Origin of the sequence: Rhodoplanes azumiensis, assembly GCF_042682915.1 — a bacterium.
GTDB classification, from domain to species: domain Bacteria; phylum Pseudomonadota; class Alphaproteobacteria; order Rhizobiales; family Xanthobacteraceae; genus Rhodoplanes; species Rhodoplanes azumiensis.
Window position 1 is genome coordinate 1 of sequence record NZ_JBHUIW010000018.1, and the last position, 111824, is coordinate 111824.

General features: G+C 70.2%; 101 protein-coding genes, 1 tRNA gene, 1 pseudogene and 1 CRISPR repeat array (1 of these 104 running past the window's edge). Of the genes and pseudogenes, 54 read left to right on the forward strand and 49 right to left on the reverse strand.

Annotation, left to right across the window (positions count from 1 at the left end):
• The first annotated feature begins 90 nt into the window (after positions 1-90).
• Positions 91-1752: direct repeats of the CRISPR family, unit length 36 nt; unit sequence GCTTCAATGAGGCCGCGGCTGTTTGGCCGCGGAAGT.
• Between the two features lie 226 nt (positions 1753-1978).
• The 11 genes and pseudogenes from cas2 to ACFSOX_RS15285 form a co-directional block, all read right to left on the reverse strand.
• Positions 1979-2272: a CRISPR-associated endonuclease Cas2 gene (cas2, locus tag ACFSOX_RS15235; RefSeq protein ID WP_378478669.1), complete on the reverse strand. Its 294-nt coding sequence runs from the start codon at positions 2270-2272 to the stop codon at positions 1979-1981.
• Positions 2273-2403: 131 nt separating this feature from the next.
• A complete protein-coding gene (gene cas4g/cas1g / locus ACFSOX_RS15240) occupies positions 2404-4107 on the reverse strand; it encodes a CRISPR-associated endonuclease Cas4g/Cas1g (RefSeq protein ID WP_378478670.1) in 1704 nt (567 codons plus the stop codon).
• Positions 4108-4574: 467 nt separating this feature from the next.
• A pseudogene (locus tag ACFSOX_RS15245) lies at positions 4575-4888 on the reverse strand (KUP/HAK/KT family potassium transporter); the annotation flags it as partial.
• A gap of 16 nt (positions 4889-4904) precedes the next feature.
• Positions 4905-5588, reverse strand: a complete 684-nt coding sequence (locus ACFSOX_RS15250) for a response regulator transcription factor (RefSeq protein ID WP_378478671.1) — start codon at positions 5586-5588, stop codon at positions 4905-4907.
• The gene (locus ACFSOX_RS15255; protein WP_378478672.1) at positions 5585-8308 is read right to left on the reverse strand and encodes a DUF4118 domain-containing protein; all 2724 of its coding nucleotides are present in this window, start codon (positions 8306-8308) and stop codon (positions 5585-5587) included. The genes ACFSOX_RS15250 and ACFSOX_RS15255 overlap by 4 nt, the downstream gene beginning before the upstream one ends.
• A 30-nt stretch (positions 8309-8338) precedes the next feature.
• Positions 8339-8950 (reverse strand): K(+)-transporting ATPase subunit C, encoded by a 612-nt coding sequence (locus ACFSOX_RS15260; RefSeq protein WP_378478673.1) that lies wholly within the window; start codon positions 8948-8950, stop codon positions 8339-8341.
• Positions 8951-8961: 11 nt separating this feature from the next.
• The gene (gene kdpB / locus ACFSOX_RS15265; RefSeq protein WP_378478674.1) at positions 8962-11079 is read right to left on the reverse strand and encodes a potassium-transporting ATPase subunit KdpB; all 2118 of its coding nucleotides are present in this window, start codon (positions 11077-11079) and stop codon (positions 8962-8964) included.
• A gap of 23 nt (positions 11080-11102) precedes the next feature.
• A complete protein-coding gene (gene kdpA / locus ACFSOX_RS15270) occupies positions 11103-12806 on the reverse strand; it encodes a potassium-transporting ATPase subunit KdpA (RefSeq protein ID WP_378478675.1) in 1704 nt (567 codons plus the stop codon).
• Between the two features lie 10 nt (positions 12807-12816).
• Positions 12817-12906, reverse strand: coding sequence for a K(+)-transporting ATPase subunit F (locus ACFSOX_RS15275; RefSeq protein ID WP_378478676.1), 90 nt, complete (start codon positions 12904-12906; stop codon positions 12817-12819).
• An 11-nt stretch (positions 12907-12917) separates the two neighbouring features.
• On the reverse strand, positions 12918-13040 hold the full coding sequence (locus ACFSOX_RS15280) for a hypothetical protein (protein ID WP_378478677.1): 123 nt from the start codon (positions 13038-13040) through the stop codon (positions 12918-12920).
• 626 nt (positions 13041-13666) lie between these two features.
• A complete protein-coding gene (locus ACFSOX_RS15285; protein ID WP_378478678.1) occupies positions 13667-14680 on the reverse strand; it encodes a LysR family transcriptional regulator in 1014 nt (337 codons plus the stop codon).
• A gap of 286 nt (positions 14681-14966) precedes the next feature.
• On the opposite strand from ACFSOX_RS15285, the gene ACFSOX_RS15290 reads away from it, so the two are divergent.
• Together ACFSOX_RS15290 and ACFSOX_RS15295 are read left to right on the forward strand one after the other, a co-directional pair.
• Complete coding sequence (locus tag ACFSOX_RS15290) at positions 14967-15995, forward strand: Bug family tripartite tricarboxylate transporter substrate binding protein (RefSeq protein ID WP_378478679.1); 1029 nt, start codon at positions 14967-14969, stop codon at positions 15993-15995.
• Between the two features lie 83 nt (positions 15996-16078).
• Positions 16079-17101: an amidohydrolase family protein gene (locus ACFSOX_RS15295; RefSeq protein ID WP_378478680.1), complete on the forward strand. Its 1023-nt coding sequence runs from the start codon at positions 16079-16081 to the stop codon at positions 17099-17101.
• 41 nt (positions 17102-17142) lie between these two features.
• On the opposite strand, the gene ACFSOX_RS15300 is transcribed toward ACFSOX_RS15295, so the two are convergent.
• Entirely contained in the window at positions 17143-18309 is a 1167-nt protein-coding gene (locus ACFSOX_RS15300) for a glycoside hydrolase 5 family protein (RefSeq protein ID WP_378478681.1), read from the reverse strand.
• 170 nt (positions 18310-18479) lie between these two features.
• Here ACFSOX_RS15300 and ACFSOX_RS15305 point away from each other — a divergent pair, with 170 nt between their 5' ends.
• The 3 genes from ACFSOX_RS15305 to ACFSOX_RS15315 all read left to right on the forward strand — a co-directional run bounded on the left by ACFSOX_RS15305 (position 18480) and on the right by ACFSOX_RS15315 (position 21851).
• Positions 18480-19607 carry an acyltransferase family protein gene (locus ACFSOX_RS15305; protein WP_378478682.1) on the forward strand — a complete coding sequence of 376 codons (1128 nt, stop codon included), beginning with the start codon at positions 18480-18482 and terminating at the stop codon, positions 19605-19607.
• A 129-nt stretch (positions 19608-19736) separates the two neighbouring features.
• Positions 19737-20807 carry a hypothetical protein gene (locus tag ACFSOX_RS15310; RefSeq protein ID WP_378478683.1) on the forward strand — a complete coding sequence of 357 codons (1071 nt, stop codon included), beginning with the start codon at positions 19737-19739 and terminating at the stop codon, positions 20805-20807.
• 72 nt (positions 20808-20879) lie between these two features.
• On the forward strand, positions 20880-21851 hold the full coding sequence (locus ACFSOX_RS15315; protein WP_378478684.1) for an amidohydrolase family protein: 972 nt from the start codon (positions 20880-20882) through the stop codon (positions 21849-21851).
• A 55-nt stretch (positions 21852-21906) separates the two neighbouring features.
• Here ACFSOX_RS15315 and ACFSOX_RS15320 read toward each other — a convergent pair whose 3' ends face one another.
• Both ACFSOX_RS15320 and ACFSOX_RS15325 read right to left on the reverse strand, forming a co-directional pair.
• Entirely contained in the window at positions 21907-22047 is a 141-nt protein-coding gene (locus tag ACFSOX_RS15320) for a hypothetical protein (RefSeq protein WP_378478685.1), read from the reverse strand.
• 234 nt (positions 22048-22281) lie between these two features.
• Positions 22282-23229, reverse strand: a complete 948-nt coding sequence (locus tag ACFSOX_RS15325) for a hypothetical protein (protein ID WP_378478686.1) — start codon at positions 23227-23229, stop codon at positions 22282-22284.
• 288 nt (positions 23230-23517) lie between these two features.
• On the opposite strand from ACFSOX_RS15325, the gene ACFSOX_RS15330 reads away from it, so the two are divergent.
• Positions 23518-23593 (forward strand) — tRNA-Ile (locus ACFSOX_RS15330).
• A 63-nt stretch (positions 23594-23656) separates the two neighbouring features.
• Here ACFSOX_RS15330 and ACFSOX_RS15335 read toward each other — a convergent pair.
• Entirely contained in the window at positions 23657-24565 is a 909-nt protein-coding gene (locus ACFSOX_RS15335) for a LysR family transcriptional regulator (protein WP_378478687.1), read from the reverse strand.
• 126 nt (positions 24566-24691) lie between these two features.
• Here ACFSOX_RS15335 and ACFSOX_RS15340 point away from each other — a divergent pair, with 126 nt between their 5' ends.
• The gene (locus ACFSOX_RS15340; RefSeq protein ID WP_378478688.1) at positions 24692-25855 is read left to right on the forward strand and encodes a mandelate racemase/muconate lactonizing enzyme family protein; all 1164 of its coding nucleotides are present in this window, start codon (positions 24692-24694) and stop codon (positions 25853-25855) included.
• Positions 25856-26172: 317 nt separating this feature from the next.
• On the opposite strand, the gene acnB is transcribed toward ACFSOX_RS15340, so the two are convergent.
• The 4 genes from acnB to ACFSOX_RS15360 all read right to left on the reverse strand — a co-directional run bounded on the left by acnB (position 26173) and on the right by ACFSOX_RS15360 (position 32543).
• A complete protein-coding gene (gene acnB, locus ACFSOX_RS15345; RefSeq protein ID WP_378478689.1) occupies positions 26173-28737 on the reverse strand; it encodes a bifunctional aconitate hydratase 2/2-methylisocitrate dehydratase in 2565 nt (854 codons plus the stop codon).
• Positions 28738-28887: 150 nt separating this feature from the next.
• A complete protein-coding gene (locus ACFSOX_RS15350) occupies positions 28888-29793 on the reverse strand; it encodes a formate/nitrite transporter family protein (protein ID WP_378478690.1) in 906 nt (301 codons plus the stop codon).
• A 610-nt stretch (positions 29794-30403) separates the two neighbouring features.
• The gene (locus ACFSOX_RS15355; RefSeq protein ID WP_378478691.1) at positions 30404-31330 is read right to left on the reverse strand and encodes an alpha/beta hydrolase family protein; all 927 of its coding nucleotides are present in this window, start codon (positions 31328-31330) and stop codon (positions 30404-30406) included.
• 25 nt (positions 31331-31355) lie between these two features.
• Positions 31356-32543, reverse strand: coding sequence for a pyridoxal phosphate-dependent aminotransferase (locus ACFSOX_RS15360; protein ID WP_378478692.1), 1188 nt, complete (start codon positions 32541-32543; stop codon positions 31356-31358).
• A 214-nt stretch (positions 32544-32757) separates the two neighbouring features.
• On the opposite strand from ACFSOX_RS15360, the gene ACFSOX_RS15365 reads away from it, so the two are divergent.
• The gene (locus ACFSOX_RS15365; protein ID WP_378478693.1) at positions 32758-34185 is read left to right on the forward strand and encodes a M48 family metalloprotease; all 1428 of its coding nucleotides are present in this window, start codon (positions 32758-32760) and stop codon (positions 34183-34185) included.
• 20 nt (positions 34186-34205) lie between these two features.
• Positions 34206-34985 carry a DsbA family protein gene (locus ACFSOX_RS15370; protein ID WP_378478694.1) on the forward strand — a complete coding sequence of 260 codons (780 nt, stop codon included), beginning with the start codon at positions 34206-34208 and terminating at the stop codon, positions 34983-34985.
• A gap of 148 nt (positions 34986-35133) precedes the next feature.
• Here the strand turns inward: ACFSOX_RS15370 and ACFSOX_RS15375 are convergent, their stop codons facing one another.
• A complete protein-coding gene (locus tag ACFSOX_RS15375) occupies positions 35134-36453 on the reverse strand; it encodes a UDP-glucose dehydrogenase family protein (protein WP_378478695.1) in 1320 nt (439 codons plus the stop codon).
• Between the two features lie 256 nt (positions 36454-36709).
• On the opposite strand from ACFSOX_RS15375, the gene ACFSOX_RS15380 reads away from it, so the two are divergent.
• From ACFSOX_RS15380 to ACFSOX_RS15440, 13 genes are all read left to right on the forward strand, one after another.
• Positions 36710-37756 carry a GGDEF domain-containing protein gene (locus tag ACFSOX_RS15380; RefSeq protein WP_378478696.1) on the forward strand — a complete coding sequence of 349 codons (1047 nt, stop codon included), beginning with the start codon at positions 36710-36712 and terminating at the stop codon, positions 37754-37756.
• Between the two features lie 149 nt (positions 37757-37905).
• Positions 37906-39303, forward strand: coding sequence for a DUF3300 domain-containing protein (locus ACFSOX_RS15385; protein WP_378478697.1), 1398 nt, complete (start codon positions 37906-37908; stop codon positions 39301-39303).
• Entirely contained in the window at positions 39300-40382 is a 1083-nt protein-coding gene (locus ACFSOX_RS15390; protein WP_378478698.1) for a DUF2950 domain-containing protein, read from the forward strand. The genes ACFSOX_RS15385 and ACFSOX_RS15390 overlap by 4 nt, the downstream gene beginning before the upstream one ends.
• A 374-nt stretch (positions 40383-40756) precedes the next feature.
• Entirely contained in the window at positions 40757-41923 is a 1167-nt protein-coding gene (locus ACFSOX_RS15395) for a glycosyltransferase (RefSeq protein ID WP_378478699.1), read from the forward strand.
• 5 nt (positions 41924-41928) lie between these two features.
• Positions 41929-44118, forward strand: coding sequence for a GumC family protein (locus ACFSOX_RS15400; protein ID WP_378478700.1), 2190 nt, complete (start codon positions 41929-41931; stop codon positions 44116-44118).
• Positions 44118-45281 (forward strand): glycosyltransferase family 4 protein, encoded by a 1164-nt coding sequence (locus ACFSOX_RS15405; RefSeq protein ID WP_378478701.1) that lies wholly within the window; start codon positions 44118-44120, stop codon positions 45279-45281. Before ACFSOX_RS15400 ends, ACFSOX_RS15405 begins: the two co-directional genes overlap by 1 nt.
• Positions 45278-46837 (forward strand): lipid II flippase MurJ, encoded by a 1560-nt coding sequence (locus ACFSOX_RS15410; RefSeq protein ID WP_378478702.1) that lies wholly within the window; start codon positions 45278-45280, stop codon positions 46835-46837. Before ACFSOX_RS15405 ends, ACFSOX_RS15410 begins: the two co-directional genes overlap by 4 nt.
• Positions 46837-47859 carry a polysaccharide deacetylase family protein gene (locus ACFSOX_RS15415; RefSeq protein WP_378478703.1) on the forward strand — a complete coding sequence of 341 codons (1023 nt, stop codon included), beginning with the start codon at positions 46837-46839 and terminating at the stop codon, positions 47857-47859. The genes ACFSOX_RS15410 and ACFSOX_RS15415 overlap by 1 nt, the downstream gene beginning before the upstream one ends.
• A complete protein-coding gene (locus tag ACFSOX_RS15420; RefSeq protein WP_378478704.1) occupies positions 47852-49087 on the forward strand; it encodes a glycosyltransferase in 1236 nt (411 codons plus the stop codon). Before ACFSOX_RS15415 ends, ACFSOX_RS15420 begins: the two co-directional genes overlap by 8 nt.
• 163 nt (positions 49088-49250) lie before the next feature.
• Entirely contained in the window at positions 49251-50402 is a 1152-nt protein-coding gene (locus tag ACFSOX_RS15425) for a glycosyltransferase family 4 protein (RefSeq protein ID WP_378478705.1), read from the forward strand.
• Positions 50399-50815, forward strand: a complete 417-nt coding sequence (locus ACFSOX_RS15430; RefSeq protein ID WP_378478706.1) for a VanZ family protein — start codon at positions 50399-50401, stop codon at positions 50813-50815. Before ACFSOX_RS15425 ends, ACFSOX_RS15430 begins: the two co-directional genes overlap by 4 nt.
• On the forward strand, positions 50812-51255 hold the full coding sequence (locus tag ACFSOX_RS15435; protein WP_378478707.1) for a DUF1810 domain-containing protein: 444 nt from the start codon (positions 50812-50814) through the stop codon (positions 51253-51255). The genes ACFSOX_RS15430 and ACFSOX_RS15435 overlap by 4 nt, the downstream gene beginning before the upstream one ends.
• Positions 51252-51785: a CBS domain-containing protein gene (locus ACFSOX_RS15440; protein WP_378478708.1), complete on the forward strand. Its 534-nt coding sequence runs from the start codon at positions 51252-51254 to the stop codon at positions 51783-51785. The genes ACFSOX_RS15435 and ACFSOX_RS15440 overlap by 4 nt, the downstream gene beginning before the upstream one ends.
• A gap of 49 nt (positions 51786-51834) precedes the next feature.
• On the opposite strand, the gene ACFSOX_RS15445 is transcribed toward ACFSOX_RS15440, so the two are convergent.
• The 3 genes from ACFSOX_RS15445 to ACFSOX_RS15455 all read right to left on the reverse strand — a co-directional run bounded on the left by ACFSOX_RS15445 (position 51835) and on the right by ACFSOX_RS15455 (position 54388).
• Positions 51835-52758 carry a hypothetical protein gene (locus ACFSOX_RS15445; protein ID WP_378478709.1) on the reverse strand — a complete coding sequence of 308 codons (924 nt, stop codon included), beginning with the start codon at positions 52756-52758 and terminating at the stop codon, positions 51835-51837.
• A 1-nt stretch (position 52759) separates the two neighbouring features.
• A complete protein-coding gene (locus ACFSOX_RS15450) occupies positions 52760-53848 on the reverse strand; it encodes a glycosyltransferase (protein ID WP_378478710.1) in 1089 nt (362 codons plus the stop codon).
• Positions 53849-54022: 174 nt separating this feature from the next.
• Positions 54023-54388, reverse strand: coding sequence for a hypothetical protein (locus tag ACFSOX_RS15455; RefSeq protein ID WP_378478711.1), 366 nt, complete (start codon positions 54386-54388; stop codon positions 54023-54025).
• Positions 54389-54710: 322 nt separating this feature from the next.
• Between ACFSOX_RS15455 and ACFSOX_RS15460 the strand changes: the two genes are divergently transcribed.
• The gene (locus ACFSOX_RS15460) at positions 54711-55316 is read left to right on the forward strand and encodes a carboxymuconolactone decarboxylase family protein (RefSeq protein WP_378478712.1); all 606 of its coding nucleotides are present in this window, start codon (positions 54711-54713) and stop codon (positions 55314-55316) included.
• Here the strand turns inward: ACFSOX_RS15460 and ACFSOX_RS15465 are convergent, their stop codons facing one another.
• Positions 55317-56186: an EAL domain-containing protein gene (locus ACFSOX_RS15465; RefSeq protein ID WP_378478713.1), complete on the reverse strand. Its 870-nt coding sequence runs from the start codon at positions 56184-56186 to the stop codon at positions 55317-55319.
• A gap of 586 nt (positions 56187-56772) precedes the next feature.
• On the opposite strand from ACFSOX_RS15465, the gene ACFSOX_RS15470 reads away from it, so the two are divergent.
• The 8 genes from ACFSOX_RS15470 to ACFSOX_RS15505 all read left to right on the forward strand — a co-directional run bounded on the left by ACFSOX_RS15470 (position 56773) and on the right by ACFSOX_RS15505 (position 63871).
• Positions 56773-57270 carry a hypothetical protein gene (locus tag ACFSOX_RS15470; protein WP_378478714.1) on the forward strand — a complete coding sequence of 166 codons (498 nt, stop codon included), beginning with the start codon at positions 56773-56775 and terminating at the stop codon, positions 57268-57270.
• Between the two features lie 234 nt (positions 57271-57504).
• Entirely contained in the window at positions 57505-57786 is a 282-nt protein-coding gene (locus ACFSOX_RS15475; protein WP_111357950.1) for an acyl carrier protein, read from the forward strand.
• A gap of 9 nt (positions 57787-57795) precedes the next feature.
• The gene (locus ACFSOX_RS15480) at positions 57796-58269 is read left to right on the forward strand and encodes a 3-hydroxyacyl-ACP dehydratase FabZ family protein (RefSeq protein WP_378478715.1); all 474 of its coding nucleotides are present in this window, start codon (positions 57796-57798) and stop codon (positions 58267-58269) included.
• Positions 58262-59452, forward strand: a complete 1191-nt coding sequence (locus ACFSOX_RS15485; protein ID WP_378478716.1) for a beta-ketoacyl-ACP synthase — start codon at positions 58262-58264, stop codon at positions 59450-59452. The genes ACFSOX_RS15480 and ACFSOX_RS15485 overlap by 8 nt, the downstream gene beginning before the upstream one ends.
• Positions 59453-59667: 215 nt before the next feature.
• On the forward strand, positions 59668-60945 hold the full coding sequence (locus tag ACFSOX_RS15490) for a beta-ketoacyl-ACP synthase (RefSeq protein ID WP_378478717.1): 1278 nt from the start codon (positions 59668-59670) through the stop codon (positions 60943-60945).
• 151 nt (positions 60946-61096) lie between these two features.
• Positions 61097-61858, forward strand: coding sequence for an SDR family oxidoreductase (locus tag ACFSOX_RS15495; RefSeq protein WP_378478718.1), 762 nt, complete (start codon positions 61097-61099; stop codon positions 61856-61858).
• 46 nt (positions 61859-61904) lie between these two features.
• On the forward strand, positions 61905-62927 hold the full coding sequence (locus tag ACFSOX_RS15500; RefSeq protein ID WP_378478719.1) for a zinc-binding dehydrogenase: 1023 nt from the start codon (positions 61905-61907) through the stop codon (positions 62925-62927).
• A gap of 5 nt (positions 62928-62932) precedes the next feature.
• Positions 62933-63871, forward strand: coding sequence for a lipid A biosynthesis lauroyl acyltransferase (locus ACFSOX_RS15505; RefSeq protein WP_378478720.1), 939 nt, complete (start codon positions 62933-62935; stop codon positions 63869-63871).
• Positions 63872-64140: 269 nt separating this feature from the next.
• Here the strand turns inward: ACFSOX_RS15505 and ACFSOX_RS15510 are convergent, their stop codons facing one another.
• The 6 genes from ACFSOX_RS15510 to ACFSOX_RS15535 form a co-directional block, all read right to left on the reverse strand.
• Positions 64141-65262, reverse strand: a complete 1122-nt coding sequence (locus ACFSOX_RS15510) for a polyamine ABC transporter substrate-binding protein (protein WP_378478721.1) — start codon at positions 65260-65262, stop codon at positions 64141-64143.
• 36 nt (positions 65263-65298) lie between these two features.
• Positions 65299-65583: a DUF3551 domain-containing protein gene (locus ACFSOX_RS15515; RefSeq protein ID WP_378478722.1), complete on the reverse strand. Its 285-nt coding sequence runs from the start codon at positions 65581-65583 to the stop codon at positions 65299-65301.
• 116 nt (positions 65584-65699) lie between these two features.
• Complete coding sequence (locus ACFSOX_RS15520) at positions 65700-66035, reverse strand: rhodanese-like domain-containing protein (RefSeq protein ID WP_378478723.1); 336 nt, start codon at positions 66033-66035, stop codon at positions 65700-65702.
• Between the two features lie 176 nt (positions 66036-66211).
• On the reverse strand, positions 66212-68131 hold the full coding sequence (locus ACFSOX_RS15525) for a potassium transporter Kup (protein WP_378478724.1): 1920 nt from the start codon (positions 68129-68131) through the stop codon (positions 66212-66214).
• A 244-nt stretch (positions 68132-68375) separates the two neighbouring features.
• A complete protein-coding gene (locus ACFSOX_RS15530) occupies positions 68376-69203 on the reverse strand; it encodes a flagellar motor protein MotB (protein ID WP_378478725.1) in 828 nt (275 codons plus the stop codon).
• A 34-nt stretch (positions 69204-69237) separates the two neighbouring features.
• Positions 69238-70011 carry a motility protein A gene (locus ACFSOX_RS15535; protein ID WP_378478726.1) on the reverse strand — a complete coding sequence of 258 codons (774 nt, stop codon included), beginning with the start codon at positions 70009-70011 and terminating at the stop codon, positions 69238-69240.
• A 218-nt stretch (positions 70012-70229) separates the two neighbouring features.
• Between ACFSOX_RS15535 and ACFSOX_RS15540 the strand changes: the two genes are divergently transcribed.
• Positions 70230-70874, forward strand: a complete 645-nt coding sequence (locus ACFSOX_RS15540; RefSeq protein ID WP_378478727.1) for a glutathione S-transferase family protein — start codon at positions 70230-70232, stop codon at positions 70872-70874.
• A 53-nt stretch (positions 70875-70927) separates the two neighbouring features.
• Here ACFSOX_RS15540 and purQ read toward each other — a convergent pair whose 3' ends face one another.
• The 3 genes from purQ to purC all read right to left on the reverse strand — a co-directional run bounded on the left by purQ (position 70928) and on the right by purC (position 73002).
• Positions 70928-71623 carry a phosphoribosylformylglycinamidine synthase subunit PurQ gene (gene purQ, locus ACFSOX_RS15545; RefSeq protein ID WP_378478728.1) on the reverse strand — a complete coding sequence of 232 codons (696 nt, stop codon included), beginning with the start codon at positions 71621-71623 and terminating at the stop codon, positions 70928-70930.
• 32 nt (positions 71624-71655) lie between these two features.
• Complete coding sequence (purS, locus tag ACFSOX_RS15550; RefSeq protein ID WP_111358205.1) at positions 71656-71898, reverse strand: phosphoribosylformylglycinamidine synthase subunit PurS; 243 nt, start codon at positions 71896-71898, stop codon at positions 71656-71658.
• 336 nt (positions 71899-72234) lie between these two features.
• Entirely contained in the window at positions 72235-73002 is a 768-nt protein-coding gene (purC, locus tag ACFSOX_RS15555; protein WP_201160186.1) for a phosphoribosylaminoimidazolesuccinocarboxamide synthase, read from the reverse strand.
• Positions 73003-73421: 419 nt separating this feature from the next.
• On the opposite strand from purC, the gene ACFSOX_RS15560 reads away from it, so the two are divergent.
• Positions 73422-73742: a DUF1476 domain-containing protein gene (locus ACFSOX_RS15560; RefSeq protein ID WP_378478729.1), complete on the forward strand. Its 321-nt coding sequence runs from the start codon at positions 73422-73424 to the stop codon at positions 73740-73742.
• Between the two features lie 150 nt (positions 73743-73892).
• On the opposite strand, the gene ACFSOX_RS15565 is transcribed toward ACFSOX_RS15560, so the two are convergent.
• Entirely contained in the window at positions 73893-74453 is a 561-nt protein-coding gene (locus ACFSOX_RS15565) for a cytochrome b (protein ID WP_378478730.1), read from the reverse strand.
• Positions 74454-74610: 157 nt separating this feature from the next.
• Entirely contained in the window at positions 74611-75807 is a 1197-nt protein-coding gene (locus ACFSOX_RS15570) for a TrmJ/YjtD family RNA methyltransferase (RefSeq protein ID WP_378478731.1), read from the reverse strand.
• A gap of 145 nt (positions 75808-75952) precedes the next feature.
• On the opposite strand from ACFSOX_RS15570, the gene ACFSOX_RS15575 reads away from it, so the two are divergent.
• Positions 75953-76231: a hypothetical protein gene (locus ACFSOX_RS15575; protein ID WP_378478732.1), complete on the forward strand. Its 279-nt coding sequence runs from the start codon at positions 75953-75955 to the stop codon at positions 76229-76231.
• 36 nt (positions 76232-76267) lie between these two features.
• Here the strand turns inward: ACFSOX_RS15575 and ACFSOX_RS15580 are convergent, their stop codons facing one another.
• Entirely contained in the window at positions 76268-76585 is a 318-nt protein-coding gene (locus ACFSOX_RS15580) for a YkgJ family cysteine cluster protein (protein ID WP_378478733.1), read from the reverse strand.
• Positions 76586-76722: 137 nt separating this feature from the next.
• On the reverse strand, positions 76723-76932 hold the full coding sequence (locus tag ACFSOX_RS15585; protein ID WP_111357518.1) for a cold-shock protein: 210 nt from the start codon (positions 76930-76932) through the stop codon (positions 76723-76725).
• A 633-nt stretch (positions 76933-77565) separates the two neighbouring features.
• On the opposite strand from ACFSOX_RS15585, the gene ACFSOX_RS15590 reads away from it, so the two are divergent.
• Positions 77566-79788, forward strand: a complete 2223-nt coding sequence (locus ACFSOX_RS15590; RefSeq protein ID WP_378478734.1) for an NADP-dependent isocitrate dehydrogenase — start codon at positions 77566-77568, stop codon at positions 79786-79788.
• Positions 79789-80024: 236 nt separating this feature from the next.
• Positions 80025-80960: a DUF6159 family protein gene (locus ACFSOX_RS15595; protein WP_378478735.1), complete on the forward strand. Its 936-nt coding sequence runs from the start codon at positions 80025-80027 to the stop codon at positions 80958-80960.
• A 28-nt stretch (positions 80961-80988) separates the two neighbouring features.
• Here ACFSOX_RS15595 and ACFSOX_RS15600 read toward each other — a convergent pair whose 3' ends face one another.
• The 6 genes from ACFSOX_RS15600 to ACFSOX_RS15625 form a co-directional block, all read right to left on the reverse strand.
• Positions 80989-82230: a cyclic nucleotide-gated ion channel gene (locus ACFSOX_RS15600; RefSeq protein ID WP_378478736.1), complete on the reverse strand. Its 1242-nt coding sequence runs from the start codon at positions 82228-82230 to the stop codon at positions 80989-80991.
• 103 nt (positions 82231-82333) lie between these two features.
• A complete protein-coding gene (gene alaS / locus ACFSOX_RS15605; protein ID WP_378478737.1) occupies positions 82334-84991 on the reverse strand; it encodes an alanine--tRNA ligase in 2658 nt (885 codons plus the stop codon).
• Positions 84992-85137: 146 nt separating this feature from the next.
• Positions 85138-87252, reverse strand: coding sequence for a hypothetical protein (locus tag ACFSOX_RS15610; RefSeq protein ID WP_378478738.1), 2115 nt, complete (start codon positions 87250-87252; stop codon positions 85138-85140).
• A 138-nt stretch (positions 87253-87390) separates the two neighbouring features.
• A complete protein-coding gene (locus ACFSOX_RS15615; RefSeq protein WP_378478739.1) occupies positions 87391-89421 on the reverse strand; it encodes a hypothetical protein in 2031 nt (676 codons plus the stop codon).
• 669 nt (positions 89422-90090) lie between these two features.
• Complete coding sequence (gene recA / locus ACFSOX_RS15620; RefSeq protein WP_378478740.1) at positions 90091-91173, reverse strand: recombinase RecA; 1083 nt, start codon at positions 91171-91173, stop codon at positions 90091-90093.
• Positions 91174-91564: 391 nt separating this feature from the next.
• Positions 91565-92095 carry a helix-turn-helix domain-containing protein gene (locus tag ACFSOX_RS15625; RefSeq protein ID WP_378478741.1) on the reverse strand — a complete coding sequence of 177 codons (531 nt, stop codon included), beginning with the start codon at positions 92093-92095 and terminating at the stop codon, positions 91565-91567.
• Positions 92096-92372: 277 nt separating this feature from the next.
• Between ACFSOX_RS15625 and ACFSOX_RS15630 the strand changes: the two genes are divergently transcribed.
• Genes ACFSOX_RS15630 through ACFSOX_RS15655 form a run of 6 tightly spaced genes read left to right on the forward strand, consistent with a single transcriptional unit; the run spans position 92373 to position 96666 of the window.
• Complete coding sequence (locus ACFSOX_RS15630; protein WP_378478742.1) at positions 92373-94391, forward strand: helix-turn-helix domain-containing protein; 2019 nt, start codon at positions 92373-92375, stop codon at positions 94389-94391.
• A complete protein-coding gene (locus tag ACFSOX_RS15635) occupies positions 94388-95125 on the forward strand; it encodes an AAA family ATPase (protein ID WP_378478743.1) in 738 nt (245 codons plus the stop codon). Before ACFSOX_RS15630 ends, ACFSOX_RS15635 begins: the two co-directional genes overlap by 4 nt.
• A 59-nt stretch (positions 95126-95184) precedes the next feature.
• Positions 95185-95520, forward strand: coding sequence for a hypothetical protein (locus ACFSOX_RS15640; RefSeq protein WP_378478744.1), 336 nt, complete (start codon positions 95185-95187; stop codon positions 95518-95520).
• Entirely contained in the window at positions 95517-95942 is a 426-nt protein-coding gene (locus tag ACFSOX_RS15645) for a hypothetical protein (RefSeq protein ID WP_378478745.1), read from the forward strand. Before ACFSOX_RS15640 ends, ACFSOX_RS15645 begins: the two co-directional genes overlap by 4 nt.
• A 2-nt stretch (positions 95943-95944) precedes the next feature.
• Complete coding sequence (locus ACFSOX_RS15650; RefSeq protein WP_378478746.1) at positions 95945-96241, forward strand: hypothetical protein; 297 nt, start codon at positions 95945-95947, stop codon at positions 96239-96241.
• A complete protein-coding gene (locus ACFSOX_RS15655) occupies positions 96241-96666 on the forward strand; it encodes a regulatory protein GemA (protein ID WP_378478782.1) in 426 nt (141 codons plus the stop codon). Before ACFSOX_RS15650 ends, ACFSOX_RS15655 begins: the two co-directional genes overlap by 1 nt.
• Positions 96667-96902: 236 nt before the next feature.
• Here ACFSOX_RS15655 and ACFSOX_RS15660 read toward each other — a convergent pair whose 3' ends face one another.
• Positions 96903-97181, reverse strand: coding sequence for a hypothetical protein (locus ACFSOX_RS15660; RefSeq protein ID WP_378478747.1), 279 nt, complete (start codon positions 97179-97181; stop codon positions 96903-96905).
• Between the two features lie 200 nt (positions 97182-97381).
• On the opposite strand from ACFSOX_RS15660, the gene ACFSOX_RS15665 reads away from it, so the two are divergent.
• The 6 genes from ACFSOX_RS15665 to ACFSOX_RS15690 all read left to right on the forward strand — a co-directional run bounded on the left by ACFSOX_RS15665 (position 97382) and on the right by ACFSOX_RS15690 (position 102676).
• The gene (locus tag ACFSOX_RS15665; protein WP_378478748.1) at positions 97382-98347 is read left to right on the forward strand and encodes a capsid protein; all 966 of its coding nucleotides are present in this window, start codon (positions 97382-97384) and stop codon (positions 98345-98347) included.
• 8 nt (positions 98348-98355) lie between these two features.
• Positions 98356-98757 (forward strand): hypothetical protein, encoded by a 402-nt coding sequence (locus ACFSOX_RS15670; protein WP_378478749.1) that lies wholly within the window; start codon positions 98356-98358, stop codon positions 98755-98757.
• Positions 98754-99362, forward strand: coding sequence for a phage protease (locus ACFSOX_RS15675; protein WP_378478750.1), 609 nt, complete (start codon positions 98754-98756; stop codon positions 99360-99362). The genes ACFSOX_RS15670 and ACFSOX_RS15675 overlap by 4 nt, the downstream gene beginning before the upstream one ends.
• 206 nt (positions 99363-99568) lie before the next feature.
• Positions 99569-101452, forward strand: coding sequence for a phage tail tape measure protein (locus ACFSOX_RS15680; protein ID WP_378478751.1), 1884 nt, complete (start codon positions 99569-99571; stop codon positions 101450-101452).
• Between the two features lie 18 nt (positions 101453-101470).
• Positions 101471-101878, forward strand: a complete 408-nt coding sequence (locus tag ACFSOX_RS15685) for a hypothetical protein (protein WP_378478752.1) — start codon at positions 101471-101473, stop codon at positions 101876-101878.
• A gap of 258 nt (positions 101879-102136) precedes the next feature.
• Entirely contained in the window at positions 102137-102676 is a 540-nt protein-coding gene (locus ACFSOX_RS15690; protein ID WP_378478753.1) for a hypothetical protein, read from the forward strand.
• 61 nt (positions 102677-102737) lie between these two features.
• On the opposite strand, the gene ACFSOX_RS15695 is transcribed toward ACFSOX_RS15690, so the two are convergent.
• Positions 102738-103190, reverse strand: coding sequence for a hypothetical protein (locus ACFSOX_RS15695; RefSeq protein ID WP_378478754.1), 453 nt, complete (start codon positions 103188-103190; stop codon positions 102738-102740).
• 474 nt (positions 103191-103664) lie between these two features.
• Here ACFSOX_RS15695 and ACFSOX_RS15700 point away from each other — a divergent pair, with 474 nt between their 5' ends.
• The 4 genes from ACFSOX_RS15700 (at position 103665) to ACFSOX_RS15715 (ending at position 106137) form a co-directional block, all read left to right on the forward strand.
• Complete coding sequence (locus ACFSOX_RS15700; RefSeq protein WP_378478755.1) at positions 103665-103946, forward strand: BufA1 family periplasmic bufferin-type metallophore; 282 nt, start codon at positions 103665-103667, stop codon at positions 103944-103946.
• 81 nt (positions 103947-104027) lie between these two features.
• Complete coding sequence (gene bufB, locus ACFSOX_RS15705) at positions 104028-104891, forward strand: MNIO family bufferin maturase (RefSeq protein WP_378478756.1); 864 nt, start codon at positions 104028-104030, stop codon at positions 104889-104891.
• Positions 104888-105655 (forward strand): HvfC/BufC N-terminal domain-containing protein, encoded by a 768-nt coding sequence (locus ACFSOX_RS15710; RefSeq protein WP_378478757.1) that lies wholly within the window; start codon positions 104888-104890, stop codon positions 105653-105655. Before bufB ends, ACFSOX_RS15710 begins: the two co-directional genes overlap by 4 nt.
• A complete protein-coding gene (locus tag ACFSOX_RS15715; RefSeq protein ID WP_378478758.1) occupies positions 105652-106137 on the forward strand; it encodes a DoxX family protein in 486 nt (161 codons plus the stop codon). Before ACFSOX_RS15710 ends, ACFSOX_RS15715 begins: the two co-directional genes overlap by 4 nt.
• A 99-nt stretch (positions 106138-106236) precedes the next feature.
• Here the strand turns inward: ACFSOX_RS15715 and ACFSOX_RS15720 are convergent, their stop codons facing one another.
• Entirely contained in the window at positions 106237-107226 is a 990-nt protein-coding gene (locus tag ACFSOX_RS15720) for a Bug family tripartite tricarboxylate transporter substrate binding protein (RefSeq protein WP_378478759.1), read from the reverse strand.
• Positions 107227-107516: 290 nt separating this feature from the next.
• Between ACFSOX_RS15720 and ACFSOX_RS15725 the strand changes: the two genes are divergently transcribed.
• Positions 107517-108539, forward strand: coding sequence for a DUF3616 domain-containing protein (locus ACFSOX_RS15725; protein ID WP_378478760.1), 1023 nt, complete (start codon positions 107517-107519; stop codon positions 108537-108539).
• A gap of 166 nt (positions 108540-108705) precedes the next feature.
• On the opposite strand, the gene ACFSOX_RS15730 is transcribed toward ACFSOX_RS15725, so the two are convergent.
• From ACFSOX_RS15730 to ACFSOX_RS15740, 3 genes are read right to left on the reverse strand one after another with little or no spacing between them, the layout of a single operon-like run.
• Complete coding sequence (locus ACFSOX_RS15730; RefSeq protein WP_378478761.1) at positions 108706-108996, reverse strand: helix-turn-helix domain-containing protein; 291 nt, start codon at positions 108994-108996, stop codon at positions 108706-108708.
• Positions 108993-109349, reverse strand: coding sequence for a type II toxin-antitoxin system RelE/ParE family toxin (locus ACFSOX_RS15735; protein ID WP_378478762.1), 357 nt, complete (start codon positions 109347-109349; stop codon positions 108993-108995). The genes ACFSOX_RS15730 and ACFSOX_RS15735 overlap by 4 nt, the downstream gene beginning before the upstream one ends.
• Before the next feature lie 52 nt (positions 109350-109401).
• Complete coding sequence (locus tag ACFSOX_RS15740) at positions 109402-111051, reverse strand: fumarate hydratase (protein ID WP_378478763.1); 1650 nt, start codon at positions 111049-111051, stop codon at positions 109402-109404.
• Between the two features lie 252 nt (positions 111052-111303).
• On the opposite strand from ACFSOX_RS15740, the gene ACFSOX_RS15745 reads away from it, so the two are divergent.
• Positions 111304-111824, forward strand: the 5' portion of a protein-coding gene (locus ACFSOX_RS15745; RefSeq protein WP_378478764.1) for a hypothetical protein. Its footprint extends 199 nt past the window's final position; only the first 521 of its 720 coding nucleotides appear in the window; its start codon is at positions 111304-111306; the stop codon falls past the right edge of the window.

Sequence of the window (111824 nt, forward strand, 5' to 3'; positions counted from 1 at the left end):
GCTCACCCGCCCAGGGAATCCCCCGGCGATTCAGCCACACCGAAAACCGCTCTAGCTCGCGTCCGTCCTGATCTTCCGGATTCCGACGTTGCTTCAATGAGGCCGCGGCTGTTTGGCCGCGGAAGTCCACGGCAACTGCTTCGGCGTACCGGACTATTCGCGTAAGCTTCAATGAGGCCGCGGCTGTTTGGCCGCGGAAGTGCCGCTGCTCTGCATGGCGACGAACTCGGGCTCGGATCGGCTTCAATGAGGCCGCGGCTGTTTGGCCGCGGAAGTCTATCCACTCCCTGACTCTCATGAATATGAGATTATTATGCTTCAATGAGGCCGCGGCTGTTTGGCCGCGGAAGTGCCAAGTCCCTCGCGGCCGGCGAGACCGCCGCCGAGCGCTTCAATGAGGCCGCGGCTGTTTGGCCGCGGAAGTCTCCTCGCCGTCCACCCCGCGACGCGGCTGATCGTCTACGCTTCAATGAGGCCGCGGCTGTTTGGCCGCGGAAGTCGGAGCAGTTCGAACCGCGCGTGATGGCGCTGCTCGACGCTTCAATGAGGCCGCGGCTGTTTGGCCGCGGAAGTCCCGATCGTGAGAGCGTGCGCCGCGCGGGCGGCGGTGCTTCAATGAGGCCGCGGCTGTTTGGCCGCGGAAGTCGTTCACGCTCCCCAGGATCGTGATCAGGCGCTCGGTGGTGCTTCAATGAGGCCGCGGCTGTTTGGCCGCGGAAGTCGATCGGATTGGAAACGGGAGCTGAAGAACTCGAACGCTTCAATGAGGCCGCGGCTGTTTGGCCGCGGAAGTTCGACGATCTCGACCGCTATGCCTTCACGCTCGTCGGGCTTCAATGAGGCCGCGGCTGTTTGGCCGCGGAAGTCCTGCATCGACGACTGGGGTCCGCTGCTGCTGATCGAGCTTCAATGAGGCCGCGGCTGTTTGGCCGCGGAAGTGCCCTAGTTGCCTCAGCATGGGGGAACAAGAACAGTGGCGCTTCAATGAGGCCGCGGCTGTTTGGCCGCGGAAGTCTAGAATGAAAGAAAAGTCAATGGAAATTCTTGGTGGCTTCAATGAGGCCGCGGCTGTTTGGCCGCGGAAGTCAGGATGGGTGCCAAGGGCGTCGGCACACGCTTCTAGGCTTCAATGAGGCCGCGGCTGTTTGGCCGCGGAAGTCCCGGGTGACGCGGTCGTGCTCACGCCGCACGTTGCAGCTTCAATGAGGCCGCGGCTGTTTGGCCGCGGAAGTCCTCGCGGAGCGCGCGCACGACCGGCCAGCCGCACTCGCTTCAATGAGGCCGCGGCTGTTTGGCCGCGGAAGTCGCTATGGCCCGGACGCGGTGGTCGGCGTCGCCTACTTGCTTCAATGAGGCCGCGGCTGTTTGGCCGCGGAAGTCGAGAGACGCCGTGAACAAGAAGTCCCCGAACCCCATCGAGCTTCAATGAGGCCGCGGCTGTTTGGCCGCGGAAGTGTCTCGCTCGTGTAGACGTGCGGGTCGTCCTCGCCCTTGCTTCAATGAGGCCGCGGCTGTTTGGCCGCGGAAGTGTTCGATGCTGGCGCTGCGCCACGACCTGATTTTGCAGAGCTTCAATGAGGCCGCGGCTGTTTGGCCGCGGAAGTCGCGGCCTCGACACGCTGGTTCAGCAGGGCCGCAACCTGCTTCAATGAGGCCGCGGCTGTTTGGCCGCGGAAGTCGTTCGTGCTTTCCGCGATCATCACCATCGGTCGTCTCGCTTCAATGAGGCCGCGGCTGTTTGGCCGCGGAAGTCGGCCGGCTCGCAAGCCGCCGGGGCGGCTGGCGATTTCGAGCGGATCGCGAGCGCTCCGAAAAAAAGCCGCCCGGCGGCGGGCCGGAGGCTTCGATCCACGCTTCACGATGTCAAACAACCCTCGCTGGCGCAAGCGGATTTCGGCCTGCGAGCGCTCCCGGGGGGTTCGGCACCACCGCAGCGCTCGCGCGGCAGCGGCGGCTCCTCCCGCGACGCCGGCGAAAACTATATCACCACGGCGGACCGCTGCACCGGCCGGAAGCTTTTCCCCAGGCTTTCCACCCGCGGGTCGATCTTGTCGGCGGGGCCGAGATCGAGGATCAGCACATGGTCGTGGTCGGCGCGGATGACCTCCTCCAGCCGACGCGCCAGCTCGGCGCGGCGACGCGCCGTCAACCGGCACTGGAAGACCGAGAGCTGCAGCCACCGGCCGTAGCCGTTCATCAGCTTGAACACCCGGCGCCAGCGCTTCTCGTCGGCGATGTCGTAGGTGACGACGTAGAGCCGCTCGTCGATCACGATCCCCTCCTCGCGGGTGCGTGCCGGTTCGCCGCCGCCCCGGTCGCGTCGCGCGGTCCCCCTCCCCGCCCCTCCCCCGCACGCGGGGGAGGGAGACGAGCCGAACGCGCCCTCCGTCCCCGGACCAGCCGTCACCGCACCAGATAGTGCGGATAGTCGTCGATCTCGCCGGCGAGATGGCGGGCGAGCAGACGTGCCTGCACCTCGAGCAACCGGCGCATCGCGACCCGGTAGCCGAACACCGGATGCGTCACCTCCTGGTCGAGGCGGCGCTCGTAGGCGGCGATGAAGGCGCGCTTGGCCGCCGGCTTCAGGGTCACGGCCGGACCGGCGGCGGTGAAGCCGTCGGGCTTCACCTCGCCGTTGTTGATCACCTGGATGACGGTCGAGTCGGCGAGGATCGGCCGGAACGGCTCCATCATGTCGAGGGCGAGCGCGGCGCGGCCGAAGCGCGGCTTGTGATAGAAGCCGAGATAGGGATCGAAGCCGACACCCGACAGCACCGTGTGCCAGGTGCGGGTGAGCAGCGCGTAGCCGAAGGACAGCATCGCGTTGACCGGATCGGCCGGCGGACGCCGCGTGCGCTTCTCGAACGCGAACTGAGGAAATTTTTGCGCGGCGTCGCCGAGCATGGTGTCGAAGAGGCGAAAGTAGCGCGCCGCCGCCTCGCCTTCGAGGCCCAACAGCTCCGCCTCGGTCGGCGCGTGCAGGGCGCGGTCGGCGAGCCGCGCCATCGCCTCGAGCGCGCCGTCGCGCGCCGCCTCGTCGCCGGCCTTGAAGTTGCGGCGCAGGAACACGCGGGCGTTCCTGATCTTGGCGGCGACGAGCGTGCGCGCGAAGCCGAGCGCGCGACGCTCGTCGAAGGCGGCGCGATACTGGGCGATGCGGATATTGACGTTGCGGTGGCCGGTCGAGACCGTGTGGCCGAGCACCCAGCCGCCCGCCGACGCCCAGGTGACCGGGATTTCCTCGCGCAGCAGCGCCGTGACGGTCGGTCCCGTCACCGAGACGGGGCCGTGCAGCACCAGCTCGGAGACCTCGCCGATCGGCACCTCGGTCTTCACGTCGTCGGTCTCGATCACCAGCGTCTCGCCGGATTTGCGCACGCGCGCGCCCGGCTCCTGCACGTAGAGCGGCAGCGCCGCGTCGGCGGACGGGTTGAGCGGGCGCGGCGCCAGGCCCTTGCGGAAGAACGACACCTCGTCGGGCAGGCAGATGCCGGCGAGCGAGCACTTGGTGCATTTCGGGTTGTCGAGCAGCGGCGGCGGAAGCTTGCCGGCCGCGGCGGCGAGGCGGAGCTGGGAGATCGCCGTGCGGGTCTCGGCTCTCAGCTCGGCGTCGAGACCGATGCGCACGCGCTCGCGCGAGCCGGCGTACCAGATCGCGCCTTCGGTCACGCGATAGCCGGCGTCCTCCAGGATCAGCGCCTGGGCGCAGACCTGCACGCGCTCCGGCGCGTAGGCGCCTTCGGCGACATGCGGTCGTTTGCCCTTCTTGGTGTCGATCGGCGTGACGACGCCGTCCTCGCCCTCCACCAGATCCATCTTGGCGATGATGCCGAGCGTTTCGGACGCGAGCGTCACCGCGCGAACGGTGAAATCGGGCTTGTCGTCGACCGCCTCGGCGGCCGGCAACCTGCCGCCGCCGGCATCGACCCGCACATGGGCGCGCCGCCCCTCCTCGGTGTCACCGGAGTCGGCCCATTCCCCGTCCACCCACTCGAGGAACGCAAGGCGCGGGCAAAAAACCCACTCGTTGACCATCCGCACCGGTACCAGCGGCGTCTCGGCCGTCGCCGGCGGCGCCGGCAGGTCGAAGGAGAGCTGGATGGACATGATGCATCCCCTGGGTTGCGCCAACATCTCGATCGTCACTTAGACGAGAGGCATCGAGGCTGTCCAGAGAGCGATCGTCTCGCGACCTTGCGGATCCGGCGACCGCGATCGAGCACCACATGGAGAACCGGGGCCGGCGCCGCGTGATCTCGTCCCGTTCAACGGCGGCCGCAACCGCGTCTACGCGGTACTGTCACGCAAGCGCCCGTTGACGCTCGCCATGGTTCGCCGCCGGCATGAAGGCCTCGGCATTCCAGCCGAACCGCCGATCGAGGGGGGTGGGAAGGCGGGGTGAGACGGGGAGCCGAGGCCCCCGCTCTCCGAACGGCGCCTCGCAGGCGGAAGGCGTGCTCGGTTCACCGAGACGGTGTCGGCCATCGGCGTCGGGAGCCGGCGCCGCCTGACGACCCCACGCCCGAGTTCGGACGGCACGGTCGAACTCTGGAATTCGACTGTCGCCACGACAGGACGAAGAACGACGTCGACCTGATGTCGAACTGCCAGCCCGGCTTCCGGGCGATGGCCGGCACGCGCGGAAACGTTGGGCGATTCCATGGAACCGAACTGCAAGATCACCCGAGAGCCCGTGTTCCCCGGACGCTCGATGACGACGCGCTCGTCCAGCAGGACGCGCGGGGTCCGCGCCGCCGACACCCGTAAGATCACGTCGTTCTCGTGAAGCACCTTGCAGTGCTTCGGGCCGTGAAGCAGCGCCGGGGAAGCACTGGTGGGGTCCGAGGGCGGGAACACGGCGGTCACGGGGCACGCGATGCGGTGGCCTCCCAGCCGCCCCCGTGTCAGGGGCCGCGCAGCCGATAGCCGATGCCGGTCTCGGTCAGGATGTGACGAGGCTGCTCGGGATCGGCCTCGATCTTCTGTCGAAGCTGGCGCACGTACACGCGCAGGTATTGAGCGTCGGTGTGCTCGTCCCACAGCTCGCCGAGCAGATACTTGTGGGTCAGCACCTTGCCGGCATGGAGCACGAGGAGGCGCAGGAGATCGTACTCCTTGGGCGACAGCTTCACGTCGCGCTCTCCGACACGCACGATGCGGCGGACGAGATCGACGCTGAGATCCCCTGCCCGGAACACCGGCCGCTCGCCTTGCACCTGCAACTGATGACGCATCGCGGCCCGCATGCGCGCCAGCAACTCTTCCATGCCGAACGGCTTCGTCACGTAATCGTCCGCCCCGAGGTCGAGCGCCTCCACCTTGCCGGCCTCGTCGTCGCGGCTCGACAGGATGACGATCGGGATGCGCTCGTTGCGTCCCCGAATCGCGCGGAGAAGCTCGAGGCCGGTGATGTCGGGCAGACCCAGATCGAGAAGAACCAGGTCGGGATTCTCGGCGAGCATCGTCAACGCCGTCTTTCCGTTCGGCGCTTCGAGAACGTCGTAGCCCTGCGTCCCCAACCCCATTCGCAAGAGCTTGCGGATCGGCGGCTCGTCGTCGATCACCAGCACCTTGATGCCGGCGCTCATGCGGCGGACTCCAACGTCCTGGCGCCGATCCGGACCGGCAGCGTGATCGTCAGCACGGCGCCGGGCCGATCGATGCGGTTGGCCGCCGTGAGCGTCCCGTGCATGGCCTCGACGAAGCCTCGGGCGATCGCCAATCCGAGGCCGGTGCCGGCGCGCACATGGTCCCCCTTGTTGACACGGAAGAACTTGTCGAAGACGCGCTCGAGGTCGGGTTCGGGAATGCCGGGCCCTTCGTCCATCAGTCGGACGAGGACGGTCCGGTCCACCCGGCCGGCTTCGATGCGGATGCGGGATCCCTCGGCCGTGTACTTCGCAGCGTTGTCGAGCAGGTTGAACAGCGCCTGCTCGAGCAGCACCGGGTCGACGTCGAGCATCGGCAAGTCGGACTGGAGGTCCACTTCGACCGAATGGCGTGCCAAGATCTTTCCCGCGCGGCGGAGCACGCTTCCGACGATGTCGGCGAGGTCGTGGGGAGCGCTGTTCGGCACGATCGCACCGGATTCGAGCTTCGTCATGTCGAGCAGGTTGGCGATGAAGCGATTGAGCCGCTCGGACTCGTCGACGATGGTGGCCAGCAGCTCGGTCTTCTGGCCCTCGCTCAACGAGCCGCCCAGCTCCCGCAGCGCGCCGGCCGCGCCCAGCACCGCGGCGAGCGGCGTCTTGAGATCGTGCGAGATCGAGGTGAGCAGCGCCTGGCGGAGACGGTCCGCCTCGATGGTGCGCTTGGCGTTGTCCATCGCCTCGACGAGATTCACCCGCTCGATCGCGAGCGCGCCCTGGTCGATCAGGGCGTCGAGCAGGCGCCGCTCGTCGGGGGTGAGCAGGGGCCCGGTTCGGTCGCTGTCGATGCCGATCACGCCGACGATCCCGCGGCCGGTCCTCATCGGCAGGAACAGGCGGGTGGCCCCCGGAAGCGTTTCGGAGCTGCGCCCCGCCGGACGGTTGCTCTCCCACGCCCATTTGGCGGCGGCGAGATCCTTGTCGCCGAGCGTATCCTCGGGAGGATAGCCGGCCTTGACCGCGATCGTGGAGCCTTCCGGCAGAAGTACCACCACGCGCACCCGGAGCATCAGCGCGACCTGGTAGACGGTCGCCCACAGCACGTCGTCCAGGGTGCCGACCCCGGCGAGCTTGCGGCTGAAGCTGTAGAGCTGCTCGGTGTCGCGGGCGCGGTCCATCGCGGCGACCGCCTGGCTCCGGACACGTCCGGCGACATGCGATACGAGGATCGCCAGCACGGTGAAGAACAGGAAAGCCGCGACGTTGGTCGGGTCGGCGATGGTGAAGGTGTGGAGGGGCGGGAGGAAGAAGAAGTTGTAGCAGAGCGAGGCCGCCATGCTGGCGATCAGCGACGGAATCAAGCCGCGCGCGACCGCGACACCGACGACGGCCGTCAGAAAGACGAGGTCGATGGTCTCGACCCCGACCCACGGGCGAATCAGGATCCCGGCACCGAGCGCCACGGCGACCGCGGCGAGGGCCGACGCATAGCCCATCCAGTCGCGCCCCGCCCGTCGCCGGCTCGTCTTCACCGTCTTCTGCGGGATCGGATCGCCGGCGATGTCGTCGCCCGCGATGACGTGCACGCTGATGTTGCCCGCACGGCGAACGAGGTCGTGGACCACCGAGCCGTACACGATCTCGTGCCATCGCGTCCGCGACGACTTTCCGACCACGATCTGGGTGACGTTGTTGGCGTGCGCCCAGGACACGATGTCGTCGGCGATTCGCTTGTCGCTGCGCGGGATCGTCGCCGTCTCGCCGTCGAGCGTCTGCGCGAGGCGCAGCGTGTCGGCGATGCGATCACGCTGCACGTCGTCGAGCCGATGGCTCCGATGGCTTTCGATGTGGAGCGCGGTGAACGGGCCACGCAGCCGATCCGCGAGCCGCTTGCCGTAACGCACAAGACCGGCCGACCGCGGATCCTCCGAGATACAGACCAGAACGCGCTCGCCGGCCGGCCACGGCCCCGGAATGGCGCGCGCTTTCATCTGGCTGAGCAGTTGCTCGTCGACCCGCTCGGCGGTGCGGCGCAGCGCGAGCTCGCGCAGCGCGGTCAGGTTCGCCGGCGAGAAGAAATGCTCCAACGCACGCTCGGCCTGCTTGGGGACGTAGACCTTGCCTTCCTTGAGACGCTGGATCAGGTCGTCCGGCGTGAGGTCGATCAGCTCGATCGCGTCGGCCCGGTCGAACACCGAGTCGGGGATCGTCTCGCGCACCCGCACGCCGGTGATCTGGGCGACGACGTCGTTCAGGCTCTCCACATGCTGCACGTTGACGGTCGTGAAGACGTCGATGCCGGCGTCCAGCAGTTCCGCGACGTCGAGGTGACGCTTCGGGTGCCGGCTTCCCGGCGCGTTGGTGTGGGCCAGCTCGTCGACGAGCACGAGCCGCGGCCGGCGCGACAGGATGGCGTCGAGGTCCATCTCGTCGAGAGTCTGGCCTCGGTACTCCATCCGCTTGCGCGGGATCACCTCGAGGCCGTCGAGCAGCGCCTGCGTCTCGACGCGGCCGTGGGTCTCGACCACTCCGACGACGACGTCGATGCCTTGGCGCAGCTTCGCGCGGGCACTCTGCAGCATCTCGTAGGTCTTGCCGACCCCCGGGGCCGCGCCGACGAAAATCTTCAGCCGGCCGACGCCCGCCTCTTCGCGGCGGGCCGCGTCGAGCAGGGCGTCGGGCGAAGGTCGCTGGGTCGGGTCGCGCCGGTTGTCCGCCATGGCCGGATCATATCACCTCGGTCGGCCGGGTCACCGGCGGTCGTGTGCGAGCTGCTCCAGCGCCAGGTTCAGGGCGAGAACGTTCACCCGCGGCTCGCCCACGATCCCCAGGAATCGGTCCTCGACATGGGATCTGACCAGGTCTCTGACGCGCGCCTCCGCCAGGTCGCGGGCCTTGGCGACCCGAGGCACCTGGAACTCCGCCGCCGCCTGCGAGATGTGCGGATCGAGACCACTCCCCGAGGCGGTGACGAGGTCGACCGGCACGGGGGAGCCCGGGTTCTCCTTGCGGAGCGCCTCGACGTCGCCCCGGACGCGCTCGGCCAGCGCCTTGCTGGTCGGGCCGAGATTCGAGCCCATCGAGTTCGCGGCATTGTAGGGCGCGGCCACGCTCTTCGCGGGATCGGCGGGGTCGGGCCCGGTGGTGGCCGACGGGCGGCCGTGAAAGAACCGATCCTCGGTGAAGTTTTGACCGATCAGGATCGATCCGACCACCTTGCCGTCCCGCTCGATCAGGCTGCCCTGCGCCTGATCCGGAAAGACCAGGCCGGCCACGCCGGTCATGGCGAGCGGATAGGCGAGGCCGGTGATCGCGGTGAGCAGGACGGTCAGCACGATCGCGGGGCGTAGTTCACGGAGCATGTCTTGTTTCCTCAGAAGAGATGGAGCGCAGTGACGACGAGGTCGATCGCCTTGATGCCGATGAACGGCACGACGATGCCTCCGCCCCCGTAGATCAGCAGGTTTCGGCGCAACAGCGGGCCGGCGCCGATCGCCCGGTAGCGCACGCCCTTCAGGGCGAGCGGAATCAGCGCCACGATGATCAGCGCGTTGAAGATGATCGCCGACAGGATCGCGCTCTGCGGGCTCGCGAGCCCCATGATGTTGAGCGCTCCGAGCTCCGGATGGACGCCGAGGAAGATCGCCGGGATGATCGCGAAGTACTTCGCGACGTCGTTGGCGATCGAGAAGGTTGTCAACGCCCCGCGGGTCATCAGCAGCTGCTTGCCGATCTCGACGATCTCGATCAGCTTGGTCGGGTTGGAGTCGAGGTCGACCATGTTGCCGGCCTCGCGCGCCGCCTGGGTGCCGGTGTTCATGGCGACACCGACATCGGCCTGGGCGAGCGCCGGGGCGTCGTTCGTCCCGTCGCCGCACATCGCGACGAGCTTGCCCTTGGCCTGCTCCTCGCGGATCAGCCGCAGCTTGTCCTCGGGCGTCGCCTGCGCGAGGAAATCGTCGACCCCGGCCTCGGCCGCGATCGCGGCTGCCGTCATCGGGTTGTCGCCCGTGATCATCACGGTGCGGATGCCCATCCGGCGCAGCTCGGCGAAGCGCTCGCGGATGCCGCCCTTGACGACGTCCTTGAGCTGGATGACTCCGAGCAGCCGGCCGTCCTTGGCGACCGCCAACGGGGTGCCGCCCGCCCTGGCGACCTCGTCGGCGATCGCCTTGACCTCGCGGACGGCGTCCGGGCTCACCCCGAGACGGAGCGCACGAGCGGCGCCGCCCTGGACGGCCGCCGCCGGCGGAGCACTGAGAAACGCCAGGACCGCGTCGACCGCCCCTTTGCGGACCCAGGACGCGCCGACCTCCATGCCGCTCATCCGGCTGTGCGCCGTGAACGGAATCGACCGCCCCTGCAGCTCGGCGAGATCGCGGCCGCGAATCCCGTGCTTCTCCTTGGCGAGCACCACGATCGAGCGCCCCTCCGGCGTCTCGTCGGCCAGGGAGGCGAGCTGGGCGGCATCGGCCAGCTCCGCCTCGGTGACGCCCGATATCGGCCGGAAGGCGGTCGCCTGGCGATTGCCCAACGTGACGGTGCCGGTCTTGTCCAGCAACAACGTGTCGACGTCGCCCGCCGCCTCGACCGCATGCCCGGACATCGCGAGCACGTTGAAGCGCACCAACCGATCCATGCCGGCGATGCCGATCGCCGACAGAAGCGCCCCGATGGTGGTCGGGATCAGGGTGACGAACAGCGCCACCAGCACGACGACGGACACGGCGCCACCGGCGTAAGCGACGAAGCTCGGGATCGTCGCGACCGCGAACACGAAGATGATCGTCATCCCGGCGAGCAGAATGTTGAGGGCGATCTCGTTCGGTGTCTTCCGGCGCGCCGCCCCCTCGATCAGTGCGATCATGCGATCGAGGAAGGACGAGCCCTTGGCCGCGGTGATGCGCACGACGATGCGGTCGGAGATCACGGTCGTGCCGCCGGTCACGGCCGAGCGGTCGCCGCCGGACTCGCGGATCACCGGCGCCGATTCGCCCGTGATCGCCGCCTCGTTGACCGAGGCCATTCCCTCGATCACCTCGCCGTCGCCGGGGATCACGTCGCCGGCCTCGACAAGCACGAGGTCGCCGGGGACGAGATCGTCGGCCCAGGCGATCTCGTAGAGCTCGCGGTTGTCCGGCAAGAGGAGCTTCTTGGCCTTGGTCTGGGTGCGGGTCTCGCGCAGCGCGTCGGCCTGCGCCTTGCCGCGCCCCTCGGCGACCGCCTCGGCGAAGTTCGCGAACAGGAGCGTGAACCAGAGCCAGGCCACGATCTGCGCCGTGAAGGCGATGTGCTCGCCGCCGGTCGCGACGTCGCGGGCGAGCAGCACCGTGGTCAGCAACGCCACCACCTCGACCACGAACATCACCGGATTGGTGATCATCTTCCGCGGGTCGAGCTTCTCGAAGGACGCCGCCACCGCGGCCGCGATGATCCCGGGGTCGAGGAGGGTCGACGGACGGACCCGCTTGTTGACGATGAAGGTCGGCATGTCGAAGCTCCGGAGGTCAGATCTCAGAACAGGGCATCGGTGCGCATCGCGAGATGCTCGGCGACCGGTCCGAGCGCGAGCGCCGGGAAGAACGTGAGCCCACCGATGATCACGATCACCCCGACCAGAAGGCCGACGAACAGGCCACCGTTGGTCGGGAACGTGCCGGAAGACGCCGGCACCACCTTCTTCGCGGCGAGCGAGCCGGCGATCGCCATCGCGGGCACGATGACGAAGAATCGGCCGACGAGCATCGCGACGCCGCCGGTCAGGTTGTAGAACGGCGTGTTCCCGGTGAGCCCGCCGAAGGCCGACCCGTTGTTGGCCGCTTGCGACGAATAGGCGTACAGCACCTCGGAGAAGCCGTGCGGGCCGGCGTTCCCCATCGACGCGACGGCGGGCGGGAACACGACGGCGACCGCGGTCCAGCCGAGCATCATCAGCGGCAGGCACAGGATCGCCAGCATGGCGAGCTTGACCTCGCGGGCCTCGATCTTCTTGCCGACATACTCCGGCGTGCGCCCGACCATCAGGCCGGCGACGAACACCGTGATCACGACGAAGATCAGCATGCCGTACAGGCCCGCGCCGACGCCACCGACGATGATCTCCCCGAGCTGCATGTTGATCAGCGGGATCATGCCGCCGAGCGCCGTGAACGAGTCGTGCATCGCGTTCACGGCACCGCAGGACGCCGCCGTGGTGATCACCGCGAACAGCGCGGAGAGCGCGATGCCGAACCGCACCTCCTTGCCTTCCATGTTGCCGCCGGCGAGCGCGAGATCGTTCAGCGTCGCGGTGCCGGCCGCCTCGGCCCAGTACGTCACGGCGACGCCGACGACGAACAGGACGCCCATGGCGGCCAGGATCGCCCATCCCTGACGCTGGTCGCCCACCATGCGGCCGAACACGTTGGTGAGCGCCGCGCCGAGCGCGAAGATCGCGACCATCTGGACGAGGTTCGACAGCGCGGTCGGATTCTCGAACGGGTGCGCCGCGTTGGCGCCGAAGAATCCGCCGCCGTTGGTGCCGAGCATCTTGATGGCGACCTGCGAGGCGACCGGACCGACCGCGATGGTCTGCTTTGCGCCCTCCAGCGTGGTCGCCTCGACATACGGACCGAGCGTCTGCGGAATGCCCTGCCACACGAGGAAGAGCGCGACGACGATCGATATCGGCAGCAGGACGTGGAGCGTGCAGCGGACGAGATCGACCCAGAAGTTGCCGACCGTCGTCGCCGAGCCGCGGGCGAAGCCACGAATCAGGGCGAATGCGATGGCGATGCCGGTCGCGGCGGACACGAAGTTGTGCACCGTCAGACCGGCCATCTGAGCGAGGTACGACAGCGTGCTCTCGCCGCCGTAGTTCTGCCAGTTGGTGTTGGTGAGAAAGCTGACGGCGGTGTTGAAGGACAGTTCCGGCGGCACCGCCGCCATGCCCTGCGGGTCGAGCGGCAGCAGCCCCTGCAGGCGCAGCAGCGCGTAGAGCGTCGCGAATCCGGCGACGTGGAACAGCAGCATCGCGATCGTGTAGGTCAGCCAATGCTGCTCGCGCGTCTCGTCGACGCCGGACACGCGATAGAGCGCGATCTCGATCGGCCGCAGCACCGGCGACAGCGGCGTCCACTCGCCCGTCAGCACGCGGGTCATGTACCAGCCGAGCGGTTTTGTCAGCGCGACGACGATCGCGCAGAAGATCGCGATCTGCAGCCATCCGATCAGGGTCATGGCGAGCCCCTCAGAACCGCTCCGGCTTCAGCAACGCGAAGCCGAGATAGAAGAGGAGACCGGCGGTCACGGCGGCGCCGAGCCAGTAATCGAGGATCATGGGCTGTCCTTTCACAGTCGCTCGCAGGCGTAGGCGTAGCCAATCGTCAGGCCGAGCAGGCCGAGGCCGATCGCGAGCACGACGATGTCCATCATGGATGTTGCTCCTGCGGCACGGCGGACGTCGTCCTGCATCCGCACCTCGTTTCGCCGCGACCGCGCGGATCCTTGCGTCGAGACCCGCGTCGCCGGCGCACTTCAGATGGCATGCCGCACCGTATGAATTCGAGAGGGGTCGGCGAGCCGCCATATAGGAATTCCATAAGGATCCGGCCGCCTGTCGGGACGCCGGGGAAAGCCGCGATCCTGCGCCACGCCGTCCCTTGCGCGAGGTCGCGTCCGCCGACGGCTTCTTCGCTGGCGAGGGCGGCGTGCCGGACTTGTCGGGCGTCTTCGGCGGCAGCCCGAACTTCGCCTCGAGCTTCGCCCCGAGCTTCTCCACCTGCGCCGTCGGCATCTCCGCCGGCCGGGCCGGAACCGGCGGGATCAACGCGTCCTGGTCGAGCGACTCGAAAGCCTCGCGAGTCATCTCGTCCTCGAACAGGATCCGTAGGTCCAGTCAAAGACCGTCTCCGGACGCGCCTGCGGCGATACCCCGAGCAATTGCCTCGGATATCCGAAGACCGTCGGTGAGACCGGGGCGCGGCCGACGACGCGGCTTCGCCGTGGACCGTCATATCCGCGGTGAGGCAACCGGCCGACATTCTCGCCTGATCACGACGCTGCCGTGGCGCTCGCGGACTCGCCCGGGCGCCCGCGTATCACCCGATCTCGGCCGTCGCCTTCGCCGGCGCCACCGACCGACGACCGTCCGTTCGGTCCAGCGCCGCCGGCACGACCGAATCGCCAAGGCCTGCCTCGTCGCAATTCTCCGCCTCCTTGCGAAGGCACGCCTCGACCACGGCGACGAAGCGCGCCGCCACCGGCGACGGATGCGGCGAACGCACGGCGAGCATCAGCCGGCTCGCGGCGTCGGCCGCGGCGATCGGCCGGGCGACGACGCCGGCCATGCCGACCCCGGCATAGCACTGCGGCAGCAGCGACACGCCGAGCCCGGCCGCCACCAGGCCGAGCACCGTGGTGAGCTCCCGGCTCTCCTGAACGACACGCGGCAAGAAGCCCGCGGCCGCGCACAACCGCACGGTCTGCTCGTGCACGCCGCAGCCGAGAGGCCGCGACACCATGACGAAGTCCTCGGCCCGCAGGTCCGCCATCACGATCGGTCCCGTCTCGCCGGCGAGCCGATGCGCCTCCGGCAGGAACACGGCCAAGCGGTCGCGCCAGACCTCGTGCAGCGTGACGCCCGGGCGCGGCTGCGCCCCGTTCGCCGGGCGCAGGATGCCGGCGTCGAGACGGTCGTCGACGAGCGCGTCGAGCTGATCGCGGGTCGACATGTGGAGCAGCTCCACCTCGACGCGCGGATGGGCGGCCCGGAACGAACGCATGATCCGGGCGAAGACGCGCGACAGCGGCACCGAGCTGGTGAAGCCGAGCCGCAGCACGCCGGCCTTGCCCTCGGCCGACTGGCGCACCAGCGCGGCCGCCTCGTCCATCTGGCGCACCGCGCGGCGGGCGCTGGCGAGAAACAGCCGGCCCGCCTCGGTCAGCTCCACCCGGCGGCGGGTGCGCACCAGCAGGGCGGCGCCGAGCTCCTCTTCCAGCGCCTTGATCTGCATGCTGAGCGGCGGCTGGCTGACATTGAGCTGGCGGGCCGCCCGGCTGAAGCTGAGCGCCTCGGCGACGGCGATGAAGTAACGCATCTGCCGGTCGTTCATGGTCGCTCCTTGTCGGCGGCACCCGTGGCGGGTGCGTCCCGGGTGATATCGGTTCCGAATAACCGGAAGGCCGAGAACATATTGGACCGTATCAGTAGGCCTCCGATACGCTGCCGGCAACACGGGTGACCCAGGCCCCTCCGGCACGGCCCGGAGGGCTCGGGCGGCCGTGCGACGGCGCCGCGCGGTCTTCGACCGCCCCTCCCGGCCGGCGACGTCCCCCGGCGCATCCCCCCCTCCCACCGTCGGCTCGTGCCGACCGCCGCCCCTCGCAGGAGAACCCGCCATGTCGGTCCTCTTCCGGCTTTCGCGTCCGGCGCCGCGCGCCGGCCTCGCCCGCGCCCTGCTCGTCGCCGCGGCCGCCCTGCTTTCGCCTCTGGTCTCGTCGGCGCTCGTCGCGCCCGCCATCGCCCAGGCCGACCCGGCCGCCGGCTGGCCGGCCCGCAACGTCCGGGTGTTGGTGCCGTTCGCGGCCGGTGGCCCGGCCGACCTCGTCGCGCGCGAGATCGCGCAGCGGCTCGGCGACGATCTCGGCCACCCCTTCGTCATCGAGAACCAGGGCGGCGCCGGCGGCAAGCTCGCGGTCATCAACGTCGCCCGCGCCGAGCCGGACGGCTACACGCTCCTGTTCCCGGCCTCCGGCAACGTGGTGAGTCACCCGCTCGCCGAGCGCGACATGAGCACGGTCGAGCAGCTGGTGCCGATCGGCCTCGTCTCCAACAGCGCGCATGTGCTGGTGATCAACCCGGCCCTGCCGATCCGCACCATGGCGGACCTCGTCGCCTATGCGAAGGCGAACCCCGGCACGCTGCATTTCGGCTCGGCCGGCACCGGCGCGGTCGCCCATCTCGGCATGGAGATGCTGAAGCTGACGGCCGGCATCGACATCGTGCACGTGCCCTATCGCGGCACCTCGCAGGCCGTCATCGACGTGATGTCGGGCCAGATCCAGGCGACCTTCTCGTCGATGCCCTCGCTCAAGGGAATGATCGACCAGGGCACCCTGCGGGCGCTCGGCATGACGGCGAAGAGCCGCGCCGAGTCCGGCCTGCCGCTGATCTCCGACACGGTGCCGGAGTTCGGCTACACGACCTGGTACGGCCTGTTCGCCCCCAAAGGCACGCCGCCCGGCATCGTCGCGAAGATCAGCGCGTCGCTCAAGAAGGCGGTCGCCGACAAGGCCCTGCAGGAGAAGCTCGCCGTGCAGGGCATGGACCTCGACTGGAGCACGCCGGCCGAGCTCGAGGCGCTGATGAAGAAGGACATCGCGAAGTGGTCGAAGGTCATCGAGGCGGCGAACGTCCGCCTGAAGTGATCACGACTACGACCGACGGCGGCGCCCATTCCGGCGCGGTCCGTCGATCGCCGGAGCCCGATACGACCGCACGCGAGACCGACATGATCATCGACTGCCACGGCCACTACACGACGGCGCCGGCGGCCCACGAGGCCTGGCGGGCCGCTCAGCTCGCCGCCGCCGCGGCCGGGCACGCCGCCCCGCCCTACCCGAAGATCACGGACGACGAGCTCCGCGCGAGCCTCGCGGCCGGCCAACTCGCCCTCCAGAAGCAGCGCGGCATCGACCTCACGCTGTTCTCGCCCAAGGCCTCCGCGATGGGGCATCATCTCGGCGACCGCGCGACCAGCGCCGTGTGGACGCGCCACTGCAACGACCTGATCCACCGGGTGTGCGGGCTGTTCCCGCGGAACTTCGTCGGCGTCGCGCAGCTCCCGCAGGCCGTGGACGCGGCACCGGCCGACTGCATCCCCGAGCTCGAGCGGTGCGTGACGGAACTCGGCTTCGTCGGCTGCAATCTCAATCCCGACCCGTCCGGCGGACACTGGCGCGGACTGCCGATCACCGACCGCTCCTGGTATCCGCTGTTCGAGGCCATGGTGGCGCTCGACGTGCCGGCCATGATCCATGTCAGCGGCGCGTGCAACTGCAACGTCCACACCACCGGCTCGCACTACATCAACGGCGACACCACGGTGTTCATGCAGCTGGTCGAAGGAAATTTGTTCGCCGACTTTCCGACGCTGAAGCTGATCATTCCGCACGGCGGCGGCGCCGCGCCGTATCACTGGGGCCGCTACCGCGGGCTCGCCCAGCAGCTCGGCCGGCCGACGCTCGACCGGCATCTGTTGAACAACCTGTTCTTCGACACCTGCGTCTATCACCAGCCCGGCATCGACCTGCTGACGGAGGTGATCCCGGCCGACAATATCCTGTTCGCCACCGAGATGCTCGGCGCCGTGAAGGGCTTCGACCCGCAGACCGGTTTCAACTTCGACGACACCGGCCGTTACGTCACGGCGGCGCCGGGGCTCGACGACACCGCGCGACGGAAGATTTTCGAGACCAACGCGCTGAAGGTCTATGGCCGGCTCGGAGCACAGATCGAACGGCAGGCGACCTGAACCCGCCCCCCCCCCCCGCAAGTCTTTCGGGACCGTGGATGTCACCGCGGCGCCTGGCGGAACGCCTCCCAGGCCGGCTTGCGGGAGCCGTCGGCGCGCAGAATGCCGAAGAAGTTCTCCTGCGTCGACGGGTCGGTGCCGGCGTCCTTGTAAGCGTAGACGATCAGCGGCCCGAGCCACGCCGCGCGCTGCTGCAGCCGAAACCCGTCGGTGATGATGGCGGCCTGCCGGGCCTCGTCGACGGCGCCGGGGCCGCCCGCCGTCGGGGCGCCGAACTCGGTCATCCAGATCGCCTTCGCGCCGTCGCCGTTCTTCACCATGATGGCGCGCAGATCGTCCATGGCGGTCCACCAGAACGCGCTGCCGTCGGTCGCCGAGGGCAGCGCCGGCGACACGTAAGGGTGATGGCCGACATGGTCGAAGAAGCCGCGCCCGCCGGCCCGGTAGACGCCGTCGAGAAAGGTCTGCGGCCGCATGTCGAGCCCTTCGTCGGCGGCCGGGGCGAGCCCGGCCGTGATCACGGTGGCGCCCGGATCGGCCCGCTTGATCTCCGGATAGGCGGCTTTCAGGAGGCCGACATAGCGGGCCGGATCGGCGCCGGAGCGCCAGAACACCGAACCGAGATTGGGCTCGTTCCAGATCTCCCAGTCGTGCACGCCGAAATGCTTGTAGCGCTGCGCCAGATAGCCGGCGAACCGGCCGTAGTCGGCGGGATCGACGGGCGGATGCAGCTTGGTGCCGGCGCCGCCGTTCGCCCATTCGGGCGAGTAGTCGATGATGCCGAGAAGGCGCAGCCCGTGCGCCTGCACGGCGCGTGCGACGCGATCGTGCGCCTCGACATTGTAGAGGTCGCGGCGCGGCTGGATGTGGGACCAGTCGAAATCGATCCGCACGAAGGTCACGCCGAGGCGCACCATGTCGTCGAGCGTGGCGTTCAGCGCGTCGTCGCTCAGGCCGAACAGGTCGGCGGCGACCCCCTTGCGGCCGCCGGCCGGCCCCGTCGCCTCCGCCCCCGATCCGGCGGCCCCCTGCCCCGACTTGCCCGGCTCCGCCGTGCCCTGCCCGGTCGTGGCGGTTCCGTGCCCCTGCATGCCGGCCGCCGTGGTGGCACCGGGGAGCGGCGGATCGGACGCACCCGACGTGAGCCAGCCGAGGCCGGCGACCAGCAGCATGGTGAGGACGAAGGCCGACGGTCGGCTGCGCGTCACGGAGCCCTCGTTGCGATGTCGTGCGCCGCCCCGCGGCGCGCCCTGCCCGGACGGCGCCCGCGCGCGCCGAGGATACCGAGCGGACCGAACCGGTCAACCGAACGGCAAGCGCGCCGCCGCCGGTGCGGCGGCCGGATTTACCGTGATACCATGTTCGACTGGTGGTCGCGGTGTCCCTTGCTATCGTCGGCGGCATGCAGCGCAGCGGGCGCGGTGCCGGGATCGCGGCGCCCGTGTCCGGCTGTCGCCACGACGAGGCTCACGACTTGAACCCGACCGCGACCGGCCCCCGATCGTTCGAACTCGACGCCGTCAAGGGCCTGGCGATCGTGCTGGTCGTGTTCGGGCATTGCCTGCGCGGCCTGATGGCGGCCGGGATCGTGACCGAGACCTCGTGGCTGCACGGGCTCGATCACGTGATCTACACGTTCCACATGCCGGTGTTCTTCCTCGCCGCCGGCCTGTTCTTCCGCGCCCCGCCGCACCGGCTCGACCCCGGCTTCTGGCGCAAGAAGGCGACCACCATCGTGTATCCTTATTTTCTGTGGTCGATCCTGCAGGGCGTGGTGCTGATCCTGCTCAGCAACACCGGCGCCTTGAACAACCGGTGGGGCCCGGCGGATCTCCTGAGCATTCTCTGGATCCCGATCTCGCCGTTCTGGTTCCTCTACGCGCTGTTCGTCGGCACCATCCTGGCCGTCGCGGCGGGCGACACCGACCGGCGGCTCGTGCTGGCCCTCGCGCTGCCCGCCTTCGTGACGTCGGCCCTGTGGGCGCCGCAGCTCGTCGCCGACATTTTCTACGGCTTCTTCTGGTTCCTGATCGGCATGATGGCGGCCGAGCGTCGCTGGCTGGCGCGCATTCCCCGCTCGCTCGCAGCCGCCGCGCTCCTGTGGGCCGGCCTCGTCGCCGTCGCGCTGGCGAGCCGCGCCCTGCACGTGCCGGACCGGCTGGCCCTTCCCGCCGCGGTGCTCGGCATCGCCGCCACCGTGAGCCTGTGCGGCGCGCTCGGCCGCCACGCCGTCGCGGCGGTGCCGTTCCGCGCCCTGGTCGTGGCCGGACAGTACTCGATGAGCGTGTTCGTGATGCACATCCTGGTGATGGGCTTCACCCGTGTCGTCCTGCTGCGCGTCCTGCACATCGGCGACGTCGCCGTGCTGCTCGGCATCCTGACGCTGGTCTCGGTCGTCGTGCCGATCCTGGTGCAGATCGTCGCCGTCCGGCTCGGCATCGAGGCGTGGCTCGGCCTGCCGTTCTCGGCCCGCCCCCTGCGTCGCGCGACGCCGGCGCTCGCCTGAGCGGACGCGGGCCGCGCCGCGTCGCCGCGCGTGCTTGCGGGGCGGTGCGGCTCCATGCACTATCTCCCCCTCCGACTGTCCCGGCCTCGACGCCGGACTTCATAAAAATCGACCCTGGGAGAGAAACGCATGTCACGCCGACTTCCGGCCTGCGCGCGCGGCGCGGGCCTTGCGCTCGCGCTCGCGACCACCGCTGCCCTCGCCATCGTTCCGGCCGGCGCGCAATCGCCGGCGCCACCCGCTGCGCCTGCGCCGACCGCCGCTGCACCGACCGCCGGTGCACCGGCCGGCACCCGACCGGGCGCGCTGCCCGGCGGCCGCATGGTGACGCAGGGCCAGGCCAAGGTGACGACCGAGAACCTCTACAAGTGCCCCGTGACGGTCTCCAACCATCGCGTCAGCGCGATCGGCACCATCACGGCGACCGACGGCACCGTGATCACGATGCCGGCGCCCGTGCAGTACGGCAAAGGGCCGATCGCCGCCGACCTCTACAACGAGTGCAACCAGGTCACGCCGGCCAAGAGCGCCGATGTCGACGCCTCCAAGGTGCCGGTGGTCGAGATCGATCCCGACGGCGAGGTGATCACGGGCTACATCGTCGCCGACAACTATTTCGAGCTCTACGTGAACGGGAAGCTGGTCGGGCTCGACCATACGCCCTACACGCCGTTCAACTCGGCGATCGTGAAATTCAAGGCGAAGAAACCCTACACGATGGCGTTCCTTCTGGTCGACTGGGACGAGCAGCTCGGCATCGGCATGGAACTGTTCCAGGGCAATCCGCGCCATCCCGGCGACGGCGGCCTGATCGCCCGCTTCTCCGACGGCACCGTGACCGACTCGAGCTGGAAGGCGCAGACCTTCTACATCGCGCCGCTCAACACGCCCGACGAGGTGGTCGAGATCGGCAACGTGCACGACACCACCAAGCTCGGCCGCGTCCACCCGGTCGCCAAGAAGCCGCCCTGCGCCGACGCCTGCTATGCCGTGCATTACAAGATCCCGGACGGCTGGCAGGGCACGAGCTTCGACGACGCCAAGTGGCCGCGCGCCTACGAGTACACCGACACGGACATCGGCGTGACGGCGCTGCCGGCCTACACGCGCTATCCCGAGCTGTTCGACGGCGCGCGCTGGATCTGGTCGTCGAACCTGGTGTTCGACAACGTGGTGATCGCCCGCAAGACGGTGCGCTGACCACATCTCCGCGCGCCGCGGGACGGCTTCTCCGGCGCGCGGAGGCCCGACGTGGATCAGGAAGGACACCGCATGCCGACGACGCCCGCCCCTCTCCCCCGCGTGATCGCCATCGAGGAGCACTACTGGGACGCCGAGATGGCGGCGCTGTTCGGCGGGGCCGAGGCGGCACGCCCGGGGCCGCTCGCCGACGCCCTCTACGATCTCGGCGAGGCCCGGATCGCCGCCATGGACGCCGCCGGCATCGACGTGCAGGTGCTCTCGCACGGCGCGCCGTCGGCCCAGAGGCTCGACGGTGTCCAGGCGGTGGCGCTCACCCGCCGGGTCAACGATCGCCTCGCCGCCGCGGTCGCGGCGCATCCGACCCGCTTCGCCGGCTTCGCGGCGCTGCCGACCACCGATCCGGCCGCCGCGGCCGACGAGCTCGCCCGCTGCGTCGAAACGCTCGGCTTCAAGGGCGCGATGCTGCACGGCATGGCGCACGGGCTGTTTCTCGACGACGCGCGCTTCCGGCCCATCTACGCCCGCGCCGAAAAGCTCGGCGTGCCGATCTACCTTCATCCGTCGCTGCCGCATCCGGCCGTCACGGCCGCCTATTACGACGACTACGCGGCCGACTTCCCGACCGTCGTGCGCCCCGCCTGGGGTTTCACCGTGGAGACCGCGACGACGGCGCTGCGGCTGATCCTCTCGGGCGTGTTCGACGATCATCCGGACCTGCAGATCGTGCTCGGCCATCTCGGCGAGACGCTGCCGTTCCTGCTGTGGCGCATCGAGAGCACCCTGGCGCGGCCGGGCCAGAAGCGCGTCGCCTTCCGCGAGATTCTGACGCGGAATTTTTCGGTGACGACCAGCGGCTTCTTCTCGACGCCGGCCTTGATGTGCTGCGTGATGGAGCTCGGCATCGACCGGATCCTGTTCGCGGTCGACTGGCCGTTCGCCGACAACGCCACCGCCGTCGACTGGATGGCCGGCGTGCCGCTCGCCGCGGCCGACCGGCGCAGGATCCTCGCCGGCAACGCCGAGCGGCTGTTGAGGATATGAGGCGCCACGGCCTCGGCCGTTGTCCGACCGCGAGCCGGTCAGACCGACGGCCGAGTCACCAGGCGCCGACCCACTGGCCGACGTCGTAGATCGCGGCCGCCGTCACGCAGGCGGCGAGGCCGCCCCAGACCAGCGACAGCGCGATGGTCCGGTTGGCGCGGATCAGGGTGTCCTTCTCGACCATGTGATGGGCCATGGGAGGCCTCCGCGGGTCGGTGGCAACGAATGCGAGAAAACGAAAACGAGACGACGAGAGCCGACACGATTCGAGCGGGCGACGATCGTCAACGTAAACCGTCGATGAATGTTCCGATGACCGAACCGGGTACCGCACGGTCGAAGCGCTCGCAATCCGCAGTTGCACGAGGGTCGTGGGTCGGACCGCGCCGCGCCGGGGCGCGGCTCCACCGAACTCCCAAAATACGAGAATTCAGCGCCTCGTGATGCCGGGCGCCGGCGTCGCCGTGGTGCCGAACGGCCCATAGGTCGGGAAGATCAGATCCTGGGTCGCGCCCGGCGTCGCGGTGACGGCCGGCGCGGGCGCCGTGCGGTAGACGACGCGCGGTTTCGGCTTCTTGCGCGGCGCCGGCTTCGCGGCCCGTTTCGCCGTGACGGCCGGCTTGGCGACAGGCTTGGCGACCGGCTTGGCGACCGGCTTGGCGACCTGGGCAGCCGGCGCGACAGGCGCGACCGCGGGCGTCAGCGCCGCCACGGCCGCGGCGCCCGGCGCCGCGGTGTCGTCCGCGGTGTCCGGCACCGGCACCGGCAGCGGCAACGCGACGACGGGCGGCGGGGTGGCGGGCCCCGCCGCGAAACCGAGCGCCACCGGCTCCGCCGCGGCCGCCGGCTCGGGCGGTGCCGGAGCGGGCGCTCCCGGACCGAGCCGCTGGACGGTGTCGTCGGCCGCCGGATCGACCGCGGCCACGGGATCGACCGTGCCGCCCGGATCGCGCGGCGCCGGCTCGGGGGTCTCCGGAACGACCGCCCGGATCAGGTCACCGAGGGGATCGGCCGAGCGGGGCACGGAGACGGGCCGGCCACGCTCGTCGGCGGCGACCAGCGGCAGCGACGGCGCGGCGGGCGTCTCGCCGGCGGCGCCGCTCGTCGCCGCAGCCGCAGCCGCGGTCGCGCCGACCTGGCCGTCGTCGTCGGCGGCGTCGACGTCGGACGCCGGCGGCGGGTTGGCGGCGAGCCGCAGCCGGTGCTGCGTCGCATCGTGCGGGATCGCCGACAGCTGAAGCAGCGAGCGGCTGACGGTCGGCACCTCGCCGATGCGCGTCACCGCCTCCGGATAGGCGACGAGGCCGCGCGCCGCGACCATCAGCACGACGATCACGACCGCGGTCGCGGCCAGCATCAGTCGAAACGTCGGAAGCATGACGACCCCGCCCACCGCCGTCCTGGCGCACCATCTCCGCCCGTCTCGGTCGCGGATCGATTCGCCGAAGGCTAGCAGAGTCGGATTCCGCCGTGAATCGTCTCCGGCGTGATCGGGGGCGGGAAACGGCGCCGCGCCGACTCGATTTTGTGCAGCCGACGCCAGCCGACGCGACCGACCGTCTACCGGCGCGCCACAGCGGTGGCGCGCCACCACGGCGGGCGTTGTTCTCGCGTCCCCTCGCTGCTACGGTCCGCCGCCCTTCGGCTGCGCCGGACCGCCGGCCCCGGGCCCGTAGCTCAACGGTCAGAGCCGGCGGCTCATAACCGCTTGGTTGCAGGTTCGAGTCCTGCCGGGCCCACCAACCGACCGAGTCGATTCCGAATTCTGTTCGGACAGTACCGTGCATCGACGGCGGGGCCGCCACTCATGCCGCGGTCAGCCCGGACCACAGCGCATCGGCCGCGCTGTTCCGACAGGTCGGCGCCCGGAACAGACGGATCTCGATCGGAATGTCGAACGGCTCCGCCCCGGCGCGGACGAGGCGTCCCTGCGCGATGTCGTCGGCGGCGAGCGTCCGCGGCAGCCAGGCGACGCCATGGCCCTCGCGCGCCATCGTCAGCAGCGTGGCGGCGAGATGGGACGTGAAGCCGGTCTCGAGCTGCGCCGCCGCCTCCCGCGTCGCCGGATGGCCCGAGACGATGCGGCCGAGGCCGGACGCCCGGCTGTAGGCGAGCAGCCGGGCGCGCCGCGCCGGGGGACCGGACACACCGGGGAGCGGCCAGGCCGGCCGACCATCCGACCCCGGCGCGCAGAGCGGCACCAGCACGTCGTCGCCGACCCGGATGCTCTCGAAGCGGTCCGGCGCGAAGCGGCCCGGCGCCTCGGGACGACAATGGCAGAGCAGGAAATGCACCTCGCCGGCGAGCATCATCTGCTCGCACGCCGCCATGCTGTCCGACAGGAGATTGAGCGTCCCCATCGCTTCGAACTCGACATGCCGCCTGATCCAAGCCGGGAAGAACGTGAACGACAGGGCATGGGTCGCCGCGATCGACACGGTCGCCAGCTCGCGCGCACCGAGGTTCCGGGCGTCGCGCCGCGCCGTGTCGAGATCGCGGAGCAAACTCTCGATCCGCGGCGCCAGCAGGCGCCCCGCCGCGGTGAGCGTCACGCCGCCGGTCTCGCGCGCGAACAGCGGAGTGCCGACCCAGTCCTCGCAGGCGCGAATCCGTCGACTGAAGGCGGGCTGCGAGACGTGCCGGGCCTCGGCGGCGCGCGAGAAGCTGCGATGCTCCGCCAGCGCCACAACGTCTTTCAGCCAGTCGAGATCCATGATGCCGCTCGCGCATGGGGCGATCCGATCTTGGCATTGGCCAGGAACGGCGATCAAGCCTACGCGTCGTTCGAGGCCAGGGGGCTGCGATCACCCCGCCCCCATCGTGCAGCAAGGAGAGGCGGCATGCGCATCATCGACGTCCGCGAGGTCACCAAGCCGATCGCCTCGCCCATCCGCAACGCCTATATCGACTTCTCCAAGATGACGACGAGCCTCGTCGCGGTGGTGACGGACGTCGTGCGCGACGGCCGCCGGGTGGTCGGCTACGGCTTCAACTCGAATGGCCGCTACGGCCAGGGCGGGCTGATCCGCGAACGTTTTCGCGACCGGCTGCTGGGCGCCGATCCGAACAGCGTCGTCAACGAGGCCGGCGACAATCTCGACCCGCACAAGCTGTGGGCCGCCATGATGACCAACGAAAAGCCGGGCGGTCACGGCGAGCGGTCGGTCGCGGTCGGGACGCTCGACATGGCGATCTGGGACGCGACCGCCAAGATCGCCGGCAAGCCGCTGTTCCGCATGCTCGCCGAGCAGAAGGGCCGCGTCGCCGATCCGCGCGTCTTCGTCTACGCGGCCGGCGGCTACTATTATCCCGGCAAGGACCACGCGGCGCTGCGGGCCGAGATGCGCAGCTATCTCGACCGCGGCTACACGGTCGTGAAGATGAAGATCGGCGGCGCGCCGATCGGCGAGGACCAGGCCCGTATCGAGGCGGTACTGGCCGAGATCGGCCGCGACGCGAAGCTCGCCGTCGACGCCAACGGTCGTTTCGACCTGGAGACCGGCATCGCCTACGCCAAGATGCTGCGGCAATATCCGCTGTTCTGGTACGAGGAGATCGGCGATCCGCTCGACTACGCCCTGCAGGCGGCGCTCTCGGAGTTCTATCCGGGCCCGATGGCGACCGGCGAGAACCTGTTCTCCCATCAGGACGCCCGCAATCTGCTGCGCTACGGCGGCATGCGGCCGGACCGCGACTGGCTGCAGTTCGACTGCGCCCTCTCCTACGGGCTGGTCGAGTATCTGCGCACGCTCGACGTGCTGCATCAGTTCGGCTGGTCGCCGTCGCGCTGCATCCCGCACGGCGGGCACCAGATGTCGCTCGCCATCGCGGCCGGGCTCGGACTCGGCGGCAACGAGAGCTATCCGGATCTGTTCCAGCCCTATGGCGGCTTCCCGGACGGCGTGAAGGTCGAAAACGGCCACATCGTCATGCCGGAGCTGCCCGGCATCGGGTTCGAAGGCAAGTCGGATCTGATCAGGGAGATGCGGGCGCTGGCCGAGTAAGCGTCCCCGCCCTCGTTTCACCTCTCCCCGGCGGGGAGAGGTCGGGGTTCGCGCCGCAGGCGTGAACCCCGGGTGAGGGGGTGCCGACCTCTCGATGAAAACAATCCGCTTCGCCCCCCTCACCCCGGCCCTCTCCCCGCCGGGGAGAGGGAGCCGCGCCGTGCTCGCCGCGGCGTCAGAGGATGCTCGCACCACCGTCCCTATGCGGCCGACCCATGCGTCGTGACATCTGCGCCCGAGCTGATCCAGCAGCCCCAGTATAGAACCGGCGGCACTCCGCCCGCCGACGCGCGGGCGGGGCGCCAGACGATGTTCGATCAGGCCGCGAAGCCCGGGATCTGATCGAAGTTCATGTAACGGTAGATGTCGGCCGCCTTGTCCGTCACGGCGCGCGTCCCCTGCAGGTACTCGTCCATGGTGGGGATGCGACCGAGCCGAGCGCACACCGCCGCGAGCTCCGCCGAGGCGAGATAGACGCGGGTGTCGAGGCCGAGCCGGTTCGGGAAGTTGCGGGTCGAGGTCGACACCGCGGTCGAACCTTTGCGGATCTGCGCCTGGTTGCCCATGCACAGCGAGCAGCCGGGCATCTCCATGCGGGCACCGGCCTTGCCGAGCGGGGCGTAGAAACCCTCCTCGGTGAGAATCTGCGCGTCCATGCGGGTCGGCGGCGCCACCCACAGCCGGGTCGGCAGGTCGGTCTCGCCGGCGAGCACGTGAGCCGCGGCCCGGAAGTGGCCGATGTTCGTCATGCACGAGCCGATGAACACCTCGTCGATCTTGTCGCCCGCGACCGCCGACAGCGGCTTCACGTCGTCCGGATCGTTCGGGCAGGCGAGCAGCGGCTCGGTGATGGTGGCGAGATCGATCTCGATCACGGCGGCGTAGTCGGCCTCCGCATCGGGCTCGATCAGCGTCGGGGCGGCGAGCCACGCGTTCATCGCGTCACGCCGGCGCTCGAGCGTGGTCCGGTCGCCGTAGCCGTCGGCGATCATCCGGCCGATCAGCGCCACGTTGGAGCGCAGATACTCGATCACCGGGGCGGTGCCGAGCCGCACCGTGCAGGCCGCCGCCGACCGCTCGGCCGAGGCGTCGGAGAGCTCGAACGCCTGCTCGACCTTGAGATCGGGAAGGCCCTCGATCTCGAGGATGCGGCCGTTGAAGACGTTCTTCTTGCCCTTTTTCTCGACCGTCAGCAGGCCCTGCTGGATGGCGACATAGGGGATCGCGTTCACGAGGTCACGCAGCGTGATGCCGGGCTGCATCTCGCCCTTGAAGCGCACCAGCACCGACTCCGGCATGTCGAGCGGCATCACGCCGGTCGCCGCCGCGAAGGCGACGAGGCCCGAGCCGGCCGGGAACGAGATGCCGATCGGGAAGCGCGTGTGGCTGTCGCCGCCGGTGCCGACCGTGTCGGGCAGCGTCAGGCGGTTGAGCCAGGAGTGGATCACGCCGTCGCCGGGCTTGAGCGCGACGCCGCCGCGGCTGGCGAAGAAGCCCGGCAGCTCGCGATGCGTGCGCACGTCGACCGGCTTCGGATACGGTGCCGTGTGGCAGAACGACTGCATCACGAGATCGGCCGAGAAGCCGAGGCAGGCGAGATCCTTCAGCTCGTCGCGGGTCATCGGGCCGGTGGTGTCCTGCGAGCCGACCGTGGTGATCTTCGGCTCGCAATAGCTGCCCGGGCGCACGCCCTGCCCGTCCGGCAGGCCGCAGGCGCGGCCGACGATCTTCTGGGCGAGCGAGAAGCCCTTGGCCTCGCCGGCCGGCGTCGCCGTCCGGCGGAACGACGTCGAGGGCGGCAGGCCGAGCTTGGCCCGCGCCTTGGCGGTCAGGGCGCGGCCGATGATCAGCGGGATGCGGCCGCCGGCCCGCACCTCGTCGAAGATCACGTCGGACTTCACCGTGAAGGTCGCGATCACGTCGCCGTTCTTCAGCGCCTTGCCCTCGTAGGGGCGCAGCTCGATCACGTCGCCCATCTCCATCTTGGAGACGTCGAGCTCGATCGGCAGCGCGCCGGCATCCTCCATCGTGTTGAAGAAGATCGGCGCGATCTTGCCGCCGAGGCAGACGCCGCCGAAGCGCTTGTTGGGGACGTAGGGGATGTCGCGACCCGTGAACCACAGCACCGAGTTGGTGGCCGACTTGCGCGACGAGCCGGTGCCGACGACGTCGCCCACATAGGCGACCGGTCGGCCGCCGGCGACCAGGGCGCCGAGCTGCTTGGTCGGGCCGCGCACGCCCGGCTCGTCCGGCACGATGCCGGGCCGCGGGTTCTTCAGCATCGCGAGCGCATGGAGCGGGATGTCGGGGCGCGTCGTGGCGTCGGGCGCCGGCGACAGGTCGTCCGTGTTGGTTTCGCCCGTCACCTTGAACACGACGATCTCGAGCGAGGCCGGCACCTCGGGCCGCGACGTGAACCACTCCGCCTCGGCCCACGAGGCGAGCACCGCCTTCGCGTTGGCGTCGCCGCGCTCGGCCAGCGCCGCGACCGCGTCGAAGGCGTCGAACACCTGCAATGTGTGCTTCAGCGCCTCGGCGGCGGCGGCGCCGACCTCCGGGTCGGACAGCAGCGACACCAGCGGCGCGACGTTGAAGCCGCCCAGCATGGTGCCGAGCAGCTCGGTCGCCCGCAGCCGCGAGATCAGCGCCGACTTTTCCTCGCCCTTCGCGATCCGGGCCAGGAACGCCGCCTTCACCTTGGCGGCGTCGTCGACGCCGGCCGGCACGCGATGCGTGAGCAGCTCGAGCAGGAACCCCGCCTCGCCGGCCGGCGGATCGCGCAGCAGCGCGATCAGCGCCTCCGTCTGCTCGGCCGACAACGGCAGCGGCGGAATCCCGAGGCGATCACGTTCGGCGGCATGTTCACGGTAGGCGCGCAGCATGGCTTCTGTGTTCCCTGGCAGTTGCATCGCTTCGTTCGAGGGCCGATCACGTCGACGACGAAGTCGCCGCGATATCGGACCATCCCGACCGACTTGTCGAGGATCTCGATCGTCCCGGGCGCACCGAGCTCAGGCGCAGCGCGCGCCGGCTCAGCGCGCGCCGGCGCGCCGGCCGCCCGGCGCGGCGTCGGACCGCGCCGGCGGCGCCGGCAGCGGCGTGATTCCGCCGAGGCCCTTGCGGTAGATGGCCCAGTAGACGAACCCGACGAAGCCGGCGCCGCCGACGATGTTGCCCAGCGTCGCCGCGACGATGTTGTGCAGGATGCCGGGCAGCGTGATCAGCGAGGCGTCGACGCCGTCCGGAACGTGGCCCGTCATGCTGATCACCCAGGCGAGCGGCAGGAAGTACATGTTGGCGATGCAGTGCTCGAAGCCGGCGGCGACGAAGCAGGCGACCGGCAGCACCATGCCGGCCATCTTGTCGGCCACCGAGCGGCCCGCATAGGCGAGCCACACGCCGAGGCAGACCAGCACGTTGCACAGGATGCCCTTGAAGAAGATCGTCGTCATGTCGGGCTGGATCTTGCCCGCCGCGAGCTTGACGGCGGCGGTCGCGATGGCGCCGTCGTTCATGTCGGGGTGATGCGCCATGACGACCAGGACGACGAGGCCGAGGGCGCCGACGAGATTGCCGAACCAGACGATCGCCCAGTTCCTGATCACCTCCGTGGTGCGGATCTGGCCGTTCCACCAGGCCATCACGATCAGGCAGTTGCCGGTGAACAGCTCGGCCCCGCCGATCATCACCAGCGCCAGGCCGAGCGAGAACACGAGGCCGCCGAGCAGGCGCTGGAGCGCGAAGCCGAGCGTCGGGTCGGCGAGCACGATGGTGAAGAACAGGCCGCCGAGCCCGATCGAGCCGCCGGCCACCATGGCCAGCATGAACTCGGGCAGAAACGGCATGTGCGCCTTCTTGACCCCGAGCTTCTCGACCTTGTCCTGGATCTCGGCGGGCGAATAGGCGTCCGATCCGAAGATCTGGTTGTCGGCGGCCATGCGTGTCTCCTGGGTCTTCGGACGTCGTCCGGTTCGGTGGTGCGCAGGCGGCCGTCCGGATGAACGGGGTTCACCACCGCCGCGCAGGTGCGAAAGACGTCCGCCGGAGCCCGAACCCGTCGTTCCCCATGGAGGCGAGCCGATGGGCTCGCGACCGTCGCGGTCCGTCGCGGTGCCGGGACGGGGTGGCGTCGCCGTCCTCATGTCCGCGGGGCGTGACGAACCATGCCGGGATTGCAGGGCGATCGAGGCGGCGATCGGGGGCATCGCACATCTGTCGTCGGGCTGGATGTAGCAGAGCCCGCGACGCGCGGTGAACACGCACACCGGCATTCCCGGTCTGCGTGCGGGCGCGGGCGCCGCGCCGTCGCGCGAGTCCCCTCGCACGAGACCGCGCAGGGCGGGCCGCCATCGCAGGCCCTTGGAGAATCCGCGTGGAGGGCCGCGCTCTTGCCCGCCATCTTACCGATCGTTCGTCGGTGTTTTTTCGGCGATACGGTCCCGAACGTTCCCGTCGGTCCCGAATCGTCGAGCCCCACGAGACGCCGCTCGCGTCCACCGAGGTGCGATCACGACGGCCCGGGGCCGTCGTGATCGATCCCGCGGCGGCTCACGCCGGCTCGCGCACCGGCGCCGCCGTCGCGGCGACGAGGAAGTCCACCACGGCACCCGTATGCGCCCCGAGCGCATCGCGCAGATCGTGGTCGCCGTCGACCGCGACCAGCCGTGCCTGCGGTGCGGCGGCGACGAGCCGCTCGGCATCGGCGAACGGCACCGTCGCGTCGTGCCGACCGTGCACGACGAGCACCGGGCAGCCGACCCGCCGGATCGTCTCGACCGGCGCGATATCGGCGAAGCGCGCCCCGATGGTGCGCTCGACATGGCGCAGCAGATACCACCCGATCACCGGATAGGGGATGCGGGCGCGCGACAGCCAGCCCCGCATGATCTCGCCCGGATGGGCGAAGGCCGAGACGGCGACCACGGCCGTCACGACCGGATCCCGGCAGGCGGCGAGCAGCGCCGCGCCGGCCCCGACCGAATGCCCGATCAGCGCGATGCGGGCCGGATCGATCCCGGCTTTCGCGCGCAGATAGCCGAGGCCGGCCGCGATGTCCTCGGCGAAGCGCGGCATCGAGGCGAAGTCCTCGTCGTCGCTGCGGCCGTGGCAGCGCGCGTCGACGAGCAGCACGGCGAAGCCAGCGGCCCGCAACGGCGCCACCACGGGCAGCATCATGGCGGCGTTGGAGCCCCAGCCGTGCATCACCAGCACGGCCGGATGCGGCGTTGGCTGGGCGTCGGACGTGCGGTCGGGCGTCACCAGCCAGGCGAACAGACGTTTTCCGCGCGGGCCTTCGATCGAGACCTCTTGCACGCAGTCCACCGGCAGGCCGAGATCGAGCGGCCCGCAGTCGTGCGGCACCCGCGGCGCCCGCAAGCCCCGCAGCAGCGCCCAATGGACGAGCCGGTGCAGGCAGAGGACGCCACAAACCGACGCGGCAAAACCGATCAGGAGGGTGCCGGACGACATCATCATGCTCGTCGCCTGCGCGGAGAACACCCTACCCCGTCCCCTTCAGCCAGCGGCCGATGCGGGCGACGGCCTCGATCATGTCGGCTTGCGAGCGGGCGTAGGAGAAGCGCACGAAGCGGTGGCCCTCGGCGGGATCGAAGTCGAGCCCCGGGGTCGCGGCGACGCCGGCCTCCTCCAGCAGCGCGCGGGCGAAGGCATGGCTGTCCGGCGTGAAGGCGGAGACGTCGGCGTACAGGTAGAACGCACCGTCGACCGGCAGGAAGCGGTCGAGGCCGCAGGCCGGCAGGCCGGTCGTGAGAATCTCGCGGTTCCGCGCATAGCCGGCCTTGACGGCCTCCATCTCGGCGCGGCCGTCGAACGCCGCCTCGGCAGCGACCTGCGACAGCGTCGGCACCGAGATGGCGAGGTTCTGGTGCAGCCGCTCCATCGGCCGCACCAGCGCGTCCGGCGCGACGATCCAGCCGACCCGCCAGCCGGTCATGCAGAAGTATTTCGAGAACGAGTTGATCACCACGGTCTTGCGCGACGTCGTCAACGCCGTCGTCGCCGGAAAGGCGTAGTCGAGCCCGTGATAGATCTCGTCCGAGATCACCGCGATGCCGGCGTCCTCGGCCGTCGCGACGAGGCGCGCCAGCGCATCGGGCGTCATCATCGTGCCGGTCGGGTTCGCCGGCGAGGCGATCAGCACGGCTTTCAGGGGCGCCTCGCGATGGGCGGCGAGCAGCGCCTCCGGGGTCATCGCATGGCGCGCCTCCGGCCCGGTGCGGATCAGCACCGGCACGCAGCCGAGCGCGGTGAGGATGTGGCGATAGGGCGGATAGGCCGGCACCGCGAGCGCCACCCGGTCGCCCGGCTCCAGCAGGGCCAGGAAGGCGAGCACGAAGGCGGCCGACGAGCCGGTGGTCACCAGCACGCTCGACGGGTCGACGCTCTCGCCGTAGGTCTCGGCGTAATGGCGGGCGATGCGCCCGCGCAGGCTCAGGATGCCGAGGCTTTCGGTGTAGCCGAGCGCGGCGCCGCTGCCGGACAGCGCGGCACGGGCGGCGGCGAGCGCGGTCGAGGGGGCCGGCGCCTCCGGCTGGCCGACCTCCATGTGGACGACGTGACGGCCGGCCTGCTCCAGGCGGGCGGCCGCGGACATCACGTCCATGACCATGAAGGCGGGAACGTCGCTGCGCGCCGACGGCAGGCACAGGCGGACGCGGTCGGATGTCATGAAAAGCCTCGGACGATTTCGGCGAATCGCATACGACGGCGGCGCGGAGGCGGCCTCGGATGCGACGTCTGACGGGTCGCGACGGCACGGGCGGTGGCGCCGCGCTGTTGCCGCATTCTGCAGGTTCTTGGGCGCGACCGGGTCGCGTCACGGCCCGTTGTGGATCGCCCGGCCACCCGCGTATCCTGACGGTGGCGGCCAAGCACCGGTTCGAATGAGCGCAGCGAGCGACCCTGTCAAGCGCCGGCCCGGGTCCGAGCGCCGGCTGATCCTGCGGGCGCCCCGCGCCGTCGCGGCGATGGTCGCTTGCGCGGTCGCCGCGACGGCCATCCCGACCCCGGCGGCGGCGCAGCGCATGCCGCTGATCCGCGACGCCGAGATCGAGCAGGTGCTGCGCGACTACACGCGGCCGATCCTCAAGGCGGCCGGGCTCACCCAGCAGAACATCAAGGTCATCATCATCAACGACCGCGCCTTCAACGCGTTCGTGATGGACGGCCGCCGCATCTTCGTGAACGCCGGCGCCCTGATGGAGTCGCAGACGCCGAACCAGATCATCGGCGTGCTGGCGCACGAGACCGGCCACATCGCCGGCGGCCATCTCGCCAAGCTGCGCACCGAGCTCTCCAACGCCAGCACCATCGCCATCATCACGATGCTGCTCGGCCTCGGCGCCGTCGCGGCCGGGGCCCGCTCGAGCCAGGTCGGCGGTAACCCGGCCGCCGTGGCGATCGCCGCGCCGTCGGCCATGATCCAGCGCTCTCTGCTCGCCTATCAGCGCCAGCACGAGGAGCAGGCCGACCGCGCCGGCGTGAAGTTCCTCACCGAGACCGGCCAGTCGGCCCGCGGCATGGTCGAGACCTTCAAGCGCTTCTCCGACCAGCAGCTGTTCGCCGCGCAGGGGGCCGACCCCTACCTGATGTCGCATCCGATGCCGCGCGAGCGCATCGCCGCGCTCCAGGAGATCGGCCGCACCCAGTACTGGGACAAGAAGGATCCGCCCGAGCTGCAGCTCCGCCACGACATGATGCGGGCGAAGCTCTCCGGCTTCCTCGACCAGCCGGGCGTGGTGGCGCGCCGCTATCCGCTCTCCGACCAGAGCCTGCCGGCCCGCTACGCGCGCGCCATCTCGACCTACAAGCACAGCGACCTGCGCCAGGCGCTCGCCCAGATCGAGGCGCTGATCCAGGCGCAGCCGAACAATCCCTACTTCTACGAGCTCAAGGGTCAGGTGCTGCTCGAGTCGGGTCGCGCCGCCGAGGCGGTGCCGCCGCTGCGCCGCGCCGTCGCCGGCGCCCCGAACCCGCTGCTCATCCAGGTGATGCTCGCCCAGGCGCTGATCGCCACCAACGACAAGAAGGCCGCCGACGACGCCATCGGCTATCTGCGTCAGGCGCTCGTCGCCGATCCCGACATCGCCGACGGCTACGCCCAGCTCGCCAAGGCCTACGGCCAGAAGGGCGACATCGCCCAGGCCGACCTCGCCGCCGCCCAGGCCGCCATGGCCCGCGGCGACACCCGCACGGCCCGCCAGCTCGCCATGCGGGCCAAGGAGCGCCTGCCGGTCGGCTCGCCCGGCTGGGTCAAGGCCGACGACATCGCCAGTTTCCGCCCGCCCACCGAAGGCGGGCGCCGCCAATGACCCTCGAAAAGGATCTCCCGATGCCGCTCCGCCTCCTGCGTGCGCTCGCCGTCGCCGCCGCTCTCCTGCCGGCGCTCGCCGCGCCGCTCGCCGCCCAGACCTTCTCGGCACCGCAGCGCGGCGAGATCGAGCAGATCGTGCGCGACTATCTCCTGAAGAACCCCGAGCTGCTGCAGGAGGTGCTGGCCGAGCTGGAGAAGAAGCAGGCGGTGGCCGAGGCCGAGAAGGCCAAGCTCGCGGTGCAGAAGCACTCCGACGCGCTGTTCAACTCGCCCCGGCACGTCGTGGTCGGCAATCCGCAGGGCGACGTCACCTTGGTCGAGTTCTTCGATTACAACTGCGGCTACTGCAAGCGCGCCCTGAACGATCTGCAGGGGCTGATGCAGGCGGACCCCAAGCTCCGCGTCGTCCTCAAGGAGTTTCCGGTGCTCGGCGAGGGCTCGATCGAGGCGGCCCGGGTCGCCGTCGCGGTGCGCCTGCAGGACAAGTCCGGCAAGAAGTACTTCGACTTCCACCAGCGGCTCCTGAACGGCCGCGGCCAGGCCGACAAGGCCAAAGCGCTCGCCGCCGCCAAGGAGGCCGGTCTCGACGTCGCCCGCATCGAGCGTGACATGGCCAGCGACGAGGTGCGGACGAGCCTGGAGGAGAGCCTGCGGCTCGCCGAGGCGCTCGGGCTCAACGGCACGCCGAGCTACGTGGTCGGTGCCGGCGCCAACGCCGACGTCGTGGTCGGTGCGGTCGGCCGCAGCGCGCTCCAGCAGAAGATCAACCAGGCCCGCTGCGGCCAGGCGACCTGCTGACGGCAAACGTCGCGTAGGGTGGGCAAAGGCGCGCCAGCGCCGTGCCCACGCCATCACCTCGTCGATCGCCGGGTCCGGCCCCCCACGGAGTCCGGACCGCGTGGGCACGGCCGGCCTGCGGCCCGCCCATGCCCATACTCCGTCCGGCTCACCCCCGCACGGCGCCTCTGCCGATGCTCGTGTAGGCGAAGCCGGCCGCCGCCATCTCGTCCGGGCGGTAGACGTTGCGCAGGTCGACCATCACGGGCTGCCGCATCGCGCTCTTGAGCCGATCGAGGTCGAGGGCGCGGAACTGCTCCCATTCGGTGACGATGACGACCGCGTCGGCGCCCTCGGCGCACTCGTAGGCATTGGCGCAGAAGGTGACGAGGCCGTCGAGGTCGCGCTTCGCCTGCTCCATGCCGGCCGGGTCGTAGGCCCGCACCTTGGCGCCCATGTCGTTGAACGCCGTCACCAGCGGGATCGACGGCGCGTCGCGCATGTCGTCGGTGTTCGGCTTGAAGGTCAGGCCCAGCACCGCGATCGTCTTGTCGCGCACCGACCCGCCGAGCGCCGCCGCGACCTTCCGCGCCATCGCGCGCTTTCTCTGATCGTTGACGGCCGCGACGGTCTCGACGATGCGCAGCGGCGTGCCGTTGTCCTGCGCGGTCTTGATCAGCGCCAGCGTGTCCTTCGGGAAGCACGAGCCGCCGTAGCCCGGACCGGCATGCAGGAACTTCGAGCCGATGCGGTTGTCGAGGCCGATGCCGCGCGCCACCTCCTGCACGTCGCCGCCGACCTGCTCGCACAGATCCGCGAGCTCGTTGATGAAGGTGATCTTGGTGGCGAGGAACGCGTTCGCCGCGTACTTGATCAATTCGGCGGTGCCGCGCGCCGTGAACATCAGCGGCGCCTGGTTGAGATAGAGCGGCCGGTAGAGCTCGGTCATCACCTTGCGGGCGCGCTCGTCGGTGGTGCCGACGACGATGCGGTCGGGATGCTTGAAGTCGCGGATCGCCGCGCCCTCGCGCAGGAACTCGGGGTTCGACACCACGGCGAACTCGGCGTCGGGCCGGGTCTCGCGGATGATCCGCTCGACCTCGTCGCCGGTGCCGACCGGCACGGTCGACTTGGTGACCACCACGGTGAAGCCGTCGAGCGCCGCCGCGATCTCGCGGGCGCAGGCGTAGACATAGGAGAGGTCGGCGTGGCCGTCGCCGCGCCGTGACGGGGTGCCGACCGCGATGAACACGGCATCGGCCGCCGCGACCGGCCCGGCCAACTCCGTCGTGAAGTCGAGCCGCTTCTCGCGCACGTTCGTCGCGACCAGCTGGTCGAGGCCCGGCTCGTAGATCGGGATCTCGCCGGCCTGCAAGGCCGCGATCTTGCCGGCGTCTTTGTCGACGCAGGTCACCTCGTGGCCGAAGTCGGCGAAGCACGCCCCCGACACGAGGCCCACATAGCCGGTGCCGATCATCGCAACACGCATCTGGAGGCCAGCCTTTCGGTTCCCGAGGTCGGGGGCGGGCCGCTCATAACAAAGGCTTAGCGGGCGAACAAGCGATCCGCGGGCTGGCGCGACGGATCCGGGCTCTGCGTGGCCGAATTCGCATAGAACGGTATCGTCCGACCGTTTTAAAGTCTCGTCAACCATACCGAGGTCAGGTAGGACTCGCCCCCCGGTTGTCGAACCGCCTCGGCCGCCGGGCCCGCTCACACCCGGCTCACCCGTGAAGAAACCGGCCATGTCGCAGACGCCTGCCACGACCGATCCGGCGACCGCATTCGCCATCGCTCTCAGAGCCCTGGAGCGAATCCGCGACCTCGGGCAGGTGCCCGATCCGGCGACCTTCACGGTGTGGTTCACGTATTTCCAGGGCCACAACCAGGCCCTCAACCGCGACATCGAGGAGCTCGACCCGGACGCCGTGTCGCGGACGCGGCTGAACGCGATTCACGACCGGCATTTCGGGACCGAGCGGCATTTCGGCCAGCTTCTGTCGGTCGGCGAGGCGCTCGGCGCCGAGACCCGCAAGGTCGAGAGCGTGATCCGGGTGGCCTCCGGCTCGGCCGCCGGCTACGGCATCGACCTGCAGAGCGCCGCCGAGGCCCTCGATTCCGGCGCCGCCGGCCTGTCGGTGTCGGAGCTGATCAAGTCGCTGGTCCGCTCCACCGACGCGATCCAGCAGACCAATGCGCTCCTTCAGGCCCAGCTCCAGCAGTCCGAGCATCAGTTTCGGCTGTTGCAGGAAAACATGGAGACGCTGCGCCTGGAGAGCATGACGGATCCGCTCACCCGGCTGGCGAATCGCAAGTATTTCGACTTTTCGCTGACCCAGGCGACGGCCCGGGCCGTCGACGACGAGGCGCCGGAGCCGTTCTCGCTCGCCATGGTCGACATCGACCGGTTCAAGCAGTTCAATGACCAGTTCGGACACACGACCGGCGACGACGTGCTGCGCCTCGTCGCCTTCGCGCTGAAGAACAACGTCCGCTCGAGCGATCTCGTCGCCCGCTACGGCGGCGACGAGTTCGCGGTGCTGCTGCCCAACGCGCCGCTCGAGGACGCCATGGCGGTCGGCGACCAGATCCGCAAGGCGGTCGCCGAGCGGCCGCTTCTGCGCCGCACCACCAAGGAGATGCTCGGCTACGTGACGCTGTCGATCGGAGTGGCGGCCTGGGCGCCGGGCGAAAGCTCCGAGGCCCTGCTCGAGCGGGCCGACCGTCATCTCTACGAGGCGAAGGCGAACGGGCGAAACTGCCTGGTCGGCGCCCCCGTCCGCCCGAGCTGAGCGCGCCGCTTCGCGCCCTCTCGGCGGCGGCACCACGGCCACACGCCGTCACCGAGCCGCATACGTACAAGTCCCGAGGCAGGGCGACGACTCGGGGCTCTACGGTGCGGATCCGCCACTCCGGCGACTCGCATTTTCAGGAGGGCCGCTTGCATTTGACCGACGCGCTTCCGATCGTCCGGCCGCGACGCCGTCGACCGGCCTTGCTGGCCGGCGCCGCCGGCCTCGCATTCCTGCTCGGGCTCGTCCCGATGCTGCCCGGCGACCGGGCGATCGCGCAGACGCCGGCCGCGGCCGGCGCCTCCGCCGGGACGCCCGCGGCCACGACACCGCAGCAGCAGACGTTGTCGCGCGAGCAGCTCGAGGCGCTGGTCGCGCCGATCGCGCTCTACTCCGACGACCTGCTGTCGCAGGTGCTGATGGCGTCGACCTATCCGCTGGAGATCGTCCAGGCGGCGCGCTGGCAGAAGGCGAATGCGAACCTTTCCGGCGCGGCCCTGCAGGACGCGCTGCAGAAGCAGCCCTGGGACGCCAGCGTCAAGGCGCTGGTCGCGGTGCCGCAGACCCTGACCATGCTCAACGACCAGCTCGACTGGACCCAGAAGCTCGGCGACGCCTTCCTGGCCCAGCAGGGCGACGTGCTCGACGCCGTGCAGCGGCTGCGCGCTCGCGCCGACGCGGCCGGCACCCTGAAGACGACCAAGCAGCAGAAGGTCTCGACCCGAACGGCCGAGGGCCGGACCGTGTTCGTCATCGAGCAGGCCGATCCGCAGGTCGTCTTCGTGCCGGCCTACGACCCGAACGTCGTCTTCGGCGCGTGGCCCTATCCGGCCTATCCGCCGGTCGCCTGGTATCCGCCCGGCTACGTGGCGAGCGGCGCCCTGTGGTTCGGAGCCGGGGTCGCCGCCGGCGCGGCGCTGTGGGGCGGCCTCAACTGGTGGAACCGCCAGGTCAACATCGACGTCAACCGCTTCAACAACTTCAACCGCACCAACATCGTCGACGGCACGTGGCGGCACAATGTCGACCATCGCCGCGGCGTCGCCTACGGCAATGCCGACGTGGCGCGTCAGTTCGGCCGTGGTGCCGCCGACACCGCCTCGCGCGAGGCCTTCCGCGGCCGGCTCGAAGCCGGCCAAGACCCTATTCGTGATCGCGCTGGTCTCGGTGACCGGGGCGGACCGGGCGACCGCCGTCCCGCAGACCGGGCCGGGGGCGCCGACCGAGGGGATCGCGGTGGCCGGGCGGCGACCGCCGACCGGCCGAGGCCGGCGGCCCGTGACGCCGCCCGCACCCGCGAAGCGTCACGCGGCGGCGGAGCCTTCGACGGCGTCGGCCGCGGCGGCGACGTGCGGCGCGAGAGCGCCCGCGGTGCGGCCAGCCGGGCGGCCAGCCGGGGGGCGGCGCCGGCGCGCGACGGCGGCGGCGAGTTCCGCGGTGGCGGCGTGCGTGGCGGCGGAGCGGAGTTTCGCGGCGGCGGTGGCGGCCCCAGGGGCGGCGGTGGCGGCTTGCGTGGTGGCGGCGGCGGACGCGGAGGACGACGATGAGCCCCCTCGCGCGCGTTCCGCTCGATCCCCCGTCCGCCCAGGAGACGACCGCCATGCCGTGCGTCATCGCCCCCAGCGTCATCGCCCCCGGGAGCATCGTCTCCCGGAGCATCGTCGACATCGTCGATCGTGTCGTCCGGGCGCTCGCACCGGTCGCTCGCATCGCATGCGTCGCGCTCGTCGCGCTTCTGCTCGCGCCCCTCGCCGCATCGGCGGCGCCGGCGCCGGCGCCGCCGCGCGGCTTCGCCAGCCCGCAGGACGCCGCCCAGGCCCTCTACGAGGCCGCCAAGGCCAAGGACCGCAAGGCCGTGGTCGCCATCCTCGGCCCCGCCGTCCGCACCTGGATCCTGTCCGGCGATCCGGTGCAGGACCGCGCCCGCGTCGCGCGCTTCGTCGACGCCTTCGCCAAGAAATCGGCGGTCACTGCCGAGGGTGACGCCAAGGCGGTGCTGACCGTCGGCGACGACGACTTCCCATTCCCGTTCCCGCTCGTGAAGAGCGACGGCAAATGGCGCTTCGATCCCGACGCAGGCCGCGAGGAGGTGCTCAATCGGCTGATCGGCCGCAACGAGCTCGACACCATCCAGACCCTGCTGGCGATCGTCGATGCGCAGCGCGACTACGCGGCTCGCCGGCACCGAGACGGTGCCGCGACCGAGTACGCGCAGCGGTTCCGCTCGCGCCCCGGCAAGACCGACGGCCTGTACTGGCCGGCCCGGCAGGGCGAGCCGCCGAGCCCGCTCGGGCCGCTGGTCGCCGACGCCGAGCGGCAGGGCTACGACGCCAAGGCCGGACGGGTGCCGTACCACGGCTATCTGTTCCGCATGCTGACCGCGCAAGGGCCGAAGGCGCCGGGCGGCGCCTACGAGTATCTGGCGAAAGGTCGGCTGATCGGCGGCTTCGCCGTGCTGGCCTATCCGGCCCGCTACGGGGTCTCCGGCGTCAAGACCTTCGCGGTGAGCCACGACGGCATCGTCTACGAGGCCGACCTCGGCCCGCGCACCGGCACGATCGCGCCCCGCATCCGAGCCTTCGATCCGGACGAGCCGTGGACCAAAGTGGCGCCGCCCAAGTCCTGACCGCCGCGGAGCAATCGCCGGAAGCCGCGACCGACGCCCGTCCGGGCGGCCGGCCGGTCACGATTGCGTTAACGCCTGTGGATGACGACAGCGGCTGGATGCACGCATCCACACTTTTAACGAGTATTTTTCACGAGCAATCGGCAGAGATTGCGCGCCGCATGCGCGACTCGCGTCATTTTTTGCAACCTACACGTGCATGAGCCGCTGACACTCGATAGGCGATGGTGAACGCGCGCCGGGTCCGGTCGGAGCAATTAACCTTCGGTCATTAACGAACTCTTTAGGAATTGATTGAGCCTACGCCGAGCCAGCCCGTAAGAGAGGAGCACGCTGAAAGAAGAATTCGAGCAGCGGACCGGTGGAGGCCTCACTTGCGTGTCGCTGTAGTTCATGACTGGCTCTACACGGTCGGCGGTGCCGAGCGGGTGCTGGGGGAGATCCTGCGGTGCTACCCCGGCGCCGACGTGTACACGCTTTTCGATGTGCTCGATCCGGCCGAACGCGCCAAGATCGGCTACGAGACGGCGCATACGAGCTTCATGCAGCGGCTGCCGTTCATCGGCTCGCAGCACCGCACCTATCTGCCGCTGATGCCGCTCGCCATCGAGCAGTTCGACCTGTCCGGCTACGATCTCGTGCTGTCGTCGAGCTATGCGGTGGCCAAGGGCGTGCTGGTCGGCCCCGACCAGGTCCACGTCTCCTACGTCCACTCGCCGATGCGCTACGCCTGGGATCTCCAGCACAGCTATCTGCGCGAGAGCGGCTACGGCCGGGTGAAGAGCGCCGTCGCCCGCATGGTCCTGCACCGCATGCGCCTGTGGGACAGCCGCACGGCGAGCGGACCGGACGCCATGATCGCCAACTCGGCCTTCGTGGCGCGACGCATCCGTCGGGTCTACGGCCGCACCGCCAAGGTGATCTATCCGCCCGTCACCATCGCCAAGCCGCGCCCCGAGGTGCCGCGCGGCAACCACTTCCTCGCGGCGAGCCGGCTGGTGCCCTACAAGAACATCGAGGCCGTGGTGCGGGCCTTCGCGGACCTGCCCGATCTCGAGCTGACGGTCGCCGGCGCCGGTCCCGAGGGCAAGCGGCTGCGCGAGATCGCCACGCCGAACGTGACGTTCGCCGGCTTCGTCAGCGACGAGGAGCTGCGCCGCCTGATGGCCACGGCCCGCGCCTTCGTGTTCGCCGCCGAGGAGGACTTCGGCATCATCATGGTCGAGGCGCTCTCCGAGGGCACGCCCGTGCTGGCGCTCGGTCGCGGCGGCGCCCGCGAGATCGTCTCGGCCGCGGTGCCGAACCGCTCGGGCATGTTCTTCCTGACCCCGTCGCCCGACGACATCGCCGACTGCGTGCGCGCCTTCGTGGTGCAGGAGCAGACCTTCTCGCGTTCGATCTGCCGGCAGCAGGCGCAGCGCTTCTCGGCCGAGCGTTTCCGGGCCGAGTTCCAGGCCTTCGTCGAGAAGGAGCTGGAGACGGCCCGTCGCGCCCGCGACGACGCCACCGGTTCGTTGTTCGCCACCCGCAGTTACGCGTGAGCCAGATGTCGATCGGATCCCTCGCCACCGTCACGGATCTCGCCGGCGCGCCGCGCCGCACCGGCCTGCTGATCCGCCTCTGGCGGCGCCGCGGCATCGCCGCCGGCGTGTTCGTGGCCGTGATGGCCGTCACGGTGCTGGCCCTGCTGGTGCTGCCGGTCAGCTACCTGGCGTCTGGATCCGTGATCGTCGCCGAGCCGGAGCCCGGCGTCCCCAACCAGCCCGCCGCCTGGGCCCAGAAGATCGGCGACCCGGCCGACCTCGAGAGCCAGCTTCTGCTGGTGCGCTCGCCGCGGGTGATGCGCCTCGCCATGGCGCTGCCCGGCGCCTACGACGCGGTTCTGCGCGAGTGCCGCTGGCAGGCCGGTCACGGCCTGCTCGGCGTCCTGATGCCGTCGCGCGGCAAGAGCTGCGACCAGCTCGCCCCCGACAGCGAGGAGCTGATCGAGTACGTGATGGCGCGCTACAAGGTCGGCACCGTCGGCCGCTCGCGGGTGATCACCATCGCCTATCAGTCGCCGCTGCCCGACGTCGCCCAGACGCTGGTCAATGCCCTGGTGACGGCCTTCCTGGACGACCAGAAAGCCGGCCTGTCGTCGAGCCGCGAGGCCGCCGCCGCGTATCTGTGGCAGGAGCTGCGCCAGCTCGACGCCGAGGTGCGCGAGAAGGACGCGGCCATCATGGAGTTCCGCCGGGCCAAAGGCCTGATGCGGGGCGCCGCCGCGCCGATCTCGTCGGAACGCCTCACCAGCATCAACCAGCAGCTCGCCGCCGCCGAGGCCGCGCGGGCCGACGCCGCCGCCCGGCTGAAGGAGATCCGGGCCAGCCAGGCGCGCGGCACCGCCGACGCGCCCGCCGTGCTGGCGAGCCGCTCGGTCGCCGACCTCAAGCAGCAGCTCACCACCGTCTCGGGCCAGCTCGCCAGCATGGCGGTGACGCTCGGCGACCGGCATCCCTCGCTGCGCGCCCTGCAGCGCGAGCGCGACACGCTCGATCAGCGCCTCTCCCAGGAGGTCGCGACCGTCGCGGCGAGCGCCCAGAAGAGCTACGACGCCGCCGACGCGCTGGTCGCCACGTTGAAGCAGCAGGCCGCCACCATCACGGCGGAGGTCGCCGCCGCGACGGCCGACGAGGCTTCGATCGAGAGCATGGTGCGGGCCGCCGACATCAAGCGGCAGAAGTACTCCGAGCTCTACAAGCGGGCGAGCGAGCTGGAGACGGAGCGGCGCGTGATGCAGGGCAGCACCCGCCTGGTCAGCCTCGCCGAGCATCCGACCAAGCCGTTCTTCCCCAAGAAGCTGCCGTTCCTGGCCGCCGGCTTCACGCTGGCGACGCTGCTCGGCCTCGGCGCCGCGCTGCTGCGCGACCGCGCGGACCGCAGCGTGCGGGCCTCCGGCGACCTCGCCACCGTCACGGGGGCGCCGATCTTCGCCGAGCTGCCGCGCGTCGTCGCCCGGACACCGGCCACCCCGGTGCTCGGCATGATGCTGAGCCGCCAGGCGGAGCTGCCGCTCGCCGCCGCGCTCGCCAAGGCGCGCCACGACCCCCACCTTCAGGACGCGCTGCGCAAGCTCTATGCCGGGATCGTGCTGGCCGGCTCCAACGAGCGCTTCCGCACCATCCTGGTCACGTCGTCGGGCCCGAGCGAGGGCAAGACCTTCACGACGCTGGCGCTCGCCGAGCTGGTCGCCGCGACGGGCCGGCGCGTGCTGGTGCTCGAATGCGACATGCGCCGGCCGACCATCGCGGACGCGCTCGATCTCCCCGGCGGCCCGGGCCTCACCGCCGTGCTGACCGGCAAGTTCCCGCTGCGCGAGGCGGTGGTGCGCACCGGCATCCAAAATCTCGACGTCCTCCCGGCCGGCCGCCCGACCGCCGCGTCGACCGAGCTCCTGATGGGCAAGGCGATGCTCGAGGCGCTGCGCTTCGCCGAGACCTATGATCTCGTGCTGATCGACAGCCCGCCCGCCGACGTGCTGATGGACGCCCATGTGCTCGCCAAGCACGTCGACGGCGTGCTGTGCTGCACCCGCTGGGGACGCTCGTCGATCGCCGGCGCCGCCGCCGCCATCGAGCGCCTGCGGGCCGCCGGCGGCCACGTGTTCGGCATGACCATCACGATGGTGAAGCCGGACGACCTGCCCTTCTACGAGGCGAAGCCGGTTCGCTCGGTGGCCTATCTCGGAGCCGGTTGATGGCGGCCCCCCGCGTCCTGTTCGTCAACCACACGAGCGCGATCGCGGGCGCCGAGCTGATCCTGCTCGACGTGGTGCGGGCCTGGCGCGGCGCCACCGCGTTCCTGTTCGAGGACGGGCCGCTCGAAGGCGCCATGCGGGGCCGCGGGCTCGCCGTCGTCAAGTCGCGCTTCGGCCGCGGCCTCTCGGTGGTGAAACGTGACGCCTCGCTGTGGCGCGCGGCGCCGCTCGCCGGCCGCCTCGCCGGCCTGACCGCCGAGATCGTCGGCGCGGCGCGCCGCCACGACGTCATCTACGCCAACTCGCAGAAGGCCTTCGTGCTGGCCGCGCTGGCCGCGGCGGTGACGCGGCGACCGCTGGTCTGGCACCTGCACGACATCGTCGACGGCAGCCATTTCGGCACCGGCCAGCGCCGGCTTCAGGTGGGGCTCGCCAACCGCTTCGCGGCCCGCGTCATCGTGCCCTCGGCACCCGCGGCGGAGGCCTTCGTGGCCGCCGGGGGGCGCGAAAACCTGGTCGAGGTGGTGCCGAACGGCGTCGACGTGACCCGCGATCCGCGATCGCGTGAGAACCTGCGGCGCGATCTCGGCCTGCCGGACGGTGCCCTGATCGGCGTGTTCAGCCGGCTCGCCCCGTGGAAGGGCCAGCACGTCGCGATCGAGGCGCTGGCGGCCGAACCGCTCGCGGCGGAGCCGACGGCGACGCTGGTGATCGCCGGCGACGCGCTGTTCGGCGAGCAGGACTACGCCGCGGAGCTGCGCGCCCAGGCGGACCGGCTCGGCGTCGCCGACCGCGTGAGGTTTCTCGGTCACCGCGCCGACGTGCCGTTGCTGATGCAGGCCGTCGACGTGATGGTGCATCCCTCCGTCGCGCCGGAGCCGTTCGGCCGCACCCTGGTCGAGGCGATGGCGTCGCGTGTGCCCGTGATCGCGACCGCGGCCGGTGCGGCGCCCGACATCCTCGACCACGGTGCCTGCGGCACGCTGGTGCCGCCCGGCGACCCGGCCGCCCTCGCGGTCGCGCTCCGCACCGCGCTCGCGCGCCCCGCGAATCTCACCGACCAGCTCGACCGCGCCGAGGCGCGGGCCCGGGCGCAATACGGCGTCGCCGCCATGCAGGCGGCGGTCGCCGCCGTGATCGCCCGGGTGGCGATCGCCCGATGACGGCCGTGGTGACCGAGGGGGAGAGCGCGCGCGGGACGACGCGATCGACGCGCCGCCTCGTCGCCGTCCTGATGGGCGGCGCCCTGGTGAGCAAGCTGCTCGGCTTCGCCCGCGAGCTGATGATGGCGCAGGTGCTCGGCGCCTCGCTGATCGCCGACGGCTTTCGCGGCGCCATGACGGCGATCCTGCTGCCGCTCGCCTTCCTGCAGAACGAGAGCGTGCCGGCGATCATGATCCCGGGCCAACGCGACGCCCTGGCCCGCGGCGACGCCCCGGTGCGGCTCGCCTCGCTCACCACGGCGCTGACCCTGATGGCGCTCGTGCTGACGATCGCGGTCGAGGCGGCCGGTGCCTGGTGGATCGACGCCGTGGTCGGCGGCTTCGTGCCGGAAGGCCGCGAGACGACGCTCGCCTTCGTGCGCATCATGGCGCTCGGCATGCCGGCCTCGGTGGCGCTCAACTGCCTGGCCGCCGGGGAGATCGCGCTCGGCCGCTCGCGCATCACCAATCTGCGGGCCGGACTGCTGAACGTCTGCGTCATGCTCGGGCTCGCGCTGCTGATGCTCACCGGCCGGGTCGACGTGCTGGCCTGGGCCTTCACGCTGTCGTTCAACGCGCTCGCCGCCTGGGGGGTCTGGACGCTGTGGCGCGAGGGTCAGCTCAGCTTCGCCGGCGCGCGGCCGTCGCTGGTGCTCGCGAGCGGCGCCGATTTCCTGCGCCGGCTGCGGCCGCTGCTCGCCCTGCCCTTCGCCGAGCAGCTCAACGTCTGGATCGAGCGCCTGCTCACCTCGCGGCTCGGCACCGGCACGGTCGCCTCGCTCGACTACGCCCGCACCTTGACCGACAGCGCGACCCTGCTGATCAGCCAGCCGGTCGGCCTCGGCGTGCTGTCGTCCCACCCGCCCGAGGACGACCGTGCCCGCATCGAGCGGATCGCCGCCCCGGTGCTGGCGCTGGCGCTGCCGGCGTCCATGTTCGTCGTCGTGTTCGCGCCCGAGATCGTGCGGCTGGTGTTCTTCCGCGGCGCCTTCACGGAGCAGGCCGTCGCGCTCACCAGCCAGGCCCTGCAGGGCATCGCGGCCGGCCTGTGGGCCTCGACGCTCGGCTGGATTCTCCTGCGCACGCTCAACAGCACCGGCCGCAACCTGCACGCCGCCCTGATCCTGATCGCCGCCTACGCGCTCAACATGGTGTTCAATCTGGCGACCGCGTCGCTGCAGCAGAGCTCGGGCGTCGGTGTGCTGATCATCGGGACGGGCGAGGCGGTGCGCAGCCTGGTGCTGCTCGGCGGCACGCTGCTCGCGCTCTCCTGTCGGCGCCGCATCGCGGTGCTGATCCTGATCGCCGCCGGCCCGGCGCTGGCGATGCTCGGCGCCGGACTTATGATCCGCGCGGAGATCACCGGCCTGCTGCCGCGCCTCACCGCCGGCGGCGGGGCCTGCGCGGCCGCCGTCGCGGTGGCCGCTCTCCTGCTGATGCCGGCGACCTGCCGGGCCGTCGCCGTCCAAATCCGCGACCGAATCCGCGACCGCATTTTCAGTGCAGGGAGATCCTGATGGTCACGAGCTCCGCCGCATCCCCCGTGCGACGGCCCGGCGCCGAGATGCTGGTGCGCCCGGTGGGCGCCGCCGTCGACGCCGTGCTCGGCACGCGCGGCTGCTTGTTCACGTTCCACCGCGCCGCCCCGCCGGCCCTCTGGGAGCGCCTGCCCAATCGCGAGTTCTATCTCGACCTCGACTTTCTCGACCGGCTGCTCGGCTATCTCGCCGCGACCGGCTGGTCGGTGGTTACGATCGCGGAGGCGCTCCGCCGCACGGCGCGCGGAGAACCCGGCGACCGCTTCGTCAACTTCTCGGTCGACGACTGCTATCGCGACACCTACGAGGCCGTGATCCCGCTGTTCCGCCGCCACGGCGTGCCGGTGACGCTGTTCGTCACCACCGGCATCCCGGACGGCACCCTGCCGCTGGTCTTCGCCGGGCTCGAGGACGTCCTCCTGAACAACGACCGCGTCGTGGTCGACGGCGAGACGATCGCGGTCGCGACGCCCGAGGCGCGGCGGGCCGCCTACGCGCGCATCGCCGCCGCCTGGGACGCCGACGCGCCGGCGCAACACTACGTGACCTTCTGCGCCGAGAACGGCGTCGACGCGACCGCGATGCACTGGACGCACGCGATGTCGTGGGAGATGCTGGAGGCGGTGCGCGACGATCCGTTGGTCGAGATCGGCGGCCACACGGTGTCGCACGCCCGCATCTCGCGCCTGCCGGCCTCGCAGGCCTTCGCCGAGATCGCCGGCTGCCGCGACCGCCTGCGCGAGCGGCTGGGCGTCGCCTGCGACCACTTCGCCTTTCCGTATGGACGCTCCGGCGACTGCGGCCCGCGCGACTTCGACCTCGTCAAGGAGGCGGGCTTCACGAGCGGCGCCACCACCCGCAAGGGCCTGGTACGGCGCGGCCAGGACGCCTATCGGCTGCCGCGCGTCACGCTCGGCGGCGCGCAGCGCCATCTGGCACTCGCCGAGCTGCATCTCACCGGCGTCAGCAGCCTCGCCGCCAGGGTTCTGGGCCGTGTCTGAGGGGCGCCCGCTGCGGATCCTCTCGATCGCCCATCCGGCGGTCAGCCGCGCGGTCGGGCGGCGGCGCTATACGCCCTTCGCGGCGCGCCGCGATCTCGACGTGCATCTCGTGGTGCCGGCGACCTGGCACCAGTTCGGCCGCGACACGGCGGCCGACCCGCCGCCCGATCCCGGCGTGACCCTGCACGTGATGCCGATCCGGCTGAAGAAAGCCGGGCCGATGGGCTGGTACCTGCATTTCTATCCCGGCCTGCGCGAGCTGATCAGGACGCTCGCGCCCGACGTGATCCATCTCTGGGAGGAGCCGTGGAGCGTCGTCGCGCTGCAGGCGTCGCTTCTCAAGGGCGACGCCGCGCTGGTGCTGGAGGTCGACCAGAACATCCTCAAGAGGTTGCCGCCGCCGTTCGAGAGCATCCGCAGACATGTTCTGAGACAGACCACGCATCTGCTCTCGCGCAGCCCGGACGCGACCATGGTCTGCCGCGCCCGCGGCTATGCGGGGCCGGTGACGCCGATCGGCTACGGGGTCGACCCGACGGTCTTCCGGCCCGACCCCGCCGCGGACCGGCGCACGACGACGTCGTCGCGCGCGACGCCGCTGCGGCTCGGCTATGTCGGCCGGCTGGTCGTCGAGAAGGGGCTCGACGATGCGCTCGACGCCATGGCGCGGGCGACGGCCCCCTGCACGCTCTCGATCCTGGGCGAAGGTCCGCACGAGCCGAAGCTGCGCGACAGAATCGTGGCGCTCGGTCTCGCCGACCGGGTCGACATCCGCGGCTGGGGTACGCCCGACGCGGTCGCCGCGTTCATGCGCAGCCTCGATGCTCTGATCCTCCTGACCCGCACGACACACGCGGTCCGCGAGCAGTTCGGCCGGGTGATCGTCGAGGCGCAGAGCTGCGGCGTGCCGGTGATCGGCTCGACCTGCGGGGCGATCCCGGACGTGATCGGCCGCGGCGGCTGGGTGATCCCGGAGAGCGATCCCGCAGCGCTCGCCGCCCTGATCGAGCGGCTCGCGGCCGACCCCGGCGCTCTCGCGAGAACGGGTGAGGCGGGGCGGGAGAACGTGCTGACGCGGTTCACCTACGAGGCCGTGGCCGAGGCGCTCGCGGTGGCGTGGCAGGCGGCGGCGCGAGACACACGATCGCGTGAAAACTTGCATAAAAATGGAAGTGTCACGAAAACGAAGGTATCACCTTCACCGGTCGGCAACGATCGGGCGATCTGATCGGGGCGAGCCGAACGAAGAACCTGACGACGAGAGAGCAGCGGCGCTCCCGCGCCGACGAAACCAACCGGACCTCGGATCGCCGCCACCGCGCTTTGCACGACGACGGCGGTCGTGTCACCGAAGCAAGCGCCCCGAGATGCGGGAGCCGAGACCCACACCCATGACCTTCGAAATCGTCCAGATCGTGCAGGAGCTGAGCTCGGTCGGCGGGGTCGAGAGCGTCGCGCTCGAACTCACCGGCGTCTTCGGTCGCGCCGGCGTGCCGAATTCCGTGATCGCCTCGACGATCGGCAAGGCGCCCGACCGCCGCACCATGATCGAGCGCGTCGCACCGTGGCTCGCCCGCATCCCCACCCGCGGCGCGCTGCGTCACGTCGGCCGCTTCGTCGTCGTGCCGCTGTTCACCCTCGCGGCGACCGCCGCGGCCCGCCGTCATCCCGGCGCCGTCGTGATCAGCCACGGCGACAGCCTGCGCGGTGACGTGCTGGTGGTACACGCCGTCAACGCCGAGAACATCGCCGAGAAGCGCCGCGCCGGACAGTGGCGCTGGATGCTCAACCCGACCCATCTGTGGGTCGCGCTGCGCGATCGCGTCATGATCGGCGGCCTCCGCTACAAGATGTTCGTCGCGGTGTCGTCGCGCGTCGCCGACGAGCTGCAGCGCTATTACGGCGTGCCGGCCTCGCGCATCCGCATCATCCCGAACGGCATCGACCTGCACCGTTTCCGTCCCGATCCGGCGGCCGGCGCCCGCATCCGCGCCGAGCTCGGCGTCCCGGCGACGGCGAAGCTCGTGCTGTTCATCGGCAACGAGTTCGACCGCAAGGGCCTCGCTCATGCGATCGGCGCCGTGGATCTGCTCGACGACGATACCTGGCTGGTCGTCGTCGGCTCGGAGAGCCCGGCGCCGTGGCGCCGGCGGGCCCGGCGCTGCGGAAACCGCCTGGTGTTCGCGGGCTCGCGCCACGACGTCGAGGCATTCTACGCCGCCGCCGACGCGTTCGTGTTTCCAACCTCCTACGAGACCTTCTCGCTGGTCTGCATGGAGGCGATGGCGTGCGAGGTGCCGGTGCTCGCCACCCCGGTCGGCGGCATCGAGGACTATCTGAGGGACGACGTGAACGGCTATCGCATCTCGCCCGACCCGGCCGAGATCGCCGCGAAGCTGCGCCGGGTGCTCGACGACCCCGAGCTGCACGCGCGGCTGCGGCGCGGCGCCCGCGCCACAGCCGAGCGTTACGGCTGGGACTTGGTCGGTGCCGCCTATATCGCGCTCGCCGCAGAGCTGAGCGGCGCGGCGACGGCACAATGACCCCCTTCGTCGTGGAGCCCGACCGGGCGTGGCTCGTCGGCGTTCTGGAAACCCTCGGGCGCACCGGCGCGGCGGCGACCGGCTTCGCCATCGTCGTCCTTTCGGTGGTGCCGCCCGGGCTGCGGCCCGTGGTGTCGTCGCAGGGCGTCGAGCACGGTGCGATCTTCCTCCTGTTCGGGCTCGCCTTCGGGCTCGCCGTGCCGCGCCGCCTGGTCGTTCAGGCGACCGCGGCGCTCGTGTTCACGGGCGCCGCCGAGGTGATCCAGATGCTGGTGCCCGGCCGCCACGCGCGCTGGTCGGACTTCGTCGTCGACTCCCTCGGGGTGCTCGCCGGCCTCGCGATCGCGGCCGCGATCCACCGCGTCGCGGTCCGGCTCGCCCGGCCGTCGCCCAGCTCCGCCCCGTCCGCATGACCGACGATCCGCACGACCTCGCCCGCTTCGTCGCGGCTCAGGATGCGGTGTTCGACACGGCGCTCGCCGAGCTGACCGCGGGGCGCAAGCGCAGCCATTGGATGTGGTTCGTGTTTCCGCAGCATCGCGGGCTCGGCCGCTCGCCGACCGCGCAGCTCTACGGCATCGGCTCCCTCGCCGAGGCGCGCGCCTATCTGGCGCATCCGCTGCTGGGGAAAAGGCTCGTCGCCGCGACGAAAACCGTGCTCGGCGCGCCGGCCCCCTCCCTGCACGCGATCTTCGGTTCGCCCGACGATCTGAAGTTCCGCTCGTCGATGACGCTGTTCGAACGCGCCGCGCCGGGCACGCCGGTGTTCGCCCACGCGCTCGACCGTTGGTGCGGCGGCGAACGCGATGCGCTCACCCTCGACCTGATCGGATCGGAGACGACGCGACAATGAGCGCCGGGGTCGATCTCGATCGTCCGTTCCGCACCATGCGGCGCCTCGTCGCGCTGCGCGCCGCCGCCGTGCCCACGCTCCCGGCGGACGCGAGCTTGGCCGAGGCGGCCCGCCTGCTCGGCCGGCGCGGTGTCACGGCCGCGGCGGTGACGCGCGGCGACGCGCTCGCCGGCGTCGTCTCGCACCGGAGCATCGCGGCGGCGGCGGCGCGCCTGCCCGAAGCGACTCCGCAGTCGCTCACGACCGGCGCATGCACAGAGGCCGTGCCGGTGGTCGGCCTCGACACCGCGGTGCCGGAGGCGCTCGCGCAGCTCGCCTCCGGGGCGGCCGACCACATCGGATCCGAGCACGCCGCACCCGCCCCCGCAGCCCCGGACCACGTCGCCGTGGTCGATCCGGAGGGCCGCGTCGTCGATCTCCTGTCGCGCGCCGACCTGCTCGCCGAGCTCGTCTGGCACCAGGGCGAGGTGATCCGCGAGATGCGGCTGCAGGAGCGGCTGATGCATCTGCAGGGCGTCTACAGCTGCTGAGCGCCGGGCGCGCACCGCGTCGTCGATGCGGCAGGATCGACGACGGCGCTCAGCGCAGCTCGCGCAGGTCGCGCACCACGGTGCGGCGGACCGCCAGCGCGTCGCGGCGGGCGGCGCGAACGCCGTTCAGGAAGGTCGCGGCATTGTGGCGGCCGCCGGTGCCGAGCAACGAGCGCAGCGCGAGCTCGACCGTCAACCGCAGCCGCTCGACGGCGAGATCGAGATGGCTCGGCGCTACGCCACCGACCGCCGCGGCGGCGCGGCGCGCCTCGGCGAGCTGCTCCAGCCGGCGATAGAGCCCATAACCGACGTCGAAGCCGGTCCGCCGCTCCGGCAGGAGCCGGGCATGACGGGCGTGACGCGTGACGCCGACCGTGGTCCGGCCGCGGCGGCGGAGCTGATCGAGCGCGAGCAGGAAGCTGACGGCGTCGCCGCCCTCGCCGGTGGTGTCGAGACCGATCTGGCGCAGCGTCACGGTGCGGCCCCAGAACACCGCGCCGAGCAGGCTGCGGGCGCGGATCACGCCGCGCAGCCACGAGACGAGCGACGGCTCGTGCGGGCGGTCGGCGACCGCGAGATCGGCGCCGGTGCCCTCGGTCGCGATCTTCACCACGCGCGGCACGAGATCGACCCCGGCGATCGAGTCGGCGTAGAGGATCACATGGTCGCGCAGGATCGCCAGCCAGGCGGCATCGAGGACGACGCCCTCGGAGGTCGCCACCACGATGTCGACCTCGGCGGCCAGCACCGCGACCGCATCGGCGAGCAGATCGGACTCGGCCGCCGCGACGATGCCGGCCGAGGCCGCGGCGGCGACCGCCGCGAAGGCGTGCTCGCGGCCTTTCGGCACGGCCAGCACGGCGCGGGTCGGCGGGTGTCGCCACGCCCGCGTCGCCGCCAGCGTCGCCGCGGCGAGCCGCGGATCGCCGCGGCCGATCACGATCACGCCGAAGGTGGGGTCGATCGCGCTCATCTCAGGCGAGCCGCCGAAACGCGTCGACGAACACGCGCGCCACCGCCTCCGGGGCGGCGCGGTCGATCGCCTCCTCGATGCCCTCGAAGGAGAACGGCCGGTTGGTCCAGGCTTCCGTCATCACGTTGACGGCCATCGCGAGGTGATAGGCGCTGTCCGCCGGGAACAGGACGCCACGCCGTCCGTAGTCGACGAGCTCGGCGAGCGTGCCCGTGTCCGGGACGACGACGCTCTTGCGGGCGGCGAGCGCCGCCAGCACGGCCGCACTCGCGCGGTCGTCGGGGCACGGGACGACCAGCACGTCGATGTCGCGCACGAAGCCGGCGGGATCGTCGGTGTCGACGACGGTCGCGCCGGGCGGCAGATCGCCCCGCCGGGCGAGCGCCACGGGGGCGACGTGCAGCCGGAAGAGATCGCTGTGGCCGGTGAGCGCGACGGCCCGGCTCATCAGCGCGAGAGTCTCGGGCGACGCCTCCGGATCGAAGACGCCGAGCACCGGCACGCTGCGCCGGACGCGCCCCTCGGCCGCCGCGGCGAGCGGCACCCGGGCGGCGACGGGCGGCGCCACCAGCGAGAAGCGGGCGCGGGCGAAGAAGCCATGCCGGAAGTGCCGGCCCATGTCGGCCCGGTTGGAGCCGACGACCGCGGCCACGTGGCGCGAGGCGCGCCGGGCCGGCCAAGCGGCGAGGCCGCGGCCGCGGTGGACGAGATCGCCGAGGCCGCGCGGTCGACCGGCCGGCGTCTCCGCGACGGTCCCGACCGACGAGACGAAATGGACGAGCGGCCGCGCGGCACGCGCCGCCTCGCCCCACACCGGTCCGAGATCGGCCGTCGCCCCGAAGGTCTGCACGATCGCGGCGCCCTCCTGGGCGACGATCAGGGCGAGCCGATCGACGTGATTGCGATAGGTGACGAGACCCGGCAACTCCGCCGGCACGTCGTCGAAGCGGCGCCCGGGCGCGAGATCGAGATCGATCACGACCGGCGTGATGCCGGCCTCGGCGAGCGCCGCCAGGAAGGCGCGCGATCGATACGGCCGAAACGTCGTCGTCGCGGCTGCCGGACCGGCGAACACCAGGGCGGCCTTCATGGTCTGTCCTGCTGCTCCGTCCTCGCGCCCACGGGCGCACGGTGCGCATCCGAAACGCGCGCCCTGCCCCCTTGCTTCGGTCTATATCACGGGCCGCGCCGGCTTGGCACCCGCGCCGGCTCGGCACGTCCCCGCCGAGAAACCGTCCTCGGACCGCGGGCCGCGGGGCCGCGGTCAGGCCGCGTCGGAAAAGACGAAGCCGCCGCGCGGGCCGGCGCGAAAGCGGCCGCGGCCGCTGTGCTGCAGCGGCCCGGCGACGGTGCCGAGCTCGACCGAGAAGCCGCAGTCGTAGTCGCCGTCGGGGCGGCGCGCGCAGTCTTGCTTGCGGAAGCCGCGAACCTCGAACAGCGCCGTGCCGGCACGGCGGATGCGGTCGACGCCGACCGTGCCCTCGGTCTCGGCGACGAAGTCGACGACGGCGCGGACCTGATTCGACAGGGTGGTCGTGACGGCGCGGCGCATGGCGTCCTCGCTCGGCTCGCCGATGCCGTTGAGCACCGCCGTCACCCACACGACGATCGCGATCACGGCGGCGCCCATCACCTGTTCCCCTGTGCCACACCCACGGAAGGCACCATGGCACAAAGGCTTTTCGTCCCGGTTCAGGCGCTGCGGACAATTTTAACGACCGGCGCGGCGCGCGGCAGAGCAGGCATCGGCCGCGGCCGCGACGTTGTCAGGTGCGACGGAATCGGCCAATGCTTGTCGGTTCGGCGATGTCCCGCCGCGCCGTCCGGAGATCCCCATGCCCCGTCCGTCTCGTCCCGCCGCGCCCGGTCCCGCCGCGGCCCGCGTCGTGCGAAGACCCGCAGCCGCGCGCAAGCCGGCCGCGCGAAGCAAGGCCGCGCCCGAGAAAGCGACGGTGAAGAAAACCGCGTCGAACAAGACCGCCCTGCCCGCCTATCGCCTGCCCGATCTCGACGAGGCGACGCTGACGCCGGCCCAGGCGGAGCTGCTCGCCGCCATGCGGGCGGGGCCGCGCGGCGCCGGGCTGAACCTGCGCGGGCCGTTCGGCGTGTTCATGCACGCCCCGGCCTTCGGGACGCTCGCCCAGGCGCTCGGTGCCCACTGCCGGTTCGGCACGTCGATCCCGCCGCGGCTGTCGGAGTTCGCGATCCTGGTCACGGCGCGGCTGTGGAAGGCTCACTACGAATGGCACGTCCACGCACCGATCGCCGCCAAGGCCGGCGTGACGCCTTCGACCATCGCCGACCTGAAGGCCGGCCGGGCGCCGGCCCGCGCGCCCGCCGACGAGAAGGCCGTCCACGCCTTCGTCACCGAGCTCTACGCCAAGAAGCGCGTCTCCGACCGCACCTATGCGCGTGTCCACACGCTGTTCGGCGACGCCGGCATGGTCGAGCTGGCCGGCATCCTCGGCTATTACGCGCTGGTGGCGATGACGCTCGACGTGTTCCGCGTGCCGGTGCCGGAGGGCGAGCCGCTGCCGTTCAGGGAGCCTGCGATCTGATCAGCCCGCGGCGGCGACCTGGGGGCTCGCGGCGTCGCCGCTCGCAGCCGGTGCCGAGGGGCGCGCGGTGCGTTGCTGGAGGAGGCCGAGGAAGCGGTCCTTCGGCATCGGCGGGGCGAGCAGCACGCCCTGGCCGTAGTCGCACCCCATGATCTGGAGCGCCTGCAGGTCGGCGACGCTCTCGATGCCCTCGGCGACCGCGACGCTGCCGAAGCGGTGCGCGAGGTCGATCGCGGTCTGGCAGATCGCCGCGTTGGTCGCGTCGGTGGCGCAGTCCTTGACGAAGCTGTGGTTCAGCTTCAGCTCGGCGAAGGCGAGCTCACGCAGGCTCGAGAAGGACGAGTAGCCGGCGCCGAAGTCGTCGATCGACACCATGATGTTCGAATCACGCAGCGCCTCGGCGATCGTCTGGGCGCGGCGTATGTCGCGGACGATCTGATCCTCGGTGACCTCGACCATCAGGCCCGGCCAGTCGGCGGCGTCGGGGCGATGCGCCGCGACGATCTCGGCGATCGGCAGGCGGCCCAGCACATGCACGGGCACGTTGATGGCGAGCCGCAGGTTGAAGCCGGCGGCGCGGAACACCGACCAGTCGGCGAGTGCCGAGATCAGCGCGTATTCGGACAGGTCGAGCAGGCTGTCCTCGTCGATGCCGGGCAGGAAGCGTCCGGGCAGCAGCACGCCCAGCTCGGGATGGCGGATACGGGCGAGCGCCTCGGCGCCGGCCAGGCATTTCTTCCGGAGGTCGATCTTGGGCTGGTACCACAGCTCCAGCCAGGTCTCGCGCAGCGCCTCGGCGACCCCGACCTTGCCGGTCGGCGTCCGCCCGCCCGCGTCGTGGATTCCCGTCTCGCTCGGCTGGCTCGTCATCGTCCCCCCGGTTGGACACGCCCGATCGCAATCCCGGAGTCTCACCGAATAGACCAAGTCCCTTAACCAAAGGTGTCGGGCCGCCCCGCCAAAACGCGCCGTCCGGGCCGCTGGTTCGGCTCGGCCGCCGCCGGCGCCGGCACGACGCATCGCGGTGCCGGTCGGCTCGACGACGCGCTCGACCTCGATCGTGCCGGCCCGCCGGATCCGGGCCGCGGCCGGCCCGGCGAGACACACGAGCGCGGTCGGGACCGTGACGGTCGCCGCATCGGAGAAGCCTGCCGTGCGGCGACCTGTGCCGGGGAACAGCGCCGCGGACCATGATCGCAACGGTGTTGACGCAGGCTTGACGCGATCCTGCGGGACGGCGCGTGGCCACGGCGCGGGTCGCGGTGCTAAAATTCGATGCAGGAGTCGGGTGCACGACACGGCGCGGGTCGGATGCCCGTGGTAACGTGCGCTCAGCATGCAGGATCGGACCAGCATGGCGGGCGGACCCACACGGGGACGAATCGGAGGCGACGGGCGACGGTCCGCCGGCCCCGAGCCGCATCCGGACGACGCGTCCGACGCCGCGGGCGGACGGGTGATCCGTTTCGTTCCACGCCCTCGCGCCCCGACCGGCCGGGGCAGCCGCCGGTCCGTCGCGTCCGACACCCCGCCGGTCGCGTGGCCGACCGCCGAGGTCGTCCGCCCCGATTTCGTCCATCACCAGCCGCCGCGCCGCGACCTGGTCCATGGCGGTCCGGCCAATGACGGCGCGGTCCATGACGGCGCGGTCCATGGCGGTCCGGGCCATGGCGGTCCGGTCCGCGACAATCCGGTCGACGACGGCCCCGCCCTGGGTGCCGACGCGGCCGGCCACGCCGCCGACACGCCGGCGGACGACTACCGCGACCGCATGGTGGCCAATCTGGCGGGGCTCGCCGTGCTGGCGATACTGATCGCCGGCGGCCTGTGGATCGCCGTGACCATGGCGGACCAGCGCAAGAGCCAGGACTGCGTGCTGTCCGGCCGGCCGGCCTGCACGCCGATCCCGGTCCAGGTGCAAGTGCCTGCCCCGAAGCTGCCGCCCGGCCCGTGAGGGCGGCGGCGCGAAGGGCCCCGAAACGGGCTTTCGGCGAACCGGACCGTCGGTTCGATTCGATCGGCCCGGCAAGGCATTGCGACCCAGCGGGGGACAGCCGGCGGCGCGCATTGCGCTCCCGCGGGGTTCTGGCTATACGGACCGGAACGAAAGAGCGACCCATCGCCGCCGTATTGGGGGGCATGCGCACGCGCGTGCCGGGCAGGATTCACGGCATTCAGAGAGTCACCGATGTCCTCGACGTTCGATACCGTCGCCAATATCATCTCGGAAACATGTGATATTCCGCGCGAGAAGATCACGCCGGAAAGCCACGCCATCGACGATCTCGGCATCGACAGCCTCGACTTCCTCGACATCGCCTTCGCGATCGACAAGGCCTTCGGGATCAAGCTGCCGCTCGAGCAGTGGACCCAGGAGGTCAACGACGGCAAGGCGACCACCGAGCAGTACTTCGTGCTCGGCAACCTGTGCACCCGGATCGACCAGCTCGTCGCCGCCAAGGGCGCCTGAGCGCCCCCGATGCGTCTCGAGTACTTCCAGCTCATCGACCGGATCGTCGCCCTCGATCTCGACGCGCGCACGATCGAGATGCAGGCGCAGGTGCCCGAGACGAGCACCATCTTCGAAGGCCACTTCCCCGGCCATCCGCTGATGCCCGGGGTGCTGCTGATCGAGGCCATGGCGCAGACCTGCGGCTGGCTCTTGATCGGGCTCAACGGCTTCACGCGCATGCCCTTCCTGGCCGCCGTCAAGGAGGCCAAGCTGCGCTCCTTCGTGACCCCCGGGCAGGCGCTGACGATCGCCGGCCGCCTCGCGCACGACGGCTCCGGCTTCGCCATGACGCATGCGCGTGTGACGGTCGACGGCAAGGCGGTGTGCGAGGCCGACATCACGTTCCGCATCGTGCCGTTCCCGCACCCGGACTTTCGGACCAACATGGAAGCGGTGGCGCGGCGCATCGGCTACCCCCTGGAGGCCAACGCCCATGGCTGACGCGACCCGCGAGGCCTGGATCACCGGCATCGGGCTCGTCTCCTGTCTCGGCGAAGGCGACGCGGCGCATTGGCAGGCGTTCGACGCCGCCGCGCCCGTCTACGACGAGACCACCTTCGCGCCCTATGTGGTGCACCCGCTCGCCCTGCCCTCCTTCGACGCGCAGATCCCCAAGAAGGGCGACCAGCGCCAGATGGAGCAGTGGCAGCGCACCGGCACCTATGCGGCCGGCCTCGCGCTCGACGCGGCCGGGCTGAAGGGCAAGGCCGACGTGCTCGGCCGCATGGACATGATCGTCGCGGCCGGCGGCGGCGAGCGCGACTGGGCCGTCGACAGCGCCATCGTCTCGGGGCTCGCCGGCGCCGAGAACCCGGGCGCCTATCTCAACGAGCGGCTCACCAGCGACCTGCGGCCGACCCTGTTCCTGGCTCAGCTCTCCAACCTGCTCGCCGGCAACATCTCGATCGTGCACGGCGTCACCGGCTCGTCGCGCACCTTCATGGGCGAGGAAGGCTCCGGCATCGAGGCGGTGCGCATCGCGCAGGCCCGCATCGCCTCGGGCCAGAGCGACGTGACGCTGGTCGGCGGCTCGCAGAACGGCGAGCGCAAGGATCTGCTGATGCTGTTCGAGTTCGGCGGCCATGCACTCAAGAGCCCGTTCCGCACGGTGTGGGACCGCTCCGAGCAGCCCGGCTTCGCCACCGGCTCGCTCGGCGCCTTCCTGGTGATCGAGGCGAAGGCCCATGCGCAGGCCCGCGGGGCGCGGCCGCTGGCGCGGCTCGCGGCGGTGGTCAGCGACCGCGCCAAGCGCGACGCTCCGGGCGCCGTGACGGCGTCGCTCGACCGGCTGTGGAACCGCCTGCCCGCCGTCACGGCGGATCGCGCCGCCGTGCTGTCGGGCGCGACCGGCGCGGCCGACGCGACCGCGCAGGAGCGCGCCGCGCTCGCAGCGCGCGGCCTGCCGGTGCGGGCCACGGGGAGCATCGCCGGCCATTCGATCGAGCCGCAATTCGCCTTCAACATCGCGCTCGCCGCGCTCGCGCTCGACCACGGCCGGCTGTTCCCGCCGTGCGATACCACGGGCTTCGAGCTGCCCGCGAGCGGGCCGCTCGACCAGGTGGTGGTGACCGGCGTCGGCCACTGGCGCGGCGAAGGCCTCGCCCTGGTCGAGGCGGTGCGGTAGGAACGAGACAGAGGGCGGAGTTCCCCTTTCTTCACCTCCCCCTGGAGGGGGGAGGTCGACCGGCCACAGGCCGGTCGGGAGGGGGTGAACAGGCGAAGCCTGCACCTTGCGGCTTCACCCCACCCCGGAGCGCGCTGCCGCGCGCCCCGACCCTCCCCCTCCAGGGGAGGGTGCAGGCCCCCTCCAGGGGGAGGGTGCAGGAAAGGAGACCCGACATGGCAGTGCGCGACAAGGCCGGCCGCCCCGTGGTGGTGGTGACGGGCATGGGGATCGTCACCTCGCTCGGCGCCGGCAAGGACGAGAACTGGGGCAAGCTCGTCGCCGGCCGGTCGGGCATCCGCACCATCACCCGCTTTGCGACCGACGGGCTGAAGACCCGCATCGCCGGCTGCGTCGACTTCGTGGCCTGCGAGCCGTTCAGCGCGCCGCTGCTCTCGGAGCGGCTCGCCGAGCTCGCCGTCGACGAGGCGATCGTCCAGTCCGGCATCGGCACGCCGGGGAATTTCCCGGGGCCGCTGTTCCTCGGGGTGGCGCCGGTCGAGATCGAGTGGCCGCAGCGCCTCGAGCTCGCCGCCGCCGCGGGCGCGAGCGGCAACGCCACCTACGACGACATGCTGCGCGCCGCGGCGACCGGCCGGTTCAAGGCGCATCACGAGCGCTTCCAGTTCGCCTCGGTGGCCGATCATCTCGCCGAGCGGTTCGGCACGCAGGGCATGCCGATCTCGCTGTCGACCGCCTGTGCCACCGGCGCCAGCGCCATCCAGCTCGGCGTCGAGGCGATCCGCCGCGGCGAGACCGACGCGGCGCTGTGCGTCGGCACCGACGGCTCGGTCAACACCGAGAGCCTGGTGCGCTTCTCGCTCCTCTCGGCGCTGACCACCGCCAACGACGTCCCCGAGGAGGCTGCCAAGCCCTTCTCCAAGAACCGCGACGGTTTCGTCATGGCCGAGGGCGCCGGCGCCCTGGTGCTCGAGAGCTACGAGTCGGCGACGGCGCGCGGCGCGAAAATCCTCGGCGTGGTCGAGGGCTGCGGCGAGCTGTCGGACTCGTTCCACCGCACCCGCACGAGCCCGGACGGCAAGCCGATCATCGGCTGCATGAACCAGGCGATCGCCGACGCCGGGCTGACCATCGCCGACATCGACTACATCAACGCGCACGGCACCTCGACGCCCGAGAACGACAAGATGGAGTGCCTCGGCGTCACCGCGGTGTTCGGCGAGCGCGCGCCTCTCGTGCCGATCTCCTCCAACAAGTCGATGGTCGGCCACACCCTGTCGGCGGCCGGCGCCGTCGAGGCGGTATTCACGGTCATGACGCTGATGAACCAGCGCCTCCCGCCGACCATCAACCACCAGATCCCGGATCCGGCGATCCCGCTCGACGTGGTGCCGAACGTCGCCCGCGACGCCAAGCTCGCGCACGCGCTGTCCAACTCGTTCGGCTTCGGCGGCCAGAACGTCACGCTCGTGATGGGCCTGGAGCCGGCGTGATGACGGATGCCTCTTCGCGGTCATTCCGGGGCGCCGGGCAGCGGCGAGCCCGGACTCCAGCGACCCGCTCGGAAGCCGTGGCTGGTTTCCGGGTCCGCGCGGTCGGGCACGCGGCCCGGAATGACGCCGGAATGGCTCGACGGGAGTCGCGATGACCACCTCCTGCGGACACGTTCTCGTCACCGGCGGCGGGCGCGGGCTCGGCGCCGCGATCGTGCGGGCCGTCGTCGCGGCCGGCCACGACGTCACCTTCACGGTGCGCTCGGCGACCGCCGAGGCCGAGGCGCTGATCGCCGAGCTGAGAGCCGCCGCGCCGGAGCGCAAGGTCGCGTTCGAGACGCTCGACCTGTCGGATCGCGACGCCGTCGAGGCGTTCGCGAAGACGCTCGAGGAGACGCCGACCTTCGCCGGCTTCGTGCACAATGCCGGGCAGAGCTACGACGCGCTCGCCATGATGCTCGACCAGGCCAAGGCCGAGGCCGTGATGCAGGTGAACGTCTGGTCGTTCACCCGCCTGGTCGGCGCCCTGACCCGGCCGATGATGCGCGCCAAGAGCGGGCGCATCGTCGCCATCGGCTCGATCACGGCCCTGCAGGCCAACCAGGGCAACGCCGCCTATGCGGCCTCGAAGGCCGCCCTGCTCGGCTATGTCCGCACGCTGGCGATCGAGACGGCGCGCACCGGCGTCACCGTCAACTACGTCGCGCCCGGCTTCATCGACACCGCCATGATGGTTCCTTACGAGAAGTACCGGGCCCAGATGGAAGGCCAGATCCCGGCGCGTCGCTTCGCCCGGCCCGACGAGATCGCCGCCGTGGTGTCGTTCCTCCTGTCGCCCGCCGCCTCCTACGTCACCGGCGCCGTGCTGCCGGTCGACGGCGGTCTCTCGGCCGCCATCGGTGTCCATCGCTGATCTTTGCCGCGCCCCCGGCACGAACCGTCTCCAGAGGTTTCCTCACATGCGCGCCCTGATGTTGCTCGGCGACAAACAGCTCGAGCTGACCGAAATCGATCCGCCGCCGCCACCGGCGGCCGGCGAGGTGCAGGTGCGGGTCAAGGCCGTCGCGCTGAACTATCTCGACGTCTGGGGCTTTCGCGGGATGGCCTTCGCCAAGCGCAAGATGCCGCTCGTGGTCGGCGTCGAGGCGTCGGGCGAGATCGCCGCGGTCGGCGCCGACGTGACCGGCTTCACGCCGGGCCAGGGCGTCGTGATGTACGGCGCGCTCACCTGCGGCACCTGCAAGGCCTGCCGGGCCGGCCGTGACAATCTATGCGAGAACGTCGGCGGCATCATGGGCTTCCATGTCGACGGCTTCGCCCGCGAGCTGATCAACCTGCCGGCCCGGCTCGTGATCCCGGTGCCGGCCGGAGTCTCCCACACCGACGCCGCCTGCGCGCCGATCGGCTTCGCCACCGTGCAGCACATGCTGTTCGACAACGCCAAGCTCGAGCCCGGCGAGACCGTGCTGGTGCATGCCGGCGGCTCCGGCATCGGCACGGCCGCGATCCTGATGGCCAAGCAGATCGGCTGCACCGTGATCACGACGGTGGGCGACGACGCCAAGGCCGAGAAGGCCAAGGCGCTCGGCGCCGACCACGTGATCAACTACAAGACCGACCGCTTCGAGGGCGTCACCCGCAAGCTGACGCAGAAGAAGGGCGTCGACGTGGTGTTCGAGCATGTCGGCGCCGACACGTTCAACGGCTCGCTCCTGTGCCTCAAGCGCGGCGGCCGCCTGGTCACCTGCGGCGCCACCTCCGGCCCCACCGTGACGTTCAACCTGATGCAGCTGTTCCAGCAGCAGTACCGCATCATCGGCTCGTTCGGCGCGACGATGAAGAACATCGCCGAGTCGCTCGACAAGATGGCGGCCGGGCTGAAGCCGGTGATCGACACGACCGTGCCGCTCGCCGCGTTCGAGCGCGGGCTCGAACGGCTCGCCGGCCGCCAGGTGTTCGGCAAGGTGGTGGTGACGTTCTAGGTCCGATGTCCCACCTCGAGATCAAGCTGAAATTCTGGATCTGGCACACCGGCCTCGTGCTCAAGCGCGGCCTCGATCGCGTGCTGCGCGCCACTATCCGTCCGCTGATCGGCCTGTTGCGCCGGCTCGACCGCATCTCGGCGAGCGACAAGGCCGGTGCCGTGATGCGGCGCATCGGCCCGCTGTTGCGCGAGCACAGGATCGGCCGCGCCAACCTGAAGGCCGCGTTCCCGGAGAAGTCCGACGCCGAGATCGAGCGGATTCTCTCCGGTGTGTGGGACAATCTCGGCCGCGTCGCCGTCGAGGTGATCAATCTCGACCGCATCGCCGCGCAGGGTGCGCGCGGCGAGCGGCAGTTCATCACCTACGGCGAGCGCGAGCTGAAGAGGTTCGAGGCGCTGCGCGACGCGGAAAAGCCCGCCGTCATCTTCACGGCGCATCTCGCCAATTGGGAGCTGCCCGCCGTCGTCGCCGGCATCGAGGGGCTGCGCTCGATGGCGCTGTTCCGCCGGCCCAACATGTCGTCGATCGCCGACGTGCTGATCGAGATGCGGGAGCCCTTGATGGGCACGCTGGTGCCGTCCGGCTTCGGCGCGCCGATGCGACTCGCGCGCGGCCTCGAGACCGGCCATCACGTCGGCATGCTGGTCGACCAGCACGACTCCAAGGGCGTCGAGGTGACGTTCTTCGGCCGTCCCTGCCGGGTGAGCCCGCTGATCGCCATGCTGGCGCGCGAGTACGAGTGCCCGATCCACGGCGTGCGCATCATCCGCCTGCCGGAGGGGCGGTTCACGGGCGAGATCACCGACGCGGTGGCGCCGGTGCGCGACGCCGACGGCCGCATCGACATCCAGGGCACCATGCAGGCGATCACCGACGTGGTCGAGACGTGGGTGCGCGATCACCCCGAGCAGTGGCTGTGGCTGCATCGCCGCTGGCGGTGAGACCCGGCGTCAGTCCGCGGCGGCGCACTCGGGTCGGCGCTTCGCGCCGACCGATCACAGGCTCCGCGCCGAACCCGAAATCCGGAGAAGACTCCGCAGCCCGCCACTGGAGTCCGGGTTCGCGGCTTCGCCGCGCCCCGGGTTGACCGTGGCAATCAGGTCCACCCGCACTCGGTGCGGCCGAACCGGCCGCCGCCGTGGGCGTCGACCCAGTGCTCCACCCCGAAGCCGTCGCGCGCTGCGAGCCCCCCCGGGATCGGTCACACCGCTCACCGCCCGGTCTTGACCCGGGTCCACAGGCGGTTCATCAGCCGCGTCGTCTTGGCGTCGCGCGCCTTGTTGGTGTAGAGCCGCGACATCACGGCGGCATCCGGATAGATGCTCTTGTCCTCGAGCACCGCCTTGTCGATCAGCGGCTGGCTGGCGAGGTTGCCGTTGGCGTAGGACACGGCGCCGGCGTTCTTGGCCGCCACGTCGGGTCGCATCAGATAGTCGATGAAGGCATGCGCCTCGGCGACATGCTCGGCGTCCTTCGGGATGGCGAGCTGGTCGAAGAACATCTGCGCGCCCTCCTTGGGAATCGCGTAGCCGACCGTGACGCCGTTCTTCGCCTCGGCGGCGCGCTTCTTCGCCTGCATGATGTCGCCGGAGAAGCCGACGACCAGGCAGATCTCGCCGCTCGCCAGCGCGTTGAGATACTCGGACGAATGAAACTTGCGCACCGACGGGCGGACCTTGGTCAGCACCTCGGCGGCGCGCTCCAGATCCTTCGGGTCGGCCGAGTTGGGGTCGAGCCCGAGCCAGTGCAGCGCCGCCGGCATGATGTCGTCGGCCGAATCGAGCATGTGGACGCCGCAGCCCTTGAAGCGGGCGAGGCTCTCCGGCTTGAACACGATGTCCCAAGAGTCGATCGTCGCATCGGATCCCAAAATTTCGCGCGCCTTGGCGACGTTGTAGCCGATGCCGACCGTGCCCCAGAGATAGTTCACCGAGTAGCGGTTGCCGGGATCGTGGGTGGCGACGCGGGCCTCGATCTCGGGCCAGGCGTTCTTCAGGTTCGGCAGCTTCGCCTTGTCGAGCGGCACGAACACGCCGGCCTTGATCTGCCGTTCGAGGAAGAAGGCGCTCGGCACCACCACGTCGTAGCCGGACTTGCCGGCCAAGAGCTTGGTCTCCAGCGTGTCGTTGGAATCGAACGTGTCGTAGCGGACTTTTATGCCGGTCTCGCGCGAGAACGCCTCGACCACGTCGGGGGCGATGTAGTCCGACCAGTTGTAGACGTTGACGACGCGCTCCTGGGCGACCCCCGGCCCCGCCACCACGAGGGCGACGGGCGCGAGCAACGCGCCGGTGAGGAGGACGGGGCGGACGGCGGCGAAGGCGGGGCGCATCTCGATCACCTCGCGGTCGACACGGGCGGGCGCGGGTCAGGACGACCGGCGCGACCGCTTGGTCCGGGGCGGCCGGCCGGGCGGCGGCGGATAGAGATTCTCGCTGCAGTAGCCGCCGACGCCCCGCACCGTCGCCATGCACTGCGCGAAGGTGGAGTAGACGCAGCTCGTCTGCGAGAAGCCGATGTTGAGGTTGGCACACCACGGATACCAGGTGGACCAGGACGGCGGCGACCAGATCCCGAACGGATCGGCCTCGGCCCGCCCCGCCCCTGCGGCCACCGTCACGGCCACCATGGTCCCAAGCAACAGCGCACGCATGTCGGCTCCTCGTGTCGGCTCGCCGCGACCCGCGGCCGGGCTCGTCCCTTCATACGCACGGGGGCGTGCCCCGTCCATCGGGGGGCGGCGGCGACGTCGTTTCCGAGGATTTCGGGTCAGGATTCGACCGGCAGGCCGGCTCTCTTCCACGCCTGGATGTCGCCGGCGAGGTGCGACTTGTAGGGCAGCCCGGCCGCCTGCGCCATCTCGGCCGCCTTCACGGAGCGGATGCCGGACGCGCAGGAGAACACCACCTCGCGGCCTGCCGGATCGGGCAGCTCGGACGCATCGAAGACGGAGAGCGGCATCAGCACCGCGCCGGGAATGCGCTCGCGCGCCGTCTCGGCCGGCTCGCGCACGTCGACGAGCAGCACGCGGTCGGCGGCGAGCTCGGCGGCGACCTCCTCGGCGCCGAGATTGCGCACGGTGCTGCGCCCGAACAGTCCGAACATGGGCATCCTCCAGGCCGGCGTCGCGGCGGGGCGCCGATGCGGGGGTCGCATCGCCGATTCGCCCCTCCCCGGCCCGGCAGATTTGGGCAGCGGGCGGAAACTTTCAAGCCGCCCCGGCGACCCGGCCTCGGCGTCGTGCTTTCGGGGCCGCGACGGCGGCGCCGGCGCCGGCGCCGTCACACCGTGACCTGCGTCCCCACCTCGACGACACGGCCGGTCGGAATCTGGAAGAAGTCGGTCGCGTCGCTCGCCGACTTGGCGAGGCGGATGAACAGATTGTCCTGCCAGCGCGGCATGCCGGACTGGGCCGCCGGCTTGAGCAGGCGGCGCGACAGGAAGAACGACGTCGACATGATGTCGAAGTGCCACCCCTGCTTGCGGGCGATCGCCAGCGCCTTCGGAACGTTCGGCGTCTCCATGAAGCCGAATCGCAGCACCACCTTGCTGAACAAGGGCGAGAGCTGGGTGATGCGCACCCGATCCTCCTCGGTGACGCGCGGCGTGTCGGCGCTCTCGATGGTCAGCACCACGTTGTGCTGATGCAGCACCTTGTTGTGCTTGAGGTTGTGGAGGAGCGCGGTCGGTGCCGAGTCGGGATCGCCGGTGAGGAACACGGCGGTGCCCGGCACGATGTGGGGCGGCTTCTTGGTCAGCGTCTGCACCAGCGTCTCGAGCGGGATCTCGAGGTGGCGCGTCTTGGCGGCGAGCAGGCGCGAGCCGCGCTGCCAGGTGACGACCAGAAGCACGATGATGCCGGCGAAGACGAGCGGCACCCAGGCGCCCTCGAGCAGCTTGAGCAGATTGGCGACGAAGAAGGTGCCGTCGATGATCACGAACGGCGTGATCACGGCCGCCGCCGTCCACGGCCTCCAGCCCCACAGCTTCCAGATCACGACGAAGGCGAGCAGCGCGTCGACCACCATGGTGGTGGTCACGGCGATGCCGTAGGCCGAGGCGAGATGGCTCGACGTCTTGAACGTCACGACGAGCAGCAGAACGCCGGCCAGCAGCGCCGTGTTGACACGCGGAATGTAGATCTGGCCCGAATGGGTCTCCGAGGTGTGGCGGATGGCGAGGCGCGGAATGAGGCCGAGCTGAATCGCCTGCCGGGTGATCGAGTAGGCGCCGGTGATCACCGCCTGGCTGGCGATCACGGTCGCGGCGGTGGCGAGGATCACCATCGGCAGCAGGAACGGCTCGGGCACCATCCGGTAGAACGGGTTCTCCAGCGTGTCGGGATGCGCCAGCACCATGGCGCCCTGGCCGAAATAGTTGATGACCAGCGCCGGGAAGACGAGGCCGAGCCAGGCGGTGCGGATCGGCTTCGGGCCGAAATGGCCGAGATCGGCGTAGAGCGCCTCGCCACCCGTGACGGCGAGGAAGACGAGGCCGAGCGTCGCCAGCCCGATCAACGGATGGTCGATCACGAACGAGATGCCGTGCAGCGGATCGACGGCGAGGAAGATGTGCGGGTCGTCGGCGATATGGAGGAGCCCGAGGCCGGCGAGCGCGACGAACCAGACCACCATCACCGGGCCGAAGAAGGCGGCCACCCGGGCGGTGCCGCGCGACTGCACGGCGAACAGCGCCACCAGGATCGCCACCGTGAGCGGCAGCACGGCGTGCTCGAAGGCCGGCGTGACGATCTTCAGGCCCTCGACGGCCGACAAGACCGAGATCGCCGGGGTGATCACCGAGTCGCCGTAGAACATCGCCGCGCCGATGACGCCCAGCATCACGATCGGCATGGTGCGCCGGCCGAGCGCCCGCGAGGCGAGGGCGGTGAGCGACAGGGTGCCGCCCTCGCCGTGGTTGTCGGCGCGCAGCAGCAGCAGCACGTACTTGACCGTGACCACCAGGGTCAGAGCCCACAGGATCAGCGACAGCACGCCGAGCACCGCGCCTTGAGTGATCGGCCCGTTGCCGATGGCGGCGCGCAGCGCCTCGCGGAAGGCGTAGAGGGGGCTCGTGCCGATGTCGCCATAGACGACGCCGACGCTGCCCAGCGTCAGCGCCCAGAAGCCCGAGTCGTGGTGCGCGGCGCGCGCCGACCGGTCCGGCCGGTCCGCCGCGACGATGCGGGTCGCCTCGTTCATGATCTCGCCGATTGGATCCCACCATCGCGCCGCGGCACGACCGACCGCCGCCCGCCCAGGAGCGGCCGGCGGATCGCGCCTGATCACGCCAATAGCACGCCGGTTCGGCGGCACAACCGCCTGCGAGTCGGATTGGGTATGCCGGCGGCCCCGGGAACAGGAGTGGAACAGCGGTCGGCGAGGTCGGCCGCCGAGGGCGGCGCCGGCGCGGCAGGGCGCGAGCGGCGCCTTCGGCGGACCTGCGTCAGGGCGCGAAGTCGAGTGGAATCGGCGGCTCTTCCCGCATCAGGGTAATGGTGACGCGGCGGTTTGCCGCAATGTAAGGATCGTCCGGGAACAACGGCTGGGTGTCGGCCTTGCCCGCCACCATGAAGAAGTTGGCGGTCGGCACGCCCTCCTCCTCCAGGATGCGCCGCACCGCGTTGGCGCGATCCGCCGACAATTCCCACGGCCCGAAGCCCGGCCGGAACGGGGTCCGGGTCGCCGAGGTGTGGCCCGTGATGGAGATGCGGAACGGGGTCGCCTTCAGCGGAACGCTGAGGCGCTCGATCAACCGCCGGGTGCGCTCGTAGGGCTCGCGGGATCCCTCCGGGAACATCGAGCGGCCGTCCTGGTCGACGATCTCGACATTGAGGCCCTCGCGGGTCTCCTCGATCATGATGTGCTTCGACACCTCGGTCAGCTCGGGCATGTCCTGCAGGGCCTGGCGCAGGGTCGCGGCGGCGAGCGCGAAGGCCTTGTCCTGCTTGAGCCGGGCGCCGGCGCTGCGCTGCCGATCGTGCTGGTCCGGGCTCGGGCTCGAGGACGCCTCCTCGGGTGGGATGTGGGCGGCGTTCTTCAGCTTCGGCCGAGTCGGCAGGCCCGGAATCTCGATGATGCCGGAATAGCGGATGTTGTTCTGCACGCCGAAGGCGTCGCGCATCGAGCCGGCGACGATCTGCAGCTTCTGCTGATCCTGGGTCGAGAAGGCGCACAGCATCACGAAGAACGCGACGAGCAGGCCCATGAGATCGGCGAAGGTGACGAACCACCCGTGCCCTCCCCCGTGCCCCCCGTCCTTGCGGCGTGCCATGTCCCGACCTCCCGCGCGTTCTGCGCCGGTTCACTCAAGCCGCGGCGGCCTCGGCCATTTCCTCGCGGTTCTTCTCGGGCACGTAGGCGAGCAGCATCTCGCGCACGACCGACGGACTCTTCGAGTCGCGGATCATCAGCACGCCGTCGATGATCAGCGTGCGGTTGATCTCCTCGTCGACCAGCTTGCCGTGCAGCTTGTCCGCGATCGGCAGGCAGAAGAGGTTGGCGACGGCGGCGCCGTAGAAGGTGGCGAGCAGCGCCACCGCCATGTAGGGGCCGAGCTTGGAGGGGTCGGTCATGTTGGCGAACATCTGCACCATGCCGATCAGCGTGCCGACCATGCCGAAGGCCGGGGCGCAGTCGCCGATGGCGCGATAGATCTTCTGACCCTCGTCCAGATGGGTGAGGAAGTTGTCGCGGTCGCGCTCGAGATTGTCGCGGATGAAGTCGACGTCGTAGCCGTCGGCGACGAGCCGGATGCCCTTGGCCAGGAACGAGTCGGCGGTGTCGACCTTCTCCAGGCCGATCGGCCCCTGCTTGCGGGCGATCTCGGCGAGATTGGAGATCTCGTCGATCAGCTCGCGCTGGGTCATCCGGCGCAGCGTGAAGGCGAACTTCAGGCCCAGCGGCAGGCCGTGGAAGATCGACGACAACGGGAACCGGATCAGGGTCGCCGCGAAGGCGCCGCCGAAGATCACGATGAAGGCGTGGCTGTCGAGGAACATGCCGATGTCGCCACCCATCATGATGAGGGTGACGAGCACGATCATGCCGGCCAGGAGACCGAGTGCCGTCGAGATGTCCATTCGATACTCCAACCCACGACGCTTCGGGCGCGCCGGTGTCCGCGCGACGCATAGCTGCCGGACGCCTAACCGACTGTAGGATCAAGCCGTCTAAAAAGCGTAAAAGGGTAGCGGTCCGGATCGATCCCGCTTCATTCTCGGCCGCTCGGCCGGGATCACCGTCGCGAGACACGATCCCCGGCCGGCACGACGAGCGCGGCAAGCCGCGGGGGAGACCGATGGCCGAATACGAACTCTACTGCTTCGCCCAGTCCGGCAATGCCTACCGGGTGGCCCTGATGCTCGACCTGATCGGCGCCGACTGGGCGCCCCTGTGGGTCGACTTCTTCGCCGCCGGGCAGACGCGGACGCCCGATTACCGCTCCGAGGTCAACGAGATGGGCGAGGTTCCCGTACTCCGGCACGGCGACCGCAAGCTCAGCCAGTCGAGCGTCTGCCTGACGTATCTGGCGCGCCGCAGCGGCAAGTTCCTGCCGCAGGGCGAGGAGCAGGAGCTCGAGGCGTGGCGATGGATCGTCTTCGACAACCAGAAGGTGAACGGCATGCTGGGGCCGTACCGGTTCCTGCGCACGCTCGCCAAGCCACCGGGCGACCCGGCCGTGCTCGCTTTCCTGGAGGGCCGCGCCAAAGGCGCGCTCGCCGTCGTCGACAAACGACTCGCCGACCGGCCGTGGCTGCTCGGCGATCAGCCGACCATCGCCGACGTGTCGATGTGCGGCTATCTTTACTATCCGGCCGAGGAGTTCGGCTTCGACATCCCGGCGTCGTACCCGAACATCGGCGCCTGGCTCGCGCGGCTGAAGGCCCTGCCCGGCTGGAAGCACCCCTACGACCTGATGCCCGGCCACCCGCTGAAGGCGTGACGCACCGCCCAGCGGCGCCACATCCGGCCGGCCATCCGCCGGCCGGCTCGCCGTCAGGCGGCGAACTGCCGCCCCAGCCCGGCGAACAGGCCGCGCCCGTCGGTGCAGCCCATCGTGTCTTCGACGTGGTTCTCCGGGTGCGGCATCATGCCGAGCACGTTGCCGCGCCCGTTGAGGATGCCGGCGATCGCGTAGATCGACCCGTTCATGTTCCATTCCGGCGACAGGGCGCCGTCCGGCGTGGTGTAGCGGAACACGATCCGGCCCTCGCCCTCCAGGCGGGCGATGGTCTCCGAATCGGCCATGTAGTTGCCCTCGCCGTGGGCGACCGGCACCCGGATCACCTGGCCGGCCGTGTAGCCGCGGGTGAACGGCGTGTCGGCCCGCTCGACCCGGATGAAGGCGTCCTTGCAGATGAACTTCAGCCCGGCATTGCGCATCAGCACGCCCGGCAGCAGCCCCGCCTCGCAGAGGATCTGGAAGCCGTTGCAGACCCCGAGGACGAGGCCGCCCTTGGCGGCGTGCGCCCGCACCGCGTCCATCACCGGGGCGCGCGCCGCGATGGCGCCGCAGCGCAGATAGTCCCCGTAGGAGAAGCCGCCCGGCAGGACGACCAGGTCGGTGCCGGCGGGGAGTGCCGTCTCGGTGTGCCAGACCATGGCGACGTCGCTGCCGGCGCACAGGCGCAGCGCGCGCGCCATGTCGTGCTCGCGGTTGATGCCGGGGAAGACCAGGACGGCGGATTTCATGGGTGGGCCTCGGTCCGCGGGCGGCGCCGGCCTCAGCCGACGATCTCGACCCGGTAGTCCTCGATGACGGTGTTGGCGAGAAGCCGCTCGGCGGCGGCCTTCAGGGCCGCCTCGGCGCGGCCGCGGTCGTCGCCCGGCACCTCGACGTCGAACACCTTGCCCTGGCGCACGCTCGCCACGCCGTCGATGCCGAGCGCCTTGAGGGCCCCCTCGATGGCCTTGCCCTGCGGGTCGAGGACGCCTTGCTTCAACGTGACGGTGACGCGGGCTTTCATGGGTCGCCTCGGGACTCGTGCTGTGCTGCGGCCCGGACGCATCCACGGGGTCCGGCTCACCCCGGGTGCTTAGGGTGAGGCGCCGCCGAGGTCAACCGCGCCGCCCCCTCGACCCGCGGTGGAGGGCGCCCCACATCGTGGGCGAGCGACGGCCGTTAGGGGCATACGATGGGCACGCCGCAGGCACGACCGGTTCCGACGAGTGCCCGGACAGGCGCCGAGAGAGGCGCCCGGACCTGCGCCGCTGGCCCCTCCCGCAAAACGACGAACGCCGCGCGACTCTTCGCACGGCGTTCTCGTTCCGGATGCCGGGCCGAAAACCCGGCGTATGGCGTGTCAGCCCTTCACCAGCACCGGGCCGTTGCCGATCGGGCGCTCGTTCTCGCTCATGATGCCGAGCCGGCGCGCCACCTCGGTATAGGCCTCGAGCAGGCCGCCGAGATCCCGACGGAAGCGGTCCTTGTCGAGCTTCTCGTTCGACTTGATGTCCCACAGGCGGCAGGAGTCGGGCGAGATCTCGTCGGCGACGACGATCCGCATCATGTCGTTCTCCCACAGCCGGCCGCACTCCATCTTGAAGTCGACCAGACGGATGCCGACGCCGAGGAAGAGGCCGCACAGGAAGTCGTTGACGCGGATCGCCAACGCCATGATGTCGTCGATCTCCTGGGGCGTCGCCCAGCCGAACGCCGTGATGTGCTCCTCCGACACCATCGGGTCGCCGAGCGCGTCGTTCTTGTAATAGAACTCGATGATCGAGCGCGGCAGCTGCGTGCCTTCCTCGATGCCGAGGCGCTGCGACAGCGAGCCGGCCGCGACGTTGCGGACCACCACCTCGAGCGGGATGATCTCGACCTCGCGGATCAGCTGCTCGCGCATGTTCAGGCGGCGGATGAAATGGGTCGGCACCCCGATGTCGTTCAAGTGCTGGAACAGGTACTCGGAGATGCGGTTGTTCAGCACACCCTTCCCTTCGATCACCTGATGCTTCTTGGCGTTGAAGGCGGTGGCGTCGTCCTTGAAGTGCTGGATCAACGTTCCCGGCTCCGGGCCCTCGTACAGGACCTTCGCCTTGCCTTCGTAGATGCGGCGGCGGCGGCTCATGGGGGTGTACCGTGGCTTGAGAAAATCCATAGGGATGCCGTGGCTCCGAGTTCCGGGTTCAAGGCCCGCGGCGTCGTCGAGATACGCGAGACAGAGTTACGCAGGACAGCGCGACACGAGAGACAGTATCGGTACGACATGGCACGACACGGACTCGCGCGAGACACGCTCGTCACGATTCCAGCGGACCGTATCCGAAGGGGGCGACGAGCACAATCGACATAGACCGGCGGGGCGGACCGTGCAATGAGGACTTGTGCGAGCGCAGGCCTGCTCTTGACCGTACCGGGACGGTATGCAAGCCGCGATTGCGACCGAATTCCGGCGGGATTCTCCACCACGGCGCCCCCGTGGCGTGGACCTGCACAGGACGGCAAACGAGCACGAGATCAATCGAGCACCAAGGCAAGAGGGACGCCATGACGTTCGACGACCGCGAGAAGACCCACGAGAAGAAGTTCGCCCACGACGCCGAGCTGCAGTTCAAGGCGACGGCCCGCCGCAACAAGATGCTCGGCCTGTGGGCGGCCGAGAAGCTCGGGCTGACCGGGGCCGAGGCCGAGGCCTACGCCAAGGAGGTGGTGGTCGCCGACTTCGAGACGCCCGGCGACGAGGACGTCTTCCAGAAGCTGCGCAAGGATTTCGACGCCAAGGGCGTGCACCAGTCGGACCACCAGATCCGCCGCACCATGCTGGAGCTGATGGATCAGGCGATCGAGGCCGTGAAGGCCGCGAAGTAGCGCCGACGGCGCCGGGCCGCAGAGGGCCGGCACGGCGCCCCACGACGAGGAAGGCGCTCCGCCGGCCCGGCGAAGCGCCTTTTTTCATCGTCACGACCACGCCGCCGCGGCCACATCGCCGCGATCATCTCGCCGCGGCCATCCGCGCCGTCAGGTCCGCTCGGGCGCCGGCCCGATCATTCGCCGCAGCGTGGGGTCGCGGAACACGAAGTGGTGCACCAGCGCGACGGCCGCATGCAGGACGGCGAACAGCATCAGCGCCTGGGCCAGGAGCCCGTGCCACGGCTTCAGCATGTTGGCGAGGTCGCGATCGACCGCCATCGGAGAGGCGATCTCGGCGAGCCCGAACAGCGGCAGCGGCCGGCCGCGCGCGAACACGATGGCGATGCCGATCAGCGGCACGGCGAGCAGCAGGAGGTAGCTGATCCCGTGCGCCGCGGCGGCGCCGATCTCACCCATGCGGCCGAGCGGAGTCTTGGGCATCGGCGGCGCCGGGTCGGCGAGACGCCAAGCGACCCGCGCGGCCAGCAAGGCGAGCACGGCGAGACCGAGATTGAGGTGGATGAACATCGCGGTCGCCCGCGCCGCGCCTTCGGGAAGCTCGCCCCGGAACATGCCGATCGCCCAGGCGGCGACCACGCAGATCACCGTGAGCCAATGGAAAAGGCGCGCCATCGCGCCGTAGGCCTCGTAGGAATTGCGCAGAGCCATGGCAACCGACCTCGTGTCTCGCAAGCTCGTGTCCGGCGCCTCGCGACCGGAACTTATAGCAGGATGTGAATGCGTCGATATGCGCCGAAGCGCGTCGCGCCCGCCTTGATTCAGAGCAAGGCGGCGACGCCCCGGCCCTGCCGGAGGCACGCGCCGGTCACAGGCCGAGCACGTCGGCGAGCGTCGCCAGGGCGGCGCGCGGATCGGCCTCGACCACGGCCGCATCGAGCGGCACGACGCGATATGCGCGGTCGACGAGCCAGGCGCGCTTGTCGGCGCGACTCCTCGCCGCCTCGGCCGCCTCGGCGGCCGGCGCGATGTCGACGACGACGCGCAGCGGGAACGACACGAGATCGGCGATGTGCGGGCCGACCGGCACCTGCCGCTTGAAGCCGCAGCCGGCGAAGCGGCGATCGGCGACGAGCACGGCCCACAGGGCGCGCTCCGCCTCGGTCGGATTGCGCCGCAGGAGCCGCGACAGGCCGCGCACCGGGCCACGCTCGGACGGCACCCGGCCGTCGCCGTGCTCGGCCAGGAGCTTGCGCAGCAGCGCCGCCTCGTCGCCGTCGAGCACGCCGCCCCGCGCCGGTCCCTTGCGGCCTTCGGCGATCGCCATGATCACGCCGTGCAGGGTCTGGATGTCCTGCCGGCTCGGCTGCATGCGCGAGAAGATGTTGCGCAGGTTGATCGTCATGGTCTCGCGCTTCTCCGGCGGCCGGAAGAACTCGACCTTCTCGAGCTCGCGCTCGAGCGTGGTGAAGAAGGCGTGAATCTGCTCCTTCGGGGCCGGGCCGGAGCGCACCGGCATGCCGAAGGGCAGGCCGGTGCCGGCGTGCTTGAACCACTCGTAGGCGACGAGCGCCACGGCCTGGGCGAGATTGAGCGAGGCGAAGGCGGGGTTCACCGGGAACGTGACGATCGCGTCGGCGAGGCCGACCTCGTCGTTCTCCAGCCCGTTGCGCTCGCGGCCGAAGACCACGGCCGTGGTCTCGCCGCCGGCGACCAGCGGCACGAGTTGGGAGGCGACCGCCTCGGGCGACACCACGGGCTTGGCCTGGTCGTGGCCGCGCGCCGTGCAGGCGGCGACGAACGTGCAATCGGCGATCGCCGCCTTCAGGTCCGGATAGAGCTGCGCCTCGTCGAGCACCCGATCGGCGCCGGCCGCCATCATGCGGGCCTTGTCGTTCGGCCAGCCCTGCTTCGGCGCCACGAGGCGTAGCCGGGAAAGGCCGAAATTCGCCATCACGCGCGCCGCCGCCCCGATGTTCTCGCCGATCTGCGGCTCCACCAGCACGATCACGGGACTGGGCGCGACCACCCAGGTCTTGGTCTTGTCGGTTCCGGCGCCGGGCATGTTTTGAGGAGCGTCTCGTCTGGGGTCGTCGGGGGCGCGGACCACTAGCCGATCGCGCCATCGCTGTCGACCGCGGCCGTCTCGTGCGGTGGACCGGCGCCGGTGTACCATGCTCCGTGATGCCGCATCGAGCCGAGGCGCCCGCATGCCCGTTCCCCCGATCAGACGACTCCTGACCACCCACTGGACCTTGACGCTGCTGATCATGATGGCGGCCGCGCTGACGTTCGGGCTGTCGACCCTCAATCTTTACGCGCTCGTCCAGGCGAATATCGGCCTGATCGCCCGGCACGGCACGATGGCATTGCTCGACGGCGGCCTGCTCCAGACCCTGGAGCTGCTCGCCTACGGCCTTGTCGGCGTCCTCGCCTATGTGGTGGTCAAGGCCTGCGAGCGGGTGCTGGTCGAACGGCTGCTCGGCTGACCGGCCGGTCACCCCGACCGGCGACGACCCGGGTCGTCACAGCCCCCACCGCGCCCGCGCGATCAGGCATTCCGGGTCGCCCGGCTGGCACTCGCGGCAGACGAGCGGCCGCACCGCATAGACGGTGCAGGCCGTGAAGGTGCCGACCGTGCCGGCGAGCGCCGTGCAACGGTCGTCCACGCTGCGCATCCGCCCGGCCGCGTCGTCCACATGGGCGGCCGGGATGCGGGCGATCTCCGCCTCGCTCTCCAGCGAGAAGCGCGGCCACGCGGCCGCGGTGGCGCAGCACGCCCCGCAGGCCTGGCACGACCAGTCGGGGCGCTCCACCGGGGGATCGTCGTCGGCGTCGTTCACGCGCACCGCTCGAAAAGCTGCCGGAAGAAAGCTGCCGGAAAATGCGAAAGCCGCCCCGAAGGGCGGCTCCCTTTAGCGCATGCCGCGGGCGGCGTCGAAGCGACAGGCGCTCGGACCCGCCGGGCGACCGGATCCGATCACGCGGCCTGGATGGTGCCGACGGCGATCTTGCCGGTGCGGCGATCGGCCTGGGTGTCGAACTCGACCTTCTGGCCCTCGTGCAGGCTGCGCATGCCGGCGCGCTCGAGCGCGGTCGCGTGGACGAACACGTCCTTGCTGCCGTCGTCCGGAGCGATGAAGCCGTAGCCCTTCTGGTCGTTGTAGAACTTCACGGTGCCCTTGGTCATGGGACCATTCCTTCGTCTTGCGTATGCAGGTGGACCGGGCGCATGCGGGCATGCACCGGTCCGGTGTCTCGATCTTTGGAGAGAGTCTGAACGTCGCCCGCAGTCCGCAGAGGCGAAACGGCCCGATTGTCCGGCCAAATGTCGATGGGCTCTTGTACACGTCCTGGCCGCCCGACACAAGCCGGGGTCGAGACGAACCGCGCCGCGCCAAAAGATTGCGTGAACGGCCCCTTGCAGCCGCAAGGCTGCGAGACGCGATCTCGGCGCCCCTGGCCGCCCCAAGCTGCGAACCTTGATTTCAGTTACAAGTGTCCGCCGATGTGAGGTATTTCCGGCCGCACCCGCGGATCTCCGGGACTTGGCGCGGCGCGAACGGGTTCGGCGAATCTTGCTTCACAATTCCAGTTGCCGGCTTTCACAGCGGTGTCGTGGATGCTATAGGCGCCCCCTGAAGGGGGTGCACGGCCCCTGACGGGTGTCCTGCCGCGGCACGCTGCCGACAGGCGCACCGCCCAGACGACGTCATGCGAGGGCGCGACGGACCATCACACCACCGCGCTCCTCGCTGTTCCGCTTCCGCTCGGCCCCGATTTTACCCTCGGCCTGACCCAGGCGACGACCAGAGGTGCAAGCATGCCAGATCTCGAAATCATGTGGACGAAGGTCGACGAAGCCCCGGCGCTCGCGACCTACTCGCTGCTGCCGATCGTGAAAGCCTTCGTCGGCGCGGCGGGCGTGTCCGTGACGCTGAAGGACATCTCGCTCGCCGGCCGCATCATCGCCGCCTTCCCCGAGAAGCTGACGCCCGCGCAGCGCATCGCCGACGAGCTCGCCGAGCTCGGCGAGCTGGCGACCAAGCCGGAAGCCAACATCATCAAGCTGCCCAACATCTCCGCCTCGATCCCGCAGCTGAAGGCCGCGATCAAGGAGCTGCAGGGCAAGGGCTACGACATCCCGGACTATCCGGACAACGCGACGACCGACGCCGAGAAGGACGTCAAGGCGCGCTACGCCAAGGTGTTCGGCAGCGTCGTCAACCCGGTGCTGCGCGAGGGCAATTCCGATCGCCGCGCCGCCGGTGCCGTCAAGCAGTACGCCCGCAACAATCCGCACAAGATGGGCGCCTGGAGCAAGGACTCCAAGTCGCATGTCGCGTGGATGCCGGCCGGCGACTACTACGGCTCGGAGGTCTCGACGACCGTCGCGGCGGCGACCAACGCCCGCATCGAGCTTCACGGCACGGACGGCGCCGTCACGGTCCTGAAGGCGAAGACCCCGCTCGCGGCCGGCGAGATCATCGACGCGGCGGTGATGAGCCGCAAGGCGCTGCGCGCCTTCTTCGCCGAGCAGATCGAGGACGCGAAGAAGCAGGGCGTGCTGTTCTCGCTGCACGTCAAGGCGACGATGATGAAGATCTCCGATCCGATCATCTTCGGCCACGCCGTGTCGGTGTTCTTCGCCGACGTGCTGGCCAAGCACGCCGCCACGTTCAAGACACTCGGCGTCAATCTCAACAACGGCTTCGGCGACCTGCTGGCCAAGATCGAGACGCTGCCGGAGGCCGAGAAGAAGGCCATTCAGGACGACATCGCGGCCGTGTACGCCGAGCGTCCCGGCCTCGCGATGGTGAACTCCGACAAGGGCATCACCAATCTGCACGTCCCGTCCGACGTGATCGTCGACGCCTCGATGCCGGCGATGATCCGCGATTCCGGCAAGATGTGGGGCGCCGACGGCAAGCTGCACGACACCAAGGCCGTGATCCCGGATCGCGCCTATGCGACGTTGTATCAGGCCGTCATCGACGACTGCAAAGCCAACGGCGCGTTCGATCCCAAGACCATGGGCTCGGTCCCCAATGTCGGCCTGATGGCGCAGAAGGCCGAGGAGTACGGCTCGCACGACAAGACCTTCGAGATCCCGAAGGACGGCACGGTCCGGGTCGTCGGCGAGGACGGCACCGTGCTGCTCGAGCGGCCGGTCGAGACCGGCGACATCTTCCGCATGTGCGAGGTGCGCGACGCGCCGATCCGCGACTGGGTCAAGCTCGGCGTCCGCCGCGCCCGCCTCACCGACACGCCGGCGGTGTTCTGGCTCGACAAGAACCGCGCCCACGACGCCCAGGTCATCGCCAAGGTCGAACAGTACCTGAAGGACGAGGACACGTCGGGTCTCGACATCCGCATCCTGGCGCCGGTCGAGGCGATGAAGTTCTCGCTCGAGCGCATCCGCAAGGGCCAGGACACGATCTCGGTCACCGGCAACGTGCTGCGCGACTATCTGACCGACCTGTTCCCGATCATGGAGCTCGGCACCTCGGCCAAGATGCTGTCGATCGTCCCGCTGCTCGCGGGCGGCGGGCTGTTCGAGACGGGGGCCGGCGGCTCGGCCCCCAAGCACGTGCAGCAGTTCCAGGAGGAGGGCTATCTGCGCTGGGATTCGCTCGGCGAGTTTTTGGCGCTCGGCGCCTCGCTGGAGCATCTGGCCCAGAGCTACAAGAACGCCAAGGCGCAGGTGCTCGCCGACACGCTCGACGCGGCGATCGCCAAGTTCCTCCAGTTCAATCGCAACCCGGCCCGCAAGGTCGGCGAGATCGACAATCGCGGCAGCCATTTCTACCTCGCCCTCTACTGGGCCGAGGCGCTGGCGACGCAGACCAAGGACACGGAGCTGCAGGCCCGCTTCAAGCCGCTGGCCGAGACGCTCGCCAAGAACGAGGCGACGATCAACGCCGAGCTGATCGCCGCCCAGGGCAAGCCGGTCGACACCGGCGGCTACTACCTGCCCGACGACGCCAAGACCGCGGCCGCCATGCGGCCGAGCGCGACCCTCAACGCGGCCATCGCCGCGCTCTGACGATCGCCGCCATTCCGGAGCGCGGCGCAGTCGCGAAACCGGAATCCAGCCGAGCTGATCGGCCGGTCGTATCGAAGACCGAAAAGGGCGTGCTCCGGCGCGCCCTTTTTTGCTCGGCCGCCCGGCTCGGCTCCGGATCCCCCCGGACAGACGAACGTCTCGGATGGGAGTAATATCATACTTTGAATGGATCGGTTCGTTTCGCGGTTCACCTTCCTCGTGTCGGGAGAACGCCCATGCGGATGTCGGCCGATTTCAAGAACACATGGATCGACCGCCGGTTCTCATCCGGTTTCGCCATGGCCAAGGCCGGGGTGGCGCTGCTGCGCGCCCGGCCGGCCCTCCTGCTCCTGCCGATCGCCGCCGTGCTCGGCATCCTGGTCTACTGGCTCGTCCTGGTGCCGCTGGTCGTCACGCAATCGCTGACGCTCGCAGCCGACCTCGACTGGCTCGCCGTGACGCTGCGGCTCGGGGTCGTGGTCCTCGGATATTTCCTCAGCGCCTTCCTGGTCGTCTTCTTCCATGCCGCCACGATCGTCGCGGCCCGCGGCGACTTCGAAGGCCGACCGGTGAGCCTCGGCGCCGGCGTCTCCGCGGCGGCGCGGCGCTGGCCGCAGATCCTCGCCTGGAGCGCCTTCGCGGCGACCGTCGGGCTCCTCTTGCGCGCCGTCGCCTCGCTGTTCCGCGACGACGGGGGGCTGGTCGGCTGGGTGTTGTCGCTGCTGGTCGGCTCGATCCAGCTCGCCTTCGCGGCGGCCGTCTACTTCGTCGTGCCGGTGGTCGTCGTCGAGGGCGTCGGACCGCTCGCCGCGGTCCGACGGTCCTTCACGATGATCCGCGAGCGGTGGGGCGAGGTGTTCGTTCTCCAGGGCGGGGTCGGTCTCGTCGTCATGCTGGTGTTCGGACCGGTGGTCGCCGCCTTCTTCTTCGGCGGGGCCTGGGCGATCGATCTCGGCCTCGCGCCGGCGGTCGAGACCGTCGTCGTGTCGGGCCTCCTGATGCTCGCCGCCGTGGCGCTCGTCGTCGGCGTGATCGCCTATCTCGCCCTCGACGGCGTCTTCGCCGCGGCCGCCTACACCTACGCGACCTCCGGCACCGCCCCGGCCACCCTCGGCCCCGGCGTGATGCCGTCGCTGTTCCGGCCGAAGAAGCCCGCGCCGGCGGAGAGATGACGCTGCGGGCGGGGGGCGTTGCGGCGCCTCACTCTCCCGGCGGCGAGCGCTCCTGGCCTTGCGCGATCTCCTCGCCGACGAGATCGCCCCGCTTGCCGACGATGTCGGCGCCGACCCGCTCGCGCGCCACCTCGTGGATGCGGTCGGCGAGCCGCGGGTCTCGATCCATCAGGCGGCGCAGGTCGCCGCCGTCGAGCACCAGGAGGTCGGCGCGCGTCAGTGCCGTGACGGTCGCCGAGCGGTGGGCGCGGCGAAGAAGCGCGATCTCGCCGAAGAAGTGCCCGACGCCGAGCGTGATGTGGCGGCCCTTGAGGTCGATGTCGACGGCGCCGCGGGCGATGAAATACATCGAGTGCGCCGGGTCGCCGACCCGGACGATCACGTCGCCGGCGTCGACCGTCTGGGCACGGAGATAGCGCATGATGTCGGCGATCGCGGCGGCGTCGAGCCCGGCGAACAGCGGCACCCGCGCCACCATGCCCCAGGTGACGACGAAGTCGCGCCGGTGGATCTCTTCGGCGAAGGCGGTGGCGATGATGCCGACCGGCATCGCCACCATGGCCATCGCCATCAGCACGGTGGCGCCGGCGATCAGCTTGCCGAGCGCCGTCACCGGCACCACGTCGCCGTAGCCGGTGGTGCCGAGCGTCACCACGGCCCACCAGATGGCGTCCGGGATGGTGCCGAGCCGGTCGGGCTGGACGTGGCGCTCGGCCAGATACATCAGCACGGCCGCGAACAGCGTCGCGCCGAAGAAGACGACCAGGCAGGCGGCGAGCGCCCTACGCTCGTTGTAGAGGGCGTCGAGCAGCGAGCGCATGCCGGGCGAGTAGCGGGTCAGCTTGAGGAAGCGCACCACCCGGAAGATCAGCACGACGCGCAGATCCTCAGGGACGGCGAAGATGAACCAGAACGGCAGCACGGCGAGCAGGTCGACGACGCCGACCATCGAGGTCAGGTAGCGCCGCCGCGCCTGCCAGGGTGACAGCGCGCGCGTCAGCGCGTTCTCGGGCGCCGTCCAGATCCGCAGCGCGTACTCGGCCGTGAAGACGACCAGCGAGACGATCTCGATCACGATGAAGGCGGGGTGCCAGCGGGCGTCGACCTCCGGGACCGACTCGAGCACGACGCCGACGATGTTGAGCAGGATCAGCCCGATCAGCACGCGGTCGACCAGTCGGCTCGCATGCTCGGCGCCGACGCCGTGGTCGAGGATCTCGCCGACCCGGCGCCTCAGCTCGACCGCACGCTTCTTGGCATGCGCCCGCATGCTGCGCTCCTTCCGCGGAGCCGGCATCATGGCGCCGCGACGCGACCGCGCATTGCGTCACCTCAACCGAGGGCGTCGCCTGCGCCCCGTCACCCGGCCGGCTTCACGCCTGGCCGATCGCCGCCGCGATCGCGTCGAGCGCCGCGTCGGCCTTGCCGCCGTCCGGGCCACCGGCCTGGGCCATGTCGGGACGGCCACCGCCGCCTTTGCCGCCCAGCGCCTCGGCGCCCTTCTTCACCAGATCGACGGCGCTGAACCGGCCGGTGAGGTCCGCCGTGACGCCGACCACCAGGCCGGCCTTGCCGTCCGCCGTGACGCCGACGATCGCCACAACGCCGGAGCCGACCTGCTTCTTGCCGTCGTCGGCGAGGCTCTTCAGATCCTTGATCTCGATGCCGGAGACGGCACGGGCGAGCAGCTTGACGCCGCCGACCTCGCGCAGGCCGTCGGACGCGCCCGCGGCGCCGCCGCCGCCGCCCATGGCGAGCTTGCGGCGGGCGTCGGCGAGGTCGCGCTCGAGCTGCTTCTTGTCGTCGAGCAGCTTTTGCACCTGCTCCTCGATCTGGGCCGGCTGGGCGCGCACGAGCTGGCCGAGCGCGGCGACCCGGCGGTCGGCCTCGGTGAGGCGACGGCGCGCGGCCGCGCCCGTCATCGCCTCGATGCGGCGCACGCCGGCGGCGACGCCCGCCTCCTGGTCGATATAGACGAGGCCGATGTCGCCGGTGCGCTTCACATGGGTGCCGCCGCACAGCTCCACGGACCAGCCGAGAGCATTGCTGGCCTCGCCCATCGCGACCACCCGCACCTCGTCGCCGTACTTCTCGCCGAACAGCGCACGCGCCCCGGACGCGATGGCGTCGTCGACCGCCATCAGGCGGGTGACGACGGGCGTGTTCTCCAGCACCTGGGTGTTGGCGATCTCCTCGACCTTGGCGATCTCCGCGTCGGTCATCTTCTTGGGATGCGAGAAGTCGAAGCGCAGCCGGTCGGGCGCCACCATCGAGCCCTTCTGGGCGACGTGATCGCCGAGCACCAGGCGCAGCGCCTCGTGCAGCAGATGGGTGGCCGAGTGGTTGCGGCGGATGTCGGAGCGGCGCGCGTGATCGACCTCGAGGGCGAGTGCCTGGCCGGGCTTCAGCGTCCCCTCCTCCACGGTGCCGGTGTGGACGAAGAGATCGCCGGCCTTCTTGTTGGTGCCGGTGACGCGGAAGCGCACGCCGTCGCCGGTCATCACGCCGGTGTCGCCGACCTGGCCGCCGGACTCGCCGTAGAACGGCGTCTGGTTGAGGATCACGGCACCGGTCTCCCCGGCGTTCAGGGCGGTCGCCTGCACGCCGTCCTTGACCACGGCCAAGACCTCGCCCTCGGCCGTCTCGGTCTCGTAGCCGAGGAACTCGGTCGCCCCGAGATTTTCGCGCAGCGAGAACCACACCGTCTCGGTCGCCGCCTCGCCGGAGCCGGCCCAGCTCGCCCGCGCCTTGGCGCGCTGCTGCTCCATGGCGGCGGCGAAGCCGGCCGTGTCGACCTCGACGCCGCGCGACTTGAGCGCGTCCTGGGTGAGGTCGAGCGGGAAGCCGTAGGTGTCGTAGAGCGTGAAGGCGACCTCGCCCTTCAGCTTGTCGCCGCGCCCGAGATCGCGCGCCTCGTCCTCGAGGATCGCGAGGCCGCGCTCCAGCGTCTTGCGGAAGCGCGTCTCCTCGAGCCGCAGCGTCTCGGTGATCAGCGGCTCGGCCCGCGTGAGCTCCGGATAGGCCTGGCCCATCTCGCGCACCAGCGTCGGGACGAGCTTCCACATCAGAGGCTCGCGGGCGCCCAGAAGCTCGGCGTGCCGCATGGCGCGCCGCATGATGCGACGGAGCACGTAGCCGCGGCCTTCGTTCGACGGCAGCACGCCGTCGGCGATCAGGAACGCGGAGGCGCGCAGGTGGTCGGCGATGACCCGGTGCGAGGCCTTCATGGGGCCGTCGGCGTCGACGCCGGTGCGGTCGACGACGGCCTGGATCAGCGCCCCGAACAGGTCGATCGAATAGTTGTCGTGGGTGCCCTGCAGCACCGCGGCGATGCGCTCGAGCCCCATGCCGGTGTCGATCGACGGCCGTGGCAGCGCGATCCGCTCACCCGAGGGGAGCTGCTCGTACTGCATGAACACCAGATTCCAGATCTCGATGAAGCGATCGCCGTCGGCCTCGGCGGAGCCCGGCGGGCCGCCCGGGATGTGGTCGCCGTGGTCGTAGAAGATCTCGGAGCACGGGCCGCACGGGCCGGTGTCGCCCATCTGCCAGAAATTGTCCGAGGTGCCGATGCGGATGATCCGGCTGTCGGGCAGCCCGGCGATCTTCTTCCACAGGTTGAAGGCGTCGTCGTCGTCGGCATAGACCGTGATGGTCAGCCGGTCGGCCGGCAGGCCGTACTCCTTGGTGACGAGCCGCCAGGCCAGGTCGATGGCGCGCTCCTTGAAGTAGTCGCCGAAGGAGAAGTTCCCCAGCATCTCGAAGAAGGTGTGGTGGCGCGCCGTGTACCCGACATTGTCGAGATCGTTGTGCTTGCCGCCCGCCCGTACGCATTTCTGCGAGGTCGCGGCCTGGGTGTAGGGCCGCTTCTCCAGGCCGGTGAAGACGTTCTTGAACTGCACCATCCCGGCATTGGTGAACATCAAGGTCGGGTCGTTGCGTGGAACGAGCGGCGAGGACGGCACCACCGCGTGGCCGTTCTTCGCGAAGAAGTTCAAGAACGCAGACCGGATGTCGTTGACGCCGCTCATCGAAGCTCTGTTCCTGGTGCGCGCGACCGCGCCTCCCCGGGCGAGCTAAGCGACGGTCCTGCCTCTTTAATTCACGGCCGTTTTAGCGGTGCGGCCGGGGGCTGTCCAGGACGGCCGTACTTGCCCGGACGGCGCGGCGCGCCGGATCAGTCCGGCAGGGTCTGCACCGGGTTGCGGACCGGGTTCTGGCGGACCGGCGCCGGCGGCGCCCCGCCGCTCGCCGGGGGCGCCCCGACGCTCGGCACGGTCGAGACCGGCGACCGCCCGGCCGGCCGCGGCGTCCCTGGGGCGGGGCGAGCCGGCGTGTCGCGGCGCTCCCACACCGCGACGGATCCGGCGAAATCCGGAACCTCGGTGCGCCCGATCGGAACGAAGCGGCTCTGCTGGGCGAGCGCGTCGAGGACGCCCGCGGTGTCGGCATAGGCGGTTCCCGGCGCCGTCCAGGGCGCGTCCGGGACGTCGACGACGACCACGCGGGCGGACGGCGTCTCGGCCAGATAGGCCGCCATGGCGCGGCGGTGCGCCTCGCCCGAGCCGCCGACCGGCGGCCGCGGGCCGTCGACCGGCACGGCGCAACCGCAGCGGGCGCGCGCCGCCCACGCGAGGAAGTCGGTCGCGCGGCCGAACGTCGTCGCGACGCCGACTGCCGGAGCCCCGTCGAGCAGCGGCAGCGCCGGCCGCACCAGGAGGAGCTGGCTCGGGCCGTCGGGCGTGCGGCCCGCGGCGGCGCGGGCGGCCGCAGCGGTCGTCGGCCCCGGATACGCCAGGGCGACCAGCAGGGCGGCGACCGCGCCGAGCGCGACGACGGCCCGAACGAGCACGAGCCGGGCCGGCGTCACCGCGCCGACCAAGGTGGCGACGCCGGCGCCCGCCCCGATCCACACCGCGACCACGACGGTCGCGAGGAAGCGGCCCTCGTGGAGGGGATAGGCGACCACACCGATCGCCCCGAGCAGCGCCAGGACGAAGACCGGCCGCAGTCCGACCGGGATCCGATGGATCCGGACGAGCGCGACGACGAAGAGCGCCGCGGCGGCGAGGCCCATCCACGGCGACGAGTGGTAGGCCTCGATGAAGGCGTCCCGGTAGAACGCGAGGCCCTGCAGAGGATCGGGTCGCGCGCCCCAGATGGCGGCGAGACCGCCGAGGCCACCGGTCCCGGTCAACCACCCGGGCACCAGGAACGAGAGCGCCACCGGCATCACGTGCCAGGCCAAGACCGCATGGGCGGGAGCGCCCAGCGCCGGGCCGAGGCGATCGCGCTCGCTGCGCCAGCCGAGCACGAGGCGCAGGAGGAGGAGCGCGTAGGCGAGCGTGACCAGAGCAACGGGCGGATAGAGCGAGACGCTGCGGCCGTGGATCGTGATCGCGGGCGGCCTCGTCCACAGGATGGCGGCGGTCGCGGCGACGACGACCAGGAGGACGATCAGCAGCGGGTCGCGCCACAGCGGCCCGGTGCGGGCGGCGCTGCGCAGCGAATCGGCGAGCGCGCCGGCGAAGCGGCGCACCGCACCGGCATGGGCGATCACCGTGCACAGCGCGAGCGTCGCGACGACCAGCCCCCACGCCGCGCGCTGGTGAAAGAAGAGGAGCGTCAGCACGACGCCGAGCAGGCGCCAGCGGCCGGTGTCGGCCGGCTCCTCCTCGGCGCGCGCATAGGCGAGCAGCGCCGCCGCGGTCAGCGCGGCGCCGAGCCCCTCCGGCACGACGTCGGAGCCGAGCAACGCGAAGGCGGGGCTCGCCAGCGTCAGCGCCGCCGCGACGGCCGCCGCCGTGATGCCGCGAATCGCGTCGGAGAACAGGCTTCGGGCCAGCACGGCGGCGAGCACCGCGGTCGCCGCCCAGCCGGCGAGGCTCGGCAGGATCCCCAACCGATGGTCGAGCCCGCCGGCGAGCAGCACGCCGGACAGCATCAACCCGTGCAGGGGCGACCAGCCGAGGGCCTTCCACAGATGGTCGAGGACGGCGAGCGGATCGAGGCCGCGCAGCGCGATCGCGAGGTCGAGCCCGAACCCGAAATGGCCGTTGCGGTCGTGCAGGGGATTCGCCCACAGCGGGTCGGGATCGGCGTGATAGGCCGTGAACAGGGTCGTCGCGATCACGGCGGCCACGAAGGCCGTGACGGCGGCGACGGCGAGATCGATCCAGGCGGACGCCGCGCCACCGGGGCGGCGCCCCCCGCGCGGTCCGGTCCCGGGCCGCGGCGGCCGGGACGTGATGCGGTCCGGGCCGACGAGCGGCGGCGCCGTTCGTGATGTCACCGGCTGCTCCTTGTCGCGCTGCGGTTCGTGTCGCGCGTGCGGTTCGCCCATAGCAGAGCGGGACCGCCGACGCCCCGCCTTTTGCGGCCCATGAACAGGATTCGCGCCGTCGGCACGGGCCGGGGCGAAGGTCTTTCCTCACCGCCGCTCCCACACCGACACGGTCGCCGAGAAGGCCGGCACGGCGACGCGTCCGCGCGGCACGTACCGGGTCTGCGTCGCCAGGGCGTCGATGGCGCCGGCGAAGCCCGGCTCCTTCATGTGGAGGGCCGACATCGGGATATCGGCGACGAGCAGGCGATCGGCCGGGGTGGTCGCGAGCCAGCCGGCGACCTCGCGGGCCACCGCCTCGCGCGACGATCCGCTCGTCATCCATGGGGTGGTGACCGGCACGGCGCAGCGGCAAACGACGCGCAGGGCCCAGGCGAAGAAGGGCGTGCGGCCCGTGCTCGAGACCACGCCGATCGTGCGGGCGCCGACGAGCTCCGGCAAGAGCGGGGTCACCAGCGCGAGCGTGGACGGGCTGGTCTCCCGGATGGCGACGGCGCGCGCCGCCGCCGACGGCGGCCCGGGCAGCGTCACGGCGGCGACCAGGGCGCCGGCCGACACGGCGGTTCCGGCGACCATCGCGCCGGCCGGCCAGCGGCGCGCCAGGGCGGCGACCAGGACACCGGCGCCGACGCCCGCCCCGACCCACCAGGCGAACAGCCAGGAGGCGAGGAAGCGGGCCTGATGATGCGGATGGACGATCACGCCGGCCGTGCCCACCAGAGCGAGGGCGATCACGGCGCGCCCCCCGGGCGGCCAGCGCCGCTTGAAGACGAGCGCGGTCGCGAACAGCACCAGCGTCGCGACCGCGACGGTGGGGGTCGCGTGAAACCCGTCGGCCGCCGCGGTCGCGTAGAAGCGCGCGGTGCTCAACGGCTCGAAGGTGGCGTCGGCCGGCCCGTTCGCCGGACTGACGAACCACAGGAAGCCGGGCAGGCGCTTGGGGATCAGGAACGACACGGCGACCGGCAGGACGTGCCAGGCGAGGATCGCCCGGCCCGGCACGCCGAGCGCCGAGGCCAGGCGATCGCGGTGCCGCCGCCACGCCACGACGGCGCGGGCGAACAGGAGCGCATAGGCGACGGTGACGAGGTTTTCGGGAGGATAGAGCGACACGGGCCGACCGAACAGGTCGAGGCTGGTCGGCCCCCGGCGATAGATCACGGCCACCAGCACGGCGACGCCGAGCGCGGCGATCAGCAGTGGGTCGGTCGAAAGGCGCGTGACGACGCGGCCGGGGCGCAGCGCGCGGACCGGCCCGACGGCCGCGCGGGCGCGGCGGACGAGCCCGACGCCGGACTCGATCGCCACCGTGACGACGAGGCTCGCGACCACCAGGCCCCAATAGTTGCCCTTGTGGAAGAACAGCACCGTGAGGACGAGGCCGAGCATGCGCCAGCGCCGGACGGCCTCGCCGACCCCGCTCTCGGTGCCGCTCTCGGTCCCGGCGTCGGTGCCGGTGCCGTGGTGGCGCGGCGTCTCCATGGCGCGCAGAAAGCAGAGGAGCGTCAGCGCCGACAAGGCGGCGCCGAGCGTCTCCAGCATCACGTCCGACCCCAAGAGCGCGAAGGCCGGGGCCGACAGCGCGAGCGCACCGGCGACCGCGGCGGCGACCGCTCCGGCCGGCCCGGCCGACGGCGATCCGGCGCCGGGCGGCACGGCGCCGGACGGCGCCCCGGGAGACGTCTCGACCAGGCGACGCGCCAGCACGGCGGTCAGCACGACCGTCAGGATCCAGCCGAGCAGCGCCGGCACGATCGCGAGGCGCAGGTCCGGGCCGCCGGGGAGCATCACGGCGGCGAGCAAGAGCCCGTTGACGGGCGGCCACACGACGGATCGGGACAGATGCGAGACGAAGCCGCCGAGGTCGCCGGTGCGCAGCGCCAGGGCGAGATCGAGGCCAAAGCCGAAATGGCCGTCGCGGTCGTGGTGAACATCGGTCCACAGCGTCTCGGGCGCCCACCAGTAGGCCCGGAGCATGGCGGCGGCGAGGGCGAGAGCGAGGGCCGCGACGACGAGGACGGCCAGCCGGCCGGCCCAACGCGGTGCCGGCGTGGCGGGGGCGGCGGACGGCGGGCGCGACGACGATCGTGCCGCGGTGAAAGGCAGATCGCCGAGCACGGCGGGCGACGCGCCGGGCGGAGCGAAAGCCGCCGATGCGGACGGGGCGTGCGCTGCGGCCGATGCGGCCGATGCGGCAGGCGCGGCCGGCGCGGCCCGGACGGGCGAGGCGCAAGCCGTGGATCGTTCGCCCGCACCGGCCGAGGCGCCTGGTGCTCGGGCGAGCCGCGCCGGAGCGAGCGGAGGAGCCGGCTGAGGAGATCGCGGCCGCGACGGCCGGTGAGACGATATCGGCATCGCGTCGGACTAGCCGAGCGGTGACGCGCCGGCAATCGGACTTTCACGACGAACCGGCACGCGCGCCGACCGCTCGCGTGTCGGAGCGGGGCGCATGCCGGGGTACGTCGCGGGGTTTCGACACAGGGGCCGAACCGGGGCGCGAAGCAGGATCAGAAGCAGGGACCGAACGTCTCCGCCCCGCACGATCGCGAAATCGCCGGGCGGAGACGTCCGCTGGCCATCCCACCACGGAGGCTCAGCTCTCGAAACACGGCGCCGGACCCACGGCGCTCGCAACCAAACGTTCCGACGAGGGCGTCCGAAAAGGCTCGAACGAACGCCCTCGAAGCGCTGCGAAGCGCGCTCCGTCCCCGGGGAGGGAGCGCGCTTCGATGATCTCGTCGCGGCCGGCGCCGCACCGGGCGGCACCGCTCACCGCCGCCGCGGTGCCTACTCCTCGGCCCCCTCGTCGTCGTCCTCCTCGGGCTCGCCGGCGAGGATCTGCTCGGCGATCAGGCCGGCGTTCTGGCGCACCGCCTGCTCGATCTTGGCGGCGACGTCGGGATTGTTGCGCAGGAACGTCTTGGCGTTCTCGCGACCCTGGCCGATGCGGGTCGAGTCGTAGGAGAACCAGGCGCCCGACTTCTCGACGATCCCGGCCTTGACGCCGAGGTCGATGATCTCGCCGAGCTTGGACACGCCCTCGCCGTACATGATGTCGAACTCGACCTGCTTGAACGGCGGCGCGAGCTTGTTCTTCACCACCTTGACGCGGGTCTGGTTGCCGATGACCTCCTCGCGCTCCTTGATGGCGCCGATGCGCCGGATGTCGAGGCGCACCGAGGCGTAGAACTTGAGCGCGTTGCCGCCCGTCGTGGTCTCGGGCGAGCCGTACATCACGCCGATCTTCATGCGGATCTGGTTGATGAAGATCACCATGGTGTTGGAGCGGCTGATCGACGCCGTGAGCTTGCGCAGCGCCTGGCTCATCAACCGGGCCTGCATGCCGGGCTGGGCGTCGCCCATGTCGCCCTCGAGCTCGGCGCGCGGCACCAGGGCGGCGACCGAATCGACCACCAGCACGTCGACGGCGCCGGAGCGCACCAGCGTGTCGGCGATCTCCAGCGCCTGCTCGCCGGCGTCCGGCTGCGAGATCAGGAGGTCGTCGAGATTGACGCCGAGCTTGCGGGCATAGACCGGGTCGAGCGCGTGCTCGGCGTCGACGAAGGCGCAGATGCCGCCCTTCTTCTGCGCCTCGGCGACGGTGTGGAGAGCGAGCGTCGTCTTGCCCGAGGATTCGGGGCCGAAGATCTCCACCACGCGGCCGCGCGGCAGCCCGCCGACGCCCAGCGCGATGTCGAGGCCGAGCGAGCCGGTCGACACCGTCTCCACCTCGAGCGGCTTGGTCGACTTGCCGAGCCGCATGATCGAGCCCTTGCCGAAAGCGCGCTCGATCTGGGTGAGCGCGGCATCGAGGGCCTTGGTCTTGTCCATGGAGGTATTCTCAACGACTCGCAGGGGGGCCGACGCCATCAACGCCTCCTCTATGCCCGGGATTCGGAGGGCCGACAACGCAGGCCGCGCCTCCATGATCTAGACCGTACATCATCTGTTCTCAGTTCGCAATATGTTCTCTTTTCGTCCGTCATTCGGGCTCGCGATGGAAGCGAAAACGCTCTTTGTCCGCGCGTGAAACAATTATTTGTCCGCGGCAGATCAACCAAGCTACTGATATTCCAGCGGTTCCGTTGTCATAATAGGATCCTCACTTGGTCACCCTGGATTGTGGCAGGATGACGGCGGACACAGAATGTCTGCAAACACCCTAAGTCATTCGGCGCGCTAACAAAAAAGAGGGCATAGAGAGGAACCATCGCCGCCGAATCGATCGCGCGGCGGGGAGGTGGGGAACCGAGTGGGGAACTCAGTCCCGCGGAAAGAGGCCCGCACGAGCAAGCCGCTCGTTGTCGGCGTCGCCAGGGGAAATGCTGCCTTTGCCGAGCCATGCCTGTTCGGTGCGGATATCTAGGTACTTCTCGCGCACGTACTCGGCCAAGAAGATCAAAATTGTCCCGCGAAGAGACCGTGCAGCATCGCCCGGCGAATGCACCTCCTCGCCAATCGACCTCACTGTGACCTTACGGTTTTGATCAATATGCAGGAGTGACGTGACCTCTTCGCCTAACACGTCCTCAAGAGCACCCTTCAATGAAATAGAATCGAGATCAAGCCCACCAAAGAGAAGAAGATCGGCCTCAATGCAAAGAACATCGCAGCATTTTACTATAAATGCGATCGGCAACGACACCTTTCCAGTCAAATAGTTTTGCACGGTTCTATACGGCAACCCGCTCTTTTCGCTCAACTCCCGGATCGTTACATCACGACGCTTCATCAAAACACGGATGCGCTCGGCAACCCGCTGATCCGACGTGTCTCGATCCGGCTTGAACATGCTTGACCATGCACACGATCGTGTGCATTCTCCGCTTCATGATGCACCAAATCATGTACAAGCCCAAGCTCGCCGTCGTCGGCTCACCCGAGCTGTACAATATGGTGAGGGCGGCTTTCGTATCTCGCGGCACCTCGTTGAACGCGTGGTGTAAAGCAAATGGGCATAACCGGCAAACGGTCGAGCGCGCACTGAAAGGAGAAAGGTTCAACCCGCGATCTCTTGAGCTTCGCAGCAAAATAGTTGATGAATTATTCTGTTCGGAGAGCAATGCGTGATGGCTTACATCACGTCGAGACAGCTTTCCGAGGTCGCTGGGGTAACGCAGCGCGCGTGTAAGAAAGCACTACGGGCCGCGCTCAACTTCGGAACACCCTGGCGCGAAGCGCACCTGTCTGTCCGATTCTGTCATGGGGCGAAAGGCGGAGGTCGCTCTGGGGCTTCTTACGAAGTTCTTCTCTCATCTCTGCCGGTCGATATCCAACAGGCTTGGAAGGCCCTTCAAACCCGCTCCAAAGCCTCGTCTGCGCCCGCCCTTCGTGACGATCGGCCCGGCCTCGCGTCGTACCGGCTGCACCTGATTCAGCCCGCCCTGGTCCATCCTCCCCGAAGCAGGGAGCGGGCCGCGGCGGTCCGGACGATCGCCGAGACGACGCGCATCGGGCCGGACGGCCAGCCGCTCCCGCAGTCCCTTTCCACCAAGACGGTCCAGCGGTGGATCGCCGCCTATGAAGCGCAGGGCGTCGCCGGCCTGATGCCGCGCGCTCGGCGCGACAAGGGCGAGCGCCGGGTGGTGATCTCTCAGGCGTGGTTCGCCAAGGCGCGCGCGTACCTCCACTCCGTAGCCGTCGCCCGGATCGACGACGAGCTGCGGGCCTATGTCCGATCGATGCACGCTGCGGGTGAGACACCCGGGCGCATTCTGTTCCGCACCGGCATGAAGCTCCGGGAGCTGTCGGCCGCCGCCGGCATGCCGGTCGACGAGATGAACAAGGCGGTGTTCTCGGTGCCGCGGGTCTACGTGGTCAACGAGCGGCTGTGGCGCAAGATCGCGACGCGCGACCGCGATGCCAAGGCGTGGCACGACTTGCGGCCGTCGATGATCCGGAAGCTCGCCGAGCGGCCGACCGAGTTCGACATCGACGCGATGCACTTCGACCACACGGTCCGGCGCCCGGACGGCACCGTGGCGTATCCGAAGGCGATCGTGGCGATGTGCCGTGCGACGCACCGGCTGTTTGTCGTGCCGTTCCTGCTCGACCAGCGCGAAGGTCTTCGTCAGCAGCACGTCGCGCTCTTCATCGAAGCACTGCTCGACCAATGGGGCACCCCGGACCGTTTGACGATCGACAACGGCGGCGAGTTCGGAGCGGTGCCCGATCTCTCCGACCTCCTGCAGATCGTCTCACAGGTCCATTCCGCGAACGGCCGCCGGCCGGTGATCCACGCCCAGCCCTACAATGCGCGGGCCAAGGTGGTCGAGAACGGCATCGGCGTGCTGCAACGGGTGTGGCTCGCCGGCCTGCCCGGCCACGTCGGAAACAACCGGATCAACAAGAAGACGCAGAAGGTCGGCCGCCCGACCACGCCTTTCCCGGGCAGCTTCGACCTCTTCTGTGACATCGTCCAGATGCGGGTGCGCGAGTACAACGCAGCCCCGCAGCGCGGCAAGCTCAAGGGGCGCTCGCCGGACGAAGCCTACCAAGCGCACATCGATGCCGGGTTCATGATCGCCAAGGTGGACCGCGCGTCACTGATGCTCGCCTTCTCGACTCGCGACGAGGCTTCGGTCGGCAAGTTCGGCATCAAGGTCAACGGCCAATACTGGACGTGCAAGGAACTTCGCTACCGCTCCGGCGAGAAGATCGGTGTTCTCAAGGGGCGCTTCCACGACTGGCCGCTGGTTCCCCTGTTCGATCTCAACGACGAGCGCACGATCATCGGCTACGCCGAGCCGAACAAAGAGGCAGACGGCAACGATCCGGCGAACGCCCGAAAGCAGAAGCAGGGCGAGCGCTCGTTCAACGCGCGGCCTCGCGAGCTGGCCAAGGTCGCACGACCGGCCGACCTGATCGCCGACACGAAGGAGTCTGCCGCCGCGCTGCCGCCGGCCGTCGAGGCGCCAGTGTCCGGGATCATCGTGCCGAACCCGCAAGCCGGCGAGATCATCGCCGAGATGGTCAAGTCCCCCCGTGAACGGCGCTCCAGTCAAGCCCGGAAGGCTCAGGCCGAGCACAAGCGCGAGGTGGAGAAGTCCGCGAAGTTCACCCGTCTGCTCCTCGGAGGAAAGACATGATCGAGGTTCCGTACGTTGAAATCTCCACTGCCCGATTGATCCGCGAGCGAATCGAGCTGGCCCGCGCCACAGGCGAGAATGTCGCCATCACGGGCGCGGCCGGCGTCGGAAAGACGTGGGCCTTGGAGAACTACGTCGCATCGACGCGCAAGGCGTATTTCTTCAGCGTCTCTGCCGCGCTCGGAAAGTCCGCGGGCGCTCTGTTCGGCCTGATCTGCGAAGAGATCGGATACTCGAAGGAGGTCAGCCCGGCCGCGACGCTCCGGTGGATCAGGTCGCATTTTCACAACTATTGTTACGACCACCAAGCGGTCCTGATCTTCGACGAGGCTCAGAACATCAAGCTCGCGACGCTCCGCGACCTCCTCACCATCACCGATGAGCGTCAGTCCGGCGTCACCATTGTTTTTTCGGGGAACGAACACGTCCTGAAGGTGGTCAACGCTGCCAAGCATGGGTTCGAGCAGATCGGCCGCCGCATCCAGTTCCGGCTCAACGTCAACTGCATCACGCACGAGGACGCCGATCTCGTCGCCGGAGCGTTCGGCGTGACCGACAAGGCGAGCCTCCGGATGCTCCGGGAGATCGGAGACGGCGCGCACATCGCGGGTGTCGTCACGGTTCTCAAGCTCGCTCACCAGCTCGCGGGCGAAGGCAGCGCGATCGAGACCAGCCACATCCGCAGCGCCATCGAGCTTTTCCCGCAATACCAGTCGACCCTCTGTGGCGCGTAACCCCGCCCGCCTTCTGTACCTCACCGCGTTCCCTTCACCTCTTCGACCGAGTCTCTGCAATGACTGATCCGAACGTTTTTGCCCTCGACATCGACCGGCTCCGGCCGGAACAGGTTCCGTTGGTCGCCGGCATGTCCCTCGAACACGCCGTCGGAGCTGTGCAGCACCACCGCAGCTTCAACGAGATGGCAGGGCAGTATGCCAAAGCCGTCGCCAGCCATCTTCCGCCGGAGAACGAGGGACTGACGGTCCAGAAGGCGAACGAGCTGAAGGTCGCGATCGTCAACCTCGCCAACCTCCTGGATGCGTATAACCAGATCGTGGAAGAGGGTTTCATGAAGTTCGCTTCCGAGCTGTCGATCGCGGTGGCCGAGACGGGGGAGACGAAGCAATGAACGCCACAGCCCCCAAGAGGCCACTCGCCGAGCAGATGCCGTTCCAGCACCGCATGTCGGCGGAGGAGACCGTGGCGGCGCTGAGGACCGACGCCATGGAAGCCGCCGAGAAGCGGCACGCGGCCGAGATCGCCGCGCACCTGAAGCGTACCTACGGGGTCGACCGGCCCCGCGAGACAGCCGAGCGGGTCCAGTGGGAGCTTCTCGCCCTCACGACCTTCGCGCATGCCGCCCATGTCGCGCACCAACAGCGGGAGCCCGGAAAGGACGACCCCCTCGGGGGCTACGACTGGGAACCGATGATGGTGGCGATCCTGCCCCGCATGAAGAGGCTGATCGACAAGTCGTTCTTCGTCATCGACGCCTTGCCGGTGGGCGACGAGGGCGAAGCGGCCGACCGGCCGGCGCAGAGGCGGGCCTGACCATGCGGACCGCGAGGGACGAACGCGAGGGCGAAGAGCGCCGCGACGAGCTGCGGGAGCTGAGGGACCAGATCTTGGCCATGTCCGCCTTCGCGGCGCTCGCCTACGAGGTCGGACGCCGGGACGAGGTCATCGACCGGCTTCCGCAATCCGTTCATTGGGCGGCTCGCAGCGAGTGGGCTCCGCTCGCCGCGGCCTGCATGCGGATGATCTCGGAGACGGCGGACGGGATGACGACGCTCATCGAGCATCCGGACCCCGACGGCGTCGCCGGGGCCGCGGCGGAGGGCACGCCGTGATGACGCGCGAGCAGCTCGCCCTGGTCGGCATGGTCAAGAAGCACCTCGCCAAGACGCAGGGCTGGGACGAGGACATGTACCGGCTGATGCTGCGCCAGCTCGGCGGGGTCGACAGCGCGAAGGATCTGGACGAGACGGGCTTCGCCCAGATCATGGAGTATGCCGCCTCCTGGGGGTTCCGCTCCGACTGGCGGGAGCGGACTTTCGGGCGGCGGCCCGGCATGGCGACGCCGCGGCAGGTCGACCTGATCCGCGACCTGTGGCGGGAGTTCAAGGGGGCCGACGACGATGCCGGCCTCGACCGGTGGCTCGACCGCAGCTTCGGCGTCTCGGCGCTGCGGTTCGCCACCCCGGAGGTCGCCGCCAAGGCGATCAACGGCCTCAAGGCGATGAACAAGCGCAAGGCCGCGAAGGCTGCGGGATAGGTGCGGCGACCGGGGGGGCGTGACGTCCCCGCGCCCACGAAGGGCGGGTCCACATGGCTCGGCGCCGCGGGGCCAGGATACAGCAGAGGGCGGGATCCTGCGAGGATCCCGCCCTCGCCATTCGAGGGGCAGGATCGGCCGGATCTGCCCGAGCCGCCAGGAAGCCCGTAGAGCACCGCGGACGGCCTGCCGCCACCACCCCCGCCCCCTCCCCCGTTTCGCTTTCAATACCCCCTTCAACGCCGGACCTCGGGGCAGTCCGGAGGCGCATCCTCGCCCGCGGGGTCGTCAGGCTCCGGTTTTCGCCCCGACCGGGGCGGCGGCGCCCCGCCGAGCCGCCAGCGCCGGGGGCGCTCGCCACGGGCCGCCTGCTCGGCGCGCAGCCGCTCGAAATCGGCGCGGTCCTCGTCGCCGAGGAGCTCGATCGAGCCGTCGATCGCGCCCTCTGGCGGCTCACCCGAGAATTCGTATACGATGACCTGGTCTTTTCCGGGTGGCTTCGAAGCGCCGTTCATGGCCCGCCTCCTGTGATGCTGACACCTGTCAGCGACCCCTGTCACCTAACAGCATTGCATAGTGGATCGCAGAGCGCCGAGAGCGCCGACGAAAGCCTGTGCCGTGTCCGTCGAGGTTGGCTCCGAGGCGGAAGAGCGGCACCCGAGGCGGGCGCCATGCCGCGGCGCCCGCCTCCCCTTCCCTCACGCGCGAGACCACGATGGCCCCGAACCGTCCCTTTACCGTCGACCCGGCTCTCACCGCCGTCGCGGTCGGCTACCGCAACCCGGACTACACGCTGATCGCGTCGCAGGTGCTGCCCTACGTCCCCGTGCCGGAGGAGCGGTTCAAGTACACGGTCTATCCGATCAGCGAGAGCTTCAACGTCCCCGAGGATCTGCAGGTCGGCCGCATGGGGCAGGTCACTCGGGTGGAGTTCACGGCCGAGCAGGCGACCGCCGAGGTGGACGACTGGGGCGTCGACAACATCGTCCCGCAGACGGACATCGACGCGGCGGCGCGGCAGCGCGCGGCCGGCACCGGCAACTACGATCCGCGCGCCCGCGCCGTGGAAGGGCTCACGGACATGATCGACCTCGCCCACGAGGTCCGGACCGCCCGGCTGGTGTTCAATGCGGCGAGCTATGCGGCGGGCCGCAAGGTCACGCTGTCCGGCACGTCGCGGCTCTCCGACTACACCAATAGCGACCCGTTCGGCGTCTTCGACGCTGCGATGAGCGGCACGCTGGTGTTCAAGCCCAACACGGCCGTGTTCGGCAACGATGCGTGGTCGAAGATCCGCGCGCACCCCCACTTGGTCAACGCGATCCGCGGCACCCTGATGAACAAGGGCCGCATCACGCCGGAAGAGTTCGCCACGCTGTTCGGCCTGCGCAAGGTGCTGATCGGCGAGGGGTGGATCAACGTCGCCCGGAAGGGCCACGATCCGATCCTGACGAACGTGTGGGGCAAGCACGCGGCTTTCCTGCACCTCTCCACTTCTCCGACCACCGAACGGACCGTGACGTTCGGCTACACGGCGCGGCTCGGCACGCGCCTGTCCGGCAGCTATCAGGACTCCAGCATCGGTCTGAAGGGCGCGACGATCATCCGCGTCGGTGAGCAGGCCAAGGAGCTGATCATCGCGCCGGACGTCGGCTACTTCATCGAAAACATCGTCGCCTGAGCGGTGCGATGGCCGACCCACGCCTTCCTGGAATTCTGGCAGAGATCGCCGAGGTGGCCGGCGTCGATACCGCGCTGGCGATCGCGAAGGCGAAAGGCGGCCGCCGGGCCTCGTTTCCGGTACAAGCCGACGACGATCATTGGCTGGTGAAGACCGTGGGCCGGGAGGCGGCCGATGCGATCTGCAAGCACTTCAGGATCATGTCGGCAAGCGGCAGGTTGAGCAGCTGCTTCAGCGACGTACCAATTCCGAAGGGATACACGGCCATCATCGCCGTCGCGCGCGCCCGGCTCGAAGAGGCGCTGGCGGAGGGCAAGTCGGCGTCCGAAGCCGCGAGGATCTCCGGCATGACGGAGCGGACCGTCTTTCGCGCACGCGCCCGATTGTCAGGACGGACGAAATCCAAATGAGCCGCTCGCCTCTGTCAGCTCCGAACCTCGCCCTCGGCGTCGTGACGCTCGACGTGGCCACGGCCGGCATACCACCCGCGTGGGTGAAGGTCGCGCCGCGCGGCCCGGTGACGACGCGCGACGGACGAGCTTATCAGTTCGACCCGGAGGCGCTCGCCGCCCGCTTCGCAGCGGACGGCATCGATATCCCGGTCGACCTCGATCACGCCATCGCTCGCAAGACGCTGTTCGGAGAACGCGCCGATGCGGTCGGGTGGGTGAAGGAGCTGCAGGCCCGCGCGGACGGTCTCTACGCCCGCGTGGAGTGGCTGGCCGCAGCGACCGCCGCGCTCGCCGCACGGACCCATCGGTTCATCAGCCCCACCTTCAAGCACGACGACAAGGGCACGGCGACGTGGCTGCACTCGATCGCGCTCGTCGCCGCGCCCGCCCTGTCCATGCCGGCGCTCGCCGCCGCGATCGGCGGCACGGCACCGGCGCCGCGAGACCCGGTGATGCTGGCCGCGGCGGCCCGTGACTTCCAGACCTCCGAAGCGGCAGCGGGGCGGCCGATCTGCTTCGCCGATGCCGTCGTGGCTCTGTGCGGTGGAAGCATCGATCCATGAGCACGCTCGACGTCTCGCTCCGGCTCAAGCTGGTCAATCTGCTCTCGGGCGAAGCCGCGAAGGCGGCGAAGGATCTCTCCGGCATCAAGACGGCCGCGAAGGGAATCGAGGGCTCGATCGGCGCCGCCAAGCTCACGCGCGATCTGCGCGAGGTGTCGACCGCATCGGGGCAGGCACGGACGAACATCACGGCCGTGCGCGCCGCCGTGGCCGGGCTCGGCAACCTCTCCGGTCCGGAGCGGCTCAAGCGGTCGCTCCTGGACACGGCGGCAGCCGCGGCCAAGGCTGGCCGCGAGCTTTCCGGCGCGCAGATCGCGTCGGCGCGCGCCGCGGCCGGCGGGCTTCCCGGCGGGCTGTCGACGCGCAGGATCGCGGGCAGCATCGGCGCCTACGCGACCGGCCGGCGCTTCGTGCAAGGCTACGCGGACATGGCCGCGTTCGATCGTCAGATGACACGCATCGGCATCACGGCCGACGCGACCGCCGAGCAGCTCGCCGAGGCGCGCAAGAAGGTCCACGACCTCGCGTTCGAATTCGGCCTCGCGCAATCGGAGGCCGTGAAGGGTGTCGATGCCCTGGTGACGCAGGGCCTCAGCCTTCCGGAGGCGCTCGCGCAACTGCGGCCCGTTCTCGCTGCGACGCAGGCAAGCGGTGCAGCCGCCGACGACATGGCGAAGAGCGGCGGCGCACTGACGACCAACCTCAAGGTGAAGATCACCGAGCTGGAACGCGCCTTCGATATCCTCGCCTATGCCGGCAAGAAGGGGCAATTCGAGCTGAAGGACATGGCGCAGTACCTGCCGACGCTCGCCGCGTCCTGGTCGAATGCCGGTCAGGCGGGGATCGACAAGCTTGCCGACCTCGCAGCCGGGCTGCAGATCATTCGCAAGCAGACCGGCTCGTCGGAACAGGCGTTCAACGGCATGCGCGACCTGCTCGCGAAGCTGTACACGCCCGAGGTGCAGAAGAACTTCAAGAAGGCGGGTGTCGACCTCGAGGGGGGTCTGAAGGCGGGACTGAAGGCCGGCAAGCCCCTCCTCGACGTCGTGGTCGAACTGGTGGAGAAGGTCACCAAGGGCGACCTCGCCCAACTCCCGAAGTTCTTCGGCGAGATCGATTCGCGTCAGGCTGTGAGCGCGCTCGTCAACTTGAAGGCGGAGTTCCGATCGCTGCGCGCCGAGATCAAGCGCTCGTCGCTCGGCACCATCGCGAGCGACCTTCCGCCGGTCATCAACGACACCGAGTCCAGCATCAAGCGGCTCTCGGATTCCTGGTCCGGATTCTGGCGGAGTGCCGCCCGGGTGGTCGACAGCGCGGGGGCGAGCACGGCACTCGCCAAGATCACGGCCGGCGCGAATGCCGCCGCCGACGCGCTCGACCGTCACAACGCTCCGGGCGGCCGGGCCGCCATGGCCGAGGAATTCGGCACCAACCAGAAACGCGGTCAGCTCGACGCACGGATCCGGGAGCTTGAAGAGAAGCTCCGGCAGCGCGAGACGGCCGTGCGGGATGCCGCCACGGCGCCGCTGGCGTCGTTCCCGGGCCGGGTCCAGAGCGGGGCGAAGGCGCAGGCCGACCGGCGGGCCGCCGACGTGAGCACCGATGCCGAGGTCAAGCGGCTGCGGGAGAAGCTCAACGAGCTGATCCAGGAGCGGCAGAACCTCTTGGGCGGCGCCAAGCCGGTGATCACCGACAAGGATCTCAAGCCGGCCCGCGACCAGATCGCGCGCGACAAGGCCCGCGACCGCTACTTCGACCTGTACCCGACGCTCCGGGGGAACCGGGCGGCACCGGCGTCGATGATGCCGCCCGTGCAGCCGCTCGATGCCGTCCCGCTCCGGTCGCTGGACGACGTGAAGCGCAAGGCGTCCGATGCCGGCCAGGCGCTCGACCAGCTCGGCAGCAAGTCGGTGGCGCCGAACGTCGATGTGGCCGCCCTCAAAGAAGCGTTGGAGGTCGCCCGTGCGCTCAAGTCGACGCTGCAACAGATCGGCAGCATGACGGTCTCGCCGAAGGTCGGAATGCCGAACACCAAGGCGTCGTTCGGCCGGCTCGGCGACAGCACGGGCGCCCTATTCGATCGGGCGTAAAAGGGCAGGGAGAAACCCTTGAACGAGCCGGAGCGGAAGACGATCGCGGGTATCGAGGTGGTCACCATTCCGGTGGACCTCTATGCCGAGCTGCTCGACTGCCGCCGCCAGCTCGCCGAGTTAAAGGCGGCCTCGAATGCCGGCTTGAATGCCGTTCGAACGGCTTTCGAGGTCGCGCCGAGGTCGCGTCTCGCCCGGGACCCGGAGGTCGCCGCCTTCGTCGCCGGGCAGCTCGGCAAGGCGACAGTCCCGGAGATCGAACGGCAGTGCCTCGCGCGGTTCGGCAAGCGCCGGGCGCCCAACCGGAAGGCGATCTACCGCCACCAGTACCTTCTCCGGCGCCTCGTAACCCTGCGAAGCCTCGGCTGGTCCCGCCAAGCGCCGCCGGCCGGGTGGTCGCGCGGCCCGGACCCGCCTCCGGGCTGATCCGGTCCGGCCGCCCGGCGCCGACCGGGAGCGCCGTTCCGTTTCACGAGGTGCCGAAAAGCGTCAACAAGTTTCACCAGAAAACGGTTCTGCACGGGTAATCCCACAGACACCGAGCACTGGCGACGGACACAGAACGGATTCACTGCCAGCGAGCTGGAAGCGCCGGCTGGAGGCCCTCTCGGGCGGGTCGGCTGCTGGCATCGGGCATCGGGCGTGCTATGCGGCACCCGAAGCCATTCCACGCAGGTGCCCGCGATGATGCTGCGCTTCTCTTCGATCGTGCCGCGGCTTTGGGCGACGGTCCTCGTCCGCGCCGGCGTCGTCCGCGCCGGCGCAGCCCTCATCGGCGCAGCCCTCTTGGCGACCTCGCTCGGCGCCGCCGACCTGCCGGGTCCGGACGACATCGTGGCGCCGGCGCCGACCGCGACCCCGGCCCCGGCCCGGGACGACAGCGGCTCGGCAAGCGATGCCGCGGCGGCGGACGCGGCCCTGGAGGCCGAGCGGGCCGCCGTGCAGGCGTTCGGGGTGAAGAACCCGGCCTGTCTCGCCTGGGGCGACGGCTGCGTGACCTGCCTGAAGGGCGAGGACGGCAAGGCGGTGTGTGCGAATCCCGGTCCCGCCTGCCTGCCGCGCGCGACCGCCTGCACGCGGGTTCGCGACCTGCCGGCCGAGCCGACGCGGAAGAGCGCCACACCCGAGGGCTCCGGTCCGACGGAGGCCGCGCCGACGAATGCCGCGCCGACGGAGGCCCGTCCGCAGGACGCGCCTCCGGCGCCGCCGACACCCCGGCCGTGAGGTTCGGCGGCGAAATCCGGCGGCGAAATCCGGATGTGAGATCCGGCCGTGACCGCGGACCCTACTTGCCGCAGTTCCACACCGGACCGATCGGCGTGTCGGTCCAGCACGGGCCGAAGCCGCCGCCGTTCCACCGGCCCTGATAGAAGCGGGCGCCGCCCCAGCCGTAGACCCACTGCCAGCCGCCCGGGGTGAGATAGCGCCGCCCCGGCCCGTAGGGGCGCGCGATCCAGGCGTCGCGCGAGCGGTAGGGGCTCGTGTCCTGCGGCGGCTCGTAGCCGGGCAGGAAGCCGTAGCCGCCGCGCGAGCGCCGCACCGTGACCTTGGTCCGCGACTTGACGGCCCCGGCGGCAGGCGCGGAGGTCGCCGCCGCCTTGGCGCCGGGCCGAGCGGCGGGAGCGGCCACGGGAGCCGGAGCCGCCGCCGGCCCGGCCGGCGCGGCCGGAAGCGCGGTCGGCCGGCCGGCTGCGGCGACGAGCAGGGTGACAGCGAGAATCGGAGAGATCGGGCGCATGGCGATCCTTCTGCCGGGCAAGCGCGGCGCAAAAGCGGCGCCCTCACCCTACTCCGGCCCGACGCCCGCCTGAAGGGTCGCGCGCGCCCCCGCAACGTTCCGACACCAAACGCGGAGAACGAATCATAACCACCGCGTCGGCGCCATTGGCCGTGCGGCATCACCGTGAGGAGCACCCGGCGCGGTCGTGGGCCGCCGCGTCGAGCGCGAGCGCGAGGCGCGTCCGTCGGCTCAGATGGTCGTCGTCCGTGCTCGCCCGTGGCGGGTCGCTTCGGACACGACCCCGGTCTTGTTACAGGCCCCCCCGGCACGACACGAGGGTGTGACGACCGCCGCTGCCGGAACACTTGGCCGTGAAGACGTAACCGGTGGTGCCCGCTTCCGTAAGAGCCTGTACGGCCGGCCGCTCAGGCCCGCCTGCGACGCCCGGGACCGAGCGTCGCGACGGCCCCCTTCGCTCACGGAGATCATGTGATGACCACCAAGCCCGCTCTCGCCGCCGTGCTCGCCGGCTCACTCGCCGCCGCGCTGTCGCTCGCCGCCACGCCCGCCTCGGCGCAGGGCTCCGACAAGGAAAAGTGCTACGGCGTCGCCCTCAAGGGGCAGAACGACTGCGCCGCCGGCCCCGGCACCACCTGCGCCGGCACGTCCAAGGTCGACTACCAGGGCAATGCCTGGAAGTACGTCGCCAAGGGCACCTGCACGACCATGCAGACCCCGAAGGGCATGGGCTCGCTGACCGCGAAGTCGAGCTGATCAGGTCGCTCCACGCGGGTCGGCGCGGCGGGGTCTTCGCCGCGCCGACTCTCTCGGCTCTGACATCACGACGAGACTCCCATGACCTTCGTCCACTCCGCCCTGCCGCTCGACGCCGGCGTCGGCTTCAAGCCGCAGCATCTCGACGGCCTGCTCGGCGATGCCGCGCCGCTCGGCTTCGTCGAGATCCACGCCGAGAACTACATGGGCGCAGGCGGCCCGCCGCACGCCATGCTCGCGGCGTTGCGAGAACACTACGCGCTGTCGATCCACGGCGTCGGCCTGTCGATCGGCGCGATGCGACCGCTCGATCCGGACCACCTCGACCGCCTGACGGCCCTGTGCGCCCGCCATCCGCCGGCGAGCTTCTCGGAGCATCTCGCCTGGTCGTCGCACGACGACGTCTATTATAACGATCTGCTCCCCGTGCCCTACACGACGGAGACGCTCCATCATGTGTGCGAGCATGTCGACACCGTGCAGACCGCGCTGCGTCGCCAGATGCTGTTGGAGAATCCGTCGACCTACGTGCTGTTCGAGACGAGCACGATCGCCGAGACGGAGTTCCTGCGCGAGGTCGCGCGTCGTACCGGCTGCGGGCTCCTGCTCGACGTCAACAACGTCTTCGTCTCGGCCACCAATCACGGTACCGCGGCGGAGGCCTATCTGAGGGACTTCCCGCTGGAGCACGTGCAGGAGATCCATCTCGGCGGCCACGCCGAGACGACCGACGACACCGGCGCGCCGCTCTTGATCGACGCCCACGGCACGCCGGTCGCCGATCCGGTGTGGAGCCTCTACGCGCAGGTGATCGCCCGCACCGGACCGCTGCCGACCCTGATCGAGTGGGACAACGACGTCCCGGATTGGCCGGTGCTGCGCGCGCAAGCGGAGCGGGCGCGGGCGATGCTGACGCGCGCACGAGCTCGGAAGGACGCCGCATGAGCAGCGCCTCGTTCGCGGCCGCCCTGCTCGATCCGGACCGGCCGCTGCCGGCCGAAGTCACGTCGCACACGGCGCGGCATCCCGAGAAGCGCTTCGCGGTCTATCGCAACAACGTCACGGTCTCGCTGATCGAGGCGTTGCGGACGCGATTCCCGGCGACCGAGCGGATCGTCGGCGAGGCGTTCTTCGCGGCGATGGCGCGGGACTTCGTGCGGGCGCGGCCGCCGCGCTCGCCGCTGCTGATGCGTCACGGCGACGATTTCCCGGCTTTCGTGAGGGCATTTCCACCGGCGGCCGAAATGCCGTGGCTCGCCGACGTGGTGCGGCTCGAGGCGGCGCGCACCCGCGCCTATCACGCCGCCGACGCGGCGCCGCTCGGACTCGCCGACTTCGCCGCGATCGGCCCGGACCGGCTCGGCACCATGCAGGTGAAGCTGCACCCCTCGGCCGAAATCGTCCGCGCGAAAAGTCCCGTGGTGACGATCTGGGCCATGAACAGCGGCGAGGCACCGCTCGGTCCCGTCGACTTCGACACGGTCGAGGATGCGCTCGTCGTCCGCCCGCATCTCACCGTCGTGGTGCTGCGTCTGCCGCCCGGCGCCGCCGGCTTCCTCGGCGCGTTGCGCGAGAACGCCACGATCGCCTCCGCGCTCGGCGCCGCGCTCGCCGAGGTCGAGACCTTCGATGCCACCACCGCGCTCGCCCTGTTGATCGGCAGCGGGCTCGCGACTGCCCTCACCCCCGCCCCGGAGCCGCTGTCATGACCGACGCCACCCTGCCCCCGACCACCACCTCGCCGACCGTCGCCGCGACCCGAGGCATCACGGCGGCACTGGAGCGCATCCCCTACGCGCTGATCGCGCTCGTCGCGCGACTGTCCATCGCCGGCGTGTTCTGGCGCTCGGGCCAGACCAAGGTGTCGGGCTTCGGGCTCTCCGACTCGGCCGTCGACCTGTTCCGCGAGGAGTACCGGCTGCCGCTGGTCGACCCGGCGCTCGCCGCCACGGCGGCCGCGGTCGCCGAGCATCTGTTCCCGGTGCTGCTGGTGCTCGGCCTCGCGACGCGCCTCTCGGCGATGGCGCTGCTGATCATGACGCTGGTGATCCAGCTCCTGGTCTACCCCGACGCCTGGCCGACCCACGGCACCTGGGCCGCCTGCCTGCTGATCCTGATGACCCGCGGCGCCGGCGTGGTGTCGATCGATCACCTGATGGCACGGCGGTTCGGGACGGGTGGTCCCGCGTGACCCTCGGCCGTATCCCGGACAGAAAAAGCCTCGTCCGGTACCCTGGATTCCGGACGCGGTGCGTCGCACCGCGTCCGGAACACGAGGCCGATGGCGGCCTCAGTTCAGCTCGATCTTGGCGGCCGCGACGGCGCGCTTCATGCGGTCGAGGTCGCGCCTGATCTCGGCGGCGAACTCGGCGGGCGTGTTGCCGACGATCACGGCCTGCTGGGCGACGAGGCGGCTCTTCACCTCCTCGTGGCCGAGCGCCTTCACGGTCGCGGCGTGCAGCTTCGAGACGACGGCGGCCGGCGTCTTCTCCGGCACGACGATGCCGAAGAACGCCATCCAGCCGAGGTCGTCGAGGCCGAGCTCGGTGAAGGTCGGCACGTCGGGCAGCGCCGCGACGCGGCTCGGCCCCGACACGGCGAGCGCCCTCAGCTTGCCGGCCTGCACCATCGGCAGCGACGAGGGCAGGTTGTCGAACAGCACCTGAACCTGGCCTCCGACCGCGTCGTTGAGGGCCGGGCCGATGCCGCGATAGGGCACGTGGACGATGTCCGTGCCGGTGGCGAGCTTGAGCTGCTCGCCCATCAGATGCGACACCGAGCCGATGCCGGCCGAGGCGTAGGACAGCTTGCCGGGCTGCGCCTTGGCGAGCGCGACGAAACTCTTCATGTCGGTCGCCGGCACGGCCGGATTGATCGTCATGATGTTCGGCACCGCGGCGATGTTCGACACCGGAATCAGGCCGGTGAGCACGTCGTAGCCGAGCGACTTGTAGGCGGCCGGGTTGATGGCGAGCGTCGAGGCCGTGCCCATGCCGATCGTGTAGCCGTCGGGCTGCGCCTTGACGATCGCGGCCGTGCCGATGGTGCCGCCGGCACCGCCGCGGTTGTCGACCAGGACGGGCTGGCCGAGCTCCTGGCGCAGCCCCTCGGCGACGACCCGGCCGATCACGTCGGTCGAGCCGCCGGCCGCGAACGGCACGATCATGGTGACGGGACGGCTCGGCCAGACGTCATCGGCCGCAAGGGCCGAGGCGGGCAGCAGCGCGGCGGCGAGCCCGGACAGGACGAGGCGGCGCGAGACGGGCGAACAGGTCGGCATGGGAACATCCTTGTGATGGCGATGCGGGCAGGCGCGGCCCGGCTCCGATCCTGCCCCCGCCGGGGTGGCGACCCCGGCGGCACTCCGCCGCATGAAAGCGCCTTTTGATCTCCGAAACCATCCCCGGCCGGCGCCGCGACGGGAGTTGCGCCGCATAGCAGGGCGGCGTTAGGGGAACGACGATCACGAGGGCTCGCTCCATGCCGCTTCGCTCGCCGCCGCTTCGCTCGCCGCCTCACGGTCCGACCGCTCTTCACCGCTGCCGTCTCGCGGCCGCGACGCTCGCCCGCGTGCTCGCCGTAGTCCTCGGCGGCACGCTCTGGCTCGCCGGGCTCGGAGCGCCGGCCGCCGCCGAGAAGCCGGCGCTCGCGCCCGAGACGAAGAGCTGGTCGGTCGACGGCGACTTCGCCCGCAAGGCCGCCGACGAGACGCCGCGCACGCGCGCCCGCATGAACCTGTCGGGCGCCGCCTGCGCACCGACGCGGCCGCGCTTCGCCTCCTGCCTGATCGTCAACGACGAGAAGAAGTACGCGCAGTTCTTCTCGGTGAAGGACCGCACGTTGGCGCCCGGCGCCGTGATCCGCCTCGTCGGCAAGGACGTGAAGGGCGATCCCGACGCCGAGGGCGCCGCCTTCGCGGACCGCTTCTTCTACGTGATCGGCTCGCACGGCCGGCCGCGCCACGGCGACGGGGCCGGGCGCTCGCGCTTCGTGGTGCTGCGCTTCCCGGTCGACGCCCGCGGCCGCCCTGCGTTCGAGGTCTCCGAGGAGGAGCCGACCGGCGTCGAGGTCTCGAGCCGGCTCGGCGAGGCGATACGCGACGCCGCGGGCCTCGGCGCCTTCTACGACCAGCCGCTCGACCACAACGGCGTCAACATCGAAGGGATCGCGGTGAAGGACGGCCGCATGCATCTCGGTTTTCGCGGCCCCTCGGTCGACGGCGACGGCTTCGTCCTGAGCGTCGACGCGGACGCCGTGTTCACGCCCGACGAGCCGTTGCATCCGAAGGTGACGCGGCTGCGGCTCGGCAAGACCACCGGCATCCGCGATCTCGCCGCGGTCCGCGACGGGCTGATCGTGCTCACCGGCCCGGTCAACGAGCAGGCGGTGGTGCCGGCGCTGTGGCACTGGAACGACAAGAGCGGCGCCCTCACGCCGCTCGGCACCCTGACGCCGGCCAAGGGCCTGCCCGAGGACGCCAAGGCCGAGACCGTGCTGGTGCTGCAAGATGCGCCGAAGCGGCCCCTGCGCGTGCTGATCCTCTACGACGGCGCCGAGAACGGCGCCCCGACGGAGTACCGGGTGAAGCGGTGAGGGTTGTCGCTCGGGATTCGCCTGATCAGATCACCGTCATTCCGAGGCTCGCGCGGCAGCGCGCGAACCCGGAATCCAGCGGCACGCACCGAGATCGTGTCTGGATTCCGGGTTCGCGGCTTCGCCGCGCCCCGGAATGACTGCGACCAATCAGCCGAGTCCGGGCTCACTCGGCCAGCATCTCCTCGACGATCCGCGGGTTGCGGTCGACGAGCGCGAGCAGCACCCGGGCCGGCCCGTCCGGTGTCCGGCGTCCCTGCTCCCAGTTGCGCAGCGTCCCGATCGAAACTCCGATGCGAGCCGAGAACGCCTCCTGGGTCAGCCCGGTCTTTCGGCGGATGTCGTGAACATTGATGACATCCGGAACGTGCACGCGGACGCCCGGAACATCCTCCCCGCGCGCATGCGCGGCCGCTTCACGAAGCCCGCGCAGGATCCGTTCGGCCGCCTTGCTCATGTCCGCCTCCGCCGCCACGACCGCGCGATCTCTGCGGTCCACTGCTTGAACGCCGCGACCTCGGCAGCCGAGAAATTCGCCCGTTCGCCCTTGCTCAGCACGGCAATCAAGTAGACCGGTGCATCGGAACCAAAATACGCCGTCACGACCCGATAGCCCCCGCTCTTTCCTTTGCCGCGGCCGGCGATACGCACCTTGCGGACGCCGCCGGAGCCGCGAATCTCGTCACCGCGCAGGGGATCGGCGGCGATCGTGTCGACGATCGCTCGCCGTTCGTCGTCCGACAGCCCGACCGCTTCCGCGTCGCGGATGAACTGCGGCATCTCGGCGACGACATGCAGCGGCCGGGTCATCGGTCATATACGCCATTGGCGCAGTCGGTCAACGGGGAAGAACGGCCCCGCCCTACCCCAGATTCAGCTCCTTGAAGAAGTCGTTCCCCTTGTCGTCGACGACGATGAAGGCGGGGAAATCCTCGACCTCGATGCGCCAGATCGCTTCCATGCCGAGCTCGGGATATTCCAGCACCTCGACCTTCTTGATGCAGTACTCGGCGAGGTTCGCGGCGGCGCCGCCGATCGAGGCGAGATAGAAGCCGCCGTATTTCTGGCAGGCCTCGCGCACCGAAGGCGAGCGGTTGCCCTTGGCGACCGTGATCAGCGAGCCGCCGGCCGCCTGGAAGTCGGCGACGTAGGAATCCATGCGGCCCGCCGTGGTCGGGCCGAAGGCGCCCGAGGCGTAGCCCTCCGGCGTCTTGGCGGGACCGGCGTAATAGATCGGGTGGTTCTTGACGTAGTCGGGCAGGCCCTGGCCGCTCTCCAGCCGCTCGCGCAGCTTGGCGTGGGCGAGATCGCGGGCGACGATCATCGGGCCCGAGAGCTTGCACAGCGTCTTGATCGGATGCTTGGTCAGCTCGGCGAGGATCTCCTTCATCGGCTTGCGCAGGTCGATATGCACGACCTTGCCGCCGAGCTTGTGGAGATCGATCTCCGGCATGTACTGGGCCGGGTTGTGCTCCAGCTCCTCCAGGAACACGCCCTCCGGCGTGATCTTGCCGACCGCCTGGCGATCGGCCGAGCACGACACGCCGATGCCGATCGGCAGCGAGGCGCCGTGGCGCGGCAGCCTTATCACCCGCACGTCGTGACAGAAGTACTTCCCGCCGAACTGCGCGCCGACACCGAGATCCTGGGTGAGCTTCAGGATCTCCGCCTCCATGTTCAGATCCCGGAAGGCGTGGCCGTCCTCCGAGCCTTCGGTCGGCAGGCCGTCGAGATACTTCACGGACGCGAGCTTGACCGTCTTCATGGTCAGCTCCGCCGAGGTGCCGCCGATCACGATCGCCAGGTGATAGGGCGGACAGGCCGCGGTGCCGAGCGAGAGAATCTTGTCCTTCAGGAAGGCGACCAGCCGATCGTGGGTCAGGATCGAGGGCGTGCCCTGGTAGAGATAGGACTTGTTGGCCGAGCCGCCGCCCTTGGCGATGAACAGGAACTTGTAGGCGAGCTCGTCGCCATGCGTGTCGGCCGCGATCTCGATCTGGGCCGGCAGGTTGTTCCGCGTGTTCTTCTCCTCGAACATCGAGATCGGCGCGAGCTGCGAGTAGCGCAGGTTCCGCTTCAGATAAGCGTCGCGGGCGCCCTCGGCGAGCGCCGCCTCGTCGTCGCCCTCGGTCCACACCCGCCGGCCCTTCTTGCCGGAGATGATCACGGTCCCGGTGTCCTGGCACATCGGCAGCACGCCGCCGGCCGCGATGTTGGCGTTCTTGAGGAAGTCGAAGGCGACGAACTTGTCGTTCGCGGACGCCTCGGGATCCTCGATGATGGCGCGCAGCTGCTTGAGATGCGCCGGGCGCAGCAGATGGCTGATGTCGCCATAGGCGGCCTCGGCCAGCGCCTTCAGGGCGGCGGGCTCGACGACGAGGAAGTCGCGGCCGAACGCCTTCTCCACCCGCACCCCCTCGCCGGTGATCTTGCGATAGGGCGTCGCGTCCTTGCCGAGCGGGAACAGCGGCGAATGCTTGAAGGGCGGAAGGATGGTGGCGGGCGCGTTCATGGCGAAGGATCCTGGCTCGTGTCCTGGCTCGGTGCGCGGGATGGCCGCTTATAGAACGATTACAGGATTTGGGGGAGAGGCGCGCCCACTAGCGTGGCTGGCATGTCGCACCAAGTCGGGCAGAACCGGATCGTCACCGGCAAACCGAACGCGTAACTATGGCGTCGGAGTGTCGGGAGTGCACCCCGGCCCACTCAGGGTGACTAGAAGCGAGCTCAGTCACGTGACCAACCCTGACATAGGAGATCACGGATGCCAGGGATTCTCGTACTGAAGAACAACGCCCTTGTTATCCCAAAAGGCGGCTTTCAAATCTCGCTTTATGGTGAAAGCACCATTCAAGTCCACATCGAGTACGATGTATGCCCCACATGGCTTGAGATATCAGCTAAACACCTGAATGAAGCAAAAACTTACTACAATAAAGCCATCAACATTGATAGCTTCAAGGATAAACGCAAAGCAGAGAATATCGAATTTAGCTTTCGAGCATCAATGCAGGCAATAATAGCCACGACTATCGCTTTTGATGCGCTCTACTCCAACCTCCGCGCACGAATGATTTTGCCTGTCGAACTTCTCACATCTTGGAAAAAGAATGGAACCGCTCGTTACGCAACAGTTTCGGAGATAATTCGACGCGCCTTGAATCTTGGGAACGATTGCTCACAATCGCTTCGCGAGCAACTTAAGGAATTTTATCGGTTTCGAGATGCTGCCGTGCATCCAAGAGGAACCTCCACTCCGCCGGTTTTATTCGCGGAGATCGACGC

Coding starts and splice junctions, on each gene's coding strand:
- ACFSOX_RS15285 (WP_378478678.1), bottom strand. CDS start 14,680: ATGAACGACCGGCAGATGCGTTACTTCATCGCCGTCGCCGAGGCGCTC.
- ACFSOX_RS15720 (WP_378478759.1), bottom strand. CDS start 107,226: ATGCCGACCTGTTCGCCCGTCTCGCGCCGCCTCGTCCTGTCCGGGCTC.
- ACFSOX_RS15585 (WP_111357518.1), bottom strand. CDS start 76,932: ATGACCAAGGGCACCGTGAAGTTCTACAACGACCAGAAGGGCTACGGC.
- ACFSOX_RS15715 (WP_378478758.1), top strand. CDS start 105,652: ATGACCGACGCCACCCTGCCCCCGACCACCACCTCGCCGACCGTCGCC.
- ACFSOX_RS15280 (WP_378478677.1), bottom strand. CDS start 13,040: ATGCAGGACGACGTCCGCCGTGCCGCAGGAGCAACATCCATGATGGAC.
- ACFSOX_RS15320 (WP_378478685.1), bottom strand. CDS start 22,047: ATGGCCCATCACATGGTCGAGAAGGACACCCTGATCCGCGCCAACCGG.
- ACFSOX_RS15310 (WP_378478683.1), top strand. CDS start 19,737: ATGTCACGCCGACTTCCGGCCTGCGCGCGCGGCGCGGGCCTTGCGCTC.
- ACFSOX_RS15365 (WP_378478693.1), top strand. CDS start 32,758: ATGAGCGCAGCGAGCGACCCTGTCAAGCGCCGGCCCGGGTCCGAGCGC.
- ACFSOX_RS15425 (WP_378478705.1), top strand. CDS start 49,251: ATGACCTTCGAAATCGTCCAGATCGTGCAGGAGCTGAGCTCGGTCGGC.
- ACFSOX_RS15445 (WP_378478709.1), bottom strand. CDS start 52,758: ATGAGCGCGATCGACCCCACCTTCGGCGTGATCGTGATCGGCCGCGGC.
- ACFSOX_RS15510 (WP_378478721.1), bottom strand. CDS start 65,262: ATGCGCCCCGCCTTCGCCGCCGTCCGCCCCGTCCTCCTCACCGGCGCG.
- ACFSOX_RS15515 (WP_378478722.1), bottom strand. CDS start 65,583: ATGCGTGCGCTGTTGCTTGGGACCATGGTGGCCGTGACGGTGGCCGCA.
- ACFSOX_RS15405 (WP_378478701.1), top strand. CDS start 44,118: ATGGCGGCCCCCCGCGTCCTGTTCGTCAACCACACGAGCGCGATCGCG.
- ACFSOX_RS15315 (WP_378478684.1), top strand. CDS start 20,880: ATGCCGACGACGCCCGCCCCTCTCCCCCGCGTGATCGCCATCGAGGAG.
- ACFSOX_RS15380 (WP_378478696.1), top strand. CDS start 36,710: ATGTCGCAGACGCCTGCCACGACCGATCCGGCGACCGCATTCGCCATC.
- ACFSOX_RS15250 (WP_378478671.1), bottom strand. CDS start 5,588: ATGAGCGCCGGCATCAAGGTGCTGGTGATCGACGACGAGCCGCCGATC.
- cas4g/cas1g (WP_378478670.1), bottom strand. CDS start 4,107: ATGTCCATCCAGCTCTCCTTCGACCTGCCGGCGCCGCCGGCGACGGCC.
- ACFSOX_RS15325 (WP_378478686.1), bottom strand. CDS start 23,229: ATGCTTCCGACGTTTCGACTGATGCTGGCCGCGACCGCGGTCGTGATC.
- ACFSOX_RS15600 (WP_378478736.1), bottom strand. CDS start 82,230: ATGCGGGCGCATGCCAAGAAGCGTGCGGTCGAGCTGAGGCGCCGGGTC.
- purQ (WP_378478728.1), bottom strand. CDS start 71,623: ATGAAATCCGCCGTCCTGGTCTTCCCCGGCATCAACCGCGAGCACGAC.
- ACFSOX_RS15530 (WP_378478725.1), bottom strand. CDS start 69,203: ATGGCACGCCGCAAGGACGGGGGGCACGGGGGAGGGCACGGGTGGTTC.
- recA (WP_378478740.1), bottom strand. CDS start 91,173: ATGGCGTCGGCCCCCCTGCGAGTCGTTGAGAATACCTCCATGGACAAG.
- alaS (WP_378478737.1), bottom strand. CDS start 84,991: ATGAGCGGCGTCAACGACATCCGGTCTGCGTTCTTGAACTTCTTCGCG.
- ACFSOX_RS15570 (WP_378478731.1), bottom strand. CDS start 75,807: ATGCCCGGCGCCGGAACCGACAAGACCAAGACCTGGGTGGTCGCGCCC.
- ACFSOX_RS15335 (WP_378478687.1), bottom strand. CDS start 24,565: ATGGATCTCGACTGGCTGAAAGACGTTGTGGCGCTGGCGGAGCATCGC.
- ACFSOX_RS15690 (WP_378478753.1), top strand. CDS start 102,137: ATGATGCTGCGCTTCTCTTCGATCGTGCCGCGGCTTTGGGCGACGGTC.
- ACFSOX_RS15505 (WP_378478720.1), top strand. CDS start 62,933: ATGTCCCACCTCGAGATCAAGCTGAAATTCTGGATCTGGCACACCGGC.
- ACFSOX_RS15635 (WP_378478743.1), top strand. CDS start 94,388: ATGATCGAGGTTCCGTACGTTGAAATCTCCACTGCCCGATTGATCCGC.
- ACFSOX_RS15590 (WP_378478734.1), top strand. CDS start 77,566: ATGCCAGATCTCGAAATCATGTGGACGAAGGTCGACGAAGCCCCGGCG.
- ACFSOX_RS15475 (WP_111357950.1), top strand. CDS start 57,505: ATGTCCTCGACGTTCGATACCGTCGCCAATATCATCTCGGAAACATGT.
- ACFSOX_RS15675 (WP_378478750.1), top strand. CDS start 98,754: ATGAGCCGCTCGCCTCTGTCAGCTCCGAACCTCGCCCTCGGCGTCGTG.
- ACFSOX_RS15540 (WP_378478727.1), top strand. CDS start 70,230: ATGGCCGAATACGAACTCTACTGCTTCGCCCAGTCCGGCAATGCCTAC.
- ACFSOX_RS15665 (WP_378478748.1), top strand. CDS start 97,382: ATGGCCCCGAACCGTCCCTTTACCGTCGACCCGGCTCTCACCGCCGTC.
- ACFSOX_RS15410 (WP_378478702.1), top strand. CDS start 45,278: ATGACGGCCGTGGTGACCGAGGGGGAGAGCGCGCGCGGGACGACGCGA.
- ACFSOX_RS15480 (WP_378478715.1), top strand. CDS start 57,796: ATGCGTCTCGAGTACTTCCAGCTCATCGACCGGATCGTCGCCCTCGAT.
- ACFSOX_RS15575 (WP_378478732.1), top strand. CDS start 75,953: ATGCCCGTTCCCCCGATCAGACGACTCCTGACCACCCACTGGACCTTG.
- ACFSOX_RS15255 (WP_378478672.1), bottom strand. CDS start 8,308: ATGGCGGACAACCGGCGCGACCCGACCCAGCGACCTTCGCCCGACGCC.
- ACFSOX_RS15495 (WP_378478718.1), top strand. CDS start 61,097: ATGACCACCTCCTGCGGACACGTTCTCGTCACCGGCGGCGGGCGCGGG.
- ACFSOX_RS15415 (WP_378478703.1), top strand. CDS start 46,837: ATGGTCACGAGCTCCGCCGCATCCCCCGTGCGACGGCCCGGCGCCGAG.
- ACFSOX_RS15650 (WP_378478746.1), top strand. CDS start 95,945: ATGCGGACCGCGAGGGACGAACGCGAGGGCGAAGAGCGCCGCGACGAG.
- ACFSOX_RS15390 (WP_378478698.1), top strand. CDS start 39,300: ATGAGCCCCCTCGCGCGCGTTCCGCTCGATCCCCCGTCCGCCCAGGAG.
- ACFSOX_RS15520 (WP_378478723.1), bottom strand. CDS start 66,035: ATGTTCGGACTGTTCGGGCGCAGCACCGTGCGCAATCTCGGCGCCGAG.
- ACFSOX_RS15730 (WP_378478761.1), bottom strand. CDS start 108,996: ATGAGCAAGGCGGCCGAACGGATCCTGCGCGGGCTTCGTGAAGCGGCC.
- ACFSOX_RS15595 (WP_378478735.1), top strand. CDS start 80,025: ATGCGGATGTCGGCCGATTTCAAGAACACATGGATCGACCGCCGGTTC.
- ACFSOX_RS15490 (WP_378478717.1), top strand. CDS start 59,668: ATGGCAGTGCGCGACAAGGCCGGCCGCCCCGTGGTGGTGGTGACGGGC.
- ACFSOX_RS15560 (WP_378478729.1), top strand. CDS start 73,422: ATGACGTTCGACGACCGCGAGAAGACCCACGAGAAGAAGTTCGCCCAC.
- ACFSOX_RS15430 (WP_378478706.1), top strand. CDS start 50,399: ATGACCCCCTTCGTCGTGGAGCCCGACCGGGCGTGGCTCGTCGGCGTT.
- ACFSOX_RS15375 (WP_378478695.1), bottom strand. CDS start 36,453: ATGCGTGTTGCGATGATCGGCACCGGCTATGTGGGCCTCGTGTCGGGG.
- ACFSOX_RS15695 (WP_378478754.1), bottom strand. CDS start 103,190: ATGCGCCCGATCTCTCCGATTCTCGCTGTCACCCTGCTCGTCGCCGCA.
- ACFSOX_RS15655 (WP_378478782.1), top strand. CDS start 96,241: ATGACGCGCGAGCAGCTCGCCCTGGTCGGCATGGTCAAGAAGCACCTC.
- ACFSOX_RS15290 (WP_378478679.1), top strand. CDS start 14,967: ATGTCGGTCCTCTTCCGGCTTTCGCGTCCGGCGCCGCGCGCCGGCCTC.
- ACFSOX_RS15275 (WP_378478676.1), bottom strand. CDS start 12,906: ATGATCCTCGATTACTGGCTCGGCGCCGCCGTGACCGCCGGTCTCCTC.
- ACFSOX_RS15525 (WP_378478724.1), bottom strand. CDS start 68,131: ATGAACGAGGCGACCCGCATCGTCGCGGCGGACCGGCCGGACCGGTCG.
- ACFSOX_RS15660 (WP_378478747.1), bottom strand. CDS start 97,181: ATGAACGGCGCTTCGAAGCCACCCGGAAAAGACCAGGTCATCGTATAC.
- ACFSOX_RS15710 (WP_378478757.1), top strand. CDS start 104,888: ATGAGCAGCGCCTCGTTCGCGGCCGCCCTGCTCGATCCGGACCGGCCG.
- ACFSOX_RS15340 (WP_378478688.1), top strand. CDS start 24,692: ATGCGCATCATCGACGTCCGCGAGGTCACCAAGCCGATCGCCTCGCCC.
- ACFSOX_RS15370 (WP_378478694.1), top strand. CDS start 34,206: ATGCCGCTCCGCCTCCTGCGTGCGCTCGCCGTCGCCGCCGCTCTCCTG.
- ACFSOX_RS15455 (WP_378478711.1), bottom strand. CDS start 54,388: ATGGGCGCCGCCGTGATCGCGATCGTCGTGTGGGTGACGGCGGTGCTC.
- ACFSOX_RS15295 (WP_378478680.1), top strand. CDS start 16,079: ATGATCATCGACTGCCACGGCCACTACACGACGGCGCCGGCGGCCCAC.
- ACFSOX_RS15630 (WP_378478742.1), top strand. CDS start 92,373: ATGGCTTACATCACGTCGAGACAGCTTTCCGAGGTCGCTGGGGTAACG.
- ACFSOX_RS15350 (WP_378478690.1), bottom strand. CDS start 29,793: ATGGCCGCCGACAACCAGATCTTCGGATCGGACGCCTATTCGCCCGCC.
- ACFSOX_RS15355 (WP_378478691.1), bottom strand. CDS start 31,330: ATGATGATGTCGTCCGGCACCCTCCTGATCGGTTTTGCCGCGTCGGTT.
- ACFSOX_RS15565 (WP_378478730.1), bottom strand. CDS start 74,453: ATGGCTCTGCGCAATTCCTACGAGGCCTACGGCGCGATGGCGCGCCTT.
- kdpA (WP_378478675.1), bottom strand. CDS start 12,806: ATGACCCTGATCGGATGGCTGCAGATCGCGATCTTCTGCGCGATCGTC.
- ACFSOX_RS15735 (WP_378478762.1), bottom strand. CDS start 109,349: ATGACCCGGCCGCTGCATGTCGTCGCCGAGATGCCGCAGTTCATCCGC.
- ACFSOX_RS15640 (WP_378478744.1), top strand. CDS start 95,185: ATGACTGATCCGAACGTTTTTGCCCTCGACATCGACCGGCTCCGGCCG.
- acnB (WP_378478689.1), bottom strand. CDS start 28,737: ATGCTGCGCGCCTACCGTGAACATGCCGCCGAACGTGATCGCCTCGGG.
- ACFSOX_RS15670 (WP_378478749.1), top strand. CDS start 98,356: ATGGCCGACCCACGCCTTCCTGGAATTCTGGCAGAGATCGCCGAGGTG.
- ACFSOX_RS15485 (WP_378478716.1), top strand. CDS start 58,262: ATGGCTGACGCGACCCGCGAGGCCTGGATCACCGGCATCGGGCTCGTC.
- ACFSOX_RS15260 (WP_378478673.1), bottom strand. CDS start 8,950: ATGCTCCGTGAACTACGCCCCGCGATCGTGCTGACCGTCCTGCTCACC.
- ACFSOX_RS15465 (WP_378478713.1), bottom strand. CDS start 56,186: ATGACGAGCCAGCCGAGCGAGACGGGAATCCACGACGCGGGCGGGCGG.
- ACFSOX_RS15535 (WP_378478726.1), bottom strand. CDS start 70,011: ATGGACATCTCGACGGCACTCGGTCTCCTGGCCGGCATGATCGTGCTC.
- purC (WP_201160186.1), bottom strand. CDS start 73,002: ATGAGCCGCCGCCGCCGCATCTACGAAGGCAAGGCGAAGGTCCTGTAC.
- ACFSOX_RS15400 (WP_378478700.1), top strand. CDS start 41,929: ATGTCGATCGGATCCCTCGCCACCGTCACGGATCTCGCCGGCGCGCCG.
- ACFSOX_RS15440 (WP_378478708.1), top strand. CDS start 51,252: ATGAGCGCCGGGGTCGATCTCGATCGTCCGTTCCGCACCATGCGGCGC.
- ACFSOX_RS15360 (WP_378478692.1), bottom strand. CDS start 32,543: ATGACATCCGACCGCGTCCGCCTGTGCCTGCCGTCGGCGCGCAGCGAC.
- ACFSOX_RS15740 (WP_378478763.1), bottom strand. CDS start 111,051: ATGAACGCGCCCGCCACCATCCTTCCGCCCTTCAAGCATTCGCCGCTG.
- bufB (WP_378478756.1), top strand. CDS start 104,028: ATGACCTTCGTCCACTCCGCCCTGCCGCTCGACGCCGGCGTCGGCTTC.
- ACFSOX_RS15500 (WP_378478719.1), top strand. CDS start 61,905: ATGCGCGCCCTGATGTTGCTCGGCGACAAACAGCTCGAGCTGACCGAA.
- ACFSOX_RS15450 (WP_378478710.1), bottom strand. CDS start 53,848: ATGAAGGCCGCCCTGGTGTTCGCCGGTCCGGCAGCCGCGACGACGACG.
- purS (WP_111358205.1), bottom strand. CDS start 71,898: ATGAAAGCCCGCGTCACCGTCACGTTGAAGCAAGGCGTCCTCGACCCG.
- ACFSOX_RS15625 (WP_378478741.1), bottom strand. CDS start 92,095: ATGTTCAAGCCGGATCGAGACACGTCGGATCAGCGGGTTGCCGAGCGC.
- ACFSOX_RS15645 (WP_378478745.1), top strand. CDS start 95,517: ATGAACGCCACAGCCCCCAAGAGGCCACTCGCCGAGCAGATGCCGTTC.
- ACFSOX_RS15435 (WP_378478707.1), top strand. CDS start 50,812: ATGACCGACGATCCGCACGACCTCGCCCGCTTCGTCGCGGCTCAGGAT.
- ACFSOX_RS15700 (WP_378478755.1), top strand. CDS start 103,665: ATGACCACCAAGCCCGCTCTCGCCGCCGTGCTCGCCGGCTCACTCGCC.
- kdpB (WP_378478674.1), bottom strand. CDS start 11,079: ATGCCGACCTTCATCGTCAACAAGCGGGTCCGTCCGTCGACCCTCCTC.